Origin of the sequence: Lysinibacillus telephonicus, from assembly GCF_039654155.1 — a bacterium.
In the GTDB taxonomy this organism is placed as follows: domain Bacteria; phylum Bacillota; class Bacilli; order Bacillales_A; family Planococcaceae; genus Ureibacillus; species Ureibacillus telephonicus.
In genome coordinates this window covers 2,883,775-2,999,117 of sequence record NZ_CP155468.1, presented here as the reverse complement: position 1 = coordinate 2,999,117, position 115,343 = coordinate 2,883,775, and the positions used below count along the sequence as shown (strand labels likewise).

The 115,343-nt window shown below is 35.1% G+C and carries 103 protein-coding genes, 1 pseudogene and 2 other annotated features (2 of these 106 only partly in view); of the genes and pseudogenes, 94 read left to right on the top strand and 10 right to left on the bottom strand.

Features of this window, described 5'->3' with window-relative positions:
• The 4 genes and pseudogenes from istB to MKY04_RS14445 form a co-directional block, all read left to right on the top strand.
• Window positions 1–445, top strand: a pseudogene (istB, locus tag MKY04_RS14460) (IS21-like element helper ATPase IstB); it begins 308 nt to the left of the window's first position.
• Between the two features lie 237 nt (window positions 446–682).
• Window positions 683–913, top strand: a complete 231-nt coding sequence (locus tag MKY04_RS14455) for a hypothetical protein (RefSeq protein ID WP_126292623.1) — start codon at window positions 683–685, stop codon at window positions 911–913.
• 199 nt (window positions 914–1,112) lie between these two features.
• The gene (locus tag MKY04_RS14450; protein WP_126292624.1) at window positions 1,113–1,685 is read left to right on the top strand and encodes a TetR/AcrR family transcriptional regulator; all 573 of its coding nucleotides are present in this window, start codon (window positions 1,113–1,115) and stop codon (window positions 1,683–1,685) included.
• A gap of 65 nt (window positions 1,686–1,750) precedes the next feature.
• Window positions 1,751–2,215 carry a hypothetical protein gene (locus tag MKY04_RS14445; RefSeq protein WP_126292625.1) on the top strand — a complete coding sequence of 155 codons (465 nt, stop codon included), beginning with the start codon at window positions 1,751–1,753 and terminating at the stop codon, window positions 2,213–2,215.
• A gap of 254 nt (window positions 2,216–2,469) precedes the next feature.
• Here MKY04_RS14445 and MKY04_RS14440 read toward each other — a convergent pair whose 3' ends face one another.
• A complete protein-coding gene (locus MKY04_RS14440; protein WP_126292728.1) occupies window positions 2,470–2,904 on the bottom strand; it encodes an Rrf2 family transcriptional regulator in 435 nt (144 codons plus the stop codon).
• Between the two features lie 212 nt (window positions 2,905–3,116).
• Here MKY04_RS14440 and MKY04_RS14435 point away from each other — a divergent pair, with 212 nt between their 5' ends.
• The 23 genes from MKY04_RS14435 (at window position 3,117) to MKY04_RS14325 (ending at window position 27,792) form a co-directional block, all read left to right on the top strand.
• Window positions 3,117–3,755, top strand: coding sequence for an NAD(P)-dependent oxidoreductase (locus MKY04_RS14435; RefSeq protein ID WP_126292626.1), 639 nt, complete (start codon window positions 3,117–3,119; stop codon window positions 3,753–3,755).
• A gap of 706 nt (window positions 3,756–4,461) precedes the next feature.
• The gene (locus MKY04_RS14430; protein WP_126292627.1) at window positions 4,462–5,136 is read left to right on the top strand and encodes a serine/threonine protein kinase; all 675 of its coding nucleotides are present in this window, start codon (window positions 4,462–4,464) and stop codon (window positions 5,134–5,136) included.
• Window positions 5,137–5,678: 542 nt separating this feature from the next.
• Complete coding sequence (locus tag MKY04_RS14425) at window positions 5,679–6,527, top strand: MurR/RpiR family transcriptional regulator (RefSeq protein WP_346234620.1); 849 nt, start codon at window positions 5,679–5,681, stop codon at window positions 6,525–6,527.
• A 131-nt stretch (window positions 6,528–6,658) separates the two neighbouring features.
• Window positions 6,659–8,047: an ABC transporter substrate-binding protein gene (locus MKY04_RS14420; RefSeq protein ID WP_126292629.1), complete on the top strand. Its 1,389-nt coding sequence runs from the start codon at window positions 6,659–6,661 to the stop codon at window positions 8,045–8,047.
• A gap of 272 nt (window positions 8,048–8,319) precedes the next feature.
• Entirely contained in the window at window positions 8,320–9,213 is an 894-nt protein-coding gene (locus MKY04_RS14415; protein ID WP_126292630.1) for a carbohydrate ABC transporter permease, read from the top strand.
• 16 nt (window positions 9,214–9,229) lie between these two features.
• Window positions 9,230–10,057, top strand: a complete 828-nt coding sequence (locus MKY04_RS14410) for a carbohydrate ABC transporter permease (RefSeq protein ID WP_346234619.1) — start codon at window positions 9,230–9,232, stop codon at window positions 10,055–10,057.
• 48 nt (window positions 10,058–10,105) lie between these two features.
• The gene (locus MKY04_RS14405; protein ID WP_126292631.1) at window positions 10,106–11,146 is read left to right on the top strand and encodes a serine hydrolase domain-containing protein; all 1,041 of its coding nucleotides are present in this window, start codon (window positions 10,106–10,108) and stop codon (window positions 11,144–11,146) included.
• Between the two features lie 26 nt (window positions 11,147–11,172).
• Window positions 11,173–12,165, top strand: coding sequence for an N-acetylglucosamine kinase (locus MKY04_RS14400; protein WP_126292632.1), 993 nt, complete (start codon window positions 11,173–11,175; stop codon window positions 12,163–12,165).
• 57 nt (window positions 12,166–12,222) lie between these two features.
• Window positions 12,223–13,140, top strand: a complete 918-nt coding sequence (gene murQ / locus MKY04_RS14395) for an N-acetylmuramic acid 6-phosphate etherase (protein WP_126292633.1) — start codon at window positions 12,223–12,225, stop codon at window positions 13,138–13,140.
• Window positions 13,141–13,227: 87 nt separating this feature from the next.
• Window positions 13,228–14,400 (top strand): N-acetylglucosamine-6-phosphate deacetylase, encoded by a 1,173-nt coding sequence (gene nagA, locus MKY04_RS14390; protein ID WP_246020130.1) that lies wholly within the window; start codon window positions 13,228–13,230, stop codon window positions 14,398–14,400.
• Window positions 14,401–14,402: 2 nt separating this feature from the next.
• Window positions 14,403–15,146 (top strand): glucosamine-6-phosphate deaminase, encoded by a 744-nt coding sequence (gene nagB / locus MKY04_RS14385; RefSeq protein ID WP_126292634.1) that lies wholly within the window; start codon window positions 14,403–14,405, stop codon window positions 15,144–15,146.
• A gap of 42 nt (window positions 15,147–15,188) precedes the next feature.
• Complete coding sequence (locus MKY04_RS14380) at window positions 15,189–16,283, top strand: ABC transporter ATP-binding protein (RefSeq protein WP_126292635.1); 1,095 nt, start codon at window positions 15,189–15,191, stop codon at window positions 16,281–16,283.
• Between the two features lie 67 nt (window positions 16,284–16,350).
• Window positions 16,351–17,400, top strand: a complete 1,050-nt coding sequence (locus MKY04_RS14375) for a P1 family peptidase (RefSeq protein ID WP_126292636.1) — start codon at window positions 16,351–16,353, stop codon at window positions 17,398–17,400.
• A 66-nt stretch (window positions 17,401–17,466) separates the two neighbouring features.
• Window positions 17,467–18,261, top strand: coding sequence for a M55 family metallopeptidase (locus MKY04_RS14370; RefSeq protein ID WP_126292637.1), 795 nt, complete (start codon window positions 17,467–17,469; stop codon window positions 18,259–18,261).
• A gap of 245 nt (window positions 18,262–18,506) precedes the next feature.
• A complete protein-coding gene (locus MKY04_RS14365) occupies window positions 18,507–20,339 on the top strand; it encodes a peptide ABC transporter substrate-binding protein (protein WP_126292638.1) in 1,833 nt (610 codons plus the stop codon).
• 100 nt (window positions 20,340–20,439) lie between these two features.
• Entirely contained in the window at window positions 20,440–21,384 is a 945-nt protein-coding gene (locus tag MKY04_RS14360) for an ABC transporter permease (protein WP_126292639.1), read from the top strand.
• The gene (locus MKY04_RS14355; protein ID WP_126292640.1) at window positions 21,384–22,358 is read left to right on the top strand and encodes an ABC transporter permease; all 975 of its coding nucleotides are present in this window, start codon (window positions 21,384–21,386) and stop codon (window positions 22,356–22,358) included. The genes MKY04_RS14360 and MKY04_RS14355 overlap by 1 nt, the downstream gene beginning before the upstream one ends.
• 12 nt (window positions 22,359–22,370) lie before the next feature.
• Entirely contained in the window at window positions 22,371–23,429 is a 1,059-nt protein-coding gene (locus MKY04_RS14350) for an ABC transporter ATP-binding protein (RefSeq protein WP_126292641.1), read from the top strand.
• Window positions 23,422–24,363 (top strand): ATP-binding cassette domain-containing protein, encoded by a 942-nt coding sequence (locus tag MKY04_RS14345; protein WP_346234618.1) that lies wholly within the window; start codon window positions 23,422–23,424, stop codon window positions 24,361–24,363. Before MKY04_RS14350 ends, MKY04_RS14345 begins: the two co-directional genes overlap by 8 nt.
• A 5-nt stretch (window positions 24,364–24,368) precedes the next feature.
• On the top strand, window positions 24,369–25,301 hold the full coding sequence (locus MKY04_RS14340) for a S66 peptidase family protein (protein ID WP_126292643.1): 933 nt from the start codon (window positions 24,369–24,371) through the stop codon (window positions 25,299–25,301).
• Window positions 25,302–26,087 carry a serine hydrolase gene (locus MKY04_RS14335; RefSeq protein ID WP_346234617.1) on the top strand — a complete coding sequence of 262 codons (786 nt, stop codon included), beginning with the start codon at window positions 25,302–25,304 and terminating at the stop codon, window positions 26,085–26,087. It begins immediately after the preceding gene.
• Window positions 26,084–26,899 (top strand): C40 family peptidase, encoded by an 816-nt coding sequence (locus MKY04_RS14330; protein ID WP_126292645.1) that lies wholly within the window; start codon window positions 26,084–26,086, stop codon window positions 26,897–26,899. The genes MKY04_RS14335 and MKY04_RS14330 overlap by 4 nt, the downstream gene beginning before the upstream one ends.
• Window positions 26,900–26,973: 74 nt before the next feature.
• Window positions 26,974–27,792, top strand: coding sequence for a VanW family protein (locus MKY04_RS14325; protein ID WP_410798356.1), 819 nt, complete (start codon window positions 26,974–26,976; stop codon window positions 27,790–27,792).
• A gap of 171 nt (window positions 27,793–27,963) precedes the next feature.
• On the opposite strand, the gene MKY04_RS14320 is transcribed toward MKY04_RS14325, so the two are convergent.
• Complete coding sequence (locus MKY04_RS14320) at window positions 27,964–30,126, bottom strand: carbohydrate-binding domain-containing protein (protein ID WP_346234616.1); 2,163 nt, start codon at window positions 30,124–30,126, stop codon at window positions 27,964–27,966.
• A gap of 275 nt (window positions 30,127–30,401) precedes the next feature.
• Between MKY04_RS14320 and MKY04_RS14315 the strand changes: the two genes are divergently transcribed.
• From MKY04_RS14315 to MKY04_RS14295, 5 genes are all read left to right on the top strand, one after another.
• Window positions 30,402–31,088 carry a response regulator transcription factor gene (locus tag MKY04_RS14315; RefSeq protein ID WP_126292647.1) on the top strand — a complete coding sequence of 229 codons (687 nt, stop codon included), beginning with the start codon at window positions 30,402–30,404 and terminating at the stop codon, window positions 31,086–31,088.
• Entirely contained in the window at window positions 31,081–32,388 is a 1,308-nt protein-coding gene (locus MKY04_RS14310) for a sensor histidine kinase (RefSeq protein WP_126292648.1), read from the top strand. Before MKY04_RS14315 ends, MKY04_RS14310 begins: the two co-directional genes overlap by 8 nt.
• A gap of 114 nt (window positions 32,389–32,502) precedes the next feature.
• Window positions 32,503–33,201 carry a polyphosphate polymerase domain-containing protein gene (locus MKY04_RS14305; RefSeq protein WP_126292649.1) on the top strand — a complete coding sequence of 233 codons (699 nt, stop codon included), beginning with the start codon at window positions 32,503–32,505 and terminating at the stop codon, window positions 33,199–33,201.
• 28 nt (window positions 33,202–33,229) lie between these two features.
• Entirely contained in the window at window positions 33,230–33,913 is a 684-nt protein-coding gene (locus MKY04_RS14300; protein ID WP_126292650.1) for a DUF4956 domain-containing protein, read from the top strand.
• 200 nt (window positions 33,914–34,113) lie between these two features.
• A complete protein-coding gene (locus MKY04_RS14295) occupies window positions 34,114–34,686 on the top strand; it encodes a YdcF family protein (protein ID WP_126292651.1) in 573 nt (190 codons plus the stop codon).
• A gap of 61 nt (window positions 34,687–34,747) precedes the next feature.
• Here MKY04_RS14295 and MKY04_RS14290 read toward each other — a convergent pair whose 3' ends face one another.
• Window positions 34,748–35,017 carry a hypothetical protein gene (locus tag MKY04_RS14290; protein ID WP_126292652.1) on the bottom strand — a complete coding sequence of 90 codons (270 nt, stop codon included), beginning with the start codon at window positions 35,015–35,017 and terminating at the stop codon, window positions 34,748–34,750.
• 868 nt (window positions 35,018–35,885) lie between these two features.
• Here MKY04_RS14290 and MKY04_RS14285 point away from each other — a divergent pair.
• Window positions 35,886–36,803, top strand: coding sequence for a DUF1835 domain-containing protein (locus MKY04_RS14285; protein WP_126292653.1), 918 nt, complete (start codon window positions 35,886–35,888; stop codon window positions 36,801–36,803).
• 290 nt (window positions 36,804–37,093) lie between these two features.
• Entirely contained in the window at window positions 37,094–38,689 is a 1,596-nt protein-coding gene (locus MKY04_RS14280; protein WP_346234615.1) for a sensor domain-containing diguanylate cyclase, read from the top strand.
• Window positions 38,690–38,775: 86 nt separating this feature from the next.
• Here the strand turns inward: MKY04_RS14280 and MKY04_RS14275 are convergent, their stop codons facing one another.
• Complete coding sequence (locus tag MKY04_RS14275) at window positions 38,776–39,804, bottom strand: threonine aldolase family protein (RefSeq protein WP_126292656.1); 1,029 nt, start codon at window positions 39,802–39,804, stop codon at window positions 38,776–38,778.
• An 816-nt stretch (window positions 39,805–40,620) separates the two neighbouring features.
• On the bottom strand, window positions 40,621–41,760 hold the full coding sequence (locus MKY04_RS14270) for an IS110 family transposase (protein WP_346234614.1): 1,140 nt from the start codon (window positions 41,758–41,760) through the stop codon (window positions 40,621–40,623).
• Window positions 41,761–42,565: 805 nt separating this feature from the next.
• Here MKY04_RS14270 and MKY04_RS14265 point away from each other — a divergent pair.
• From MKY04_RS14265 to MKY04_RS14255, 3 genes are all read left to right on the top strand, one after another.
• The gene (locus MKY04_RS14265; RefSeq protein ID WP_346234613.1) at window positions 42,566–43,840 is read left to right on the top strand and encodes an L-lactate MFS transporter; all 1,275 of its coding nucleotides are present in this window, start codon (window positions 42,566–42,568) and stop codon (window positions 43,838–43,840) included.
• Between the two features lie 337 nt (window positions 43,841–44,177).
• Window positions 44,178–44,819, top strand: coding sequence for a PAQR family membrane homeostasis protein TrhA (trhA, locus tag MKY04_RS14260; protein WP_126292659.1), 642 nt, complete (start codon window positions 44,178–44,180; stop codon window positions 44,817–44,819).
• 550 nt (window positions 44,820–45,369) lie between these two features.
• Entirely contained in the window at window positions 45,370–46,971 is a 1,602-nt protein-coding gene (locus MKY04_RS14255; RefSeq protein WP_346234612.1) for an S-layer homology domain-containing protein, read from the top strand.
• 123 nt (window positions 46,972–47,094) lie between these two features.
• Here MKY04_RS14255 and MKY04_RS14250 read toward each other — a convergent pair whose 3' ends face one another.
• From MKY04_RS14250 to MKY04_RS14240, 3 genes are read right to left on the bottom strand one after another with little or no spacing between them, the layout of a single operon-like run.
• Entirely contained in the window at window positions 47,095–47,841 is a 747-nt protein-coding gene (locus tag MKY04_RS14250) for a glucose 1-dehydrogenase (protein WP_126292661.1), read from the bottom strand.
• Between the two features lie 11 nt (window positions 47,842–47,852).
• The gene (locus tag MKY04_RS14245) at window positions 47,853–47,978 is read right to left on the bottom strand and encodes a hypothetical protein (protein WP_281274578.1); all 126 of its coding nucleotides are present in this window, start codon (window positions 47,976–47,978) and stop codon (window positions 47,853–47,855) included.
• Between the two features lie 52 nt (window positions 47,979–48,030).
• The gene (locus MKY04_RS14240) at window positions 48,031–48,543 is read right to left on the bottom strand and encodes a DUF3231 family protein (RefSeq protein WP_126292662.1); all 513 of its coding nucleotides are present in this window, start codon (window positions 48,541–48,543) and stop codon (window positions 48,031–48,033) included.
• 338 nt (window positions 48,544–48,881) lie between these two features.
• On the opposite strand from MKY04_RS14240, the gene MKY04_RS14235 reads away from it, so the two are divergent.
• The 42 genes from MKY04_RS14235 to MKY04_RS14025 all read left to right on the top strand — a co-directional run bounded on the left by MKY04_RS14235 (window position 48,882) and on the right by MKY04_RS14025 (window position 96,360).
• Window positions 48,882–49,883, top strand: a complete 1,002-nt coding sequence (locus MKY04_RS14235; protein WP_246020132.1) for a tetratricopeptide repeat protein — start codon at window positions 48,882–48,884, stop codon at window positions 49,881–49,883.
• Between the two features lie 111 nt (window positions 49,884–49,994).
• Entirely contained in the window at window positions 49,995–51,287 is a 1,293-nt protein-coding gene (tig, locus tag MKY04_RS14230) for a trigger factor (protein ID WP_126292664.1), read from the top strand.
• A gap of 227 nt (window positions 51,288–51,514) precedes the next feature.
• Window positions 51,515–52,780, top strand: a complete 1,266-nt coding sequence (gene clpX, locus MKY04_RS14225; protein WP_126292665.1) for an ATP-dependent protease ATP-binding subunit ClpX — start codon at window positions 51,515–51,517, stop codon at window positions 52,778–52,780.
• A 287-nt stretch (window positions 52,781–53,067) separates the two neighbouring features.
• Window positions 53,068–55,389 carry an endopeptidase La gene (gene lon, locus MKY04_RS14220; protein WP_126292666.1) on the top strand — a complete coding sequence of 774 codons (2,322 nt, stop codon included), beginning with the start codon at window positions 53,068–53,070 and terminating at the stop codon, window positions 55,387–55,389.
• Entirely contained in the window at window positions 55,389–55,970 is a 582-nt protein-coding gene (gene yihA / locus MKY04_RS14215) for a ribosome biogenesis GTP-binding protein YihA/YsxC (RefSeq protein ID WP_126292667.1), read from the top strand. The genes lon and yihA overlap by 1 nt, the downstream gene beginning before the upstream one ends.
• A 226-nt stretch (window positions 55,971–56,196) precedes the next feature.
• Window positions 56,197–57,096: a hypothetical protein gene (locus MKY04_RS14210; protein ID WP_126292668.1), complete on the top strand. Its 900-nt coding sequence runs from the start codon at window positions 56,197–56,199 to the stop codon at window positions 57,094–57,096.
• 236 nt (window positions 57,097–57,332) lie between these two features.
• Window positions 57,333–58,238, top strand: coding sequence for an NAD(P)/FAD-dependent oxidoreductase (locus MKY04_RS14205; RefSeq protein ID WP_126292733.1), 906 nt, complete (start codon window positions 57,333–57,335; stop codon window positions 58,236–58,238).
• Window positions 58,239–58,703: 465 nt separating this feature from the next.
• Window positions 58,704–60,350, top strand: a complete 1,647-nt coding sequence (locus MKY04_RS14200; protein ID WP_246020133.1) for a hypothetical protein — start codon at window positions 58,704–58,706, stop codon at window positions 60,348–60,350.
• A 20-nt stretch (window positions 60,351–60,370) separates the two neighbouring features.
• Window positions 60,371–61,852 carry an S-layer homology domain-containing protein gene (locus MKY04_RS14195; RefSeq protein WP_246020134.1) on the top strand — a complete coding sequence of 494 codons (1,482 nt, stop codon included), beginning with the start codon at window positions 60,371–60,373 and terminating at the stop codon, window positions 61,850–61,852.
• A gap of 13 nt (window positions 61,853–61,865) precedes the next feature.
• The gene (locus MKY04_RS14190) at window positions 61,866–64,697 is read left to right on the top strand and encodes a VWA domain-containing protein (RefSeq protein WP_346234611.1); all 2,832 of its coding nucleotides are present in this window, start codon (window positions 61,866–61,868) and stop codon (window positions 64,695–64,697) included.
• 396 nt (window positions 64,698–65,093) lie between these two features.
• Window positions 65,094–66,455 carry a glutamyl-tRNA reductase gene (gene hemA, locus MKY04_RS14185; protein WP_126292672.1) on the top strand — a complete coding sequence of 454 codons (1,362 nt, stop codon included), beginning with the start codon at window positions 65,094–65,096 and terminating at the stop codon, window positions 66,453–66,455.
• 240 nt (window positions 66,456–66,695) lie between these two features.
• The gene (gene ccsA / locus MKY04_RS14180) at window positions 66,696–67,523 is read left to right on the top strand and encodes a cytochrome c biogenesis protein CcsA (RefSeq protein ID WP_126292673.1); all 828 of its coding nucleotides are present in this window, start codon (window positions 66,696–66,698) and stop codon (window positions 67,521–67,523) included.
• Window positions 67,524–67,542: 19 nt separating this feature from the next.
• Window positions 67,543–68,472, top strand: a complete 930-nt coding sequence (gene hemC / locus MKY04_RS14175; protein ID WP_126292674.1) for a hydroxymethylbilane synthase — start codon at window positions 67,543–67,545, stop codon at window positions 68,470–68,472.
• On the top strand, window positions 68,465–69,220 hold the full coding sequence (locus MKY04_RS14170) for a uroporphyrinogen-III synthase (protein WP_126292675.1): 756 nt from the start codon (window positions 68,465–68,467) through the stop codon (window positions 69,218–69,220). The genes hemC and MKY04_RS14170 overlap by 8 nt, the downstream gene beginning before the upstream one ends.
• Window positions 69,221–69,223: 3 nt before the next feature.
• A complete protein-coding gene (hemB, locus tag MKY04_RS14165; RefSeq protein WP_126292676.1) occupies window positions 69,224–70,204 on the top strand; it encodes a porphobilinogen synthase in 981 nt (326 codons plus the stop codon).
• 1 nt (window position 70,205) lies between these two features.
• A complete protein-coding gene (hemL, locus tag MKY04_RS14160) occupies window positions 70,206–71,495 on the top strand; it encodes a glutamate-1-semialdehyde 2,1-aminomutase (RefSeq protein ID WP_126292677.1) in 1,290 nt (429 codons plus the stop codon).
• Window positions 71,496–71,773: 278 nt separating this feature from the next.
• Entirely contained in the window at window positions 71,774–72,724 is a 951-nt protein-coding gene (locus tag MKY04_RS14155; RefSeq protein ID WP_126292678.1) for a hypothetical protein, read from the top strand.
• Between the two features lie 423 nt (window positions 72,725–73,147).
• Window positions 73,148–73,387: a binding site (T-box leader), on the top strand.
• Between the two features lie 61 nt (window positions 73,388–73,448).
• The gene (locus MKY04_RS14145; RefSeq protein WP_346234610.1) at window positions 73,449–76,103 is read left to right on the top strand and encodes a valine--tRNA ligase; all 2,655 of its coding nucleotides are present in this window, start codon (window positions 73,449–73,451) and stop codon (window positions 76,101–76,103) included.
• A 285-nt stretch (window positions 76,104–76,388) separates the two neighbouring features.
• The gene (locus tag MKY04_RS14140) at window positions 76,389–77,681 is read left to right on the top strand and encodes a folylpolyglutamate synthase/dihydrofolate synthase family protein (RefSeq protein WP_346234609.1); all 1,293 of its coding nucleotides are present in this window, start codon (window positions 76,389–76,391) and stop codon (window positions 77,679–77,681) included.
• 109 nt (window positions 77,682–77,790) lie between these two features.
• Entirely contained in the window at window positions 77,791–79,050 is a 1,260-nt protein-coding gene (locus MKY04_RS14135) for a bifunctional folylpolyglutamate synthase/dihydrofolate synthase (protein WP_126292682.1), read from the top strand.
• A 124-nt stretch (window positions 79,051–79,174) separates the two neighbouring features.
• Window positions 79,175–79,819: a hypothetical protein gene (locus tag MKY04_RS14130; RefSeq protein ID WP_126292683.1), complete on the top strand. Its 645-nt coding sequence runs from the start codon at window positions 79,175–79,177 to the stop codon at window positions 79,817–79,819.
• A gap of 95 nt (window positions 79,820–79,914) precedes the next feature.
• Complete coding sequence (locus MKY04_RS14125) at window positions 79,915–80,502, top strand: Maf family protein (protein ID WP_126292684.1); 588 nt, start codon at window positions 79,915–79,917, stop codon at window positions 80,500–80,502.
• 15 nt (window positions 80,503–80,517) lie between these two features.
• Entirely contained in the window at window positions 80,518–81,216 is a 699-nt protein-coding gene (gene radC / locus MKY04_RS14120; RefSeq protein ID WP_126292685.1) for a RadC family protein, read from the top strand.
• 262 nt (window positions 81,217–81,478) lie between these two features.
• Window positions 81,479–82,192: a hypothetical protein gene (locus tag MKY04_RS14115; protein WP_346234608.1), complete on the top strand. Its 714-nt coding sequence runs from the start codon at window positions 81,479–81,481 to the stop codon at window positions 82,190–82,192.
• 3 nt (window positions 82,193–82,195) lie between these two features.
• Window positions 82,196–82,945 carry a hypothetical protein gene (locus tag MKY04_RS14110; RefSeq protein ID WP_346234607.1) on the top strand — a complete coding sequence of 250 codons (750 nt, stop codon included), beginning with the start codon at window positions 82,196–82,198 and terminating at the stop codon, window positions 82,943–82,945.
• 313 nt (window positions 82,946–83,258) lie between these two features.
• Window positions 83,259–84,482: a DUF4062 domain-containing protein gene (locus tag MKY04_RS14105; protein WP_346234606.1), complete on the top strand. Its 1,224-nt coding sequence runs from the start codon at window positions 83,259–83,261 to the stop codon at window positions 84,480–84,482.
• Window positions 84,479–84,718 carry a hypothetical protein gene (locus MKY04_RS14100; RefSeq protein ID WP_126292689.1) on the top strand — a complete coding sequence of 80 codons (240 nt, stop codon included), beginning with the start codon at window positions 84,479–84,481 and terminating at the stop codon, window positions 84,716–84,718. The genes MKY04_RS14105 and MKY04_RS14100 overlap by 4 nt, the downstream gene beginning before the upstream one ends.
• Before the next feature lie 572 nt (window positions 84,719–85,290).
• Window positions 85,291–86,310 carry a rod shape-determining protein gene (locus MKY04_RS14095; RefSeq protein WP_126292690.1) on the top strand — a complete coding sequence of 340 codons (1,020 nt, stop codon included), beginning with the start codon at window positions 85,291–85,293 and terminating at the stop codon, window positions 86,308–86,310.
• A 12-nt stretch (window positions 86,311–86,322) separates the two neighbouring features.
• Window positions 86,323–87,243, top strand: a complete 921-nt coding sequence (gene mreC, locus MKY04_RS14090) for a rod shape-determining protein MreC (RefSeq protein WP_126292691.1) — start codon at window positions 86,323–86,325, stop codon at window positions 87,241–87,243.
• Entirely contained in the window at window positions 87,244–87,768 is a 525-nt protein-coding gene (gene mreD, locus MKY04_RS14085; protein ID WP_126292692.1) for a rod shape-determining protein MreD, read from the top strand. It begins immediately after the preceding gene.
• A 28-nt stretch (window positions 87,769–87,796) separates the two neighbouring features.
• Window positions 87,797–88,465, top strand: coding sequence for a septum site-determining protein MinC (locus MKY04_RS14080; protein WP_126292693.1), 669 nt, complete (start codon window positions 87,797–87,799; stop codon window positions 88,463–88,465).
• Window position 88,466: 1 nt separating this feature from the next.
• A complete protein-coding gene (gene minD, locus MKY04_RS14075; protein WP_126292694.1) occupies window positions 88,467–89,264 on the top strand; it encodes a septum site-determining protein MinD in 798 nt (265 codons plus the stop codon).
• 388 nt (window positions 89,265–89,652) lie between these two features.
• Complete coding sequence (locus tag MKY04_RS14070) at window positions 89,653–90,204, top strand: M23 family metallopeptidase (protein ID WP_346234605.1); 552 nt, start codon at window positions 89,653–89,655, stop codon at window positions 90,202–90,204.
• Complete coding sequence (locus MKY04_RS14065; RefSeq protein WP_246020135.1) at window positions 90,177–90,815, top strand: site-2 protease family protein; 639 nt, start codon at window positions 90,177–90,179, stop codon at window positions 90,813–90,815. Before MKY04_RS14070 ends, MKY04_RS14065 begins: the two co-directional genes overlap by 28 nt.
• A 42-nt stretch (window positions 90,816–90,857) precedes the next feature.
• Window positions 90,858–90,936 (top strand) — a sequence feature (ribosomal protein L21 leader region).
• A 14-nt stretch (window positions 90,937–90,950) separates the two neighbouring features.
• Entirely contained in the window at window positions 90,951–91,259 is a 309-nt protein-coding gene (rplU, locus tag MKY04_RS14060) for a 50S ribosomal protein L21 (protein WP_126292696.1), read from the top strand.
• Window positions 91,260–91,275: 16 nt separating this feature from the next.
• Window positions 91,276–91,632 (top strand): ribosomal-processing cysteine protease Prp, encoded by a 357-nt coding sequence (locus MKY04_RS14055; RefSeq protein ID WP_126292697.1) that lies wholly within the window; start codon window positions 91,276–91,278, stop codon window positions 91,630–91,632.
• Complete coding sequence (rpmA, locus tag MKY04_RS14050; protein WP_126292698.1) at window positions 91,629–91,928, top strand: 50S ribosomal protein L27; 300 nt, start codon at window positions 91,629–91,631, stop codon at window positions 91,926–91,928. The genes MKY04_RS14055 and rpmA overlap by 4 nt, the downstream gene beginning before the upstream one ends.
• 545 nt (window positions 91,929–92,473) lie before the next feature.
• Entirely contained in the window at window positions 92,474–93,001 is a 528-nt protein-coding gene (locus tag MKY04_RS14045; RefSeq protein WP_126292699.1) for a Spo0B domain-containing protein, read from the top strand.
• Window positions 93,002–93,006: 5 nt separating this feature from the next.
• Window positions 93,007–94,296, top strand: coding sequence for a GTPase ObgE (gene obgE / locus MKY04_RS14040; protein ID WP_126292700.1), 1,290 nt, complete (start codon window positions 93,007–93,009; stop codon window positions 94,294–94,296).
• A gap of 39 nt (window positions 94,297–94,335) precedes the next feature.
• Window positions 94,336–94,791, top strand: a complete 456-nt coding sequence (locus MKY04_RS14035; protein WP_126292701.1) for an ACT domain-containing protein — start codon at window positions 94,336–94,338, stop codon at window positions 94,789–94,791.
• Window positions 94,792–95,080: 289 nt separating this feature from the next.
• On the top strand, window positions 95,081–95,953 hold the full coding sequence (pheA, locus tag MKY04_RS14030; protein WP_126292702.1) for a prephenate dehydratase: 873 nt from the start codon (window positions 95,081–95,083) through the stop codon (window positions 95,951–95,953).
• A 17-nt stretch (window positions 95,954–95,970) separates the two neighbouring features.
• A complete protein-coding gene (locus MKY04_RS14025; RefSeq protein ID WP_346234604.1) occupies window positions 95,971–96,360 on the top strand; it encodes a thiol-disulfide oxidoreductase DCC family protein in 390 nt (129 codons plus the stop codon).
• A gap of 62 nt (window positions 96,361–96,422) precedes the next feature.
• On the opposite strand, the gene MKY04_RS14020 is transcribed toward MKY04_RS14025, so the two are convergent.
• Window positions 96,423–96,953, bottom strand: coding sequence for a transcription repressor NadR (locus tag MKY04_RS14020; RefSeq protein ID WP_126292704.1), 531 nt, complete (start codon window positions 96,951–96,953; stop codon window positions 96,423–96,425).
• 146 nt (window positions 96,954–97,099) lie between these two features.
• Between MKY04_RS14020 and MKY04_RS14015 the strand changes: the two genes are divergently transcribed.
• The 8 genes from MKY04_RS14015 (at window position 97,100) to MKY04_RS13980 (ending at window position 105,034) form a co-directional block, all read left to right on the top strand.
• Window positions 97,100–98,314, top strand: coding sequence for a LysM peptidoglycan-binding domain-containing protein (locus tag MKY04_RS14015; RefSeq protein ID WP_346234603.1), 1,215 nt, complete (start codon window positions 97,100–97,102; stop codon window positions 98,312–98,314).
• 1 nt (window position 98,315) lies between these two features.
• On the top strand, window positions 98,316–99,170 hold the full coding sequence (locus tag MKY04_RS14010) for a phosphotransferase (RefSeq protein WP_126292706.1): 855 nt from the start codon (window positions 98,316–98,318) through the stop codon (window positions 99,168–99,170).
• 517 nt (window positions 99,171–99,687) lie between these two features.
• Window positions 99,688–100,308: a Holliday junction branch migration protein RuvA gene (gene ruvA, locus MKY04_RS14005; protein ID WP_126292707.1), complete on the top strand. Its 621-nt coding sequence runs from the start codon at window positions 99,688–99,690 to the stop codon at window positions 100,306–100,308.
• A 15-nt stretch (window positions 100,309–100,323) separates the two neighbouring features.
• Window positions 100,324–101,328 (top strand): Holliday junction branch migration DNA helicase RuvB, encoded by a 1,005-nt coding sequence (ruvB, locus tag MKY04_RS14000; RefSeq protein ID WP_126292708.1) that lies wholly within the window; start codon window positions 100,324–100,326, stop codon window positions 101,326–101,328.
• Between the two features lie 27 nt (window positions 101,329–101,355).
• Window positions 101,356–102,393, top strand: a complete 1,038-nt coding sequence (queA, locus tag MKY04_RS13995; protein ID WP_126292709.1) for a tRNA preQ1(34) S-adenosylmethionine ribosyltransferase-isomerase QueA — start codon at window positions 101,356–101,358, stop codon at window positions 102,391–102,393.
• 186 nt (window positions 102,394–102,579) lie between these two features.
• On the top strand, window positions 102,580–103,725 hold the full coding sequence (gene tgt / locus MKY04_RS13990; RefSeq protein WP_126292710.1) for a tRNA guanosine(34) transglycosylase Tgt: 1,146 nt from the start codon (window positions 102,580–102,582) through the stop codon (window positions 103,723–103,725).
• A 152-nt stretch (window positions 103,726–103,877) separates the two neighbouring features.
• Window positions 103,878–104,141 (top strand): preprotein translocase subunit YajC, encoded by a 264-nt coding sequence (gene yajC, locus MKY04_RS13985; RefSeq protein WP_126292711.1) that lies wholly within the window; start codon window positions 103,878–103,880, stop codon window positions 104,139–104,141.
• A 248-nt stretch (window positions 104,142–104,389) separates the two neighbouring features.
• On the top strand, window positions 104,390–105,034 hold the full coding sequence (locus tag MKY04_RS13980; protein WP_126292712.1) for a DUF421 domain-containing protein: 645 nt from the start codon (window positions 104,390–104,392) through the stop codon (window positions 105,032–105,034).
• Here MKY04_RS13980 and MKY04_RS13975 read toward each other — a convergent pair.
• Window positions 105,011–106,528 (bottom strand): putative polysaccharide biosynthesis protein, encoded by a 1,518-nt coding sequence (locus MKY04_RS13975; protein ID WP_126292713.1) that lies wholly within the window; start codon window positions 106,526–106,528, stop codon window positions 105,011–105,013. The genes MKY04_RS13980 and MKY04_RS13975 overlap by 24 nt on opposite strands.
• A gap of 92 nt (window positions 106,529–106,620) precedes the next feature.
• Here MKY04_RS13975 and MKY04_RS13970 point away from each other — a divergent pair, with 92 nt between their 5' ends.
• From MKY04_RS13970 to MKY04_RS13940, 7 genes are all read left to right on the top strand, one after another.
• Window positions 106,621–106,938 (top strand): post-transcriptional regulator, encoded by a 318-nt coding sequence (locus tag MKY04_RS13970; RefSeq protein WP_126292714.1) that lies wholly within the window; start codon window positions 106,621–106,623, stop codon window positions 106,936–106,938.
• 191 nt (window positions 106,939–107,129) lie between these two features.
• Entirely contained in the window at window positions 107,130–109,397 is a 2,268-nt protein-coding gene (gene secDF, locus MKY04_RS13965; protein WP_346234602.1) for a protein translocase subunit SecDF, read from the top strand.
• A 306-nt stretch (window positions 109,398–109,703) separates the two neighbouring features.
• On the top strand, window positions 109,704–112,034 hold the full coding sequence (gene recJ, locus MKY04_RS13960; protein WP_346234601.1) for a single-stranded-DNA-specific exonuclease RecJ: 2,331 nt from the start codon (window positions 109,704–109,706) through the stop codon (window positions 112,032–112,034).
• A gap of 16 nt (window positions 112,035–112,050) precedes the next feature.
• The gene (locus tag MKY04_RS13955) at window positions 112,051–112,563 is read left to right on the top strand and encodes an adenine phosphoribosyltransferase (protein WP_126292717.1); all 513 of its coding nucleotides are present in this window, start codon (window positions 112,051–112,053) and stop codon (window positions 112,561–112,563) included.
• A gap of 288 nt (window positions 112,564–112,851) precedes the next feature.
• Complete coding sequence (locus MKY04_RS13950) at window positions 112,852–113,136, top strand: nuclease-related domain-containing protein (protein ID WP_126292718.1); 285 nt, start codon at window positions 112,852–112,854, stop codon at window positions 113,134–113,136.
• Window positions 113,137–113,162: 26 nt separating this feature from the next.
• Window positions 113,163–113,543, top strand: coding sequence for a hypothetical protein (locus MKY04_RS13945; RefSeq protein ID WP_346234600.1), 381 nt, complete (start codon window positions 113,163–113,165; stop codon window positions 113,541–113,543).
• Window positions 113,544–113,909: 366 nt separating this feature from the next.
• Window positions 113,910–115,343, top strand: the 5' portion of a protein-coding gene (locus MKY04_RS13940) for a RelA/SpoT family protein (RefSeq protein WP_126292720.1). It continues 765 nt past the right edge of the window; the window shows 1,434 of its 2,199 coding nt (coding positions 1–1,434); its start codon is at window positions 113,910–113,912; the stop codon falls past the right edge of the window.

The following is a 115,343-nucleotide window of genomic DNA, read 5'->3' as shown; positions in this document are numbered from 1 at the left end:
AATTGGATCACCTGGAACAGGTAAAACCCATATTGCGATCGGTTTAGGAATTGAAGCTTGTTTAGCTGGGTATAAGGTGTATTTCACAACTGTATCATCACTGGTCAATCAATTAAAGGAGAGCCGTTCTGAAAGAACGCTACGTTCATTTGAATTGCGGTTTGAAAAGTATGATTTAGTGATTATCGATGAGCTAGGTTATATTTCTTTTGATAAAGAAGGTGCAGAATTATTGTTTACTCATCTTTCCCTTCGTGCAGGACGAGCATCTACCATCGTTACGAGTAATTTATCATTTGATCGCTGGGAAGAAATATTTCATGATCCAGTTTTAACAGCCGCTTTAACAGATCGATTAACACATAGAGCTTATATGATAGACATGGTTGGACCATCTTATCGAATATTAGATACAAAAGAATGGCTAGAAAATAGTTCGGTTTAAGTGGCTCAGTTTTTAATTAATAAATGGCTCAAATTTTACTTGCGAAATACATATTTTGTAGCCCTCTTATAATTTACTTAAGCAACGGGGCTGTTTAGTTGAACAAAATTTTTAAAAAGACAGAAAATTAAAGGAGCGTGGTCTGATTATAACCACTTTATCCTCAGTGCTTATAACTTTTTTTATAATGGCTTTCATTCTTACTTTTAAACGTTCTTGGACAATTAATTTTATGATATGGGGCGTGTTCTTAGCGATAATTTTACGCCTATATTCACTGTTGCTGGTTCATTCATTTATAGAGACATTACACAAGATGGATTTGCAGGAATAGGATTTCTGTTTGTATTCGTGCCTCTTGAAATAATTGCAATCCTAATGTTTATTGTTGGATGTGTAGGAAGTATAACGAAAAAAATAAATAAGAAAAAGAAACAAAATGAAAATCCATCTAATGTTCCAATATAATTACTTAATTAAAATAATAGGATCTATAGTCCAATAAGGAAATGTAATTAACATCATCAGCAATCGGGCGCAATTTACAGCAAGAATTGTGCTTTTTTTCATGAAAAGGGCAGATTGTTCACTTTAACTTGACACAAATTAGAATTTACTCTAATATGCAAGTATCCACTTGCATACATAATATAATGAGGAGTTAATCATGGATACTCGTGAAAGAATTTTACAAGCAACTATAGAATTAATAATGGAAAAAGGATTTAAAGGAGCAACTACACGTGCAATTGCACAGAAAGCAGGTGTCAATGAAATAACATTGTTTCGCCATTTTAATAATAAGATGGGTATTGTAAAAGCTGCTTTTGAAAAAGTATCTTACGTTCCTTCTCTTTCAAAGGCCATAAAGGAAAATGTTGAATGGGATTTAGAAAAAGACTTATTGATGTTTTCAAAATTGTATCAACAACTTTTATACGAAAACCGTGATTTAATTATGATTAGTTTAAAAGAAGCGGCCTTACTTTCTGAACTTCAACAACATATTACAGATATTCCTCGGCAATTGAAAGAAAATTTAATTGAATATTTTAATTCAATGAGAGAAGCAGGGAAATTAATTGAGACAAATGTTGAAGCTCAAGCATTGGCATTAATATGGATGAATTTTAGTTTTTTTATGTCTCGATCACAACACGATAACAAGATTACTGATTTAACTGAGGAAGAATTTTTAAAGAATACTGTCAGGGTTTTGGCTAGAGGGTTAACACTCTAGTTAATTTTTTTATTAAAATGCAAGTATGCACTTGCTTTCAATTTATCGAAAGAAGGGGGAATAACATGTTTGAAGTAATACTTATGTCTGTTGAACGGTTTTTACTGGCTCTTATTGTGGGTGGAGGGATTATTATGGCGGTATGTGTTCGTCCACTATTGTTACAAAATTTAAAACAGAAAGATAAACTAGCGTTTGTTAACTTAATTGAGGGGATTTCCATTAATGTATGGAATCGGTATAACATAGTGGCATTTGTAGCTACAGCCATTATGCTGGCTTTGGACATTCTTAGAATTATAATCAGAATTAAATACTCTTATTGGGAGCTAGTCTTAGAAACTATAATTTTATTTTTGTTATTTTTAAAAATCACTTTAGATAAATCATTAAAGAAAAGGCTTTTGGAGTATGGAAATTCTGCTATTAATAGTTCAGAGCAAAATAAAGGGCATCAACTAGTAGAGTTGTTATCTAAAGTTATTCTTTTATTAGCAATAATATTATTGATTATACCACTTCAAATATGAAGTTCTTTCTAATAAGAAAGAAGAAGTAGTAAATCATAAACTTTCTTTAGGGGTAATCTGTTTACTGAACAATCGGCGCTTTCCTTGAATAAGGAAAGTGTTTTTAATAAAGGGCCATATTGTGGTGCAATTTCTTTAAAGGAAAATTGATGTCTTCTAAAAATTTTTAATTAAGATAATAAAATTATGTAGTTAAAAGAATGCGTAGTTCTAGTTGAATAATAGACAAAAAAGACATTCATTTCGAATGTCTTTTAACTGATATTTTCTTTAGTAGCAATATCCTTCACAACATCTTCTAGAGTAAGACTTTTTAAAACCTTCTCCATTGCTAATTGAGCCGATGTAAATAATGGTTCAATTGCATTCTGAATGTTTCTACCTACAGGACATTCAGGATTTGGATTATCATGGACAGTAAATAACTCTCTTTCCTGTACAACATTCACTGCCTTATATACATCAAACAGTGTAATTTCAGATAATTCTTTTGCGAGTTCAGCGCCTGCAACACCTGGTCGGACGTTTACCAATCCTGCCGTTTTAAGCATGCCCATAATTTTCCTGATCACAGCAGGATTTGTATTTACACTTCCTGCTAAAAACTCTGAAGTACTTATTCCACTTTTATTTATCTCAATAAGAGCTAATATATGAATACCTACAGAAAATCGACTACTAATTGACATTTTATCACCTTTCATCATACATAGATGTAACATAATAATACACCTGTAATTCATTTTATTACAAGTATAATTCAAGCCGAATTAATAATGAATGAGCGAATAAAGTAATATGGAATTGAAAAGAATAATAAAAGTGTTGACATGTATATTAAATGTAATTAATATGATTACAGGTAATCGAATAGGTTACAACTGAATAGGAGGATTTTAAAATGAAAATTGCAATTATTGGAGCAAGTGGTAAAGCGGGAAGTCTTATTTTGAAAGAAGCTGTTAGTCGTGGACATGAAGTGACGGCTATTGTAAGAGATGCTTCAAAACTTGATGATAAAAACGTTGCGATTATTGAGAAAACTATATTTGATCTTACATCCAATGATGTGAAAGAGTTTGACGTAGTTGTTAACGCATTTGGTGCGCCTCTTGGTGAAGAGCAAGCACATGTTGATGCTGGGCATGCATTAATTGAGACGCTAAAAGGAACTAATACAAGAGCAATTATTGTAGGCGGAGCTGGAAGTCTTTATGTAGACGAAAACAAAACAGTTACAGTAATGGAAACACCTGATTTCCCAGATATATTTATCCCAACAGCAAAAGGACAAGGACGTAATTTACAAGAATTGCGGGAAACTTCTAATATTACATGGACGTTCATTAGTCCTTCTGCTATGTTCGATGCGGAAGGAAAAAGAACTGGTTCATATAAGTCTGGCAAAGACCATCTTTTGGTTAATTCAAAAGGTGAAAGTTATATCAGCTATGCAGACTATGCTATTGCAGTAGTGGATGAAATTGAAAATCCTCAACATATAAATGAACGTTTTACAGTTGTCGGGGAAGCAGAATAAGTATTTACAATTGGAAAATAATTAAGTGCCATTAGTGTTTACGCTAGTGGCATTTTGCTTTCTCGTTATGGTGTTGGATTAAATATCTATCGGGGAAAGTTAGAGAAAAATGGGATGCCAAAATTACAAGAGGATTCAATTTACCAACACGTTTTGTATTGCATATGTTTGACCGGTTGTTCCGAGAGGTAAAACTCTAACACGCGACAAAAAGATGAATAAGCATCTTGTTATATCTTTTGCCTTGAATTAGCTAATGAGGTTATTCTATAATACATTTGCTTTTCGTAAAATATCAACAGGAGTAATTTGAACTTCCTAAAACAAAAAGCAGCTCACATTGCGATTGATACTGTAAATGATTGACCAGAGAGGGTTAATTAAGAATAAGTAATTATAAATGGAGCCATATTTTAGTTATTCCATTGAAGGACGCTTTTCTGAAAAATAAAGAGAGCGTCTTTCTTTATAAATAGGGCCATATTGCGGAGTAAAGTAAACACTATTTTATATAATGCAATCAGGATTGTAAAGGATTACACTTAAACTAACGGGACAGCTTAGTTAAACAATCAACTTATAAACTAATAATTTTGTAGTGAAGTATCTGAATATGATTTAATTTTTGTTAAGGGCTATATAGGACCACTATTTGAGTAAATTGGAACACATAGTTTTCTACAACATTAAAGAAGGGAGGGGTTATATGGAAAGCGACTGGATCAAAGCTATTGATTCTCTTTCCAAAATTAAAGTTTATTCAAATCCAAATAACGAGCCAGTTACCATAAATGGTGACGCTGATGATATAAAATGCATAGGTATCGGTACAGATGCCGCCGTTTTTCAATCACTTTCTGCCCCAGCTTATGCATTTAAATTATATGCCAAGGACAAAATAAACAAAGTAAAGGTTGAAGCTAATGTTTATCAAATTTTAGGGGATTCACCTTTTTTTCCAACATGTTTTGCTTCATACGACGAATACCTAGTTTTAAGTTACGAGAAAGGGAAAACACTCTTTGACTGTATTTTACAAGGTATTCACATTCCGGAACAGGTTGTAAAAGATGTGGAGGTTGCAAGAGAATATGTTCGGAATAAGGGACTTAACCCACGTGATATTCATTTGAAGAATATTATACTGCAAAATGGAAGAGCAAAAATAATAGATGTCTCTGAATACACAATGTCAGGTAATGATTTTCGATGGGAGCATCTAAAAAAAGGTTATGAGCAATACTATCACTTAATAGATGGAAATTCCGTTCCTTTTTGGCTAGTAGAAACGATTCGAAAGTGGTATAACAATCGGGTGGATAATTCATCTTCATATGAAGAGTTCACAAAAAATATTTTAAAACTTTTATATAAAAAATAGGTGAACTTGCTCTATTCAAAACATTTGTTCAAGAATTTTGATTATTGAATGCGGGGCTTTGTTGAGCTAAGATCTTGGGCGTATTTCTCTAAGAAATGCGTCTATTTTCATATGATAACCATATTTGACAGCGAAATTTATAGTTTATTTAACCAAAGAAGTTAGTATATAACGAGGATTTTAAAGTAACGGAAAAGATGAGACTCCACAATTGAGTGCTATTGTGGAGAAACAGAAGTAAAAATAATCGAACCTATTTATAAAACCTAAATTGCTAAAAATAACCCATTTTGAACAATCTTTTTTCAAAGTGGGTTGTTTTTATTTATCATAAAATGTAGTTTACAAGACATTTTTAATCAAACCTCATTTTAAAGCTACAAATAACGCTATTATTGAAAAGTGAAATATAAAATTTAATTTTCTGAAATTTGAGAAAAAAGAGTTGACGCAAAAATTACAAATCATTAGAATGTAATTAAGCTACAAATATATTTATATTTTTCTGTAGTTTAACTACATGAAGAGTTAGGTGATTTAGGATGGACAATGGGTTGGAACGTATTAGACAAGGTATTCCAATATTAAAACCATCAGAAAAGAAAGTATCAGATTATATTTTGAACAACCCAAAAGACGTTTTGCATATGCCGATTGCACAATTATCTAAAGCAACGAATACAAGCGAGGCAACCATTATACGTATGTGCAAAGCTCTTCAGTTTAAGGGATACAGGGATTTAAAGCTAAGTATTGCTGCTGCAATTCCGCAAAATAAACCGATTGAGCATAACTACCAAGAAATTTCTGCTGAAACAAGTCTTTCTGAAACAATTCAACAAATTGTCTCTAATAATATTTATTCCATTAAAAATATTACTGCAGTCAATGATGAAGAAGATTTAAAAAAAGTAATTCATGCATTAAATACTGCAAGGAAAATAGTCATTATTGGCGTAGGTGCTTCAGCGATTGTTGCACTGGATTTTGAACAAAAATTAAAACGCATTAATAAATGGTGTGAAGCATTAACAGATAGCCATTCACAATTAGTATCAGTAACGAACTTAAATAAAGAAGATGTACTTTTTGCAATTTCATATTCAGGAGAAACAAAAGAAATACTTAATACAGTAAGTATAGCGAAGGAAAATAATACGAAAATAATTTCACTAACTAGTTATAGTAATAACACATTACAAAAAACTTCAACATTCACTCTATTTGTAACCTCAACAGAAAATACAATACGAAGTGCTGCAACCGCCTCTAGAATTTCACAACTTACCCTAATCGATATTTTATATACAGGAATAGCCTCTATACATTTTGATGAATCAGTAAATTATCTAGAGAAAACTAGAGAAGTAATAACAAGGTTTTCAAAATAACAAAATATTAATATTGTAAGCCAAAACGTTTAAGTTTGTTTAATTGGTATTAACCATTAATCACTACAAAACTATTATTCTATTTTGTAGTGAATAACAGGTTTACATAAATTGAAAAAGAGGTGTTGAAATTGAAGAATTCGGTTTACAAAAAAAGCTGGTTATTTTTGCTCGCTGCACTTCTTCTCTTTGTTCTAGCTGCATGTACTAATGATACAACCTCAGAGGATACTGAAACAGAACAACCAGAAACTACAGATGAAGGAACGGAAGAAGCAGGCTCTGGCGAAATTTCAGGACAATTAGAAATACAATATTTCGTAGGTGGATATGGAGATGAATGGTGGAAAACAGTCATCGAAGATTTCAAAAAAGCTTATCCTGATGTAGAAGTTATTGAACATGCTGGTCCAGATATTAATACAGAAATGAACACAAGATGGATTTCGAATGATCCACCTGATGTAGTTTACATTGATGGAAATGGCTCTAGTGAAACACAAATGATTAGTGAAGGGCAACTAATGGATATTAGTGAATGGGCTAAAGGCATCACTATGGAAAATGGAACGCCATTATTAGATAGCTTTATTTCGCCAGCTGAGGAATTAGATGGCGGGAAAATTTATAGTTTACCTCTTGTGTTTGATACTTGGGGCGTTTGGTATGACGGTAACTGGTTTGAAGAACAAGGCTGGGAAGCACCAACCGACTTTGATAGTTGGATAGAATCCATGAAAACTATAAAAGAAGAGGCTGGTATTGCACCATTTATTACGACTGGTCAATATGCTCAATACTTCCAACGAGGCGTCCTATATCCTGCCTTTGCTGCTGCAGGTGGTGAAGAGCTTCTAAATAATTTATCAAATGGCGTTGTTGAGGCATGGGAAAGCGAAGAAGCGTTAGAGGTTATGAAGAAAGTTGAAAAAATTGTAGATGAAGGTTTAGTAGATGAAGGTTTTGCAGCATACAGTCATACACAATCACAAATGAATTTCTTGCTGCATAAAAATGCCTACATTCCAGTTGGCTTCTGGCTGCCAAATGAAATGATTAACGATACACCTGAAGGATTTGAATATTCATTTGTACCAACACCAATGAATGATTCTGGAAATCCAATGGCATTAATCCCAGATATTCGTCCTGTTGCAATTGCACAAGAAGCAGATAATCCTGAAGCGGCAAAAGCCTTCCTTGAATTTATCTTTACAGAAAAATATGCTCAAGCATTTGCTGAATCAACTGGCGCTATTATGAACTTAAAAAATATTGATCTCTCTGCAAATAATAACGTTCCTTCATTTTTAAAAGGAATTAATGAGATGATTAATAACCCTGGAGCAATTCAAATTTACGAAAGAAATACTCCGGTAGATGCTAAAGAACAGGAAATAAATGTTGAAATAACTAATGAAATCAAATTACAAATTGTCGAGATTTTAATGGGCAGAATTGATGCAGAAGAATTTGTTCAAAGAATGACAAATAAAGCAAAAGAATTACGGGGAAGTTAATCTTTTTAAATAGTGCTACTAGAAACTAAGAAAAGTAGCAATTAATGTTGAAAGATGATAAAAATCTGCAGGACTCTACAGGAAAAGCGTGCGGCTGATACCCCACAGGCTCACGGGTGTTAAAAGTGAACGAAGCATATTAACACCACAACCTTGTGGCAACGGCTTTGTGACTAACATCGTGTAGGCCTGAGGAGGCTCAGGCCACGCCTGTGGAAAGGGAGCAGATTTTTATCAATCTCTACATAATTTAATAGAAAGAGGTGATGGGTGTGGTTCAATCAAAAAAACAAAAATATCTCTTTTTGTCTTTTTGTTTACTCCCAACCTTTATAGTGTTCTGTATATTTACTGTCTACCCGATGCTAGGGGGGCTTTATTTTTCTTTCTTTGATTGGTCAGGTACTAGCTCTGTAAAAGAATTTATTGGATTAGACAATTATAAGCAGCTATTAAATGATTCTGTAATTCCAAAAGCGATATTAAACGATTACTTTTTCGTATTCGTAAAGGTTTTTGGAATAATGATTTTATCACTTTTTTTCGCTGTAGCATTAACACAGCTTCGTATTAAAGAGGCACCGTTTTATCGAATTGTGTTCTTTTTTCCGAATATAATGTCTGTCGTAGTAATAGGGATATTATGGCAATTTATTTATGATCCGAATATTGGAATTGTAAATAGCTTATTAAAAGCAATTGGTCTAGAACAATGGGCAAAACCATGGTTAGGGGATATGACATGGGCATTGCCAAGTATTGCGATACCTGCAATTTGGGCAGGGATAGGACTATTTATGCTATTGTTAATGGGCGGCATTACGAGTATTTCAAAGAGCTTATATGAGGCCGCGGAAATTGATGGAGCTAGCGAATGGCAGCAGTTTTGGAAGATAACGGTTCCGTTAATTTGGCCGCAAATCAAAACGTCAATTATCTATATTGTTATTACTTCTTTAAATGGATCCTTTGTTCTTGTTCAAGTTATGACTGGTGGAGGACCTGGAATTGCAACAGAAGTTTTAGGATCTTATTTATATCAAAGGGCATTTGAAGATTTTAAATTTGGTTATGGGGCTGCGATTGGCGTATTAATTCTAGTTATATCACTTTTAACTGTAATCATTTTGCAATTCATATTGAAAAAGGAAAAAGTTGAGTATTAGGAGGGAGGTCATAAATATGATTAGGGCTTTATCTAGATTAGCTGTAAGAATTCCATTATTGATTTGGTCTTTTATCGTCGTTTTCCCTCTAATATGGATGTTTATTGGTGCATTTAAAACGAATGCAGAAATTTTTGCTTCACCATGGGCTTTACCCCAAAAGCTAAACTTCCACAATTTTGTCTCTGCTTGGTCGGATTACAGCATTGGAAGTGCCTTTGCAAATAGTTTGTTTGTTACCCTTTTAGGAACATTGTTATGCTTAGCCTTTTCCATCCCAACAGCATATGCACTTGAAAGATTGCGTTTTAAAGGAAGCGAAATCTTACTGAACACTTATTTAGCCTCAATGATGATTCCTTCAGTTTTAGGATGGATTCCTTTATTCTTTTTACTATTAAAATTTAACATGCTGGATAATTTATGGGCATTGTCTTTAATTTATGCTGTATCCCATATTCCATTCACTATTTTCATTTTAATTAGTTTTATGGGAAATGTACCAAAAGAATTGGAAGAAGCAGCAGCTATTGATGGTATGACTCCTTACGGTATTCTTTTTAAAATTGTAACTCCGTTAGTAAAATCAGGTATTATAACAGCTTCGATTTTAAACGCCATATCCTTCTGGAATGAGTATTTTATGGCTTTAATTTTATTGCAGGAAGATAGTAAAAATACTTTGGGTGTCGCAATGGATTTATTAAAAACAAATGCACAATATAAAAGTGCTTGGGGTGTACTGTTTGCAGGTCTTTGTATAGCGGTAATTCCAGTAATTATATTCTATTCTATATTCCAACGCCATATTGTCAAAGGAATGACAGAAGGTGCGATTAAGTAATAGCGAAATAGAATATTAGATAATTGTTACGTTTGGAAGGGGAATGTAATGTTTCAGAAAGTTTCGGAATTTTTAAAAAAAGAAGTACAAGAAGAACATATACCTGGCGTGGTCATTGGCGTTACAACAGCAGAAACAACAATCTACCAACAAGCCTTCGGATATGCTCATTACTCAAAAAAGATCCCCATGACTAAGGAAACAGTTTTCGACTTAGCCTCTCTAACAAAGGTGATTGCTACGCTGCCTTCTATTCTGCAACTGTTGGATAAAGGCGAGCTAGATTTAGACGATTCTTTTGCATACTATTTTCCACAATTTGAGAAATATCATGGGGAACTTACAATAAAGCATTTATTAACACATACGAGTGGTTTTCAGCCTGAGATTAAATTCTATCAAAAGGACATCTCAAAAAATAAAACGGTATCTTTTATATCAAAAGTTAAAGATAAGAAAAAAACAGGGAAACAGGTAATTTATAGTGATTTGAATTTTATGCTTCTTGGCAGTCTTGTGGAAAAGGTTACAGGAATGTCCTTAGCCGAATATACAACTAAGTTCATTTATGAACCATTAGGAATGAAAAAAACATATTTTAATCCTCCGAAAGATGAATTAAATCACATTGCAGCAACTGAATTTATTGAATCCTTAAACGACTTTCAATGGGGAAAGGTTCATGACGAAAATGCCCACTATTTTGGTGGTATAAGTGGACATGCCGGTTTATTTTCCAATCTAGAGGATCTATCTTTATTTGCAAGAATGATTTTAAACGATGGCGTTCATAAGGAAAGTAGGATTCTTTCATCACAATCCATTGCGTTAAGTTCGGAATCATTTACAAAAAATTTAAATTTAAATAGAGGGTTAGGTTGGCAGTTGTATGATACCCCTTCATTTTCAGGGCAATTTTTGCAAAATGGTTTTGGTCATACAGGCTTTACTGGAACATCAATTTGGTTTTCTAAGGAAAGGCATTATGCAGTAATTCTACTTACAAATCGTGTACATTTTGGTCGGAAAACAGATATTAGTCGACTGAGAAGAATTGTTCATAACTTAATAGCACTGGAAACGACGTGAACTTTCAAAATAAAGAGGGAGCGATTATGGAACTTAAAAAAACAGAGAAAAGATGGATTGGTATAGATGGGGGAGGGTCAAAAACAAGTTGTGTAATAGGAGATGAACAGGGACAGATTTTATCATTTGCCTTAGGCACATCTAGCAATATACACTCCATTTCACCTCAAAATGTTTTTCATACTCTAACTCAATTAATTAACAAAGTAATAGAGGAGTCCAAATCCACAATTCATCAGATTGAATCGATTCAACTTTGCTTAGCTGGTGCTGACAGAGAGAATGATCAAAAAGTGATTACAGAATTTTTTAAAGATACTCTATATGAAGAGAAAATAAAGATTAGAAATGATGCAGAAGCTGCTTTAGCTTCGGGTACATGGGGACAATCTGGGATTCTATTAATAGCAGGCACAGGTTCAATTGTTTATGTAATTTGCAATGAAACAAATGAAAGAATGCGTGTCGGAGGGTGGGGCTACTTGCTCGGAGATGAAGGAAGTGGATTTTACATTGGGCAGAGAGCATTGAGAGCAGTTCTGAAAGCATACGACTGCAGAGGCCAAAAAACAGTTTTAACAAATCTAGTATTAGATCATTTTAAAGTACAACAGGTGCCAGAACTCCTAAAGCTGTATTCAGATGAAAATTATGTGCCAGAAGTGGCAAGAATCTCCCAACTTGTATTGGAGGCTGCGAAAAAAGAGGATCCGGTTGCAATAGAGATTTTGCAGGATGCTGTTTTCGAGCTAGTTCAAATGGTGAAGGTGGCTTACCACCATTCTGCATACAAAAAATTAATGCTTGTATTACATGGTGGACTTTTTTCAGATGCGTATTTTAAAAATTTATTTCTGAAAAATTTAAAACCAGTTATTGGAGATGTCGAAATCGCTCAACCAGAATTACCAGCAGTACTTGGTGCGTATTTATTAGCGATTAAAGAATCTGGTCTATTAATTGACGACAAGTTCAAAAAGAATATTAACTTTTCTTGGAATAAGTTAAATCATCAATAAAAGGATGCAGTTTGAAGAGGTGCTTAAGACGCATTCTTAAGTAAAGGAGTTTTATGTATGGAACTATCAAAACTGACGACAGAGAGTAGAAATCCTGCTAGTACAATGTTAGATCAGATGACTATAATGGAAATTTTACAAACAATAAACAATGAAGACAAATCAGTTGCCTTTGCTGTTGAAGAAGTATTGCCAGTAGTAAAAAGGGTTATTGAGAAAACAGTGGAGTCGTTAACAAATGGAGGAAGACTTTTTTATATTGGATCCGGTACGAGTGGCAGAATTGGCATGATGGATGCTTCTGAATGTCCTCCAACATTTATGACTTCTCCAGAAATGGTACAAACGATTATGGCAGGTGGGAATAAAGCCTTTTTTCAAGCGGTTGAAAATGCAGAGGATGACGAGAATCAGGGAGAGATCGATTTAATTTCAAGAAATCTAACGAAAAATGATGTGGTCATTGGGATAACTGCTAGTGGTAGAACTCCTTATCCTATTGGTGGTATTAAATATGCTAAAAAAATTGGTGCATTTACTGTAGGACTTTCAAGCAATACCAACTCACTCATTAATCAATATACAGATGAGGGGATTGAGGTTGTAGTAGGTCCTGAAGTATTAACGGGTTCGACAAGAATGAAAGCAGCAACTGCTCATAAATTGATTTTAAATATGATAAGTACAGCAACAATGGTGAAACTAGGGAAAGTATACGAAAATCTTATGGTCGATGTTAATGCCAATAATTTCAAGCTAAAGGAAAGAGCGAAAAATATCCTTATGGAGACTACCCACATTTCCTATGAAAAAGCGGAAAACGTATTAGAGGAAACAAACTACGAAGTAAAACCTGCAATCGTTATGATGAAAACCAATTCCAGCTATCAACAATCACAATCTGCTCTACAAATTTGCAATGGAAATGTAGGGCAAACGATAACTTATTTGTTAAACAATAAGACCATTGAATGATTGAAGAATGATAGAAGAACCTTCTTACTTTACAAAAAACTTAGAGAATTGTATGGGTAAATCCTCATAAAGAAAGGGTAATAATTAATGACACAACAAATGGACCATATTCTAATTAAAAACGGAACTGTTTATTTAGAAAATAGTATTTTAAAAAAAGCTTCTATTTTAATAGCAGAAGGAAAAATTACAAAAATTATTTTGGATGATGTTATAAACATTGAAAATTTAACTGTTGTTGATGCCACTAATCTTTATATTATTCCTGGTTTTATTGATGGACATATCCATGGAGCGCGCGGTTTTGATGTGATGGATGCTACAGAAGAGGCACTTGATACAATTGCGCAATATTTACCTCAGGAAGGGGTAACGAGTTTTCTTGCTACAACGATTACCCAGTCACATAAAAATATCGAAAAAGCATTAGTAAATGCAGCACAATACAAAAATAAACCGAAGCAGGCAGAAATGATTGGAGTGCATCTGGAAGGTCCATTTGTAAATGAAAAAAAAGCTGGTGCACAACCAAAGAAATATATCGAATTGCCAAGTATTGAACTATTTAAAAAGTGGCAAGAGCTTGCAAACTATAAAATTAAAACAATTACTTTAGCACCTGAACTAGATGAAAAGGGAGAATTTATCCGTTATTTATTTAATGCGGGTATAAATGTTTCAGCAGGACATACTGATGCAAGTTTTCATCAAATAAAAACGGCAGTTGAGCGTGGAGTTCGACAACTAACTCATCTGTGTAATGCAATGAATGGAATTCATCATCGGGATATTGGTGCTGTCGGAGCTGCTTTTCAATTAACCCCATTAAGGTCAGAACTAATTGCGGATGGAATACATGTTTCGCAAGAAATGCTGCAAATCGTTTATGACAATATCGGCAGTGAAAGAATTATTCTAGTATCGGATGCGATGAGGGCAAAGTCGCTTGGACCAGGTGACTATGAGTTAGGAGGTCAGCTAGTAAAAGTGATTAAAGATAAGGCTGTTTTAAAAGATGGAACATTAGCAGGCAGTATTTTAAAAATGCAAGATGCTGCTTTACAGATGCTTAGATTAGAAAACGTAACTATTCAAGATATTATAAAAATGACTTCTACAAATATAGCAAAGCAGCTTGGTATTGATGATAGGAAAGGGGTTATCGAAAATGGGAGGGATGCTGATATAGTAATTATTGATTCAAATTTTACAATCAAGTACACAATCTGTCGCGGTCAAATTTCTTACAAGGGAAAATGATGATGAAAATCATAAAAGTTACAGATTATGAAGAGATGAGTCAAACTGCATGTAATATTATTTTGGGTAAAGTAAAGGATAAGAAGCATCTCGTACTTGGATTAGCAACCGGTTCTACTCCTGAAGGGTTATATCGTTGTATGATTCAAGCATATAAAGAAGGTAAAATATCCTTTCAGAATATAGTAACCTTTAATTTAGATGAGTATCTTAATTTACATCAAGATCATCCAAATAGCTATCACCATTATATGAAGAAAAAATTTTTTGACCATATTGATATTCCTAAGAAGAATATTCATTTACCAGATGGAATGGCAACGAGCTATATTCAAGAGTGCCAACAATATGATGAAAAAATTCGACGTGCAGGGAATATTGATATCCAAGTCCTTGGTTTAGGCGTAAACGGACATATTGGATTTAATGAACCAGGCACTTCTTTTAAAATTAGGACACATGTTGTTAATTTAGATCAAATTACACGAAAAACAAATTCAAAGTTCTTTCGAGATATTCAAGATGTCCCAAAAAAAGCAATCACAATGGGAATTGCAAACATAATGGAGAGTAAAGAAATACTATTGCTAGTTTCAGGGAAAAAGAAGGAGTTGGCATTAGCAAGGTTAATAAACGAGGAAATTAGTGAACAATTTCCAGCGTCAATATTGAAAAGACATCAAAATGTGACAATAATCGCTGATCGTGCTGCACTACCCAATTTGTGCAAAGAAAATAGGCACTAGTTTTTATAGTGAGTTAAACACTAGTATGAGAGGAATGATAGAATGGCAGAATTACGTCTTGAAAATATTCAAAAAAAGTATGGCAAAGATGTATTAGCGGTTGAAGATTTTAATCTGCATATACAGGATAAAGAATTTATAGTTTTTGTTGGTCCTTCTGGCTGCGGGAAATCTACTACTCTACGAATGATTGCAGGGTTAGAGGAAATTTCAAGTGGGGAGTTGTACATCGATGGAATGAAGGTGAACAATGTACCACCAAAGGATCGTGATATTGCAATGGTTTTTCAGAACTATGCCCTTTATCCGCATATGAATGTTTATGATAATATCGCATTTGGTTTGAGATTACGAAAGTTTAGTAAAAAAGAAATCGATCAACGGGTGAAAAAAACGGCAAAAATTCTTGGGTTAGAGGAATATTTGAAAAGAAAACCAAAAGCATTGTCAGGTGGACAACGTCAAAGGGTGGCATTAGGACGTGCGATTGTACGGGAAGCAAAAGTGTTTTTAATGGATGAACCGTTATCAAATTTGGATGCAAAATTACGTGTGCAAATGCGTACAGAAATTTTAAAATTGCATCAACAATTACAAACAACAACGATTTATGTTACACACGACCAAACAGAAGCGATGACGATGGCCACACGAATTGTCGTAATGAAAGGAGGGAAAATACAGCAAATTGGAACGCCGAAAGAAGTTTATGACCATCCAAACAATGTATTTGTAGGCAGTTTTATTGGATCGCCTCCGATGAATTTCCTGCACGGTCGATTTGAGGATAACCATTTCTTTGTAGATGATATCCAAATAGAAGTGCCTGTAGAAAAAAGAAAATTGCTTCAAGACAAAGGCTATTCAAAGAAAGAAGTAATTTTGGGATTTCGTCCAGAAGATATACAAGAGGAAGCTGATAATGTTGTGAAGAATAGTTCTAAAATACAAGCAATCGTAGAAGTTGCTGAATTATTAGGAGCAGAAACATGCCTCTATTCCAAAATAAAAGAACAAGAATTTATAGCACGAGTAAAAGCAAATACAGAGATATCTAATGGGGCAACTGTTAGTTTTGTAATTAATATGGAGAAAGCACACTTTTTTGATACTGAAACAGAAGAGGTTATAAAATAGGCATTTAACTTAAGCCTCTTCAATATTACAAGCAGCCTTCATATAAAAGCAGAAAAGGAGCGAGTAGATGGGGAAGAAAATACGACAATTAGGAGTGAAAATCGGCAAGATGCCTGTTGGAACTAACAATTGTATTACCGATATTGCTGGAGTGAAAGTAGGGCATGTCACCCTCGACTATCCATTAGATCAAAAAGGTGAATATGCCTGTACAGGTGTAACGGCGATTTTACCTCATGGTGGAAATTTATTTCAACAAAAGGTAACTGCAGCAAGCTATGTGTTAAACGGTTTTGGGAAGACAACCGGGCTATTGCAAGTAAATGAATTAGGTTTAATTGAATCGCCTATTATGCTTACTAACACTTTTGCGGTCCCTGCTGTTACACAAGGAACACTTCAATATATGCTGGATAGGAATGAAGATATCGGTATACATACAGGGACGATTAATATTGTCGTAGGTGAGTGCAATGATAGTTATCTAAACTCAATTAGAGCTTGCCCAGTAACTCCATATCATGCAATAGAAGCAATTCAAAAAGCTTCTGAAACGATTGCTGAAGAAGGAGCTGTTGGTGCGGGTAAAGGGATGATTTGCTTTGGATATAAAGGAGGAATCGGATCCTCTTCGCGAATAGTTGACGTAGAGGGAGAGGATATGTCCTATACGGTAGGATGTATGGTTCTAAGCAATTTTGGAAGTAGCGGAGAGTTTTTGATTGATAACTATGTTTCTTCAAGTCGCCAAATTCTATCAACAATATCTCCAACAGACGGGTCAATTATCATTGTGCTTGCAACAGATGCCCCCCTTAGTAGTCGCCAGCTTTTACGTGTCATTAAGAGATGCGGCATTGGGTTAGGTAGAACAGGCAGTCATTTTTCACACGGCAGTGGGGATATTGTCATTGGCTTTTCTACTGAAAATAAAATTCAGCACTCAACTAACGCGTTATTAGAAACTCGTACACAACTGCGTGAGGATCATCCAGTTATAAACGCACTATTTACAGCGGCGGCAGAGGCAACAGAGGAAGCAATCATTAATTCTCTTTCTCAGGCTGAAACTACTGTGGGTCGTAACGGAAATATTGTTCATGCTTATCAGTTTTAAGAAGGTATTAATGGTACTGCAATAAAGCATTAATGATAATCATCAAATAAAGGAGGAACGAGTATTATGAAAGTATATATTAGTGCGGACCTAGAGGGGATTACAGGTACGACTGCATGGATTGAAACGGAATTAAATACACAGGATATCCAACCATTTTTAAAACAAATGACGAAGGAAGTGGAGGCTGCCATCGAAGGAGCAATCGCCGGTGGGGCAACAGAAATAGTATTAAAGGATGCGCATGATTCTGCACGAAATCTTGATATTTCAAATTTACCTCTAAATTGTAAGGTGATTCGCGGGTGGACAGGTGAACCAATGTGTATGGTAGCAGGTCTTGATGCTAGTTTTGATCGAGCGATATTTATTGGCTATCACAGTAAAGGTGGAAGTCATCGAAATCCATTAGCACACACACTCGTTGTAAATGCTGATGTGAAAATTAACGGTGAATATGTTAGTGAATTTTTAATCAATACGTATGCAGCTGCATTGCATGGTGTACCAGTTGCATTTGTAAGTGGTGATGTGGGTTTAACAGAGGAAATAAAAAGTGTAAATGAAAACATCATCACCTTTGCAACAAAAGAAGGAATTGGAAGCGCAACAATAAACGTCAGTCCGAGGCTGACAATTGAAGAAACGAGAAACCTTGTAGAAAAAGCGATGAAAGTAGATAGAGATTTACTCCATGTTAATTTGCCAGAAAAATTTATCGTGGAAATTATTTACCGAGATCATACACGGGCTTACAGAAACTCATTTTACCCAGGTGCAACTTTTAAGCCACACAATACAGTAGAGTTTATAACAGATGATTTTTACGAAGTATTACGTGTTTTACAGTTTTTAACGTAGGACAATATTTTATTATTCATTTAATAAAAATAGCTGAACAAGAAGAAATATCACTACAGCTTTTTAAACGCCGCTAAAATCTCTGTAATGAATTCTGAATATTAAGATAAATGAATATCTAGATATTCTTATGCTTGTATGAAAAGTCTAATTGCTGGTCGTCTACTTCATGGAATATCGAATATCAGATGGGGCTAGAATTGGATTTTCATTATAAAAAGACAATAAAAGTGAGGAGGGGTTAAATGAAAAGGATTTGCTTATTGTTACTAGCTGTTATCTTTGCATCATTTTTAGCAGCATGTAGCAACAAAGATGATGAGTCTTCAGGTGAAATCTCAGAATTCCGCAAAGTTTATGCTGGCGAGATAAAAACATTAAATTACTTAAAAACTGCTGAAGCGAATGAGTTTGCGATGTCTGCGAACCTAATTGATGGGTTAATTGAATACGATAAGTACGGAATTGTGCAGCCAAGCTTAGCAGTAGAATGGTCAGCAAATGAAGATAGCACAGTTTGGACTTTCAAAATTCGTGAGGGAGTTAAATGGGTGAATCATGAAGGGGAAGAGTATGCAGAGGTTGTCGCTCAAGATTTTGTAGATGGACTAAATTATGTGTTAGATGCAAAAAATGAGTCATCTACCGCGTGGATTGCAACAGTTGTGAAAAACGGTAATGCTTTCTACAATGGTGAAATTACAGATTTCTCTCAAGTAGGCGTCAAGGCACTCGATAAATATACATTAGAATACACATTAGAAAATCCGACACCTTATTTCCTTTCGATGTTGAATTATGTCTGTTTCTTCCCGGTAAACGGAGACTTTTTAGCTGACAAAGGTGAAACGTTTGGTACAACTAGGGAAACAACTCTCTATAACGGAGCTTACATTTTAGAAAAATTTGAACCTCAAAATGAACGTGTACTTGTAAAAAATGAATCATATTGGGATAAAGACAATGTGTTCATTGATCGACTCCGCTTTAAATACAACAAAGAGGCTTTAACTGTAGCACCAGAATTGTTTTTACGGGGAGAAATCGATTCAGCAGACATTCCAACATCGGTAGTTGAGGAATGGTTTAATGATGAAGAGAAAAAAACAAAGCTTCGTCAAATTCAAAATAACTTCTACACGTATTTTTATGCATTAAACTTTAACCCACAATACGATGCAGAATATGAACCGGAAAATTGGAAAATCGCTGTCAACAACAAGAACTTCCGCAAATCATTGTTCCATGCACTTGATCGTAAATCCGCAATGTTAACAACTGAACCATTCAATCCAGAAAGTTTGTTGAATAACACAATCACACCGAAAAACTTTGTCGATGTAGAAGGTGTGGATTATACACAACTTGCTCCATTGGCGGATATCTCGAATACAGATTCATTTAATGCAGATTTAGCATTAGAGTACAAAGAGAAAGCATTAACAGAACTTGAAGGGAAAGCTACTTTCCCGGTTAAGGTGGTAATGCCATACAACTCTAGTATGCCAGACTGGGCAAACCGTACACAAGTTGTGGAACAGCAACTTGAGAATCTCTTAGGGGCAGATTATATTGACGTTATTGTAGAACCAGGCCCATCTACTGGTTTTTTATCTGAAGTGCGTCATCCAGGAAAGTATTCATTAATGGAAGTTAACTGGGGACCAGACTATGCTGACCCATCATCCTATACAGATCCATTTACTGAAGGGGGAACATACAACAAGCCAGAACTTGCTGAAGGGTACACAGAAGCAAATGGAAAATCTAAATACCAAAACATGGTAGATGCAGCGAAAGCGGAAATGGATATAGCAAAACGCTATGAACTGTTTGCAGAAGCAGAAAGTTTCTTAATTGAGGAGGCATTTGTCATTCCGTATGCGGTAGGTGGCACTGGCTATATTGCATCCAAATTAAATCCATTTGAGGCACAATATTCACCATTTGGCGTAACTTTAGAGAAATTTAAAGGTCAAAAAGTATTAGCAGAACCAATGAGCAATGAAGAGTTTAAAGAAGCGTTAGCTCAATGGGAAAAAGAGCGTGCCGAAGCATTAGCAAAAGCAGGTAAATAAGAGGAAGGAAAAATAAATTAATTAGAAGGGGATGGCCGAGACCAGCTTTCGCATCTCCTTCATTCTGTTTATCTTAATTGATAGTAGGGAGGGTAAATGGATGTTGTGGTATATAGGAAAACGATTGTTACAGTCAATCGTAACACTATTTATTATCGTTACGATTGTTTTCGCATTATTACGCTTAATGCCTGAAGAAGGGTATTTAGGAGCTGCTGCTGAAAAAATGTCACCGGAACAACAAGAAATTTACTTAACGAACTTAGGACTTCGTGATCCGCTAATCGTTCAGCTTGGAAATTTTTATGCGAGTTTGTTGCAAGGGGATTTAGGAACTTCTGTAACATATCGGACGGATGTACCTGTTACAACAATTATATCTGAAAAAATAATGTACTCATTGTTTTTTGGGTTAGGTGCAGTTGCCCTGTCACTAATTGTAGGAGTGCCACTTGGTATTTTAATGGCTCAAATGAAAGGGCGTTGGCTAGATCGATTGGGAACTGGCTACATCGTATTTGTTGTTGCTGTCCCTGCGGCCGTTTACTATATTTTTATTCAAATGTATATAACAGAAATTTTCAATTTACCGATGCTCTTTGACGAATATAATCCTATCAGTTGGTTATTACCGTTAACTTCAATGGCATTGGCTCCAACCGCTTCCTATGCTATGTGGATGCGCCGCTATATGGTGGATGAGTTAAACAAAGACTACATTAAACTAGCACGTGCAAAAGGTGTGAAAGAACGAACATTGATGTTCAAACATGTTATGCGCAATGCTTTTATTCCTTTGGCGCAGTACTTACCTGCAACCATTTTATTTACAATTATGGGTTCAATATATATCGAATCTTTATATTCAATCCCAGGTATGGGTGGGTTGCTTGTTGATGCTATTCAGCGTCAAGATAATGCCGTCGTACAAGGGCTAGTTTTGATTTTCTCCTCTTTGGGAATCATCGGATTGTTTTTAGGAGATTTAGCGATGGCACTTGTAGATCCTCGAATTAAATTAGGAAAAGGGGAGAGTGTGCGTTAATGGGATTGTACTCAGAGGAAATTTCAAATATTTCAAATAGGGCTAGTGAAAATCTATTTGATTTTGCAATTGTAGATGAAAAGAAAGCAGAACAAACTGGCTACTCTAATTATTCTTATTGGCGTTCAACCTGGAAGTCATTTTTGGAAAATCGTTTTGCTGTTTTTTTATTAATAGTCGTTCTTAGTATCATCACCTTTGTGATTATCCAACCATACTTACCCTATCAAAAATCGCCAACCGAGATTTATATTGATGAACAAACTGGTTCGCAGGCGCGAAACATTGCACCAAATGCTGAGTTCTGGTTTGGCACAAATTCAATTGGACAAGATTTGTGGTCCCGTATATGGGCGGGAACAAGAACCTCCCTTCTGATTGGCTTTATCGTGGCATTAGTGGAAGTAATTGTAGGAATTACAATTGGTGCAATATGGGGATTCTCCCGTAAGCTTGAAGCACCGATTACACAAGTTTATAACATCGTCGAAAATATCCCAACGACAATTGTCTTAATTTTGATGTCCTATATTTTACGACCAAGTATATCGACTATCATCATTGCAATGTGTATTACTGGTTGGGTGGAAATGGCAAGGTTTATTCGAAATCAAGTTGTCATTTTACGGGATCGTGAATACAATTTAGCATCCAAATGCTTAGGTACACCAAGCAGCAGAATTATCTTAAAAAATCTATTACCATATTTAATTTCCATCATTATGCTGCGTATGAGTTTAGCAATTCCATTTGCGATTGGCTCAGAAGTTTTTTTAACATATATCGGTTTAGGGTTGCCTATTAGTGAACCATCTTTAGGTAACCTAGTAAATGAAGGCCGTGTATTAATGATGTCCCCGGATTTACGTTATCAATTAATTTTTCCAAGTGTTGTATTAAGTGTTATTACCATTGCATTCTATATTATTGGGAACGCATTTGCAGACGCTGCAGATCCGAAAAATCATGTGTAAGGGGAGATAACGATGGAAGCCACTCAAACAAAATCTACCATTCTATCAATTCACAATTTAGTAATCAAATTTAAACTACGTGGTAAAGTGTTAACGGCGATTCGTGATATTTCTCTTAATCTTTATAAAGGTGAGAGTCTTGCAATTGTAGGAGAGTCCGGTTCGGGTAAATCAGTTCTCGTAAAATCCATTATGGGCCTGCTGGATAAAAACGGTTTTATCGATCATGGGGCGATTATATACAACGATGAAGATTTAGCACACTTTCAAACAGAAAAGGATTGGCTGAAAATTCGAGGTAAAGAAGTCGCGATGGTAACACAAGACCCAATGACCTCATTAAACCCTTTAAAAACAGTTGGAAAGCAAATTGAGGAATGTGTCATTTTACATCAAGGATTAAGGGGCAAAGCAGCCTACGAAAAAACATTACAATACTTAAAAGATGTTGGGATTTATGATGTAGAAAAACGCTATAAGCAATATCCACATGAATTTTCAGGTGGGATGCGCCAGCGAATTGTAATTGCTATTGCCATTGCATGCAAGCCGAAAATTTTAATTTGCGATGAGCCAACAACTGCACTTGATGTAACAATTCAGGCACAGATTCTTCAGCTATTAAAAAATTTGCAACAACAATATGGACTAACAACAATTTATATTACCCATGACTTAGGTGTCGTTGCAAAAGTAGCGGATCGCATTGCTGTTATGTATGCAGGGGAGATTATCGAGGTTGGCCAAAGCCATGAAGTATTTTTCAATGGAAAGCACCCTTATACATGGGCACTTCTGTCATCGCTGCCCCAATTAGGGACAAAAGGGGAAGAACTTTATTCCATTAAAGGGACACCACCAAATCTGTTTAAAGACATTAAAGGGGATGCCTTTGCACCGCGTAATCCATATGCATTAAACATTGATTACGAGGAACGACCACCGTTTTTTAAAGTAAGCGAAACCCATTATGCAAAAACTTGGTTATTGCATCCAAAGGCACCTAAGGTAGAGCCTCCTCATAACTTGCAGGCATTCTTTGAAGAAGGGAGACACTATACCTATGAGTAACAAGGAAGTATTACTTGAAGTGAAAAATCTAAATGTAGTCTTTGGTAAGGGGAAAAGTAAGTTTCAAGCAATTGATAATGTCAGTTTTCAAATTTATAAAGGTGAAACATTTGGGCTTGTTGGAGAATCGGGCTCTGGTAAGACGACAATAGGCAGGTCCATTATGCGTATTAATGAGATTACAGATGGCGAGATTTTGTTTCATGGAAAGCCTATCAACGGCAAAATCGCAAAAGATTGGGACCGCGAAATCACTCAAAAAATACAAATGATTTTTCAAGACCCAATGGCATCATTGAATGAACGTGCAAAAGTAGACTATATCATTTCAGAAGGGTTAATAAATATAAAGAAATATAAAGATAAAAACAGTCGTAGTCAGAAGGTGCGTAATGCGCTGTTGGAGGTAGGATTACTCCCTGAGTTTGCAAGCCGCTTTCCTCATGAGTTCTCAGGAGGGCAGCGTCAACGAATCGGAATTGCTCGTGCACTCGTGATGGAGCCAGAGTTTATTATAGCAGATGAGCCGATTTCAGCTTTAGACGTATCCATTCGTGCACAAGTATTAAACTTATTGTCCAATTTACAAAAACAAAATGATTTAACCTATTTATTTATTGCCCATGATTTATCGATAGTTCGCTTTATTACTGATCGAACAGCGGTTATTTATAAAGGGAAAATTGTTGAGCTGGCTGAAACTGATAAATTATTTTCTAAGCCCATTCACCCTTATACGCGTGCCTTGTTATCAGCAGTTCCTGAACCGAATCCGGTGAAAGAGCAGGAAAAAGTTATTGAGATTTATGATCCAACTCAGCACAACTATGAGGCGGATCCACCTTCCTTCATAGAAATCGAAGAAGGTCACTTTGTGCTCGCAAACGAAGAGGAAATGATACGTTACCGTATTATGTTGAAGATAGGGGTGTAACTTAAGTGAGAATTCCGAAGTCATTGAAAAAAGGAGATACGATAGGGCTAATTAGTGCTTCTGGTGCAACGCCGAAGGAAGCATTACCAAAAGCTGTTGAGGCAGTTGAAAAGCTAGGTTTTAAAGTTGTAATTGGAGAGACATGCCGTGAAAGATATGGCTATTTAGCTGGAAAAGATGTACTCCGTGCAAAAGAGGTCAATGACATGTTTCATGATCCAGCAATTGATGGGATTTTTTGCATTCGTGGGGGCTACGGTGCGACAAAAATATTACCATTACTAGACTATGAAATGATTAGTGAAAATCCAAAGGTATTTACGGGTTATAGTGACGTGACAGCACTTCATATCGCATTTAATCAAAAATGTGATTTTGTCACATATCATACACCAATGCCTTCAACGGAATTTATCAAACCGGAGATGGATGAATATTCTTGGTCATCCTTTATAAAAAGTGTAACAAATACGGAACAAAAAAATTACTTTCTTGAAAATCCTTCTAAACAACAAATGACAACTTTTGTTGATGGTGAAGCAACTGGTCAGCTTGTAGGAGGTAATTTATCTTTAGTAGTGGCATCTCTTGGAACACCCTATGAGATTGATACAAAGGATAAGATTTTATTTTTAGAAGATATTGATGAATACGAACGAAGTATAGATCGTATGCTGACACAGCTTAAACTAGCGGGGAAATTAAATGATGCAGTAGGAATTATATTAGGTGCATGGACAAATTGTGGACCACAAAATCCGAATCATCCAGAGGAAAGTCTCCTCTTACAAACCATTTTTGAAGAGATATTAGCCCCATTAAATATACCAATTTTAATGGATGTCGCTTGTGGACACTGTTTACCAACAATGTCGCTACCTTTAGGGAGAATCATTACAATCAATGGTGAATTAAAAACGATTGAGGTAGTTGAGTAGATGAAAGAGAAAGTTCAAAGATTAATAGAGGAAGTTCGTTTCGATGTAAAAGTAGTTGTATCAGAAGCGAATTCTAATGAGTTTCTGATTGGGATAGGAATTGATGATGTTTTTCAAAGTGCAAGTCTTATCAAAGTACCCATTATGTTAGCCGTACTGGATTATGTTGAAGATAATAATGTTTCACTGAACCAAGTAATCGCAATTAAAGAAGAAAATGTCGTGGATTTCAGTATGATTACCGAGCAGGGCTTAAAAAATAGCACGATTTATGATTTATTAGTCGGGATGATTATAACAAGTGATAATACAGCAACAAACGTATTAATTGACTTCATTGGGATGGACAATCTCAATCAATATTTTAAAAAAATAGGTTTAACGCAAACGATACTTAACCGTAAGATGATGGATTTTGAGCAAGTTAAAAAAGGAATTGATAATGTTACAACTGCAAGAGATATGTCAGTTCTCTTTCGTCATATCTATCGCCAGGATTTGTTAACTCCAAAAAACTGCGAACTAGCTCTGAACATTTTAAAAAGACAAAGAATATATGAATCACTAAAAAGATATTTAGTGGATGATGTCACCATTGCACATAAAACAGGTAGTCTCGATACGGTTGAACATGATGTAGGAATCGTCTTTAGTCCTCTGAAAGATTATATGATTGGTATTTTTGTTACTAATCATTGTGACAATGAAGAAGCAAAACGATTGATTGGAAGAATTTCAAAGGTTGTTTATCAACATTTTGTAAAAAAGGATGAGGATTCAAGATGAAGGCCATCGTCAAAAAAATGATTGCAAATTTACATGCCAAACCTAGTCAAACATCTGAATTGGTGGATGAAGTGTTGTATGGAATGACAGTAGAAATAATCGAAGAAACAAATCATGCCTGGGTATATGTAAAGACACTCTATCAATATGAAGGATATTGTCAGAAAGATAGTTTGTTAATAGATGATGAAAAAACAGAGTCATGGCTAGAGGAAGCATCATTTGTCATCATTCAAAACTTTGCGGATGTGTTATGTGAGCCGAAAATTCAGACTGCCAAATTGGCAACGCTAGTGAAGGGTTCTATTGTACGATATCTAGGACCTACAGAGGACAGTAAAGAATGGGCACAGATACAATTGGTGACAGGACAAATAGGTTATACGAGAACACAATGGATTCAGCGTAGACTTACGCAAAACATTTTACCAGAGCACAAGTTTCGAGAGAATGTTGTCCAAACGGCTTTAAGCTATTTATCAACACCTTATCGTTGGGGAGGAAAAACACCTCTTGGGATTGATTGCTCAGGACTTTGCTCAATGGCTTATCTACTTAATGGTGTAGTGATCTATCGTGATGCCAAAATAGTTGATGGGTTCCCTATTAAACAAATACCTTTTGAACAAATACAAAAAGGGGATTTAATATATTTTCCTGGACATATTGCAATGTACATGGGAGAGGACCTATATGTTCACTCATCACTTGGTGGAAACCAAGTAAGTACGAATAGTTTAAATAAAGAACATCCCCACTACCGTAATGATTTGGCAACTACTATAATAGCAGTAGGAAGTTTATTTGGATAATTCTGTATGTTGCTTTTCGAAAAAACTTTCAACTAGCTTCTTAACTTAAAACACTATTTATCGGAGTGATATACGTGCTATCATTGAAGCCAAAGCAAAGAAGCCCACTTAGAATTTTCTTTGGAAAAATTTATTTCCGTCTCAAGAGATATATAAAATGGGTGAATGGTAAACAAAAATTTGCGTTAGAAAACCATTCAACTAACTTGGACCATCTTATATTCACACATCGCTCATTACTCCTTCGTGAATTGAAAGATGTAGATATGTGGATGCAGCATAATAAGGTGAAGAATCTAAAAATCGCTGTAAAAAAGTTAAATAGAGTCGTCATTAAGCCTGGAGAAACCTTTTCCTATTGGCGGTTGCTAGGGAATACAACAAAGAGAAAAGGTTATGTAGATGGAATGGTACTATTCTATGGACAGGTCAAAAAAGGTACAGGCGGGGGATTGTGCCAATTATCCAATTTAATTTATTGGATGACTTTGCACACGCCATTAACAGTTACGGAAAGACATCGCCATAGCTATGATGTCTTTCCAGATTCTAAAAGAACTCAGCCATTTGGCAGCGGGGCAACCTGCGCTTACAACTATCTTGACCTGCAGATTAAAAATGAAACAAATAATACGTACCAGTTAGTAGTCTATTTAACAGATTCTCATTTAGTGGGAGAGTGGCGGTCAGATGCTTTAGCGATTAGAAATTATGAAGTATATGAAAAGGAACATTGGATAACTCACGAGTATTGGGGAGGCTACGTAAGACATAATAAAATCCATCGCAAAGTATTTAACATAGATAAAATACAAATTGGTGATGAATATATTACCGAAAATCATGCCATTATGATGTACGAACCATTTTTGGAAGTAACAAAATCTTTGTAAATGATGAAACACTTTATTCCAAAGTGCTAAAAACCTAAAGAACTTATAAAAGGAACTTAGAATTTAATCCAAGTTCCTTTTTAAAGTGAGTGTAATCAACGTTGTTGTGTTTTATGATTTATCTATTAAATGTTTCGTATCAAACTGCTTATCTTATTCTTCTTCATTTTATTATTGTTTGTTTTGTTCTTGTGGTTCACCCCTTTGAGGAAGTTCTACCCCAAGTTCCTCCATCTGTGCTTGAGCTTCTTCTTGAGTAATGACTCCGTTTCGTTCCTGTTCCATAATGCTCTGGACTTTTTGTCTTGTTTCTTCATCTAGATTTGAGAACATATCGCCTCGATTTCCTCCTGCACCACCAGGTCCTCCCATTCCACCATGACCTGTATTTGCTTCTGTTATCCCTGTTTCATTCAGCCATGTAACGATATCAGAAATCATAAATTCCACTACACTTGTTCCGCCTTGATAGTCCCCATTGGAAAATAATCCATTGCTTTCAGAGCCCGTAGCTGTCCCTCCTGAGTAAAGAGTGTATGAACCATCTTTAGTCAGTTGTGGCGAACTAATTAAGACTGATTGATAGTCTTTTTCAGGTGCAAAGGTTATAACTGTGTTTCCATCGCCATCTTCAAGATGTAGTAGTGTTCCAGCCGATTGCGTTTCAGAATAAGTCATCATAATAGTGTTTTGTGTTGATTTTTCAGATGTTGCCATCGCCATTCCTGAGCTGCCAGAGGCAATAAGCAAGCCCCCACTAATTTCAAAATTTTGATCATAGTCTAAAGAACCATTGTTATTATTAGTAGGTCCATTTACGATAACAGTTCCGTCCGTCATTGAGATTGAACCATTTGAGTCGAGTCCATCGCCAGTGGCATTTACATAAACAAAGCCTCCATTAATAGAAAGCAAGTTCTCTTCGGTATTTTCAGTCGCAGCAAAGTCCCTGCCTGAACTGTCATTTCCTCCACCAACGTTAATGCCGTCATCTACCGAATTAACGTGAATTTCTCCATCGGCTATTGTGATGGTTTTACTTTCTACACCCTCATAGCTCTTTGTAACATTTATACTGCCGCCTTTCGTTAAAATAGATATATCTGCATGAATTCCATCATCACCGGTAGCCACTTTTAAATCTCCCCCGGTAATAGTTATCGAGTTGTTGCTGTGAACAGCATCATCTAAGGAATCAATAGTGAAACTTCCTCCGCCGATTGCTACTTCTACCGAAGCTTTCAGTCCTTTTGTACTTTCAGTTACTTCTTCCGTTTCTGCTGCTGTTTCTGTTTCAGTTTGTGTTTCGGGGCTGGTAGCAGCTGCATTTAGATCTGCCTCAGCAGGTGGTGTCATTTCGCTTGATGGCATTCCTCCAGGCGGTGCCATTCTATTGTTTTCATTTGTTTCGATAGTTTCTGGGCTTCCACCACCGGATGTAATAGCGAATTCTCCGTCTGCAATTAACAGTGAAGTTTCTGCCTGAATTCCGTCATTTGCTGATTCAATGTCAAATTTACCGCCTTCAATTGCGATAAGAGCTTTTGAAGAATCTTTGTCATTTGTGGATTTTATCCCATCTCCACCAGCTTTTATAGTGATATTTCCATCTTTAACTGCAACGAGGTCACGGCCCATTAAGCCATCATCCACCGCATCAATTTGAATTGTTCCACCAGTTATTCTTAATTCATCTTTGGAAGCTATTCCATTATTATAATTACCGTTTACGATCAATGTTCCACTACCATTAATCGTCAAATTGTCTTTACTGAACAAGGCGGCATTGGGCTCATCATCATCTGAATTCTCATACACATATTTTTCCCCATCAGTTAATACGTTTTTCGTTCCTTCTTCTAGAGAAACAATTGTTTTTTCTGCATTTTCTATATAGATAGGAGCATACGTCGAAGAATTAATTTCCACTCCATTAAGGATAAGTTGAACAGTTTCTTCATCTTCAGCATTAACATGAATTTGTCCATCATTCAGCTTTCCGCTAATTTCATAAACCCCAGAAGTCCGAATTGTGATAGTACTTCCATCAATAACGACTCCTCCGTCTCCTTCATAAGTTGCACTGTCTCCATTAAGCTTAATAGAAGTTGCATTATCCCATTCACTATAAAAGTCCTCATCGGAATAAGCTACTTTCTCGCTTATAACACTCGCTACTTCCTGATTGCCGATAGTACTTAAGCTTTCTGCATTGGCTACTGCTGGATTACTAGTAGAGTCAACATCTTCTGTATTATTGCTGCAACCAAATAATAGCCCAGTGCACATAAGAGGTGCAGCTACTTTAAAAAGTTTTGATTTTTGTTTTTTCATAAATGTGTCTCCTTTATGTTCATTTTACCTTTTTGAAAGATAAGTTTCTTATGAGACCCATTATTAAGGATCAACCTTAAACAAACCTTAAAATCAATTTCGCTTTAGCTAACCAGCGTCCGAATTTCGGACTCGTGTTTGGGCCAATATGGTGTTGGTCAGTTCATTCAGCAGGGCTTGGTCCCAATTAATGAAAAAAGAAAAGTTTGCATTTATTGTAAATGGTCCTATAATCAAACGTAGCAAATTAATTAGACAAAAAGGGAGATCGGTTTATGAAGTTATTAATTATTGAGGATGACAAATATCTCTCTGATTCAATATGTGAAACAACAAAAGAATTGTTTCAAGCAGAGCAGGCATTCGATGGAGAAGAAGGGTTGTTTCTTGCAGAACAAAATATCTTTGATGTCATTATATTAGATATTATGCTGCCAGCTATGAACGGATATGAAGTATTGAAAAGCTTAAGGAAGCAAAATATAATGACCCCAGTAATTATGCTGACAGCAAAAGATGGGATTGATGACAAGATTCAAGGGTTTAAAGTTGGTGCCGACGACTATTTGGTCAAGCCCTTTCACCGAGAGGAATTGTTGCTGAGACTTGAGGCGATGGTCAGAAGGAATGGAGGATTATTAAAGGAGAATGTCATTACTTTTAAGGAAATTAAATTGAATATTAAAAACAAAACGGCTGAGATTAATGGGGAAATTCTTAAACTGAACGGCAAGCAATTCGATTTGCTGGAGTACTTGATTAATAATAAAAATACGATTTTAACAAAAGAACAAATTTTTGATAGAATATGGGGATTTGAGTCAGACACTTCAACAACGGTAGTAGAAGTGTATGCAAGCAATTTAAGGAAAAATCTTAAAAAGCATGGTTACGACCAATATATCAAGACGTTCCGTGGGCTAGGGTATATGCTGACGGATAGCGGTGAAGAAGATGTTTAATAAATCCATTTTCACGAAACAGCAACTGAAATTTATGCTCCTTAATTTAATTGCTTTTTCAGTAATTTTTACGATTTTTAGCATCATTATTTTCGGTCAAGTACAAAGAACGCTATATTCCCATGCAGATGAGGAGCTTTTATTATTTAAAGAGAGATTAACTAACAATATGTTTGATAATGAAGCGGCTGGATTTAGGCCACAACTAGGAAATGAAGGTCAAAATAAAGTATTTCCTCCCAAAGATAAAAAAGAAAATCCAAATCCTAGGATTACCGTTATTCATTGGGGCTATGGTGGGAAAATTGTAAATAAAGATGAAATTGGAACCTTATTCTACGAAAATTATCTTCAGGATTATCAGCTTGATAAAACTAAGATAGACGAAATTACGACGACAACTATTAATGATCTGTACGATTTCCGATATATTCTATTTAAAGATACTAATAATCAGGATGATATAGCTTATACACAGCTTTTAATTAATGTGGATGCAGAACAAACAATTATCTCAAATTTTGAAAGGCTAGTTATTATTTGTTCCATCATTTTTACTATTCTTTCGATTTCGGCTAGCTTTATTTTATCTAAAAAAATGATGAAGCCGATTATTCAATCATGGAATAAGCAGGCAGAGTTTGTTGAAAATGCTTCACATGAGCTAAGAACACCGTTAACCATTATTCAAAATAAACTAGAGCTGCTTCTTACATCACCGAATGAAAGAATTGCCGATAAATTTGAAAATATTGCTTTGAGCCTTTCCGAAACACGGCGACTATCAAAACTTACATCAGACTTATTAACACTTGCTAGAGCAGATTCATCTGAAACAGAGCTTACTCTTCAAACTGTTGATGTCGACGCATTTGTGAGGAAAGTATGTGCACCTTATCAGGAAATTGCCGAGTCACAAGAAAAGCATTTTTGGCTAAATTTAAAGTGTCCAATCAATATAAAAGTAGATGAAACCCGTTTTCATCAATTGCTGGTCATTTTGCTTGATAATGCTTTAAAATACACCAGTGAAAGTGACAGTATTGGTGTGAAAACATATGTAGATGACCATAAGGCTGTGATAGAGGTTACAGATACGGGAATCGGAATCAAAGAGAAAAATCTCCCGTATATTTTTGACCGTTTTTACCGCGAGGATAAAGCAAGATCCAGAGAAACGGGTGGTGTAGGTTTAGGATTATCGATTGCCCAATGGATAGTTGAAAAACATAAAGGGTCGATAAAAGCAGTAAAAAATAAAAATAAAGGAACGACTTTTATTATTAAGCTTCAAAAGTAAGTGAGATCACAAATTTGTGGTCTTTTTTTATTTTCCTAAGTTATTTTAAGGTTTGTTTAAGGTTTGTTTTTAATAATGTTATTCGTAAACAATACAGCAAAGGAGAAAGATGACATGGAGGCCATGCGATTAAACGGCGTGATGGGTCGAACTGAATTGAAGCATGAAATTACAAAGATGGATTGCTACCTTTTAAGAAATAAATTAAAGCATTTCATGAAAATAGATCCCCATGCTAAAGAGAATGGAAAATATTTAATTCGCAGTGTTTATTTCGATAACTTCGATAATAAAGTGTTAACTGAGAAAAAGGAAGGATTTTTTCAGCGAGATAAATTTCGAGTAAGATTATATGATTACAACATGGATTTCCTTAACCTGGAAAAGAAGAGTAAGAGGAATAATCTAACGTTTAAACAAAAATGCTCTTTGACTGCGGATGAATATGAAAGAATTAGAATCGGTGAGATTGCGTGGATGGAGAATGATCCGAGACAGCTTATCCAGGATTTATATATTCAAATGAATTTATTTCAAATAAAACCGGTAACGGTCGTTGATTATGAAAGGGAAGTGTTTATATATGATCAGGGCAATGTCCGTGTAACCTTCGACAGTAATATTAAAACAAGCTTTAGAAATAACGATTTGTTAAATCCCGATTTAGCAATGGTTGAAACGAATCCAGAAATCGTCATTCTTGAAGTAAAGTATGACGAATTTTTACCAGATGTTATTAAATTTTTGCTTCAGCTAGGAAATAGAAGTAAGGGAACTTATTCAAAGTATCAAATTAGCAGAATGTTTGGCTAAGTTATAGAAATTAATTGGAGGAATTACGATGGAAACAGCAAATTTTAATGATATTTTTAAATCCAGCATTTTAGAAAAAACAAGCAATTTTTCAATAGTCGATTCACTAGTTGGATTACTAGTTGCTTTTTTAATAGGGTTATTTATTTATTATGTTTATAAAAAAACTTTCTCAGGTGTGATTTACTCGCATACTTTTAATATATCTTTAATCATCATGTCTATGGCGACAGCTTTAATTATTATCGGTATCTCATCAAATGTACTATTATCACTAGGAATGGTTGGAGCATTATCAATTGTACGTTTTAGAACACCGATAAAAGACCCGATGGATATCGTATATCTTTTCTGGGCTATTGTTTCAGGTATTTTATGTGGAGCAGGATTTATTCCACTCGTTATTATTGGTTCGATTTTAATTGGTACAGTGTTAATTCTTTTTGGCAACCGTATAAAAGTGGAGAATCCTTATTTATTAGTTGTTCGCTATGATGAAACTTCTATTGAAAACCTATTGGAACATGTGATTTCTGAACAAGTAAAAAAACATTCAATTAAATCAAAATCTGTTATGCCTGGAAATGATTTTGAGGTAACTTATGAAATTCGTGTTAAAGACAATGATATGAGTTTCATTAACAATATTTCAAACTTAGCAGGAGTAAAATCTGCGATTATGCTAAGCTATGATGGAAACTTTACAGCTTAATTAATATAGGTAGATTACCTTAACCAGTCCCAAGTGGAATTCCTTCACTTGGGATTTTAATTTTTCCCTACTTATTCATCGTTAGGTTTAAATGTAGAAACCGTTCCAGAATCTATTAGTTAAGCATATATAAAATTAAATTGGAAAAAAAGTGAATCTTTTCCTTGTCCTAATCGTTGATATGAATGAGAGGTGAAAGTATGAAAAAATGGATTGGTGGAAGTGTTTTACTTCTTTTATTATTGGGATATGGTTATTACTTTCTTGGAACTGAAATTGAAAAAGGAAAGGTGCCTACAGCGGATGGATCAAATGATTATTTAATCATATTAGGTGCGAAAATCAAACCAAGTGGTATTCCATCACTCGCCTTAAAAAACAGGCTAGATGTTGCAATAGACTACTTAAATCAACACGAACATGTTCAAGTGATTGTTTCGGGCGGACAAGGTCATGATGAACCTGCTTCAGAAGCTTCTGTTATGGCAAAGTACTTGATAGATGCTGGGATTGATCCGTTAAGAGTTCAATTAGAGGAGAATTCTACATCGACCTATGAAAACTTGCTATATTCTAAAGAACTATTGCCAGAGGAGGTAAAAGAAATCACAATTATTTCGAATGATTTTCATTTAGCGAGAGCTAAGTATTTGGCAAAGGTAGTCGGCTTGGAAGCGGATGTAGTGGCAGCTCCTACTCCCAAAAGTGTAGAAATAAAATCAAATATACGTGAACGACTTGCTTTACTGAAAACCTATGTCGTTGGAAAATAAAATTAAACACCTTTAAATCTGAATATTAAATAGATTTATAGGTGTTGTTTTGTGAAATATATTAATCACCTCCTCCGCCTCCATCACCCCCGCCACTATCACTAGAACTGCTAGCAGAGTCAGAAGACCACCAAGAGTCAGAGGAACTTGAGTTGGAATTATAGTTGCGTCTTCTTTTTCGTTTCTTTTCTCTTTCTTTTTCATAGGGAGCCAATCTTAGCCATTTAATCCAATTGATAATACTTATTAAAAGTCGGAAAATTAGAAAACAAGCGAGAAAAATTAAATACCCAGAGACAACAATTGCAAAAATACCTAGGATGATACTCATAAGCTCCACCTCAAGTCAGTCCTTTTACTAAATTGTAGCAATTGTTTATTACTCTCTTCCAATACATATAGTCCTAAAAGGTGAATAGGGTATAAATTACTACCGATAGTTAGTCAGTAACGATTAATAGCATGATTATCTGAATAGTTATGATATGGATTATCCACGTAATATTGTTATCGAGGTTTAAAAATCAATTTATGCTTAGGGGTAGAAAAATGAAGAAAATATTAACATTTTTTATCGTAATTGTATTGGCTGTTTGGATTGCTGAATATGTACAAACGGTCATTTTAATATAAAATCTTGATCCATTAAAACCAATATCAGAATTCACTTCCATCTTAGATTTTACACCACTTATTTGATATAACATAACAACAATTTTGGTAATGATTTTTATTTGGGCTGCAAAAAAGGGAATGCTATTGTTTAAGAATAAAAAGGCTTAAGATTAAATTTTTACTTTACCTTTTAAATAACTACTTGGCCAGGAGTTTATGGTAGAAAGAGATGACATTAGTCAAGGACTGGTAATACTTTATCATTGTATTGTAATAGGGGGAATAGCGGTTAAAGACGGTTTTTTTAAAATAGGTAATTAAAGATATAAAGTTGCAACCGAAAAAATAAAAAGGAGTGAATCCAAATTAAAACTAAAATAAATCACCCATTTATATATTTTTTTCTTGAACCGAATAAAGTTTTTGTATATCGAATTGAGTCGCAAACAAATGTAACTGCACCTGATTTAACAAAAGGTAATCAATGGGAAGTCTATGAAATAAATAATGTTGATGAATTTAAAATATTTAATCATTATGAAAAGAAACCGATAGAAGAGAGTGGAAGAAGTTTTTTTATAAATATGGATGAACTAAATATTATGATAGATGAAATAAACTCACATATTAAAAAGTATCATTGTAAATCTAAATCGGAACAAGAGAGCGATGTTCATATCGTTATTTCAGAATTTACGGCGGGTTCCTTAAGGGTAGCCCTTAAACGACCGAAAAAAGTAATTGGATTTCCAGACTCTTTTTCCATTGGGCCATTATGGAGGTTAAATGAAAAAATAGGTCAATCCTTCCGGAGCCAATGGTTATATGAAAATATTAACGATGAGCTGGATGATTATGAATATGAACAAAAATTTATTAATACATTGCTTGAAATTGAGAATATCTCAGAGCATGTTCCTATCTATCTCTGGTATGGCAATAATGCAGAGGAGCAGACAGGGCTGCGCTTTATTCTCTATTTATTGAAGGATAAAAAAAATGAGATTTATCTTATTAACTCAACATTAGTTTATGAAAAGGTAACAGCTTATAAAATTGAGGAACAGCCAATTTTTCATACAGGGCAGATTGAACCGGAATTTTTAAGGCTAATATTTGACGAAACAACAAAGAATATACCATTAACAGTAGAAGAACGTATCAGATTTCATAAAGAATGGAAATCATTATCCAAAAGTAAGGATGTGCTTCGTTTATTTATTGAGGGTGAAATTCGAGAGGTGCCCGAGAATTATTTTGATTCCATTATTTTAGAAACTATTGACAATTTACATAAAAAACAAGGCAGCAAGGAATTTCTGAAGACTGGTGATGTAATTGTAGAAATTATAACCAAAATGGATGAGATGGTAAATTTGTATTTTTTAGAATATCGGATTCGATATTTAATATATAGTGGAGCACTTGAGTTGCAAGGAATACCAAAATCGATAAGGCACTATCGCGTAAAACTTCCTGATAAAAAATTAAAAAAAGACTGATTTTAAATGGTCATGATTGTATAAAGTTGCACTGAAATTAGAGATATACAATTTGGAATAAGTCAATCAAGAATGAAGCAATCTTTTAAATTCCTCATATAGGTTATAATCCTCTATTTCTCTAGAAGCGAGAATTTTCGTTTCTCGCTTTTCTTGTTTTAATCCCGAATAATCTCGCTCCTGTAATAATCTGGTAAATAATTATATTTCTATCTATTTTAGGAAATAGTATAATAATATTTTAGCTAAAGTGTCGAATTTGTAGTTTAAATCACCTAGGAGATCTCTAAATGCAAAAACTAAGTGAAAGATTAACATTAAAACATTTATTTATTGGTGTACTGTCATTAGCTTTTTTGTTATCTGTAGTTAGTAGTATGTATAGTAGTTATCAAGGAAATGTTAGGTTATTAGAAGAACAAACATTAGAAAAGAATCGAGTATATGCTCTAAAACTTTCTCAAATGGTAAATTTGTATTTATCGGAATCTTTAAAAAGACTTGAATACAGCGCTTTAAAAATTGCAAATAACATGGATGATAAAGAAGCATTATTAGATGAGGCAAATCGTCTACTGCTTCAGGAAAATACATTTAATTCTGTTATCATTGCAAACCCCGAAGGCTTAATCATAGAAGGTGCACCTAGCGAGTTTGGTCTTAAAGGAAAACAGATCATATCCAAAGAGAGATTGGAAGTTATTCGAAATCAAGAACCATTTATCTCGCCCCCTTATAAATCGATTACAGGTGAGTATTTGATTACGATATCACAACCGATTTTTTCAAGTGCAGGGGAGTATCAGGGGGTAATTAATGGCAGTATTTACATTAATGAATCGAACTTTTTTCATAAAGTATTAGGAGAGCATCATTATCAGGATGGTTCTTACGTATATGTAGTAGATTCAGAAGGTCACATTATTTACCACCTAAATAAAAATCGGACAGGAGATAATGTATACGAAAATGAAGTTGTAAAAAAATTAACGCTTGGTGAAAGTGGTGCACAGCTTGTAAAAAACAAACATGGAGTGGACATGCTTGCGGGTTTCAGTACAGTCGAATTGACTGGATGGGGAGTTGTAACGCAAACACCGAAATCTGTAGCGATCGATTCAGTGGATAATCAGGTTATAAGTATGCTTTTAATTGAACTTCCACTTATTATTTCGTCAATGATTATCGTCTTTATAGTTGCAGGACTAATCGTAAAACCTTTACAAAATATTGCTATCATTGCCGAAAATAGTATCCAGGAAAGCGAAATGAAGGAACTAAAGCAATTAAATGTATTTTACTATGAAGCACTTCAAATTAAAAATGCATTAATTCAAAGCTTTTCTTTCTTACATAATCAAGTGAGTTTTCTAAAGGATCAATCTACTATTGATCCACTTACCAGTTTAACAAATCGCCGTACATTAGATACTGTTTTACAATCTTGGACATATCAAGGAAAAGAATTTTCTGTCATTATGATAGATATCGACCATTTTAAATTAATTAATGATACAAAAGGGCATGCAATTGGTGATGAAGTTTTAAAATTCTTCTCAGATCAAATGAAAAAGGTGACACGGGAAGAAGATATTTGTTGCAGATTCGGCGGCGAAGAATTTTTGATTTTACTGCCAGAAACAACAGTAAAACAGGCTTATAATATTGCGGAATATTTTCTTAAAATATTAGCTGATACCGAGAGTCCATCTGGCCAACCTTTGACATTTTCAGCAGGCATTGCTTCATTCCCAAGACAAGCTGCAAATTCAAGAGAGCTAATAGAGTTTGCTGATAAAGCCTTATATGCTGCAAAACGAGCTGGCCGCAATCGTATTATTATTGCAAATCAAAAAAATACACCATTAAGCGATTTCCTTAGTTAAAATTGCATTTCCTTATAAATATAAAAATCGTCCCGCTTTTAAAAAAACGAGGACGATTTTTTATTTATATGAAGTTTAAATTGAAATTAATTATCTTTAAGTAAGTTTTTAACATCCTCAATTAACTCAATGCACGCATCTTTAGTAGTAGCCCATGAAGTAACAAATCGTATAGCTATTTTATTTTCTACTTCTTCCCAAATCTCAAAGTCGTATAGTGTACTTAATTTCTCAACGATTTCCTTGCTGAAAATTGGGAAAATTTGATTCGTTGGTGATTCACTTAATAGTGGCACTCCTAATTGTTTTAATTGGCTGCTTAAAAAATAAGCTAGTTCATTTTCATGCTGTCCCATTTTAAAATAAAGGTCGTCTTGAAATGCTCTTTCAAATTGAATGCCAAGTACATAGCCTTTTGCAAGCATGGCCGTTTTATTTTTAATATGGTATCTAAAATATGGTTTTAAATGATCGTTGAATATGACGATGCCTTCACCGCTTAGCATCCCAATCTTCGTTCCCCCAATATACATGACATCGCAAAGATCCTTCAGCATATTGAATTGCACATCACTTGCAGCAAGTCCGCTAGAGAGGCGTGCTCCGTCTATATATAAATACAAGTTGTTTTCTTTGCAGCATGCATATAATGCCCTTAATTCCTCAGTACTATAAACAGTTCCAATCTCCGTAGACTGCGAAATATAAACTAAACCAATTTTAACCATATGTTCATCTTGATGTATTTTCAGTGCTTGCAAAATATCAGCTGGATAAAGCTTTCCTTCATGCCCAACGCTTGTATAAACTTTATGACCTGTTGCTTCTATAGCCCCAGTTTCATGTACATTAATATGACCAGTGCTCGGTGCCAACACTGCTTCATAAGGACGTAAAATATGAGAAATCACTGTAGCATTTGCTTGTGTACCCCCAGTTACAAAGTGAATATCACAATTATCACTGTGCAATTTTTCTTTAATTAATTGCTTCGCGTTTTCTGTATGTTTATCTAATCCGTACCCAATATTTTGTTCTTTACTTGCGTTCATAAGCGCAGATAAAATTTCTGGATGACAAAGCTCACTGTAATCATTTCTAAAGCTATATTTCATAGTATTCCCTCATTTACTTATTATTTGAATATAAAATAGTATATCACCAATTTAATAAATTGGAGTGTTGATTGTTTTTTAAGAAATATGAAGGCTATCATCGTTGCAATGTTCAATTAATATTGCTTCTTGTGATAATGCCAATAGCAACACCACTTTCAGAGGTAAATTAAAATTAATGAGATGCTTCGATTAATCTCTCAGCAAAATGTTTTATAACTTTTTAAAATTACATCTCTATTAAGGCATTAAAGAAGGCAATAGAAGTAGCCAATAACAATAAGGGTGAATTATATTTTAATCAATGTAGTTGACACGAAATCATTCGGATCCCTTTCAGCGTATGATTTAAAATATGCCGACAAATTAAAAGAAGAAAATCTTCGAGAAATTAATAAGCTTAAGGACACAGCACATAAAGCAGGGGTAGCAAATGTTGAAATAAAAGCTGAGGCAGGATTCCGCAGGATTACCAATTGAAATTTTAACCGAGCCTTCGGATGTAAACTTACTTATTTGTGGTGCGACAGATGTAAGTGAAATAGAAAAAAGTTGATAGGATCAGTAGCTGAGGGCATCATTCAACATGCAAAATATGATGTGCTAATTGTCCGCTAACTAACAAATAACGTTGTATAGTAAATCTACCTAATTTACAATACAACGTTTTTTTCTGTGAAAATAATTAATCCCTTCGGTCTTTGAATACTATTAATCAAATATGTTTATTCTTAAATTGACCGAAAAAAGCCAATAAGAAAGCAGAGCTACCTGTTGTGGGGTAACTTTGTATATTACTTTTTGGTTTTGGTTAAGTTATGACATTTGGGGTTCTTTATAAGGCTCCTTGTTTAATAACATGGAGTAAATAACCCGAAGCATTCGATGCGAGATCGCAACGAGTGCTTTTTTCTTTCCTCTTCGTGCTGCTAATGACCAATATTTGTTTGCCAGCCATCGATTTCGACTTCTTGAAACAGCCCACGCTGCTTCACACATAGCGGATTTTATATGAGGATTTCCTTTCACTGTACGTGTACTCTTCCTTTTCCCAGCACTTTCGTGATTCCCTGGTGAAACTCCTGCCCATGATGCAAGATGTTGAGATGTCGGGAACTGTTCCATTTCTACTCCTATTTCTGCAATAATTACAGCTGCAGTATCTTTACTTATTCCTGGTATGGTAATTAACAACTGTAGTTCTTCTTGATAATTTTGAAGTAGTTGATCCACCCGTTCTTCGATTTCTGAAATTAAGGTTTCTAAGTATTGAATATGTTGCCAGGACTGACGAATCAAGAAGATTTGATGCTCATTTATTGTTCCAAATAAGGAATCTGTAATCCATTGCTTTTTCGGAATCAACTTCCCATGAATATCTTTTTCTACATCCGTTTCGTCGACATAGCCTTGTTCAATTAATCGATTTAATAGTTTTCGACCTGATACACCAAATACATCCGAGATTACTGTACTTAGTTTGACATTTGAACATTCTAATACCTTTTGGATTCGATTTTTCTCTGAAACTAAATGACTAATCCACTTTTTACGTAGTCTCGTTAAATCTCGGAGTTCACGAATATTTACAGGGGGAACAAAGCTCTTTTCTATCAAACCATGACGTAATAACTTCGCTATCCATTCTGCATCTGAAACATCTGTTTTTCTTCCGGGTACATTTTTAATTCGCTGGGCATTAGCTAACGTGATATCAAAGAAATCTTCTAAGATGTTAAATACAGGTTTCCAATACACACCCGTACTTTCCATTGCAATATGTGTAACTTCATGTCCCTCTAACCATTTTAAAAGCCTAAATAAATCTTTTGTGAGTGTTGGAAATGTTTCGGTCTCTATATACATTTCGTCTTCATGATTACCTTTAATAACACAAGCTACAATCGTTTCTGAATGTACGTCTAAACCTGCACACTTCTCAATAAATACTTCCATGAAATCACTCCGATTCATTAAGATCACAAACAGTGAGTGAATTTGAAGATAAGCATTTTTCTGTACGTAGTCATCCTACTATCAAGTGGAGCTAACAAAGGGTTGAACACCAAATTCACTCAAACAGTTTATTTTACAGGGTCAAAGCCACCAAAAAAAGCCACGTCTTACATCCTGTTTGTGTCATTACCATTATGAACCGAAGGTACTTATTTTCATGCCAGGGTTGGGTGTAAAAAACTCATGATTGTTTATTTTGAAAAAAATGTAGATAAATCTTACTGGTAAAACTGATTGTTGAATAATAATACTAATTTTTTATCGCTATATTTAAATTATTATAATATAATAAATTTCTATTTCTTTCTAGAGCGTGTTTATAACTCATTTAGTTTGTTGTTAAACAATCATTAGTCATGCGAAATAGTATTGTGAAAATGAGTTTCTCTTTTATTAAACAATATTCTATTTTATGTTCGAAAATTTCTTAATTAATTCGAGTGCTAAAAAGCTTGTATTTCATGCTTTATTATATGGATTTCCAAAAAAATAATGGATTGGAAGTTGAAATCTAGGTATTTTTTTATGATTTTAATATAATTTTAAATAATCTTTTATAAATAGGGATAACGAACAGAATATTGCGTTTAGATACATATTTTCTGCTTGTTGCGAAAAAAATCTACTTTTTTTAAATAATTTTTTTAATAAAACTATTGATTTTCATATTTTGTAAATGTTATCTTGGTAAAGTAGTTGTCACAACTTCTTCACATTTAGAAAGAAAGAGGGTAAAAGAGAAGATATGAAAAAAAATCGATGGTTAATTGCACTTTCTGCAATCGCAATCCACCTTTCTATCGGTGGAGCTTATGCCTATAGCGTTTATAAACTTCCAATCGTAACAGAAATGGGTTGGAGTGAAACAAATGTAACAGTTGCATTTACGATTATGATGGGGCTTGCAGGTTTTGCAGCAGCGCTGTTTGGTAGTTTAGTAGAAAAAATGGGTCCAAGAAAATCGGCAATGGTTGCTGCAGTTCTATTTGGAGCAGGACAAGCTGGTGCTGGTGTAGCAATATTAATGGATTCAGTTGTTCTTTATTGGTTAACTTATGGATTATTAAGTGGATTAGGGATGGGAATAGGATATATCGCACCTGTTTCAACTTTAGTAAAGTGGTTCCCTGATCGACGCGGTTTAGCAACTGGTATGGCAGTATTGGGATTCGGTTCAGGATCATTACTTACAGCTCCAATTGCTACTAGCTTAATGGAGAATGTTGGTATTTCAACTACATATTTTATTTTAGGAGCAAGCTATTTTATTTTAATGATTTTAGGTGCTTCTTATATCGCTCCGCCGGCTACAGGATATATGCCTGAAGGAATGAAAAATCAAGTTGAGGCTGGTACTAAAGTAGTAAAACAAGACTTAGCTCAAATGATGGCTAAAGAGGCAGTGAAAACAAAACAATTCTGGATGTTATGGTTAATGCATTTAGTGAATGTTACAGCTGGTTTAATGATGATTTCTGTTGCATCGCCAATGGCACAAGAAGTAGTTGGATTATCCGTTACAGCAGCTGCTGCAATGGTTGGTGTTATGGGACTATTTAATGGTGGTGGACGTTTACTTTGGGCTGCTGCTTCAGACTACATCGGTCGTCAAAATGTTTTCGTAATCTTTTTCGTTATTCAAGTTATTACATTTGCGGTATTACCACATACAACAAATATTTTATTATTCCAAGTGTTTATTTTCTTAGTAGTTAGTTGCTATGGTGGTGGATTCTCAAACCTGCCTGCATATGCAAGTGATTTATTTGGTACGAAACAGCTTGGCGTAATCCATGGCTACTTATTAACAACTTGGTCTCTAGGTGGAATCTTTGGTCCAATCATAGTGAATACAGTTAAAAATATGACAAATAGTTATATCCCTGTGTTCTATATTTTTACAGTATTAATCGCTATTTCTTTACTGATTGCATTATTGCTTCGTGCTGATGTAAATAAAAGAAAGAAACAAATTGAAAAAGATAAAAAGGATAAAGTTGGAGATCTCTCAACTATTTAAATTAATAACATTAAACAAGAAAAAATTGCCGAATAATTGTCATTTCCCACATGACATTATTCGGTTTTTTATTTTGAAATAAAAAGTACTCATTGTTATATAACAAGAATCGATTCTTTATTAAACTGTAATACAGTTTGCTATTTTCGTCAACTTGACTGTAAAAAATTCTGGGGAATTCCTACTGAAACAGCATTTTTATGTTTAAAAGTGTATAAGGGTTATTTTATTTTTATGAAATTGGGTGCAGGTATGATAAATATCATTCCAATTTTATTACATATTGCTCTATACAAATTTCACCTTCGTGACATAATGAGTACAAGAGGTGAATGAAATGGCGCAAATGGTTGCTGTAGAAAATGGGTATAGTAAAAAAGAGGAGTTTTGGAATGCACTGACACATGGAATTGGAGCTATATTGACAATTCCTGCTACTATATTATTAATTCTAAAAGCTCAAGTCTCCAGCTCGAAAATGGAGCTGATTAGCTACATAATATTTGGTATTTCGATGTTTTGTTTATATGCTGCATCAACCTTGTATCATTCTTGGCCAACACATAAAAGCTTTTTTAAAAAGCTGGATCATAGTTCAATTTTTCTTTTAATTGCCGGTACTTATACACCAATCGCTTTAGTAGCAATTGGAGGACGAACTGGTTGGATGTTATTTTTTATTGAATGGGGTCTTGCTTTAATCGGAATCGTGTTAAAACAATTTTTTGTTCATCAATATAAAGTTCTTTCTTTGCTTGTTTATATCGGGATGGGATGGCTTGCTATATTTGTTTACAAGCCAATTGTTGAGTACATTACTATAAATGGATTTTTAACATTATTAGCCGGTGGGCTTATTTATACTATTGGTACGTATTTTTATAAAAATAAAAAAATCCCATACAATCATGCAATTTGGCATGTATTCGTAATGGGAGGAAGCTTCTTTATGTTTCTTGCTGTCTATCTTTATATTTAAGGAGATTTATTTAGAATATTTAACTTGAGGCTGGGACAAAACTAAAAGACGCCATTTTTCTTGATGAGAAAAATGACGTTTTTTTTGCTAGGTGGAAAATTGATTTCCGTTCCGGGGACGCGCATCCAGGGCTGGCCCAGTGCCTCCTCGTTACTACGCTCCTGCGGGGTCTCGAGTCACGGGCTGTTCCCGCAGGAAGCTTTGTACCTGACGCTTCGCTTTCGGTACAGAAAAACATTGCTCTGTAGGAAAAGCGCAGCCGGCAGCTACACTCGCCCCTTCACTTCAATCAATTTTCAAAATATATCAGATTCTTATTAATGATAAAAGCGAATTCTTACAAAAAATCCACTTATGTTCTAGCCCCTTTTTTATTTGTAAATGGAATTAATTTGGGTATTATTTCATATTTCAACTACTGATTTATAGAAAAAAAGTCTATAATTCTAGTTTTCTTGAATTAATATGGGAAAATACAAGCCTAGTAATAAAATTTTTGATATGATGGAAACAGAGGAAAATAATACAAAAAATATAAAGGGGTTTTAACGTGAGATTTAAAAAAAGTATAACCACTTCAATTGCTGCCGTATTACTTGCTTCTGGAGCTACTTTTACACAAGCAGAGGATATTGCATTTACTGATGTAAAAGAAAGTGATTGGTTCTATCCATCCGTACAAAAACTTGTTCAATTTAACATTATTAATGGATATGAAGATAATTCTTTTAAACCAAAAGAAAATATTAACCGCGCTCAAGCAGCTGCTATAATTGCAAGAGCACTTCAATTAGATTTAACAAGTGTAACGAATCCTGGCTTTACAGATGTATCTGAAAATTATATACACTATAGAGCTATTGCCAAATTGACAGAGCTTGGCGTATTTACCAAAGGTGAAAAATTTAATCCAAATGAAAACTTAACACGCGCTCAAATGGCGAAAATTTTAGTTGTTGCCTTTAATTTAAATGCAGCTCAATTAAAATCATTTGAAGATGTGCCTGCTGATGACTGGAGCTACACATACATCGGTACACTTGGCGGCTTAAATATTACAACAAATGATGGTCAATTTAATCCGAAAGATCCAGTTGGACGTGCACATTTAGCTGCATTTATCGAACGTATTATTAATCTTAAACGTAGCGATAACACTGCTGACATTTGGGATACATGGAAAGGGTGGGGTGGTGAAGTAAATCCAGAAACTCCTGCCGAAAATCCAAATACAACTCCTGATAAAACAGATGATAAAGACAAAGAAGATGTTGTTGATTATGTCGAGCTTGATGATGACGAAATAGAAGCATTAATTGATAAGTTAGACGACGCAATGGATGCGATAGATGAAGATATGGATGCCTTAGATAAAGTAATCGAAGACTACAAGGAAATTCTAGGTGATAGAAAGTCTGATGAGGATGACTATTCTAGAGGTGAAGATAAAGTAGAAGATGCACAGGATGACTTGGAAGATTCAATTTCAAAAGCTCAATCAGAACTTAATAAAATCCCTAACGTGAAAGACAATAAAGTACTAGATTCGAAATCTAAACTTGAAAAGTTAGTGAAACAAGCAAAAGAGAAAGTTGAAGATGCTAAAAATGTAATAGTGGATATTGAAGACCTTAAAGACGATTTAATTGACTATAAAGAGGACTTAGATAAGTTAGTAAAAGAAGCTGATGCTGCTATTGATAAAGAAGATAAAGATGATATGGAAGATGTCTATGATGAATTAGACGAATTAATAAAAGAAGCAAAAGAAGTATTTTCAAAATATGAAGCAAATCCAATCAAGGTAATTGAAGATGAAGCAGATGATTTTGAACGTTCACTAGATAAAGCGAAAGATATTTTAGAGGAATTAAGTGAAGAATTAGGTAATCTAGAAGGAGATTATAAAGAGGACATCGAAGAAATGATTGATGATTTAGAAGAATCTTCTCGTCTATTGGAAGAAGCGGTTGATGACAAAGATAAAGAAGATATTGCATACTTCCAAAAAAGATTACAAAAATTAATCGACGAAGCTGAAGATTTATATGATGATGTTGATGATCTAAAAAGTGAAAAATTAGAAGATGATTTAGAGGATTTAGAAAAAGCAATTGAAGATGCTGAAGAAGTTCTTGATGATTCGAAATAATCATTGCTTCTAACTTATTTGCTCTAAAAATTAAAAGAAATAGAAAGCCCTTCAAACGAATTGTAAGGTTTGAAGGGCTTTTAGTTTATTCTAAATTAATTAAAAATTTAATCACTATTGATCTTACTCTTCATATATCATTTTCTTCGTCATCCCGCCATCAACCGTTAAATTAATTCCGGTAACAAAGTCATTACGATCATCTGTTAAGTAGAAGCATGCACGTACGATGTCGCTCGGTTTGCCAACGCGTCTTGAAAAATGCTGTTCATGATCAATCGGACGTAAAGCATCATAGTCCTTTGTTTCTATCCAACCAGGTGAAATACAATTTACGCGGATATTGTCTGGACCGAGTGATGAGGCTAAAGCATGTGTTAGAGCAACAATTCCACCCTTTGTTGCCGCATAGGACTCTGTATGTGGTTCTGACATAAACGCTCGGGTTGATGCCATCGAAACAATTGCCCCGCCCTTTTCGTTTAATCTCATAAACTTTGCAGCTTCTCTTGAGCACATAAAAACGCTTCGTAAATTTGTGTGTATCACATCGTCCCATAAATCCATCGTTATATCGTAAGGGGAAATTGGGCGGAAAATTCCAGCGTTATTAATTAAAATATCAATTTTTCCATATTGGTGAATGGCACTTTTCATTAATGACACGACATCATTTTCTTTTCGCACATCAGTCTGCACAAAAATGGAAGAATAACCTTCACTAACAATTTCTGAACATACTGCCCGTCCTAACTCATCATTTAAATCAGCTAATACAACTTTTGCGCCTTCTTTTGCATATCCTACTGCAACCGCTTTTCCAATTCCTTGAGCAGCACCTGTAACAATAACTACCTTGTTTTGAAACATAAGAAACCTCCTTAAACTTCCATCGACAATTTAGTGATGTTTAATATAATAGAAAAATTCATATGTAGAATTGTTATCTGTATAACAATAATAACAAAGGATAGAAAAACAGACATTTCATCTGTTTCTCTATCCATCTTTTTATTAGCTCCAACTATTTATGAAATTCGAAAATTGCAAGAGATTTTATTATCTTTCGTCGTGTGGACCAACATGTAGTGGTGGTGGCACTAACCAACCTTTACTTTTGTTTAGACGTAAAAATTTTGCTCCAAGCTGTGCTTTTGCCATATGGAATTGTCCATACATATAAGCAATATCTTCACGAGTACATAACCCCATAGCTGTACTGCAAGCAACTAATCCTTTAGCAAGGTTCCCTGCTATCATAGCACTGATTTCTGGGTCATTATATCTAGCGCCGACTGGTATATCTTCAAGTCGTGCATTTGGACGTTCAGGAGGTGCTGGCGGTAGTCCAACACCATTTAATTTTAATATTTCTTTTAATTGTTTATTTTCTTCTTCCATTCCAACAATAGATTCCTCAACAAGCTTTGCTAATTCACGATCTCCCGTATGATTGTACAGCGTTTGATATGCTGCAATCATTCCGTTATTTGATAAAATATTAGTCCAAATTGTAAAAATTTCGCCATAGTGTAACGGTTCATCTTTTGGGTTTCTGCTCATTACTCCCATTTGTTGCACTCCTTAATAATGTTATTTTATTACTAGGACTAGAATGGACAAGAATAAAAATATTATTCATTAGCAAATAATTGTAACAAGAATTTAACAATATCTATTAAAAAAGGATCTATCATCCCGATCGATAGGTATTTCATATGATGATTTCAACCCTAAGCAACTAAGTCTCTTTGCTGTGTTTTTTCGCTTATTCTCATTCGATTAAAAATAAGAAAGGAGGGTAAATACTTTGAGCAACAATTATATTTTTTGAATTGTGTTGTTCAGAAATTCAATAAAAGGTAAAATAACATCAAATGAAGAGGTATTATTCATTGTGACATCCGGGAGTGAGACGTTTGAAAAGAAAACAGAAAAAATTAACAACATTTAATAATGTCGTACTATTTCCTGGGGTAGTTGAAAAATTAGTTGAGCAGGCACATGAATATGTGGAGAATTATCAATATGATTTAGCGAATCAAAAATTTGAGGAAGCCTTGAAATACAGTGAAGGCGATGAGTTAACACTTAGTGTTTATGCGTATTCTTTGTATGAAGCAAAATCATTTGAAAAAGCAAAAGACGTTTGTGAACAACTTTTAAGTATAGGGCCTTCGATGTATCTTGAAGTTATGGAATTATATTTAACTATTTGTATGCAATTAAAGCAGTATAAACAAGTAGAAAGTATTATAAGTTCCTTATTAGAAGAAGGGGCTATTCCGCAAGATCAAATCGAAAAGTTTGAAAGACTTAAAGATATAAACGCAAACATTGCTGGAAACATGGAAAAGCAAGAGGAATTAGAAAATCATACGATTGAAGTTAATCTTGAAACGTTTTCACTTGATTATTTCATGACTCTTTCTCCAAATAAACAGCTTAATGAGGTACATGAGCTAACATCAAGAAATATTCGACCGATTGTTCCCCAATTAAAAATGATTATTGAGAATGAGACGACACATCCATTTATAAAAAGCATTATACTTATTTTACTTGTGGAGCAGGAAGTCGATATAAAGATTACGATTAGCAAATTTGGAGAGGAAATGAATATCAATCCATCCACTTTATCTCTACCAACAAAAATGCCTCAGTTCAATCATATATCGAAGATTGTAATGGATAAATTAGATAAAGATCCTTCAACCTTAGAACTTGTTGAATATTTAGTTGCGAAGCATGCAATCGTCACATATCCATTTGAATGGTTGCATTATGATGCAGAGGATGTTGCTCTTAGTTATATAGATTTTGTTCGTACAATGTTTGGCAGTGTACATGAAATGGATTATGAAATTGTGGAGTTTTTGCAAAATCTTGAAAAGCTAACGGAACTACAATAAGTATGAAAAAAGTTGAAACTCATGCTAACTATGATATACTAAAATGGTTGTCAAAATCGTATAAACGAGTGGTTTGTCTAACAATTGTAAACTATTTTTGGAGGTAATATAATGTCAGCAAAATGGGAAAAACAAGAAGGAAATATCGGTACTCTAACAATTGAAGTGCCAGCTGAAGAAGTAAATAAAGCATTAGATAAAGCTTTTGCAAAAGTTGTAAAAGAAATTAATGTACCTGGTTTCCGTAAAGGTAAAATGCCACGTCAAATTTTTGAAAAACGTTTTGGTGTAGAAGCACTTTATCAAGATGCTTTAGAAATTCTTGTTCCTGATGCATATTCAAATGCTATCGATGAAACTGGTATCGTTCCAGTTGATTACCCTGAAATCGACGGTACTGAGTCTTTCACTAAAGGTGAAAGCTTCACATTCACTGCAAAAGTTACTGTAAAACCTGAACCGAAATTAGGCGAATACAAAGGCTTAGAAGTGAAAAAATTAGAAACTGAAGTAACTGACGAAGAAGTAGAAGCTCAAATTCAAGAGCAATTAAACCGCAAAGCTGAGTTAGAAGTTAAAGAAGACGAAGCAATCGTAGAAGGCGACACTGCTACAATCGATTTCGAAGGTTTCGTAGGTGACGAAGCATTCGAAGGTGGAAAAGGTGAAGACTATCCACTAGAAATCGGCTCTGGTTCATTTATTCCAGGATTTGAAGAGCAATTAGTAGGCTTAAAAGCTGGCGAATCTAAAGATGTAGTTGTAACATTCCCTGAAGAATACCATGCAGCAGAATTAGCTGGAAAAGAAGCTACTTTCAAAGTAACTGTTAAAGAAGTAAAAACAAAAGTTCTTCCAGAATTAAATGATGAATTCGTTAAAGAAATCGACCCAGAAGTTGATTCTGTAGAAGCTTTACGTGCAAAAATTAAAGAGCAAACTGCTGAACAAAAGAAATCAGAAGCAGAAAGTGCACTTCGCGATGAATTAGTAGAAAAAGCAGCTGAAAATGCTGAAATGGACATTCCAGAATCTATGATTCATAATGAAATTCACCGTATGATTGATGAATTTGGTCAACGTTTACAAATGCAAGGTATGTCTTTAGATCTTTACTACCAATTCTCTGGTCAAGACGAGCATGCTTTACATGAACAAATGCGTCCAGAAGCTGAAAACCGTGTACGTGTTTCATTAACTCTTGAAGCGATCGGTAAAGCTGAAAACATTTCTGTAACTGAAGAAGATATTAACGCAGAATTAGAAAAAATGGCTGCTCAGTTTGGTATGACAAATGAACAAATCATTACTGCATTAGGTGGATCAACTGAAATTCTTGAAAACGATATCCGCACTCAAAAAACAGTAGAATTTTTAGTTGACAACGCAAAAATTACTGAATAATTTTCAACTTTCTAGTAAAATGAAAATAACTAGGTAAATTGTTAAATGTTAGATAAATAATTAAATGTAAAACAAGGTACGGCGTTTTACCGTGCCTTGTTTTAACATACTAATACATATCAATAAAATGCTTATAATAAATCATATTGTGAGCTTAAACGAAACAACTTATTTGATAAAGATTGCAGAATCTTGTAAGATTGTTGCTTGAATAGGGGTGAAGCAAATTGTTCAAATTTAATGATGAAAAAGGCAATTTAAAGTGCTCATTCTGTGGGAAGCCACAAGAACAAGTACGAAAATTGGTAGCTGGACCTGGCGTATATATTTGTGATGAATGTATCGAACTATGTTCTGAAATTGTTGTTGAGGAATTAGGGATAGAAGAGGAAGTTGAATTTCAAGACATCCCAAAACCGAAAGAGATACTATCAATTTTAGACGAATATGTTATTGGACAAGAGCGCGCCAAGAAAGCCTTAGCTGTTGCTGTGTACAATCACTATAAACGTATTAATTCAAACAGTAAAATAGATGATGTTGAATTATCCAAATCAAATATCGTTTTAATTGGACCAACTGGTAGTGGGAAAACACTCCTTGCACAAACATTAGCCCGTATTTTAAATGTACCGTTTGCTATTGCAGATGCGACATCTCTTACAGAAGCTGGTTATGTTGGTGAAGATGTAGAAAATATCCTATTAAAATTGATCCAAGCAGCAGACTATGATATTGAACGTGCAGAAAAAGGAATTATTTATATCGATGAAATCGATAAGGTTGCTCGCAAATCAGAAAATCCTTCGATTACACGTGATGTATCTGGTGAAGGTGTACAACAGGCATTACTTAAAATTCTTGAAGGGACTGTAGCAAGCGTTCCCCCACAAGGTGGACGAAAGCACCCACATCAAGAATTTTTACAAATAGATACTACAAATATTCTATTTATCGTAGGTGGAGCGTTTGATGGTATTGAACAAATCATTAAGCGTCGCCAAGGCCGTAAAGTAATTGGATTCGGATCAGATTCAGTCAAAGAAGAAGAAAACGTATCACTGCTTTCTCAACTAATTCCAGAAGATTTACTAAAATTCGGTTTGATTCCAGAGTTCATTGGTCGTCTTCCAGTTTTAGCATCTTTAGAACAATTAGATGAAGAGGCGCTTGTAAGAATTTTAACTGAACCGAAAAATGCTTTAGTTAAGCAATACCAAAAAATGCTTGAGCTTGACAAGGTTGAATTAGATTTTGAAGAGGATGCATTAAAGGCAATTGCAAAAGAAGCAATTGAACGAAAAACAGGTGCACGCGGATTACGTTCTATTATTGAATCAACAATGCTGGATATGATGTATGAGCTTCCTTCACGTGAAGACATTGTAAAATGTGTTATTACGAAGGAAACAATTACTGATAAAGCTACACCAAAATTAATTCTTGCTGATGGTACAGAACTAAATAAAAATGACAAAAAAACTTCAGCATAATTAGCTTTAGTTCAGCGTTCAATGACAAGTAGAGAGCTGACTTCGAATTTGCGTTTTCACGCTTAGTCGTAAGTCAGCTCTTTATTCCAATAAAAAAATATTTAAATGCATACATATGAATTGTCTAATTCAAGCTTTTATTTACATAATAAGTAGTGGGGATAATAATCGAACTATTTTACTTATTTGAAAAAATTACTATGATTATGTAAGTGAAATGTTGCATTTTTATCACATACTAACAAAGCGGGTTGATACGGAAAATGTGGATGGAGGTGAATACCCGCATGAGTAAAACAAAAGAGAATATTCCATTACTGCCTTTACGTGGTTTATTAGTATACCCTTCAATGGTTTTACATATTGATGTCGGTAGAGCACGGTCAGTAGCAGCATTAGAACATGCAATGATGAATGAAAATCAGATCTTTTTAGCAACTCAAAAAGATTTGCGTGTAGAACAACCAAATCAAGATGAGCTTTATGATATTGGCACATTAGTAAATGTAAAACAAATGCTTAAATTACCGAATGGAACGTTACGCATTTTAGTTGAAGGAATTAGTCGTGCAAAAATCGTTAATTATGAAGAACGTAAAGACTTTACGATGGTAAATCTTGAAATTCACGAAGATGAAACAGAGAAGGATGTTGAAATCGAAGCGTTAATGCGTACACTGATTAGTTATTTTGAAAAGTACGCAAAATCTTCAAATAAAATTACTACTGAGACAATCGATTCTGTTGTTGATATTGAAGAACCAGGTCGTTTAGCAGATATAGTAGCTTCTCATTTGCCATTCAAAGTTGCTGATAAGCAAGAAGTTTTAAGTATGTTCAATGTAAAAAAACGATTAGACCATTTAATTATCCGTCTTCATGATGAGCAAGAAGTGCTTAATCTTGAAAAGAAAATAAACTCTAAAGTTAAGCAAGCAATGGAGCGTACTCAAAAGGAATATTATTTACGTGAACAAATGAAGGCTATTCAAGCTGAGCTAGGCGATCGTGAAGGTAAAACAGGTGAAGTAGCGGATTTGCGTAAGCGTGTTGAAGAAGCAGGGATGCCTGAGTCTACAAAGAAGATTGCCATTAAAGAGCTTGACCGCTATGAAAAATTGCCTGCTGCAAGTGCTGAGAGCGGAGTAATTCGAAACTATATTGAATGGCTAATTACAATTCCTTGGACTAAAAGCACTACTGATAGATTAGATATTAATCACGCAGAAGAAATATTAAACCGTGATCATGATGGACTTGAAAAAGTTAAGGAACGAATTTTAGAATATCTTTCTGTACGACAGCTTAAGAATTCCGTTCGTGGACCGATTCTTTGCCTAGTAGGACCACCTGGGGTAGGGAAAACTTCATTGGCTCGTTCAGTTGCAGAAAGCTTAGACCGTAATTTTGTTCGCGTTTCCCTTGGAGGGGTTCGTGATGAATCCGAAATTCGTGGACACCGCCGTACGTATGTAGGTGCAATGCCAGGGAGAATTATTCAAGGTATGAAAAAGGCTGGTACAATTAACCCGGTGTTTTTACTCGATGAAATTGATAAAATGTCAAATGACTTCCGAGGAGATCCTTCTGCTGCGATGCTTGAAGTGTTAGATCCAGAGCAAAATAATACTTTTAGTGATCATTACATTGAAGAACCGTATGATTTATCAAAAGTAATGTTTATTGCTACAGCAAATGATCTAAGTACGATTCCAGGTCCACTTCTTGACCGTATGGAGGTTATCTCAATTCCTGGGTATACAGAAATTGAGAAAATGTTAATTACTAAAAATCACTTGATTCCTAAGCAAATTAAAGAAAACGGGTTAAAGAAATCTCAGCTTTTAATTAAGGATGAAGCGATTATTGACTTAGTTCGCTACTATACTCGTGAAGCAGGAGTGCGTAATTTACAACGTGAAATTGCATCTGTTTGTCGTAAAGCTGCTAAAATCATTGTTTCAGGTGAGAAAAAACGAGTTACTGTTAATTCTAAGGTATTAGAGGATATGCTTGGGAAACACCGTTACCATTACGGCCAAGCAGAAACGGAAAACCAAGTGGGCGTTGCTACTGGTTTAGCATATACAACGGTTGGTGGAGATACACTTCAAATCGAAGTATCCCTTACATCGGGCAACGGAAGGTTACTATTAACTGGTAAGCTTGGTGAAGTGATGAAAGAATCTGCACAAACAGCATTATCATTTGTAAGATCGTTATCAGAGAAGCTTCAAATTGATAATAATTATTTTGAGCAGCATGATATCCATATTCATGTACCTGAGGGAGCTGTACCAAAGGATGGCCCTTCAGCAGGTATTACAATGATGACCGCATTAGTTTCAGCAATCTCAAATAAGCCAATTAAACGAGAAATTGGGATGACTGGTGAAATTACATTGCGCGGTAGAGTACTGCCTATCGGTGGATTAAAAGAAAAATCATTAGGTGCGCATCGTGCTGGTTTAACAACGATCATTATTCCGAAAGATAATGAAAAAGATATTGATGATATTCCAGAAACTATTCGTGAGCAGCTTACGTTTAAACCGGTATCATCTGCAGAAGAGGTGCTGCAATTAGCACTTGTTGGAGGTTTTGATTAATGAAAGTCCATAACGTAGAAATGGTTATAAGCGCAGTCAAACCAGAACAATATCCAATCGATGGACTTCCTGAGTTTGCTTTAGCTGGTAGATCAAATGTAGGGAAATCATCGTTTATCAATCGAATGATTGGTCGAAAATCGATGGCTCGAATTTCATCTAAACCAGGAAAAACACAAACGTTAAACTTTTATAAAATTGAGGAACAATTATTTTTTGTTGATGTTCCTGGCTATGGTTATGCAAAAGTATCAAAAACAGACCGAGAAGCATGGGGAAAGATGATTGAACGATATATAACAGCACGTAAAGAGCTACGTGCTGTTGTACTAATTATTGATTTGCGTCATCCCCCTACAAACGATGATTGCATGATGTATGACTTTTTAAAATACTACAATATACCAACAATTATTATTGCTACAAAGGCTGATAAAATCCCTAAAGGAAAATGGGATAAGCATAAAAAAGTTGTAAAAGAAACGTTAAACATGGATAAAAGCGATCCAATAATTGTGTTTTCATCAGAATCAGGAATGGGAATGGAGCAAGCCTGGGATGAAATAGAGAAGCGGATGTAATCTTTTCTACATAGTTAACAATTAGGCTCGACACAATAAAAGAAAATACACGTAAAACACCGATTTCCTAACTTTATAGGATTCGGTGTTTTTATTTTAACTCTTATTACTGGGAGTTAATAACCATTTTAGGGAGTTAAAGTAAATATTAACTTAATAATGTCGATAAAGTAAATATATTCAGTTTTCATAGAGTAAATCAGATTTTAATAGGGAGAAGATGAAAATGCAGGTTAACTTGAATTACACAGGGGCGCAAAGTGCAATTGCATCTAAACACAGAAAAGAAATTGATGTATTCTCGATGGCAGGCCAAACTATTGAAGTTGAACGAAATGGACAAGCTGTTAAACTTACTTTTTCTGATGAACTAATAGACTTTTCAAGTAAACAGTTGCAGGTAAGTGATTTATACACCCATGAAATAGATGAAAATGACCCGTTTTCCTATAAACCAAATGACCAATGGCTAATTTTTAGTCAGTTTTTACATGATGAAGGTGTCTTTGATGGGAAGACTATAGAAGAAGTAAATTCAATTGAAAATACGTTGCAAAGCATTACGGATGGTCTAGATAGTTTAAGTCATGGAGGCATTAGCTTTTTTGGGCAAATAAAGGAGGAACTAGATTCACATGAAGCACAGCTTGAACTAGGTGCTTCTGTTGCAGCATTACAACTATTTTCCGAAAAATTTTTAACAGGTGAAACAAAAGAAAATTTCTATCGATTAATTGATCAGTATAAAGTGCACAATCAACCAATTGTTGCAAATCATCAGTCATTGCAGGAGAAGTTCTATGCTGTCAGAGCTAAGGTAAAAGGTTTAAATGCGAATTTAACCTCCGAACAGGCAAATGAACTAGCGATTACAAATGCTTATAGCAAACAACAACAACCTGTACAAGCAAAATTACAACAAGTTGAAAAATATCAGTCATTGTTTTCTTCAATTCAAGATCATAAAGATATTAATAAAACAGTAGAAGAAGCGAAATTAATGCTAACAGAATTTGCACTTCAAAATATAAGCAAAAAGGAAAAAGATAAAACGGAAAATTGGTTAGAAAATCGAACACAGGACACATTTTCAAGAATTCAAAACTACTTTATGAAGCTGATGTAAGTTTCATATATTGATAAGCCCCCCTTTTGGTAGACAGATGTTTACCTCAAGGAGAGCTTTTTGTTTGCCCTAATGATGTAATTTCGAAAGACGTGAACAAAACCATGCTTTTTTTATTATAAAATTAAATTAGATTGTAAAGAATTACAAATGATGTAACTGTGCTAACTCAATATAAAACATGTGCAAATTGTCCAGCGATTCTCCATATTAAAAAACTAAGGTGGAATGAAAAAATAATGTTAGAATGCGCAATAATTGGCGGCGGACCAGCAGGGTTGAACGCAGCACTTGTCTTAGGCAGAGCTAAAAGAAATGTGATTCTCTTTGATATTAATCAACCAAGAAATGCAGTAACACAGGAGTCGCACGGGTTCATTACTAGAGATGGGGTTACACCTAGAGAATTTAGAAACTTTGCTCATCAGGATATTCGTAATTACCCATCTGTGAAAATTAAAGAATTCAAAATTGTAAAAGTAAAAAAAGAAAGTAATTCTATATTTCAACTTGTTACTCATGAGGGAGAGGTATATTTAAGCAAAAAAGTCATTATTGCAATTGGTCTTAAAGAAAGATTGCCCAATGTAAAAGGGATTAGAAATTATTATGGAAAGAGTATTTTCAATTGTCCTTATTGTGATGGTTGGGAATTAAGAGAACAACCTTTGGTATTAATCTCTGAAAATAATCATGCTACACATATGGCGAAGGTCCTTTATCAATGGAGCAAGGATTTGGTTGTTTGTACAAATGGCAAAAAGGTAATATCCGATGCTGATGTGCAGTTGTTCAATGAGAAAGGTATTCGGATAAAACAGCAACAGATCATCAAATTGAGTGGGCAAGATGGCAAATTAAAAAAGGTGATTTTTGAGGACGGTACAGAAATTGACAGAGTAGGCGGTTTTGTTACACCAGATCTTGAACAACCGAATAATATTGCGCAAGAGTTAGGGTGTGAATTTAGCGAAAATGGCGGGATTATAATCGACAGTTTAGGCAGAACAAATGTAGAAGGTATATATGCTGCAGGAGATACAACATTGGCTGCTCCTACACAATTAGTCATCGCTGCTAGTGAAGGGAACCGTGCAGCAATGGGAGTAAATTACGATTTGACAATGGAGGAATTTAATTAAAAGATGAAGTTATTAAAAAGTAAATTTAAAAAAACTTAATTAGCAACCCTCGATGTTTATTTTACAAAAGTTAATTTTCCATTTAAATGAAAAGAGCAGAAGTGTCTTGCTCTTTTTTTATATGTAAATATTTTCTCACTCTTTCAATAAAAATAATCCACTTCTTAATCTATAATTCCCACTGATGATAGATTTACTTTATGGTATAATTTACATGTCAAAATAATGCCAAAAAAACCTTGATTTAGCTAAGATGTATCCGATAACTAGTATAGGGGGTGAAGTAGTAGTTTTAGCAATATTTCCAATGATTAATAGATAGGTTCATAGTTGATTTTTTCTACGGAAATATTTCGAAGTAGTTATCTTGGCAAATTGAACAAGTAAATGATTATCGTATCATCTATCTTACTTCACTAATTACTTTAAATTTATATAATACCAATGCTACAGGAGGAGAGCGATTTGGCAAAGAAACTGTCATACATAGTTTGCATGCTGCTGTTAGTTGTTTCAACGTTGTCATTACCTAAAGCAGCAGATGCGGCAACCATTATCAACGGGACATTTGTAGGCGTTGATTATACTGAAACCGTAGCGAAAGACGGTACAGTTGAAAGAAAATTAAGCAAAATAACTTTAGAAAATAGCTCTGGGAGAACAAGTACTTTTAACATTGATAATAGTGCAAAACTATATATCAACAATACGCTAACAACCATCGATGGATTTAAAGCGGGTATGAAAGTACAAGCGACGGTTAACTTGCGAAAAGTAAAGGAGCTTCGAGGTACTTCTGAAATAGAGCAAGGAGCTATTTCTCAAAATAGCAAGGAAAAAGCTGGAGTTGTAACAAAAATTGATCCAAATGGGATGTATATTAGTGTAAAGCTCGACGGCGGAGTTGAAACAACTTACTACATCAACCGCAATACGAATTTCATTAAAGGATCTTCAGCATCTAGGTTAAGTGAATTGTATGAAGGAGACCGAGTAAAGCTTAGATTTTCCAGCGCATCTACTTCTGTCGTTTCAGAGATTGAAATTATTGCCTCTGGTGTAGCAATTGAAAATTTATATAAAGGTTCAATCCAATTAGTCAATTTATCCGGTAATAAACTGACGGTGAAAAATGCGCAAAATTTTGAGAACTGGATGTTTGGTACATCTAATAACAGTAGTTTAACAACATATACTTTCACAAATAATACGGATATTTACGCTGGGAACAAAAAAATTTCTAAAAATGATCTTCGTCAATATCGGGACAGTGAAGTATACTTTGCAACCGTTGAACAGTTTGGGAACGAAGTTATTAAAAAGATTATAGTTCTTGAAAATTATGAACGTTCTTATTACGAGGATATGACGGCAGTTAACACATCATTTAACTTTATTAATTTAAAAACAACTGGCCGTATTTATTTCCATGAGGGGACAATTCTAGTTCGCAATGGCCGCTTAGTAGAGCCTTCGACATTAACAAATGCTGGTACTGCCTATGTTGTAACAGATGGAGTAACGAAGGATAATTATGCACATGTCATCAACATTACAAATGACAGTATGTCGTCGCCAAACTTAGTGAAAGATGGATTGTACTTCGCTGAACTATCATATGTAGATGGTTACTTGGCAGAGTTGCAAGATGTTGTACACCTTGATAACAACTATTGGAAATCTACTAATGATCTGACTCTTTCATTTAGTAATAGTACAAACGCAGAAGTAAATTATAATAACTCAACAATTCGCATTATCCCGAACATGGATTTAATTGCTTATGAAACTTACTATGGTTACTTCTATGTGCAGGATGGTCATATTCAAGCAATCCACTTATTGAAATCATCTACTAAAATGGCTAACCAAGTATTAACAGGGGTCATTGAAAATGTTAATGCATCAAGGGAAGAGATTGATGTGAAAAATGTAAGTCAATGGTTTAACGGTACATGGTTAGATTCAGGCTCTTTAAATAATGTTGAGCTAGAACAAACATTAATAATTAAAGATGGAAAAGTAATCGAACCTTCACAATTAAAACAATCAGACCGTGTTGTATTATTTACAAATAATTCATTTAATACGCATGTATTACTAGTGAACTAAATTTTAAAAGAGATAGGCATGTGGCTCTAACTCCACATGCCATCTCGCTTTTAGGAAAGAGAGGGATTGAAGGATTAATGAAGAAACTTAGAATTGCTTTCTTGTTTTTAACATCTTTCATTTTTTTAGCAACTTTTAAACTTAGCCCTGTAAAAGCTGAAATCGTTGATATTTACGGTGGTATTCAAAATGAATATACATATGAGGAAGTCGTATTCATTACAGGTAAACCAATTGTTTTTACTGGAACGAGCGACGATGTCAAAGTAACTGAAAAGGAAAGTAAAGGAAAACTGACTGAAACTTATAAAATTACTTTAGAGGGTCCAAATGGAGAAAAATTAACACGAAATTTCACCTATGTTTCAGACGTTACAAACTATGATCAAATTGGGCAAAGTACTGCCAATGGTGAAGTAACGAAATATACTGAAAGAATTAAAATCGGTGATGTAACCTATGAATTAGAGGATTATCAGTACTCTAAAGGGAGAATTACTGATAAACGTCCTGCTTCAGATTATTTTTCAGGAAATGTCATTTCTCGTAAAACATATGTGACGAATTCGAAAGATGATCCAGAGACAGTAGTTGTAAATATTGAAAGCCGAAGCTATGGATATGAAAATTTCTGGGGAGCGACAATTACTCAAATTACGGATTATGAATTTCAATATGATAACGGAAAAATTGGCTATGTTCAAAATAAAGCGTCAACTACGAAATCTCGAACATTAAATTATGAAGAAAATACTCCATCCCTTTCTAGTTTTGATGGTGGATATGCTGTAATCAGTGCTGCAAACACAGTTTCCGAATATACATATGATTTGCCTAAAAACAGTGGAAACATCGATTTAGATGCGGAGTATATGTCAAGAATTGAACGATTAATTGTGCCAAAGTTCCGAGATTTATCAGCTCATGGGGCTAAAGATGATATTGAAAAGCTCTATTCTTTAGGCATACTTGATGATCAATCAAACTTCTTCTCTCCAAATACGCCAATGCAGCGCTACGACTTTGCCATTGCGATTGGAAAAGCGGTGGATTTGCGTGTATTAGAGGATAAAAAGTCAACGAAATCAACGACGAGTATTTTTGCAGATGTAAACAGAAATGAAAAAGATTACAACTATTTAGTGTCAGCTGTAGAAAAAGGAATTATTACCGGCACTGAGCCGAACAAATTTATTCCTAACGGTTCATTAACACGACAACAAGCTGCGACAATTTTAGTCCGTGCTTTAGGCTTAGAAAATAAAGCACCAGATCCAGGCTATCAAACAGCATATGCAGATGATGCTAAAATATCAGATTATGCGCGTGATTCAGTGTATGTTGCGACTGAACTTGGGCTTATGTCAGGCAGTAATGGGAAATTTAATCCGAAGGGTGCATTAACACGGGCACAAGCTTCCCAAATTATTATGCGATTCCTTGAATATTTAGAAAATGATTTACAACAAAATTATCGGGATGATATTCTCTTCTTCCAATAAGGGGTGAAAAGCTTTGAATAAGTGTAAAAAAATTGTGATTGTCCTCCTTTGCTGTATGCTGACATTTGCTTGGACGGCACCACTTACGACCGAGGCTGCGACAATTACAGATGTAAAATCTTCCAACTCAAAATATACAGCTGTTAAATGGGCAGTAGATAATGGCATTATGGAAACATATCCTGGAGGAAAGTTTCAAACACATAAACTAGTGACAGAGCAGCAATTATTAACGATGATTGCAAACTTGGATGACAATTATTCATATAGTTATTCATCGGATATGATTTATAATTATTATAGTGAATTAAATATTCCGCTTAATAGCAACCGTTATGCGAATGTATCGAGAGGGCAGTTTGCTAGAATATTTGCAGCTTTAAATGGGCTTGATTTATCTGAGCCTCAAGCTGTTCAGTATTTATATTTAAATGAAATTACAACTGGTACTACTGGTAAGAAGACTTATAATGATTATCAGCCAAATAAAAATATTACACGCGGTGATATCGCTGTGTTCTTCTATCGAATTGCAAAACAAGGTGGTATTGCATCTGAAGGGCTAACAGGAACAGCGACGGGAAAAGATAATAGTCAAATTACCCTGCCAGTAAACTTTATGTCAAATGGAACCGTTGAGTTTGAAAACAATAATGATAATAACCATAATGATTGGTCAAATAATCCTAAGGTTAACAATGAAGTACAAAATATTGAAATTACAAATCCTGAAATTACGGCAAATGGTGTAGATTCTACATTAATTACAATCGATTTAAAAGATAGCTATGGAAATGAAATTTCGGAGGAAGAATCTTTACAATTTAAAGTAACCTCTAAAGCTGGGGCTAAAATTTCTTCATCATCAAACAGTTCAAGTGGACAATCTATTTATGCGTATAGTGATGGCGGTGTATTGTCGGTTTACGTGACAGCGCCAAAACTAACAAAAACAATTAAGGATACTATTACATTCGAATTAGTTAATAATGATGAAGCAAAGTATGCAAGCTATAAAGGTAAAAAGTTTGAAGCAACTTTACGCTATGTACCAAAAGCAGAGCTGCGCATTACTTATGATATTTATGATCCAGAAAATCCAGAATATGCAGGTGGAAATGTTGATTCAGGTGTTAAACCCACTAATCTTCCTGATGATATGGAACCTGGTAAAATAACAATTGTGGAAGTTGATCCAGATGATCAAACTTTTTATGGAAAACAAGGTTCTGATTCAGACAAGTCGATTGACTATGCAAATGCAGAATTAAGAATTGCCAATAAAGAAATTTCTCCATGGCTATTCGAACAAATTGCATTAATAAATTACAACACAACAGTACAGTATTCATTAAATTCGGAAGGTCGTCCTGTTTACAATTTCCATACTGAGGATGTCATTAAAACAGATTACAAGTTATCTATTAGTTCACCAGTTTCAGAGATTGTATTATTTTTAATTGAATTTATTCCTGAGGATGAAGAAGATATTTCACTTTATCTATACGATAGTGTGAAAGCGATACGTGCCATTTATAATAGCTTAAGTTCTTTTGAACAAAAAAATTTACAGAATAATTTTAAGGATGCAATTTCAAAATTAGAGGATGCAGAAGCTGTAGTCGATTCATTAAAGAAAAATCAAGATTTGGCGAATCGACCTGATGACAAGGAGAAATATACAAAGGTAATTGTTTCTTTAGTTGCCCCAGGTGGCAAAATTATTACAGACTATCGTGGTAAAGTTCGTATTACTTACAATGGAGTTAGTGGTGACTTTGAATTCACTACAAACACAAAAGATTATGTAACAAATACGGGACATGCTGGTGCAGCTGTAGCTTATTTCGATTCAGTTATCTATGGAGAAACAGAAGTGACTGCGGAACTCTTGCCGTACGATAGTGAAGATAATTCTTATAAGAAAAGTTTAAAAGATTTATACAATCAAGAAGTAAAAGAAACAATTTTTGCTAATCAACAATTTAAAGAAAATAGCTGCAGTCGTGAAGTTGAGGTAGGTTTTGTTGTTGACCAATCTGGTTCAATGAAGAAAAATGACCCAACTAATCATGTAAGTACAAAAACTAAGCAGTTAATTGAAACAATTGACGCGAAGCATAATAGTGCCGTCCGCTTTAATACGAAAGGAATTCTTGAAAAATCGGGAAGTGCTGAAGCAGTATCTTCAGCTGATATTTTTAAAGCAAGTAATATTAAAGGTGGAACAAACATTGCAAGTGGAATTGATATAGCACTATCAAACTTTACAAGCAGCACGACTACATCGAAATCAATTATTCTAGTATCTGATGGTGTTACAACAGAAAGGCAAATTAACCAAGTAATCCAAAAAGCAAAAAATAATAATGTGAAGATTTATACAGTTGCTGTTGGCAAGCAAGCTGATACGAAATTCTCATCATTAAAACAAATTGCAGACGAAACAGGTGGTCAATTCTTCCACATTTCACAAATAGAGAAATTGCATGATGTATATGAAAATATAGCAGAAGCAATCTTATGTGAAGATTACGATTCGGATAATTTCTGTACTTCTCCGGACTCTATTTTTGATGATGCAGAAGTAGAAATTCGTCGTACAAATGTAACGATGACAGCTACAATTAATACAAATTGTGATAATGTTGACAAGGTAATTGCTCAATTTAACTCTGTTTACGGCAATTATCAATTTGATTTAATTGACCGTGGTCAAAACATTTATAGAGCAACCCAATCTGTATCGAAGTTCCAAAACTTCAATTTATATGAAGATGTTGAATTTTTAGCATATGATGAAAATGGCAATTTAATAGGGTCTAAAACAGTTGAAATTCAATAATTAAAATATAAAAGGTCGTCTCCAAATAATGGGACGGCCTTTTACTATTGAATACTTTAAAATAAGAAGTAACAAATTTGTTAAACAATTTAACTCCATAATGAATCAAAACAGCTGAAATACTACTTGCAATAAATATGGAAATACTGCGATTAAATTATTTATGTAGAAATTTTAAATTTTATGGTGAATGATTGTAATAGTAATGTAAAATAATTGAGATAATGAAGAAAAGTATTCAATCATTGAAACAATACATATTTTTTGTTACACTTACTTTAGAATAATTCTAATTTAAAAATTCTTTCATATCATGTTCACAATTTATTATGTGGATAGCGCTTTCTTTATGTTAGAATAGAACTTATGAAATAGATCGTGTGAGGTGTAAAGTTCATGCATACACTTGTAGTAGGCTTGAATTATAAAACTGCGCCAGTCGAAATTCGAGAAAAATTGTCATTTATTGAAAGTGAACTACCGAATGCGATGGCTGCATTAAAAAAAGAAAAAAGCATATTAGAAGATGTTATCGTTTCGACATGTAACAGAACTGAAATATATGCTGTTGTCGATCAATTAAATACAGGTCGATATTATATCAAGCAATTTTTAGCGAAGTGGTTCGATATTCCTGTCGATCAATTCGACAAACATTTATATATCCGAGAAGACGATGATTCACTACATCACCTTTTCCGTGTAACATCTGGAATTGACTCAATGGTGTTAGGTGAAACACAAATTCTTGGACAAGTAAAGAAAAGCTTTTTAGAAGCTCAGGAAATTGGTTCAACTGGAACTATTTATAATCAATTATTTAAGCAGGCTGTTACATTTGCAAAACGTGCTCATAGCGAAACAACTATAAATGAGAATGCTGTATCTGTTTCATATGCGGCAGTTGAGCTTGCAAAGAAAATTTTTGGCTCATTAAAAAATAAACATGTTGCAATTTTAGGTGCAGGTAAAATGGGCGAACTTGCAATTCAAAACCTTTATGGAAGCGGAGTAGGCAAAGTAACGGTATTAAATCGTACATTTGAAAAAGCAGAAAAACTTGCTTCTAAATTTAACGGTGATGCTAAGTCAATGCAGGAATTACAGTGCATTTTACTTGAAGCAGATATTTTAATTAGTTCAACTGGTTCAACAGACTATGTAATTGATTTTGAGTTGATGCAGTTTGTTGAACGTTTACGTAAAGGAAAACCGTTGTTTATGGTAGACATTGCGGTTCCACGCGACTTAGATCCACGAATTGGTGATTTACCTAATGTTTTCTTATACGACATTGATGATTTACAAGGAATCGTAGAAGCAAACTTAGCAGAACGTGAACAAGCTGCACAGGAAATTACAAGTATGATTGAACAAGAAGTTGTTCAATTTAAGGATTGGTTTGCTACTTTAGGTGTTGTACCTGTTATTTCAGCACTTCGTAAAAAGGCTAACCAAATTCAGCAAGAGACAATGATGAGTATTGAAAACAAAATGCCGAATTTAACTGAGCGTGAACGCAAAATTTTAAATAAACATACGAAATCCATCATTAATCAGCTTTTGAAGGAACCGATTTTGCAGGCAAAAGAATTGGCAAATTCGCCTAAAGCAAATCAACAACTTCTGCTTTTCCAACAAATTTTTGGCATTGAGGAAGCTGTTCAAGAAGAAGTGAATACACAGCAGCAAAATGATGCAGTGTCTTTAAAAAGTTCACAAAATGGAACAGTTCTTGAAAGAAAATTGTCATATTAAGTAGAAATAAATTGAGGCGTTTTCGTATCTTTATGGTAAACTATAAGACACGGAAACGCTTATTATTTTACAGATTAGGAAAATAATGAATAATCTAACTTTAGAAAATGAGACATCAAATTTCTTTCATTTAAGAGAAATTTGTATTTTCTAATTAAATTATAGCAAAATTTTTACTAAAATTTGTAAAGGTTAGTATTTCCAAAGTAAAAGTTGTAAAAGATGAAGAAGGGTTGCAAAATGACACAATTAGCAATGGCTTGGCTATACGAGATAATGGTTGTTCTTTACGCAACCGGGATCGTATTTTATTTCATCGATTTTTTTTATAAACGAATAAAGATTCGCCGAATTGCATTTTGGTTTATTTCGATTGTATGGATTTTACAAACAGCTTTCTTATTACTAAATATTGTTGAGACGAAACGCTTTCCGATTCTTTCACTAAGTGAAGGGATTTATTTTTATGCATGGCTGCTAGTGACGCTTTCGATTATTTTACATTGCGTTGCTCGGGTAGATTTACCTGTTTTTTTCATTAGTGTATTAGGTTTTATCTTTGTCACAATCCATTTGTTTGCGCCAGACAGAGTGCAGCATTCACTGGTCGAATCGTTGGAATCTGAAATGTTGTTTATTCACATTTCATTTGCCATACTTTCTTACGCGGCTTTTTCCATATCTTTTGTATTTTCAATACTATATTTGATTTTGTACCGTTTGTTAAAGGAGAAAAAGTATACGAAATTATGGTCCCGCTTACCTAGCTTACATCAGATGAGCAAATGGATGTTCTACTCAATTTTAGTCGGTGTACCGATGATTTTTATTAGTTTGTTATTAGGGCTAGAATGGGCATTTCTAAAATTAGAAGGACTTTCGATGCTTGATATAAAAATTGTAGGATCCTTTATTATTACAATAATTTATTTATTTGTACTAGTATTTCATCATGGCGGGAAAATAACTGGTTTAAATTTTGCATGGGCTCAAATTTATACATTTTTACTCGTTGTGATTAATTTCTTTTTAGGAAGTAAGCTTTCCAACTTCCATTTTTGGTATTAGGCAGAAAGGTAGGTTCATCATGAGAAAAATCATAGTAGGTTCAAGGAAAAGTAAATTAGCTTTAACACAAACAAATTGGTTTATTAACCAATTAAAAAATGCAGGTGCTCCATTTGAATTTGAGGTAAAGGAAATCGTGACAAAAGGAGATCGAATTTTAGATGTTCAATTGTCAAAAGTTGGTGGCAAAGGTTTGTTTGTAAAAGAAATCGAACAGGCTCTTTTCGATAAGGAGATTGACTTTGCTGTACATTCGATGAAAGACATGCCAGCTATATTGCCAGAAGGCTTTGTCATCGGTTGTATTCCACCGCGTGAAGATGCAAGAGATGCATTTATTTCAAAAAATCATGTGAAGTTTACCGACCTTCCAAAAGGGGCTATCGTTGGTACAAGCTCACTTCGCCGTAGTGCCCAGCTATTGCAAGCAAGACCAGACCTTGAAATAAAATGGATTCGAGGAAACGTTGATACACGATTGGCAAAATTAGAATCAGAAGAATTTGACGCAATTATACTAGCTGCAGCAGGGCTAAAGCGCCTAGGTTGGAGCGATGAGGTTGTAACAGAATATCTTGATATTGATCTTTGTTTGCCTGCTGTTGCACAAGGTACTTTAGGTATTGAATGTCGCGCAGATGATGAAGAATTACTTACTGAGCTTGCAAAACTAACAGACAGAACAACTTGGAATGAAGCACATGCAGAGCGCGCATTTTTAGCTGCAATGGATGGTGGATGCCAAGTACCGATAGCAGGTTTTGCTAAATCAAACGGTGAAGAAATCACTTTAACTGGTTTAGTAGCAGCTCCTGATGCATCTGTAGTGTATAAAGAAACATTAACAGGTACAAATCCTGAAGAATTAGGTAAAGAAGTTGCTAAAATTTTGACTGAGCAAGGAGCCTTTGATTTAATTCAAAAAGTGAAGGCTGAGCAAAATGCTTAATTTACCACTAAAGGACAAGATAGTTGTTGTAACAGGAACATCTAGAACAACAACTGTCCTTTCCGAAATTGAAGCTTTAGGAGGAAGAGCAGCTGCTTATCCTCTTATTGAAATAAGAGAAATAATTGAACCAAACGACTCTTTGCAGCTTGAGAAGGCTAAAAATGTTGATTGGCTTATTTTTACGAGCCAAAATGCAGTAGAGATCTTTTGTAATAAACTAAGGCGTTGTCAAATTAGTACTTTTCAGTTAAAAGCAAAAATTGCAGCAGTAGGCGAGAAAACGGCAAAAATCCTCGAGAGCAATCAATTACATGTAGACTTTATGCCCTCTGTTTATAGTGCAGATATTTTTGTTAAGGAATTTCCTGTAGCTGCAGGCTATAATCCTACATGTTTATTTATTAGAGGAAAAAAGGCGAAAGATACATTAAAAGCGGGTCTCCCATTTGCAATACAAGAGTGGAATGTATATGACACTTATGACAATCTTTCATCTATAAAGCCGTTAATTGATACAATTCAATCCAATGAAGAGGTCATTGTAATTTTTGCAAGTCCTTCTGCTGTAGATGTTTTTGCAAAATTTGCTGCGCCGATTGTTGGTTGGACAAAAGCAAAGTATGCTGCTATTGGCCATATTACAGCTGCAAGAATTAAACATTATGGTGCACATGTTACATATAAACCGAACACATATACAATGCAAGCGGTTTTAGATGAAATACAAAATAGAGAGGATGCTTAAATCATGGCACAGCTAAACTTTAAAAGACACCGTCGCCTTCGTACATCTGCTGCGATGCGATCTATGGTAAGAGAAACATACTTACACAAAGAAGATTTAATTTACCCTATTTTTGTTATTGAAGGACAAAATATTAAAAACCCTGTACAGTCAATGCCAGGTGTTTACCAGTTTTCTCTAGATAGATTAGGTGAAGAAATTGATGAAGTAGTAGAACTTGGTATTCCTGCGGTTATTTTATTTGGATTACCTGCTGAAAAAGATGCAATTGGCACTGGAGCATTCCATGATCATGGAATCGTACAAAAAGCTACTCGCTTTGTAAAGGAACGTCATCCAGAGCTAATTGTTATTGCCGACACTTGTCTTTGTGAGTTTACTGATCATGGGCATTGTGGCGTAGTAGAAGGAGATAAAATTTTAAACGATCCTTCACTAGAAATATTAGGACGTACTGCGGTTTCACAAGCACAGGCTGGAGCTGATATTATTGCACCTTCAAATATGATGGATGGTTTCGTTGCGGCAATTCGTGCTGCCCTAGATGAAGCAGGTTTTGAAGATGTTCCGATTATGTCCTATGCAGTTAAATACGCATCAGCTTATTATGGACCTTTCCGTGATGCTGCTGATGGTGCACCTCAATTTGGCGATCGCAAGACATATCAAATGGATCCTGCAAATAGAATTGAAGCGTTCCGCGAAGCTGAATCGGACATTGTAGAAGGTGCGGATTTCTTAATTGTTAAACCTGCCCTTTCTTACTTAGATATCGTACGTGATGTTCGAAATAACTTTACTTTGCCGATTGTTGCTTACAATGTATCTGGTGAATATGCAATGGTTAAAGCAGCTGCCCAAAATGGTTGGATTGAAGAAAAAGCAATCGTAATGGAAACTTTACTTGGTATGAAGCGTGCAGGTGCAGATATGATTATTACTTATCATTCTAAAGACGTTGCTCGTTGGTTGGAGGAAAAATAATATGAGTTCTTATGAAAAATCAATTCAAGCATTTTCTGAAAGCATCAACTTAATGCCTGGTGGCGTAAACAGCCCAGTCCGTGCATTTAAATCAGTAAATACAGATCCAATTTTTATGGAATCAGGGCTTGGTGCCATTATTAAAGATATCGATGGTAATGAGTATATCGATTATGTATTAAGCTGGGGGCCTCTTATTTTAGGGCATTCACATCCAGAGGTAGTGAAAGCAATTCAAGAGCAAGCAGCAAAAGGCTCTTCATTTGGTGCGCCTACTTTACTTGAAAATGAACTAGCTAAATTAGTGATTGACCGAGTTCCTTCAGTTGAAATGGTACGTTTTGTTTCATCAGGAACAGAAGCGACAATGGCAGCATTACGTCTTGCGCGAGGCTATACTGGTCGTGATATCATTTTAAAATTCGAAGGTTCGTACCACGGACATGGTGATTCATTATTAATTAAAGCAGGTTCTGGTGTAGCAACTCTTGGTTTGCCCGACAGTCCTGGCGTTCCTGCTGATATCGCTAAAAATACAATGACTGTTGCTTATAATGATTTAGATTCCGTAAAAGCTGTATTTGAAAAATTCGGTGAGCAAATTGCGGCAGTTATCGTTGAGCCTGTTGCAGGAAATATGGGCGTAGTACCTCCAAAACCAGGCTTCTTAGAAGGATTACGTAAAGTGACAGAAGAAAATGGTGCACTTCTTATTTTTGATGAAGTAATGACAGGTTTCCGTGTGGATTATAATTGTGCTCAAGGCTATTTTGGGATTCACCCAGATCTAACTTGTTTGGGTAAAGTTGTTGGTGGGGGACTTCCAGTAGGTGCCTTTGCCGGTAAACGTGAAATTATGGAGCAAATCGCACCAGCTGGCCCTGTATACCAAGCAGGAACATTGTCAGGAAACCCACTTGCAATGACTGCGGGTATTGAAACATTATCTCGTTTAACTCCTGAAACTTATGAATACTTCAAAAAGTTAGGAGATCAATTAGAAGCAGGGTTCCGTGAAGCAGCAACGAAATATAATATACCACATACTGTAAATCGTGCAGGTTCCATGATTGGTTTCTTCTTAACAAATGAAGATGTAGTGGATTTTGCAACTGCCAAAACTTCAGATTTACAATTGTTTGCAGAGTACTATCGATTAATGGCAGAAGAAGGAGTGTATTTACCTCCTTCACAATTTGAAGGTTTATTTATTTCTACTGCTCATACAGAAGAACATATTGCCAAAACAGTTCAAGCGTTCTACACAGTTTTTGCGAAGCTGGCTCGTTAATAGTAGTTATTGTACTTAAATAAAAAATCTGCTCATTGTAGTCTTTATACATGAGCAGATTTTTTTGTTTATTAATAGCTCTTTTCTGATTGGAATAGAAAATAACTTTCTGCTTTTGACCTTAGTCATCAAAAATATTTGGAACGAAAATTAACAACTCCGTAATGAAAAATAAAATTGCGAATGTAAATTGTTTTATTATTTACTTTTCGACATCGATATTCTTTTTAGCATACTTTAATTTCTCTCGCATATTGTAGAAACGGGAGGGATATCATATGCAAAATATTAACTGGGAAATGATGACTCAATTTGTTTTTCCTGAACAGTGTGGCATTGTTGAAGAAATTATTTCTGTTGATATAAAACCAATTTGGCAGCAAATCGAAACGGACGATTCTATTCGATTAGTTGGTATATATCATATTGCTGCGGTTGCGCGTTTTAATCCAAAAGAGACCCCAGAATATTGTGAAGGAACGTTAATTGATCAATTAGAATTTGATGGTCATGATGGTTATTTTGAATATGCACTGCCATTAGAAGTTGATTTACCTCGAGATAAAGTTGCTGAAAAAAATCAGCCTCAAGTTTGCGTTAATGATGTCTCGTTTTTCGTTTATGATGGCTCGAGTTGCACATTTAAATGGGAAGTAGACTGTGAATTTGAAGAATCTGTTGAAGGTGCTTTATTTAAACACGAACCAACTGTTGAACCAATGCCAGTGTTGGAGAAACCAAGCTTACCAGAATCCTCTTCTAAAAAAGAAGAACTTAAATTTACTCATGAAGAGGCAGCACAACAGGAACCAATAGTGACAGAAGAACTACGATTTGGCTATGATGCGATATTTCCGGAACAACCAAAATTACCAGAGTTAGAAACTGTAATGGAAGAAGATAAAAATACAGTTGAATCTTTAAATTCTGTGGGACAAACAGTACCTGAGGAGCCGTCCTATGTTGAAGTGTATAAATTTGTAGAACCGATAATTGAAAGCAGTAGTAGCAGTAGTAGTATGAAAATGGCTCCAGAGTTTGAACTTAGCCGTGGTACAGTAGAAGAAATTGAAGAACCACAAGCTAGTCAGCCAAAAGTTAGTGAACAACAGAGAGAGAAATTGGTCGAGTCAAATCAATATTTCCCGACAGATACAGATGATTTTTATAATGAATTGACAGAATCATATACTTTATTAAACATTTCAAATAAAATCCGTTATGAATAAATAACATAGCAAAGCGAGCAGTAGCAAAAATAGAAAGTCTCCAGTTGTTGGCAAAAATAAAGTTCTTAATCCTTGGAAAACTGTAATGGGGATAATAATTTGCTTGCAAAAAAATCTTGTTTTCCTTAGCCAAGGCGGCAATAAATAAGGATTATAGCTTCTGCCTTTAAAGCCCCTTTTTTTCAAAAAGTTCACACGCCTTTCATTATATTCGTTGTCACTTGAAAACTGTTGTTGTAATATTATACAATAAGACCAGTTAAAATTTGCTTAACTTATTTTATAAGTTAAACAAATTTAGCCTCCGGCGGATGTCACAGATTTTGAAAGGAGTATGTCGTGCATGCACGACCAAAATCTGGACGGCATGTATCTGCACCGATAGCTTACAGCAGATGCAAATTCGTACGGCGAATTTGAATATTTGATGCAATGAATAGGAAGAGTAGAATGATAATTGCTTGCACAAGAGAGGGAACGGTAGCTGAAAAGTTTCTGCTTGCAACCATTTGAATGTAGCCTTGGAGCAGCTTTTGTGAAATAACAGTAGCAAAACGCCGGTGAAAAGCCGTTATTTAAATGAGAGCCATTGAGATTAAAGCTTGTAAATCTCATGGAATAAAGGTGGTACCGCGAATGATTATAAACTCCTTCGTCCTTTTTAGACGGAAGGAGTTTTTTATTTTGTCTTAAAACAGGCATTAATTAAGGAGGAAAACTATTTATGTCAGAAGAACAACAAAACATTTCGATGCCAACGAAATACGATCCGCAAAGTATCGAAGCTGGTCGCTATGAATGGTGGCTGCAAGGTAAATTTTTCGAAGCTCAGCCTGAAAGTGGCAAACAGCCTTATTCAATCGTTATTCCACCGCCAAACGTTACAGGGAAGCTTCACTTAGGCCACGCTTGGGATACTACATTACAAGATATTCTTGTTCGTATGAAGCGTATGCAAGGATATGATGCATTATGGCTGCCTGGTATGGACCATGCTGGTATTGCAACTCAAGCAAAGGTTGAAGCAAAACTTCGTGAAGAGGGAGTGTCGCGCTATGACCTTGGCCGTGAAAAATTCCTTGAAAAAACATGGGAATGGAAGGAAGAATATGCTAGTCATATTCGACAACAATGGGCAAAGCTTGGGTTAGGACTTGACTATTCTCGTGAGCGTTTTACCCTTGATGAAGGCTTATCTGATGCTGTAAAAGAAGTATTTGTTAAGCTATATGAAAAAGGACTAATTTACCGTGGTGAACGTATCATTAACTGGGATCCAGCTGCGAAAACAGCTTTATCTGACATTGAAGTAATCCATAAAGAGGTAGAAGGTGCATTCTATCATATGGAATACCCATTAGCAGATGGCTCTGGTGTTTTACGTGTAGCTACTACACGCCCAGAAACAATGTTAGGCGACTCAGGTGTTGCTGTACATCCGGAAGATGAACGATACAAACATTTAATTGGCAAAACTGTTATCCTTCCAATTGTAGGTCGCGAAATTCCAATCGTAGCCGATGATTATGTTGATATGGAATTCGGTACAGGTGTTGTAAAAATGACGCCGGCTCATGATCCGAACGACTTTGAAGTTGGTAATCGTCATAATTTAGAACGCATTCTTGTAATGAATGAAGATGGCACAATGAACGAACTTGCCGGGAAATATGCTGGGTTAGACCGCTTCGAATGCCGTAAGCAAATCGTAAAAGATCTACAAGAAGCAGGCGTTTTAGTTGAAATTGAACCACATACTCATCAAGTAGGCCACTCTGAACGTTCAGGTGCTGTGGTAGAGCCTTACCTTTCAGCTCAATGGTTCGTAAAAATGGGACCTCTTGCAGAGCAAGCATTGGAAATGCAGAAAAATGAAGCGGAAAAAGTTAACTTTGTTCCAAATCGTTTTGAAAATACGTACAATCGCTGGATGGAAAATATCCATGATTGGTGTATTTCTCGTCAACTATGGTGGGGTCATCAAATTCCGGCATGGTACCATAATGAAACTGGCGAAATTTATGTTGGTAAAGAAGCACCAGAAGATGTTGAAAACTGGACACAAGATGAAGATGTACTCGATACATGGTTCTCTTCTGCATTATGGCCATTTTCAACAATGGGCTGGCCAGATGCTGAAAATGAAGAATTTAAACGTTACTATCCAACAAATACACTAGTAACAGGGTATGACATTATTTTCTTCTGGGTAAGCCGCATGATTTTCCAAGGTAAAGAATTTACTGGCGAACGTCCATTTAAAGATGTATTAATCCATGGTTTAGTCCGTGATGGTGAAGGACGTAAAATGAGTAAATCGCTTGGTAATGGTGTAGATCCAATGGAAGTAATCGCACAATATGGCGCCGATTCACTTCGCTATTTCTTAGCTACTGGTTCTTCTCCAGGCCAAGATTTGCGTTATACAACTGAAAAGGTAGAAGCTGTTTGGAACTTTGCAAATAAAATTTGGAATGCATCACGCTTTGCCCTCATGAATATGGATGGCTTAAAATACGAAGAAATTGACTTAACAGGCAATTTAAATGTTGCAGATAAATGGATTTTAACTCGTTTAAATGAAACAATTGAACGTGTAACAAGCCTAGCAGAGCGTTATGAGTTTGGTGAGGTTGGCCGTGAACTTTATAACTTCATTTGGGATGATTTCTGTTCATGGTATATCGAAATGGCTAAACTTCCACTATATGGTGAAGATGAGCAAGCGAAGAAAACAACTAGATCTGTTCTTGCATATGTTCTTGACAACACAATGCGCTTACTGCATCCGTTAATGCCATTTATTACAGAAGAGATTTGGCAGCACTTGCCTCATAGCGGTGAATCTATTACAGTAGCTGCATGGCCAACTGTAAAAGAAGAATTCAACTTTAGCAATGATGCAGCAAGTATGAAGCTTCTCATGGACATTATACGTTCTGTGCGAAACATTCGTGCAGAAGTAAATACACCTATGAGCAAAAAAGTAGAGCTATTCATTGCAACTAAGGATGCAGAAACTACAAGGGTTTTAGAGGAAAATAGAGCATATGTTGAGAAATTCTGTAATCCTGAAAGCTTAACAATTGGTGAAAACATTGAAGCACCTAGCCAATCCATGACTGCAGTTGTAACAGGGGCTGAATTATTCTTACCTTTAGCAGGTTTAATTAATTTAGAAGAGGAAATTGCTCGTCTTGAAAAAGAACTAGAAAAATGGGCGAAGGAAGTAAAATTAGTTTCAGGAAAGCTTTCAAATGAAAAATTTGTTTCAAAAGCACCGGAGGAACTTGTTGCTAAAGAACGTGAAAAACTGGCAGATTACAAAGAAAAATATGAAGTAGTTGAAAAACGTTTAGCAGAGTTAAAAAATATGTAATATTATAGAAGATGTCCTAGTTTAACTAGGGCATTTTTCGTTGTTGTAGAAAATATAGTATTAATTTTTATTGTTTTCATTTTGTAAGGAGCGCTATTAGTTAGTTACTCCTCCTTTTTTCTAGCTTAGTACACAGTTTATAGTGGCAGGCTGTGCTTTCTTAATCGTTCAACCTGCTTGGACGTGAATATGCAATAGACTAACCAGTAATGAGTACGTACAAGCCCTTACTGATATAAGATGGTATAGTATAGATTAAATATTTTAAAAACAGGAGCAGATTAAATGTTTCAGTCAATAGAACAATGTACAGATTTTATTTTTAAATTGAAGGCAAGCGAATATAAGGGTGAGCCACTGGAAGCAGTTCGAATTATTTTAGAGCAGTTGGGGAATCCACAAAATAGAGTTAAATACATACATTTTGCTGGATCAAATGGCAAGGGCTCCACGTTAAATGCAACGAGGGAAATTTTAATGGGACACGGCCTGTCAGTTGGCGCTTTTACATCTCCTCATCTGGAAAGAGTTAATGAACGAATAACAATAAATAAGGTTCAAATTACTGATGAACAATTTTTACAATATGCCAATATTATTTCAGATGTCATCCAGTCGAAGCTGGATGGGAAATTTCCTAGCTTTTTTGAGATTATGACTGTGCTAGCCCTATTGCATTTTGCGAATGGACAAATAGACGTGGCATTAATAGAGACTGGCATTGGTGGTCGTATAGACTCAACGAATATAATTATTCCTGAGATTTCAGTGATTACGACTATTTCATTAGAACATACCGAAATATTGGGGGATTCAATTGAAAAAATTGCATACGAGAAAGCAGGGATTATAAAGGACGGGAAGCCTGTTGTAGTAGGGGTAAAGCAACAAGAAGCACTGAGAGTAATAAAGCAAAAGGCAATGCAAAGCGATGCTGTAATATACTGTTTAAATGAGGATTTTCATTACGAGAATATTCAACAATCTTTCCCTCAAACGTTTGATTTTAAATCACAGCAGCTTACTTTAAGTAATATACCATTAGCAATGTTAGGCTTGCATCAAGTGGAAAATGCTTCTTTAGCAATTGTAGCTTCAAAGCTATTTGATCGTGATATCTCTGAGAATACAATTAAACAAGCACTTCAAAATGCACGTTGGGAAGGCCGATTTGAAAGGGTTGGCGAGCGAATTATTATTGATGGTGCGCATAATTCAGAAGGAACTGCTGCACTTATTAAAACATTAAAGCAAGTGTATCCAAATAAAAGCTATAAATTTGTATATGCGGCATTAATGGATAAGGATCATGGAAAAAGTATTGCAATGATGGATCAGGTTGCTTCTGCCATGAGATTTACTGAAATTCCATTGCCTCGCGCAGCAAAGGCTGATTATCTTGCTTCACAGTCAAATCATCCAAACATTATTTCAAATGAAAACTGGAAGCAATTAATTCAAGATGAAGAACAAAATCTTCTAGAAAATGAACTGTTAATCATTACAGGTTCTCTTTATTTTATTGCAGAAGTACGAACATATTTATCTTCATTCAGCAAAAGACTCCCGCCTCTATAGGGGGGTGAATGCAAATTTGTTTTTATTCCGTGATGGTGCAAACCTTATTTGGGTAAAGGTAAAGTCTCCGGCCAGTCATTCTTAGGGAAGTTTAGAAAGGAAGTTTAAAATGATTCCGAAACTTGATGAATATAAAAAAAAATGGGAAGTTGAAAGCGATCAAATTATTAAACCGGGACTTGGAGCGATTAGAAGTGCATTAAAAAAGTTAAATAATCCGCAAGAGCATTTAAATATTGTTCATATCGCAGGGACTAATGGCAAAGGTTCTACGCTTACATTTTTAGAGCAAATATCAAAACAGCATGGTCTAACTGTTGGGAAGTTTATGTCTCCTTGTATTGTCGATGTACATGATCAAATTCAAATTAATGGACAGGCGATTTCTGAAAAAGAATTAAATAGTATTTTTAAACAAATGAAAAATGCGAATTTAAGTGGAATGTTAACAGATTTTGAACTGTTAACATGTGCGGCTTTTCTTCATTTCTACCAACAAGAGGTAGATCTTGTCCTGTTAGAGACTGGGATGGGTGGCAGAGAAGATAGCACGAATGTTGTCACGCCAATAGTCTCTATTATTACCAGCATTGCTTTAGAACATACGAGGTTTCTAGGACCGACAATTAAAAGCATTGCTAGTCACAAGGCGGGTATCATTAAGGAAGGTAGACCTATAATAATTGGAAAATTGCCAGAGGAAGCGCTCTATGTAGTTGAACAAGAAGCTTATGAAAAACATGCACCTTTAATAAAGCTTGGCGACCATTTTAATATTGATTGTACGAATGAATTTGGAGATATATATACTAATGATGAAAACGGTCTTTATATAAATGATCTAAAACGGTCACTGCCGGGAGAACATCAGGGCGACAATATGGCGTTGGCAATAACGGCTTTATTTGAGGTAGCGAAGTATTTCCAACTGCCAGTGGATATTGAAAAAATTCGAGAAGGTGTAAAACATGCTACATTGCCTGGCCGATTTGAACAAGTATATCCAAATATCTATTTTGACGGAGCCCACAATCCAGCTAGTGCAATAAAGCTTGCTGAAACAATTCGGCAGCAGTTTCCAAATGAGGTTATTCGCTTTGTTATCGGTATGTTAGCTGATAAAGATGTGAAATCTGTGTTACGGACATTTGAAACCGTTAGTGAAGAGTTTTATTTTGTTGATTTCATGAATGAACGTGCGATGAAGGCAGAGGATATGCTTTCTCTATCAAATGCGTCATCTAAGCAAATCGTAAAAGATTATATTCCTTTCCTTCAAAGCTGTATAAACCGCAATGGAAAAACGATTGTAACGGGCTCGCTATATTTATTAGCTGAGATTAGAGAAGCACTTTTAAATAAATATTAAAGCAAATATCATGTTGAATCGTAGCGATTATTCGTAGTATTTGCGAAATATTTTTTAGCTGAGACGACAATAGTCTCGCTTTTTTTTGTTCTGTATTTGTTACGGTTACAATGAGGTGATGCGAATGAAATTTCCAAAAGGAATCGGACGAAGAGACCTAACATATGCAGCAATTTTAGGTTCAGTGGCAGGCCTAGCAGGAGTACTGTTTTTTATACTATTACTTAGTTCAATGAATACTACAGAAACAGAAACAGCAGAACAGACTAGTCAAGGCAAGGAAGAAGAAGTCATACCAGTACAATCAACAAATAATAATATAGAAGTTGATTCATCAGTGGAATTTTTCGCAAACCAACATGGTGTATTTTCAAGTCAAGCAGCAGCGTTAGAATTTACTTCTGGATATGCCTCTCTTAATACGAGTGCAGTTGTAGAAGTGGATGGGAGTTATTATGTTTGGTCCTCAGTAACGCCGATCAAAGAAGATATTGTTCTATCGGATAATCCCACTTCATTTGTAAAACCATTTAAATTATCTGGAGGAGCCTGTACAAACCCAGAAATTCAAAGTTTGCCCAAGAATTTGCAAAGCAATGATCGTTCAAAATTTTATTTTGAGGAAGGCAATGTCCCTGAAAATATTCCTGAGGATTGGCAATCAATAACATCAGCAATATCAAGTCTTTCAGATGATTTAGGAGTTGCCAGGCTGCATTTAATTGCTCATTATATGACTAAAAATGACTGCTTGAAAATTGAATTTTAATAGATGGTTTTTAGGGAGAATTCTAGTTTTCTATGGTTCGCTAAAAATTTTCAAATTTCGTTTCCTCAGCTATTATATAGACAGGAGGAATGGAAATGAATTTAATTACAGATCACGAAATTGTGTTGGCATCATCTTCACCAAGACGAAAGGAACTATTTTCAAAATTAGGTATTCCTTTTGAGGTTATTACAAGTAATGTGGTGGAGACATCGGTACAAGCAGAATTGATGGAAGAGTATGTTAAAGAAGTAGCTTTGCTAAAATCACGTGATGTTGCAAAAGTAGCTGTTGGAAAAACAATTATTGGTGCAGATACAGTAGTCGTTTATGAGGACACACTGTTACATAAACCAAAAACAAAGGAAGAAGCGATAGCTCACTTGCAAAAACTCTCTAATAATGTTCATCAAGTCATGACTGCGGTTGCAATTATTCAGCCCGATGGAACAGAAGAAATTTTTGTGGAAAAGACCTTCGTATATTTTAAGAAACTTTCACTTGAGCTAATTAATTTTTATGTAGAAACGGGCGACCCTTTTGATAAAGCGGGTGGCTATGGCATCCAAACACTTGGTGCCCTATTGGTAGATCGAATTGATGGAGACTACAACAATGTAGTCGGATTACCTTTAGCAAGTGTGTTTGAAAAATTAGTTGCACTAAATATTATTAAAATTTAAGGGAAGTGAAGTTGAATGACCATTGCGATCTTTCCGGAGCTTATGATACGTGATGTTCATGCAGAAGACCGGCCGCGTGAACGGCTAATCCGGCAAGGTGCACAAAGTTTATCGAATCAAGAGTTAATTGCGATCTTATTACGTACAGGAACAAAGCAAGAGTCTGTGCTTGCGCTTGCAAATCGTGTATTAAATTATTTTGAGAAATTGCATGGGCTAAAACATGCAACACTCGAAGAAATTATATCGGTAAAGGGGATTGGCGAAGCAAAGGCGGTACAGCTTTTGGCAGCTATAGAACTTGGCAGGAGGCTTGCGCAGAAGCAAGTAGACTCTCGTTTCACAATCCGTTCCCCACAAGATGCAGCCACTTATTTAATGCCTGAAATGTCTTCATTGCAGCAAGAGCATTTCGTCGTTTTATTTTTAAATGTAAAAAATCAAGTATTGCACAAACAAACAATTTTTATTGGCAGCTTAAATTCCAGCATTGTCCATCCACGAGAAATATTCCGCGAAGCTGTTAAACGTTCTGCAGCCTCTATTATTTGTGCACATAATCATCCATCTGGAAACGCAGCGCCCAGTCCAGAAGATATAGAAGTGACGAAGCGTCTGCAAGAAGCAGGGTATATCATCGGCATTGAACTTGTTGATCATGTTATCATTGGAGATCATCAATTTACGAGTTTAAAAGAAAAGGGCTATATGTAATAAAGTTATCTAAACAGACGAAAATCTATTTTTTATGGATTTCCGTCTGTTTTTTGTTTGATTTTAAATACGAATTGCTAAATTAATTTTTTTAGTTTTAAGTTGAAGCTGAAAATTATCAAGATTACTGAAACTTTTTGGATAATATTTCCGTATGTTTGTAAAGAAGTAAATTCGAAAAAGAATTAAATGAGTAAGTTTAGTGAAATATTAATTTTTTCGAATCCCGGATTTGATTCGACAAAATGAGGAGGTGTTGAAAATGAATATTGAATCTACGTTCGATGTTGTTGCTACAGTCTTCAATATAATAGCTTGGAGCGGTATACTTTTTTGGGTGTACAGAGTTTATAAAAAACAAATCATAAAGCCTGAAATATGGAAAATGTTGATTGTCATGATTGTAGGGCTATTCTCCTTTTCAATTAAATTCAATTTGTTTCAATCAATAATAAATATTCCGATATTGCCTCTTGGTGTATGGATTCTGTATTTCATTTTAAAACGACGGGAGGAGAGCTGGCAAAAGTATCGTTCATTTGCTTGGGTTGGTTTTTGGGCAAATTTTATTTTCTTAGCTGCCACATTATTAACTTTACCGATTCATTATTTAATATATCCTAACGATAAACTTTCTACATATATTTCCAACATTGAACATGCAGCAATTGTAACGATTCATCCATCAGGGAATGGGCAACCTCTCGTGAAAGATGATCTATTAAATCAATTGGAAACAATGGAAAAACAAAAGATCAATAGTAGCGAGTGGTACCAAGACATAGTAATAAATTCTGATACGAATGAGAGAAATGAGCGGTTCCCATATCAACTTGTTGGTACATTTCCTAAATGGGGGAGCGGCCTTCATTCAATTATTTATATAGAGGAGGATGGAAAGGGTATCCTCGTATCGACGCCAAAAGAGCAACTTTATTTTCGCTCTGAAATGTCCTTGATAGAAAGGGTGGAATAGTTCATGAAAAAAAAGTCATTTCTTATGACTGGAATAGCAGTAGCCGTTATATTATTCGCAATGATTTACTGGTTTGAATTTTCTGAGCCTAATCCCTTTCCACCGACTGAACAACTTCTTGAAGAGATAAATAATAGCTATCCCGAAGTGACAGCAAAACTCATCCAAGATACATCTTTTGTTGATGAGCGTCATGTCGTAGTACCGTTTATTTCAAATGAAAATATGTATGGTCTCAGCTATTGGGTTTGGAAAAATCATGAGTGGCAAATTGCAGAGATAGATACAAGTGGAATACCGAGGCTATTCAAAGCGAATAAAAATAACCCTTCATCCTATTATTTTGTTTGGAATATTCACCCGGGAGATGCTTTAGGTTCAATTGAGTTTTATTTCGTAAGAGATAGAAATTTCTATGTTTCAGATAATATCCATACCTATTCACCAAAAATTCAAATGATGAAAGAAGTTTCACTAAAAGACAAATCTTATGGTGTAATGCAGCTCCCAGAAGAATGGGTAACAATAATAGAGGAATTTTCAAAATCACAATTAGCAAATAAACCAAGTCCTTCTTTCCAGCATTTTTTTCCTGATCAATCGATGTATTTTGGATGGATTCCATATGATGAGATGAAGCGCGAATCTTACCCAGAACTATCAAGTAATGGGGGTGGCTTTTCTACCGGTGATGACGTGGAATTAGAGCATGTCATGATATTCAATCGAGTAGATGTGGAATATCTTAAATGAAATTCATTAGTCCTATAGTCAAATTGATTTCCTTTTTTCTTTAACAGATAAATTATAATGAAAAAATAATTTTGATAGAATTCAGTATTAATGTTGGCTTAACTGTAATAAATAGAATAATAAATAATTTCTGAAGCGAGTTGGGTTCAATATGGGTTGAACCTTCTTTTTAGATTTATCAGAAAATATACATTAACAATCGTTCGTATTTAAGGTAAAATTTGTATATATATTCAAACTTGAAACCTGGTTTATTTGGAGAAAATTCTTCTAAGTTAACATAACATTACTACACTTAAAAGGGTGGGGCTAAGTGATTAATCGGACTAGGATTTTTATAAGTTCTGCGTATGAAGCTGATTTAAAAAGTCCAAGAAAAATTATAAAAGAATGTTTGGAAGAAAGTGGTCATGAAGTGCCGATATTTGAAACAGGTGACTTTGGAACATGGGAAACAGACACACTTGAGCAGTGCTTGCAAGTGGTTAGGTCAAGTGATATTTTTATACTTTTAATCAATAGAAAATCAGGTGCAAGTCCTAATCTAATGTCGGGAAATATAACAGCTACATATCGTGAATACCAAACAGCTAGAAATGAAAAGAAGCACATACTAGTTTTTGTTTCACCAGATATCAAAAGGAACTTCGATATTTTACACCCTCAGCTAAAAGTTTTATATCAGGAATATTTAAACGAAAATCATCGAATACCCAAATCGCCGTATGATCCATTTCAATATTGGATAGAGAATTGTAAAGATGTAATGGCAAAGGAAATATTATCAAATGCAGATCCTTTTGTTTGGGCTTTCTTATTCGATATTTATAGTAACAGGGAGTGGCTTTATGAATTTGATTTTTCTGATACTCCAAGTAATGCTAAAATAATCTCACAGATGTTAAGTACATCTTTTCGTTCAGTAGTAAGTTTGATTTCAGAAAAAGATCGAATAAATCAGTTAAAGAAACAAGCCTCGTATTTATTAAGTTATGCTGATTATACTATAGAACTTCTCCATGAAAAAAATTTAATTATGGAGAACTTAGTTCATTCTAAAGAATATAATGTTGATAGTTGGTCAAACTTTTTAGAAAAAGGTATCAAATTTTTAAAACAGCCAAGGGATATAGTTCAAGCACCTAATTTTAATCCAATAAAAGTAAATACAATTACTTGCTTTGCGGCTTCACTTTATTTATATAATGAAGATAAAGAAAAGTTTTTGCATCTTGTGGGTACTACAGGCGAAATATCCGCACCGTATTATTTTTCAATTGATGAAGAAGACATATTTGTAGTTGAAGCATTTACTAAAGAAGAAAGAATTATTGCTTTTCGGGAAGAAAAACAAACTATTTATCTAACAGAACCTGTTGGAAATTATGTATTTTGTTTGCATTTTTCACTTGATACTTACTGGACAGGTAATAATGTTATGGCTTACGTAGAAGAGATTGAAAGTGCTATAATAAATGCAAAAGAAGAAGAGTACTTCTTTGAATATTTTAAATCAATGATAGGAGGGGTATTATGAGTAAAGAATCTGTTAATTATAAAATACAAGGTTCTGTAGTTGTAAAAAGATCCTCCGCAGTCTCTGGAAGAAAATTAGGTAAGGTAGATAAAATAAATAAACACGGTGGATGGATTATAAGAGATGCAAAAACTGGAACATTTCGAGAATCAATGACAGATAACATCAATTCTATAGATAGAATTCTTATTGAATCCGAAAAAATAATGCCACGTCCTCAAAACAGAAGAAAATAATGATGTTTTGTTTCTAAAGGCAAGAGTATTCTTTTTTAGAAAAGAGTACTCTTGTTGTGTTATTAATTATTAACTTTTGATAAAGCTAAAGTTCACGTTTAGGCATAGTCGTTACTGTCGAATGAATAAAATAACATGTCCGATATCCGTTTCGTTTTTCATAAACAGTCGAAATCTATTTATTATGGATTTTCGACTGTTATTTAGTGCAAAATAAAAATGTGTAATACTATAATTACAAGTTAGTAACAGTAATAAGGAAAAATGTGTTTTATATTAAATTTGATACATACTATTACAATTAGTTTTTTAAAGAACCTATTTTTATTTTTTTCGTCATGTGAATGGAGCAGTTGTTACATGAATGTAAAAACTTACATAATTATTTTATTTGTTTCATGGCAAGAATCGAAATAAAATGAAAAATGTCGATAAAAATTGATTGTAGTAAAACAAATATGATAGAACAGTACATGTAACACTATAATTTTTCGAGCTTTTCCGCTATAATAATTCTTATGATTTTAAGCATTGTAAGAGAGAACGGCTTAAACAGAAAGGGAGTACAAAATTTGTTTGGATTAGGAAATAAAGATGTCGGGATTGATCTTGGCACAGCGAATACATTAGTTTTCATTAAAGGTAAAGGTATCGTTTTACGCGAACCTTCAGTTGTAGCAAAAAATACAAAAACTGGTGACATTGTTGCGGTTGGTAACGATGCAAAAAATATGATTGGCCGAACACCAGGATCAATCGTTGCAATTCGTCCAATGAAAGATGGCGTAATTGCAGATTTTGATATTACTACAACAATGATTCAGTATTATTTAAAGCAAGCGTTAAAAAATTCAGGCTCTAATTGGAAAAAGCCTAATGTGATGATTTGTGTACCATATGGTATTACATCAGTTGAACAACGTGCGGTTATTGATGCAAGTCGACAAGCGGGGGCAAAAGAAGCATTTACAATTGAAGAGCCTTTTGCTGCTGCGATTGGAGCAGATTTACCTGTTTGGGATCCAACAGGCTCGATGGTAGTTGATATTGGTGGAGGTACTACTGAGGTTGCTGTAATTTCATTAGGTGGCATCGTAACAAGTGAATCTGTTCGCATCGGCGGCGATGCAATGGATCAATCGATTACTACTTATATAAGAAAAACATATAATTTAACAATCGGTGAACGAACAGCTGAAAAAATTAAAATTGAAATCGGTACAGCACGAGTAGATGATATAAATGAAAAAATGGAAATTAGAGGACGCGACCTATTAACTGGGTTGCCAAAAACAATTGAAATTACTGCCGAAGAAATTTCAGATTCGCTTCGTGAAGCAATAACGGCAATCATTGATGGTGTAAAGAAAACATTAGAACAAACACCTCCAGAACTTTCTGCAGATGTTATGGAAAGAGGTATTGTTTTAACTGGTGGTGGAGCACTTCTACGTAATCTTGATAAAGTTATAAGCGATGAAACAAATATGCCTGTATTTATTGCTGAAAACCCACTTGATTGTGTTGCACTAGGTACAGGTAAAGCATTAGAACATATCGATTTAGTTCGTTCACAACAAATGAGAGGGTAAGGGGGAATTCCAATGCCACATTTTATGAACAAGAAATTAATATTGCTGCTAGTTGGCATGATTTTCCTTGTGGCATTGATTAGCTTCTCATTACGTGATCGCCAAAATGCTAGTCTTCCTGAACAATTTATTAAAGACACTGTTGGCTTTGCACAATCTATTGTAGCGAAGCCAGCAAATTACATAACAGGTATTTTTAATAATATTAATTCTTTATTAAATACGTATGAAGAAAATAAACGTCTAAAAATGCGTTTGGAAGATTTTGCTGTTCTCCAAGCAGAAGTTAATACATTGCAATCTGAAAATGAATCTTTAAAAGAGTTAGTAGATAAAGAGAGTAGCTTAAAGGATTACGATCCATTAAACGCAACAGTAATTGCCCGCAATCCAGACCAATGGGAAGAAAAAATTATTTTAAATAGGGGATCATCCCAAGGCGTAAAATTAAATATGGCTGTCATGTCATCCCAAGGGTTAATTGGGAAAATCAGCTTGGTAACACCTTTTACTTCCGAAGTGGAGCTGCTTAATACAAATAATCCAAATTATCGTGTTTCGGCAATTGTTCAGGGAGAAAAAAAGGATGTTTTTGGGTTAATAGAAGGATATGACGTAGAGCGTAATGAATTAATATTAAAGAGAATCGACTCAAGTTTTGAAGTGAACGTAGGAGAGCTAGTAGTATCATCAGGTTTAGGTGGAATTTTCCCAAAAGGGATTTTAATTGGAGAAATAACAGAGGTTACAACAGATGATTTTGGTCTAACGAAAATGGCGTATGTTAAACCGGCAGCAGACTTTTCAATGCTAGAGGATGTTATCATTGCAAAAAGAAATGCAACAATCATTGATGGTTCTGATGGTGAAGGCACAAATAAAGACCTTACGAATAAGACAAACAGTGAATCTGCAAATGAAGGTGAAGAATAAATGATTCGTTTTCTAATTCCCTTTGTCGCAGTCGCGTTGTTCTTATTGGAACCGGAATTTGCACTTTTTTCACCTATTAGCTGGGGAGACGGTGTTGTCTATTTGGTGCCTCGCTTTGTCATTCTCTATTTAATATTTCTTTCGATTTATTATAGTCGTAAGCGAGCTTGTATTTACGGTTTGCTTTTTGGACTCTTGTATGATGTGTTTTACATTGATATTATTGGATTATATTCCTTTTTATACCCCCTTGTTTGCTTTATAGCAGGATCAAGTGTGAAATTTATTCACCAGCATTTAAGTGTAACAACTATTTTGTCATTAGTTTTAGTCGCACTTATGGAACTTGTCTTATATTATTTTTTCTATTTTATTAATTTTACAACGATTCCGTTTACAGATTTTTTAAGTAATCGTTTACTTCCAACCATGATAGCTAATTTATTATTTTTAATTATGCTTGGTTGGGCATTTAAATATTTAATCAATGCGCGGCTGTTACAGCGTGCACGAGATATTTCTTAAAAATGAACGCGTGAGGTGTCGCTTTTTTATGAAAAAACAGCTTGTCCATATTAAAGGGACAAAAGAAGGGTTAGTACTTCGGCTAGATGATCAGTGCGCCTACGCAGAACTTGTAGAGGAACTTGAACGCAAAGTTTCCGAAGGCGGTATTGATGGGAAAGTAGATGTACAGCTCCACTTAGGAAACCGTTATCTTTCAAACGAACAGCAAACTGAGCTAATCGAAATTGTACACCGCCCCGGCAACATGCATGTTTCTAAAGTACTGAGTGACGTTATTTCAATCCAAGAAAGTACCAATCAACGATTAGTTAATCAATGTGAAACGTATGTTGGAATAGTTCGTTCTGGTCAGATTTTAAAAGCATCAGGGGATATAATTGTTCTTGGAGATGTAAATCCCAATGGTAAAATAGAAGCAGGTGGAAATATATTCGTACTTGGTAATTTAAGAGGAATAGTACATGCAGGGATAAATGGAAATAATGATGCAATTATCGTTGCTTCACATTTTAAACCAACCCACGTTTTAATTGCTGATAAAACAGAAATTATGTCAAATGAAAAACCCTTTATTATAGAACATGCTGAACAATTGTTCGCATATATTAATAGAGATGGCATTATTTCATATGAGCGTTTACAAGAAGTAAGAAATATACGACCATTATTAAGTGCATTTAAAGGAGGAAGCTAATGTGGGAGAAGCGATAGTAGTAACTTCAGGTAAAGGCGGTGTAGGTAAGACTACAACTACTGCCAATCTGGGAACTGCATTGGCCCTTCAAGGGAAGAAAGTATGCTTAGTTGATACAGATATCGGCTTACGTAACTTAGACTTAGTGTTAGGATTAGATAATCGCATTATATATGACCTAGTCGATGTCGTAGAAGGTCGCTGTAAAATTCATCAGGCCCTTGTGAAGGACAAGCGTGTTGACGAAAAACTATTTTTATTACCTGCTGCTCAGACTACGGATAAAAATGCTGTAACACCTGAACAAATGAAAAATTTAGTTGAAGAGTTGAAACGTGAATATGATTATGTTTTAATTGATTGCCCTGCCGGAATTGAACAAGGATATAAAAATGCAGTAGCTGGCGCTGATCGTGCAATTGTTGTAACAACGCCTGAAATTTCAGCAGTGCGTGATGCAGATCGCATCATTGGTTTATTGGAACAAGAAGAAATTGAGCCGCCAAAGTTAATCATTAACCGCATCCGAAAAGATTTAATGAAAAATGGGGATGCGTTAGATATTAATGAAATAACTGCACATTTATCAATTGATTTACTAGGCATTATCATCGATAGTGAAGAAGTAATTAGCTCATCTAATAAAGGTGAGCCAATTGTAATGGATCCGAATAATAGAGCTTCATTAGGGTATCGCAACATCGCTCGAAGAATTCTTGGAGAATCAGTTCCATTAATGGCATTGGAAGATGATCATAAGGGAATGTTTAAGAAATTGATTTCTATTTTTTCTAAGTAAGTTAATAGGAAGAAGCTATTGAATCAGTGAATTCAATAGCTTTTTTTTTATTTTTGAAGAAGATTAGCATCTATTTTAAAAAGAAAATTGTAGCTTTGATTAAGCTTTATAAAAAACGGCTTTTTTAATTCCTGTTTGTATAAGTGGGAAACAGGGGTCTTACTATACGATAACTACGGCAAAAGCGAATGTTACTTAGTATTGTTTTTTTACCTAGCTGAGATTTTACTTATATACGATTAAAGAGAAATACAGAGTATTTTTATATAACCGAATCATATGTTACGCATTACAAAAAATCGATGTTTTACGACAGTTCTTTTTTCTATCTAGTTGAATCGTAATTTCATATTTTTCATATACTATGAAAAAGAGAATGGATGAGGTAGTGAACAAAAAATGGAAATGGATTGCAGCTTTTGTTCTCTGTGCGATTGTGTTGGTCGGAAATCGCTTGCAGGAAAATGGACAATTAAATGTAGATGTAAAAAAAATTGTATATAGTTCAGAGGATTTGACTATGATGCGTAATTTGTTAAGAGAGGTATTTGGAAGTGAAACGGATACGACAATAACTGTATCATCAGAGACTATTAATCAAGAATTATTGTCCTTTGTTGCTGTAAAACCATTTGATAATGGATATTTGTTAACTTACGAGCAGGCGATTCCAATTCTTGCTATTGAAAATGGTCTTGTAGTGTATACAGGACATTCCAAAACGACAGGAAAAACAATTTCGGTTTTCTATGAAGACGATACAACGATTACTTATGGAAACGTGGATTCGTTTTCATTGTTGCCATATACATCAATTGAAAGAGGAAGTACAATTGCTAATAAAGAAATAGGTGACTTGTATATTAAGATTGAAAAGGATGGGAAGGTTTTAAATCTTGAGGAGACTTTAGAATGGATGAAAGAGCATACGCAATCATGATGCGTATGACAATTCATCCATTATTTTTGCCGATTTTGTTTGGTATGGTCTTGTATGGAAATGTTTCTTACTATGCACTTATTTTATCATCATTAATTGTTCATGAACTAGGACATATAATTGCTGCCTATTTTTGTAATGTCAAAGTTGAACGTTGTGTTATTATGCCGTACGGGGGAGAGATTGAATTACGGGGAGGGATGGCAATTCCCCCAGGGAAACAACTTATAATTGCACTTGGCGGCCCAATTGCAACAATTTGTTGTATTGCTATCACTCCTTTTTTAGATCCGTTAGTTGCGGATTTATTATTGAAAATTCAACTTGTCTTATTAGCTGTAAATATTATTCCCATTTGGCCGCTTGATGGTGGTAGAATAATGATGGCACTAATTTTAATCATTTATCCACGTGCTAGAGCATATGAATTATACTTAACCATTTCGTTAATTTTAATTTTATTAACAGTTATAATTACATTTATTTTATTGCCTAAAACTTTATTTTTACTAGTACTAAGTATTTTTTTACTTATAAAGTTAATTAGTGAATGGCGTTATCGGAAATATAGATTAGCTTTTGAGAAACATGTAATGAATAGGTTGACGTGACTATATTGCTATGATAATATTGTAATGTTATTGTTTGTAGCACCCGTGCTACAACCGCTCTGGGAAGGTTTTTAAGCATCTTTAAGATCACCTTTCATAACAGGCGAGTCTGAGTCTAAGAGGAGGTGCAGGTAAATGTACGCAATTATCGAAACTGGTGGGAAACAAATCAAAGTAGAAGCTGGACAAGAAATCTATGTTGAAAAATTAGGTATTCAAGCTGACGAAGTAGTAACTTTTGATAAAGTTTTATTCGTAGGTGGAGAAACAGTAAAAGTAGGTGCCCCTACTGTAGAAGGCGCTACTGTAACAGCTAAAGTTGTTAAAGAAGGTCGTGCTAAAAAAATCACTGTTTTCAAATACAAAGCGAAGAAAAACTACCGTCGTAAACAAGGTCATCGTCAACCTTACACAAAATTAGTTGTTGAATCTATCAACGCTTAAGAACGAGGTGAATGGAATGATTACTGTTACGATTCACCACGATGAAAATAGACATGTGTCTGCATTTGAGTTTACAGGTCATGCTGGCTATGATCAAACAGGAAAAGATTTAGTATGTGCTGGTGCATCAACTATTGCCTTTGGTACTGTTAATGCCATTTATGCACTATTGCAAATCGAACCTAAAATTGAACAAGCAGCAGAAGAAGGAGGCTACTTACGAGTAGATCTTCCTACTGATATTGACGCGGAAGTCGATGCAAAATTACAGCTTATTGTCCAAGTGATGACTGCTCAAGTTTACTCGATGGTTCAAAGCTATGGTCAATACATTCAAATCAACTACAACTTAGTAGGAGGTGGAACGAAATGAAATTGTTATTAACTTTAGACCTTCAATTTTTCGCTTCGAAAAAAGGAGTAGGTTCTACAAAGAACGGACGTGACTCTGAAGCAAAACGCCTTGGTGCTAAACGTGCTGATGGTCAATTCGTAACTGGTGGTTCAATTCTTTACCGTCAACGCGGTACAAAAATTTACCCAGGAACAAATGTAGGCCGTGGTGGTGATGACACACTTTTCGCTAAAGTTGACGGCGTTGTAAAATTCGAACGTTTAGGTCGCGACAAGAAAAAAGTAAGTGTTTACCCAGTAGCTCAAGAAGCTTAATTTTATACAAAATTTAAGGACTGCTAGTCAGCAGTCCTTTTTTAATGAATTAGAAAGTATAAAATTTTTAAATAAAATCTTGTACCAAAACTATATTTCGACTTGCTCTGTATCCCGATTGAAAATACAATGGTGATTTTAGCTAAAGAACTAATAGCTTGAAGTTCACGAAAGTGGGGCAATCTGTTCTAAACATGTGGGTGCTACGTTTTTTGCAAGGCGGAGCTAAAGGGAGCTTTTGATTTTTTTTATGAATAACTGGAATTTTCTTATAGTATTTACCTTCACTCAGGAAAGAATGAAGATAATGCCACCAGCGAGAAATGTGATTTCGAATGAGAATGTAAGAAGTTAGACAAAATTTGTTGGACCCATGCGTCAACTGATTTTTTGCTGACCCAATACGAATATGAAATCCATCCGCTGGTTTGGAAGGTGTAATTGAATTAACTAAATATAAGTGATAGGGGAAAAATCTAGTAAAACTTGTTATACTAAAATTCATATCAGTACTATAATTGTTTAGTTTTGATTGGAGGATCCACATGAAAACTCTAGCACTTTCGGTTAATGAAATTATAAGATTTGCCAATCATGATTTTATGAATCAACTTCAACTAATTAAAATGAATTTAGATTTGGGCAATGTAGAAGAAGCAAAATTAATTATTGAAAGAGCTTCAGAGCAGTGTAAAACTATTTCGAATCTCAATTTATTACAACTGCCGAAAACAGTCGAGTGGCTGCAAACTCTACATTGGAGATACCCAGCTTTTGAATTAATACTTAAAAGTAATGTAACAGTTCCAGTTGACATGAAAAAAGATGAGCAAATTGTAGAATACTTAGAAAAGACAGTTATTCATGTCTACGATCGTTTAGATCCATATACTGAGCAACAATTATTCATAAAAATTGATTCTGATGAAAATGGTTTTAATTTGATTTTTGATTTAAAAGGAAATTGGGAAGAACATTTATTTAGTCATCAAGAATTAACCAATTTAACAGTTAAAACATATGAGCAAACAGGTGTTTCTTGGAAATATGTTTTAAGCTTAGAACAGGAGTGAAAGTAATGTTTGTCGATCACGTTAAGATTTATGTGAAAGGTGGCGATGGCGGAGATGGTATGGTCGCCTTTCGTCGAGAAAAATATGTACCTAATGGAGGACCAGCTGGCGGAGATGGTGGTCATGGAGGGAATGTTGTATTTGAAGTAGAAGAGGGCTTGCGTACCTTAATGGATTTCCGCTACAAACGCCATTTTAAAGCTGAACGCGGCGAGCATGGGATGAGTAAAGGGATGCACGGAAGAAATTCGGCTGATTTAATCGTAAAAGTTCCTCCTGGTACGGTTGTTATGAATGAAGAAACAGGCGCAGTCATTGCAGACTTAGTAGAACACGGACAAAAAGCTGTTATTGCTCGAGGTGGCCGAGGTGGTCGAGGAAATACTCGTTTTGCTACTCCTGCAAATCCTGCTCCAGAACTTGCAGAAAAAGGGGAGCCAGGGCAGGAATTAAATGTTATATTAGAATTAAAAGTTTTAGCCGACGTAGGTTTAGTAGGCTTTCCAAGCGTTGGTAAATCAACTTTACTATCTGTCGTGTCAGCAGCAAAACCAAAAATTGGTGCATATCATTTTACAACGATTGTCCCTAATTTAGGAATGGTTGAAACAGAAGATGGTAGAAGCTTTGCAATGGCGGATTTACCTGGCCTAATTGAAGGTGCCCATCAAGGTGTCGGACTTGGGATGCAATTCCTTCGTCATATTGAACGTACTAGAGTTATTGTACACGTAATCGATATGTCCGGTATGGAAGGCCGCGATCCTTATGAAGACTATGTAACAATAAATGAAGAATTAAAACAATATAATTTACGCCTAACGGAAAGACCGCAAATCGTTGTTGCAAATAAAATGGATATGCCTGAAGCTGAAGAGAACTTAAAAGTGTTTAAGGAAAAAGTGGGGGATACTGTAAAAGTATTTCCAGTCTCAGCGATATCACGCCAGGGCTTAAAACCAGTTTTATTTGAAATAGCTGATTTACTTGAAGTAACGCCTCATTTCGAGTTGCATGAAGTAGTAGCAGAAGATAGCGATACAACAGTTCTTTACAAGCATGAGAAAAAAGGTGAAGACTTCGAAATTACTCGAGATGATGATGGAGCATATGTAATTTCAGGATATTCTATTGAACGTCTATTTAAAATGACTGATTTCAGTCGTGAGGATGGTATCCGCCGTTTTGCCCGCCAGTTGCGCGCAATGGGTGTTGATGATGCATTACGTGAGCGCGGGGCGACTGATGGGGATATCGTTCGTTTACTTGAATTTGAATTTGAATTTGTTGAATAACCATATATATTAACTTATTGCTGATTTTGGGGGGAGAGTATGAAAAACGTTGCGAATCAACGGTATTATCTAGTCCGTGAAGACGTACTAACAGATGCGATGCAAAAAACATTAGAAGCAAAACATCTTTTGCAAAGTGGTGCTGTATCATCTATTTGGGATGCAGTAAAGGAAGTGGATTTATCGCGGAGTGCTTTTTATAAATATCGTGATGCTGTTTTTCCTTTTCACTCCATCGTCAGAGAAAGAATCTTAACGATTTTTATACAGCTGCAGGATGAAAAAGGTACATTAGCAAAACTTCTAGAAATAATTACTGTAGCACATTGCAACGTTCTAACGATCCATCAAACAATCCCGATTCAAGGGCGGGCAAATGTCACGCTTTCGTTAGATGTAACAAGTATGGAAATAGAGTTGGATGAACTGCTGCAACAATTAAAGAGGCTAGAATTTGTAGAGTCAGCGGAAGTTATAAGTTCCGGCGCATTATAGTAGTAAATTGAAGGCCGTACATTTACGCTTGTGCAGATCAAAACGCCCTGTCTTATCCTATTCCTGTCAATGTGATATTGACGGAAAAAATTAAAGCAATGGCGACAATGAATTGTACATCTATGTAAATCGAAGAGGGTTTTAAAACATCCATCAACTCATCGAAGGAGCAGCCGCTACCTACAAAAAAATACATTTGAAAGAGAGCAAAAATATTTATTGCTCTCTCTTTTTCAACTAAAACTGATTGAAAATTTAATTTATTTGAAAATTTAGGGGGCATTTAAAAGTGAAAAATGAACAATGGGAGAGACGGATTGCTTATCTAGGACCCGAAGCTTCCTTTACATATTTAGCGACAAAAGGTCTTTTTCCTCATGAGAGGCTTATACCATATACGACAATTCCAGAATGTATTGAAGCGGTATCTAAAGACGCAGTAGACTTTGCAGTTGTACCTGTTGAGAATGCCTTGGAAGGATCAGTGCCTCTTACTGTCGATTATTTGTATCATGAAGCCAATTTATTTGTAGTTGGTGAAGTTTTATCAAAAATTCAACAACATTTAATGGTAAATAAAGCACAACGAAACAATTGGCAAAATGTTGAGGGGATTTATTCTCATCCTCATGCTTTAGCACAGTGTCATAAATATTTATTTTATCGTTTTAGCGGCGTCACTTTGCACCAGTATTCCTCAACAGCAGCTGCTGCAAAGCTTGTAGCAGATAATCCGGATCGTTGTATCGCTGCGATTGGAAATACGTCATCAGCAGAAAAGTACGGGTTGGAAATTGTAGAGCATAATATCCATGATTTTCATTTTAACCATACTCGCTTTTTTGTTTTATCAAAGCAAAATATACGTCTTCCTATAGAAAATTCACAAGGTAACTCTAAAACAACCTTTATGCTAACTTTGCCAACAGATGAATCTGGGACATTGCATCAAGTCCTATCTGTTTTTGCATGGCGTAAATTGAACTTAAGTAAAATTGAATCACGGCCATTAAAGACTGGATTAGGACATTATTTCTTTATCATTGATATAGTTGCTGATGAAAATGAGTCAATGATGAAAGGGGCGCTAGAGGAATTAGCTTCACTTGGCTGCACAGTAAAATCGCTCGGAACATATTATACATATTTAACACCAGAGTGAGAAATGGAGGATGCAATTTGAGTCATATCATTTTATTCGATGGTGAGTGTAATTTCTGCAATCAAACTGTTTTATTTATACTAAAACGGGATCGTCAAAAACATTTTAAATTTGCATCTATTCAAAGTGAAATCGGCCAGGAATTATTTATGAACTATGATATACCAAAAACAGTTGATAGTGTTATTCTCATTGAAGGGAATAGGTATTTTACAAAATCAACTGCAGTTCTGCGTATTTGTAAAAACCTTGATCGATTATGGAAGATGTTTTACTTTTTCATCATCATCCCAGCTCCTATTCGTGATATTGCTTATAATTTTGTTGCAAAGAAGAGATATTTGCTAGGGAAGAAAAATGCTTGTATCATTCCTAAAAAAGAAGACTTAGATCGCTTTTTGTCATGAAAATGAGGGGGCCTTCCGAAACTCTTTACCGAAATGGTAAAAGTGGAATGCCCCCTTCAAATTCATCCCTCAATCAAATAACCCTTTTGTCGTAGCATTTGTTCACAGCGATCAAGTTGTTCACTGGAAGGTGCCGAAATAACGTGTAAATGTGTTCCATTAGTTAAATTAGACAAATAGTTTGCCCTTGTCTCTTTTACACGAGCAAGAAAATTATTTACGTCCATTCGATTTGATAACATCATAGAGGCAGTAATTTCCCCATAAACAGGATGTTCAACAATAACATTTTTAATTGTTACACCGCAGTCGACAATTGTTAGCATTTCGTCTTCTGCTTGTTCAGCTGTATGTAAACAAACAATTTTTCTTTCAAATGTTTCGATACTTTCATCCATCTTTAAATATAGATATCCTTGACTAGTTGCCATAATGGGCTCATTTTTAGCTTTTAATAAATTCATGTCATTTACAATTACTTGTCTAGAGACGTTTGCATGCTTTGCTAAATCCGTGCCAGTAATTGGACCATTAGAATTTTTTAATATTGTTAATAGCTCCTGGCGCCTTTCTTCTCCCAACATTTTTTTCATTGTGACACCTCATTCTTATTAAATTTCATGTATATACAATACTCCATCATACATAGTTTATCACGAGGAACTAAATAAAACGTTGTATTTTTTTGTGTCCTTTTCCTATGAGTCACATATTATAAAACGAGAAAAGGAGGATGTTTGTGCGAATTCATATTGTTCAAAAAGGTGAAACGCTCTGGAGAATAGCGAAACATTATGGGATAGGTTTAGATGAATTAAAACGTTTAAATGCTCATTTAGCAAACCCTGATTATATTGTTCCGGGAATGGAAATCGTCTTACCTGAGACGGCGAATGCTCCTGAAAATCCGGGATCAAAGGCAGGAATGACAAAAGAACAACAGACTGCGCCTATTACATCTAAAGCTGTTGAAACAGCTCCTAAAGAAATCATGACAAAGGAACAACCTAAACCAGTAAAAGAAATTCCTAAAGTTGTAGAAACAGCGCCAATGCCAAAACCAATGCCAGAACCTGTACCAATGCCACAACTAGATTTAACGCCGCAATTCCATTTTGATTTTGCACCACAAATGCATTTCCAACAACCACATGCAGTGCCAGCGCCACAACCACAGCCGATGCCAATGCCGCAGCCACAGCCAATATTTATAGAGATGCCGCAACCAATGCCAATGCCGCAGCCTCAGGTCCAACAAGTACAACAAGTAGTTGAAAAAGAAGTGGAAAAAGAAGTAGAATATGTGCCTATTCCACAGCCGCATATTGTATACGTACCATATATTCCACATCCACAACCGCAATATCATCACCCAATGCCATGCGGATGCAAAGAACAACATTTTCATCATCCAAAACCATGTGGATGTAAGGAACAACCGATTTATCATCACCCATCACCATGTGGTTGTTATGAACCGCAGCATATGAGTTATGACTGTGGATGTCAAGGCGGCTACGCACCTCAACAAGTTATGTCTTATAATATGCCGTATTTTGAACCGAATTATGATATTTCACCAGTAATGGATACTAATTATCCAGAAGATGAAGGATTACCTGATTGGTTAGTAGATTCTTCTTCCATGAGCTCAAATCAAAATGAAGATTTAGCTCAATACGTAATGTCAGAGCAGTATGAAGATGATACAGACGATAAAGATTGTGATAAAGATACAAATGTAGCTGGCGTATCAGATTATAATCAAGATATGTACAATTATGATCATGGAGTTCAGCCGTCTCATGCTTACTATGGCAATTATGATATGCAGCAAGTAATGCCGCAACAAGTGATGCCTTACATGATGCCACAGCAGCAATTTATGTATCCAAACTGCCATAAGCCTTATATGAATCCATATTCATCACATTACACACCTTGGAATTATTAAAATGCAAATAAAGAACAATATATGGAAGCATGAGACATCAAAAGGCACTTTATTTATAAAAAAATATGAAAATTCCTCTGTAGCTCAAAAAGTAAAATTAATTCATCAGCAGTTAGAAGCAATCAAGTTTCCATATGTTATTCCCTTGAAAAAAAGCAGGGAACCCGATTTACTTGTTCAACTTTGGCAGCCAAACAGCATGAGTGCAGACTTCTCAAATATAAATCAACGGAAGCAAGCTTTAAAAATTTTAAAATCATTGCATGAGACAGGCGACAAGATAGACTGGAAAAGTCATCTTGTCATACCAAAACAAAATCTATTTCATAAATGGAATGCCCGCCTTGAAAAGTTTATATTGAATGAGGAAGAATTACGCCCGTTTTTACATCACGCATATTATGATATTACACTCTTTGCGAGTAAAGTATTAAAACAAATGCGTAGGCAAAAACAAAAAGTAAGTGGTAAATTGACACTACTTCATGGTGATGTTGTTCATCATAATTTTTTAGTTTGTGAAGATAAAACCATGAAGTTGATAGATTTTGATTTAGCAGTTGTAGGGGATTCTGCTGAAGAAATGATTTTATGGATGCACCGAGCATTGCCAACAATTAATTATGATTTAAAAAGTTTATTAAATGAGCATCCATTTTTATACGATCTTTGTTTGCAAAAAATTTATTATCTTCAATATCCAAATGAATTACTGCGAGAATGGCTATATGTTTTACAACTAGGTGATTATGATAAAGAGGCTTTTTTAGACTATTTAATGCCATTTACTGAAAAAGCATTAAGGCATTGGCCTGATTTGATTAATGAAATTGAAATTTTACAAAGGAAAGATTAATAACAAGATAAATTATGTTAGAATTAATAAAAATCTATTAAATAGAGAATTTAAATGGCCGTCTAAAAAGGACGGTCTTTCTTTTGTAGAATAAGATAGAGAAATTTTTTTGTGTAGTAGGAATTAGGGATCTAACGAGTCATGATGTCGTACGGAGGTAATATTCTCGTTCTCCAACACTACGAGGCTTACTTGCGTTGTACAGAGTTGTTACACGCTTTAATTAATGCCCTCTTGCAGTACAATTGTGCTTCTTTTTTCTAGTATTTTTTGAACCAACATAAAGTAAATAACTGATAGAAAAATTTCGCATGAATTTTTAATGTATTAGCGATTTGATCTTTGAATAAGAAAGTATTAATCATTTGCTTTAAGCCACTCTTTTCGTCTGTGCATGGGATGGCATGTTAGCCAACGTGCAGCTAAATGGGACTTGCTCTTTATAAAGAAGATATTTTGTTCGGGTTAAACGCGAACAGTATGCTATAATTTTAAACAGTGAATGCGAGGGATTTAGATGTATGATTACATAATTGGTCAAATTACTAGAATTACACCAGAATATATAGTACTAGAGCAACAAGGAATTGGATGGCAAATCTACTCGCCTAATCCTTTTGCTTTTCGTCTAAAAGAGGAGCTTCAACAAATATTTGTACATATGCATGTTCGTGAAGATGCTCAAATGTTATTCGGGTTTCGATCGCTTGATGAACGTGAGCTTTTTCGAAAATTAATTCTTGTATCCGGCATTGGTCCAAAAGGAGCGTTGGCAATTTTAGCGAGCGGGAATCCATCCCAAGTGATACAAGCAATTGAATTAGAAGATGAAGCCTTTTTAGTTAAATTCCCAGGAGTAGGTAAAAAAACTGCACGACAAATGATTTTAGATTTGAAAGGGAAACTGGGGGCTTTACTTGAGAAAGTTGAATTGCCGAGTTTGGAAGATGAGTTGCCACTGTTTGGTATAAATCCTAATAAGCACGAATTAGAAGAAGCGATGCTTGCACTAACGGCGCTTGGTTATTCCGAGAAGGAGTTAGCGAAAATTAAACCGAGCCTAGAGGAAAATGAACAGCTTACAACAACAGAAGGCTATATGAAACATGCATTACAGCTATTGTTAAATTTAAAGTAAGAGGGGTGAGTGATGATGACAGAAAGAATCATTTCGAGTGAAGCAAATGAATTTGAGGAACAACTTGAACTTTCACTCCGACCTCAAAGGTTGTCGCAATATATTGGTCAACAAAAAGTTAAGGATAACTTAACTATTTTTATCGAAGCAGCGAAACTTCGCCAGGAAAGCCTTGATCATTGTTTACTTTACGGTCCTCCTGGATTAGGGAAAACTACACTTGCTTCAGTTATTGCAAATGAAATGGATGTAAATATTCGATTAACGAGTGGCCCAGCTATTGAACGGTCTGGTGATCTAGCTGCAATTGTAAGCTCTCTTCAACCGGGTGACGTGTTGTTTATTGATGAAATTCATCGTCTTCCACGAGCAATAGAAGAGGTATTGTATCCTGCGATGGAGGACTTTTGCCTTGATATTGTAGTGGGAAAAGGTCCTGAAGCACGTTCAATTCGACTTGAATTACCGCCATTCACATTAGTGGGCGCAACAACAAAAGCCGGTTCTTTATCTGCGCCTTTAAGGGATCGCTTTGGTGTGTTACTGCGCCTGGATTATTACGATGAAGCGTCCTTAATTGAAATTGTATTACGCAGCAGCCATTTATTTAATGTTGATATCGAACGAGCTGCAGCACGGGAAATTGCAAGACGCTCAAGGGGGACGCCTCGAATTGCCAATCGTTTGCTAAAACGAGTAAGGGATTATGCGCAGGTTATAGGGGATGGTTCGATTTCCTATACACTTGCAAAACAAGCGCTGGAATTATTGCAGGTGGACCCACTAGGACTTGATCATATCGATCGTAAGTTAATGATTAGCATGATTGATGGATTCCGTGGCGGACCTGTTGGGCTTGATACATTGGCTGCTTCAATTGGGGAAGAACGGGTTACAATTGAAGATGTATATGAACCATATTTAATGCAAATTGGTTTTATACAGCGAACGCCAAGAGGACGAGTTGCAACCAAATTAGCATATGATCATTTTGGTTATACTTATCCAGAACAACCTTAAAAAAGCTAGAAAAAGGAAGTATTTAAAATGAAAGTAGAAGATTTTGATTTCCATTTACCAGAAGAATTAATTGCACAAACACCACTAGAGGATCGTACTGCAAGTCGGTTGATGATTGTAGATCGAAAAACAGGTGAAGTGGAGCATAGTCTATTTAAACATATTGTAGAAGAGTTGCATGAAGGGGATTGCCTCGTTTTAAACGATACTCGTGTAATGCCAGCACGATTATTTGGTGAAAAGGAAGAAACAGGTGCCCATATAGAGCTTTTATTATTAAAGCAGGGTAGTGATGATGAGTGGGAGACACTTGTAAAGCCTGCAAAACGAGTTAAAGTTGGCACGGTAATTACATTCGGTGACGGCTTGCTTAAAGCAACCTGTACAGGTGAATTAGATCATGGCGGTAGAATGTTTAAATTCAGCTATGATGGTATTTTTTACGAAATTTTGGACAAATTAGGGGAAATGCCATTACCTCCTTATATACATGAAAAATTAGATAATCGTGAACGTTATCAAACGGTTTATTCAAAAGAAATTGGTTCAGCTGCCGCACCAACAGCAGGCCTGCATTTTACTAACGAATTATTAGATGAAATTAAGGCAAAAGGTGTAGAAATTGTCTTTATTACACTACATGTTGGACTTGGAACGTTTCGCCCAGTAAGTGTTGATTCGATTGAAAACCATGATATGCATTCAGAATTTTATAGTGTAACTGAAGAAGCTGCACAAACAATTAACCGTATAAAAGCAAACGGTGGAAAAGTTATTGCAGTTGGTACAACATCAACACGTACGCTTGAAACAATTGCCCATAAATATGATGGTGAAATTCGAGCTGAGCAAGGGTGGACAAACATCTTTATTTACCCAGGCTTTGAATATAAAGCAATCGATGGGTTAATAACGAACTTCCATCTACCTAAATCAACATTAGTTATGTTAGTTAGTGCGCTAACTTCTAGAGAAATTATATTAAATGCGTATAATATAGCAGTGGAAGAAAAATATCGCTTCTTTAGCTTTGGAGATGCTATGTTTATTCGCCCAATTCGATAAGGATAAAGTTGCTTTTTACTTAAACCAACTATTAATTTTTTGAAGAGTGCAGCACATGCATTGTGGCCTAAAGTCGAGTATGCTTGCCACGAAGGTAAAAATAGCCACTTGTCCTCGGAGATTTTAAGCAGCTCAAGGGCTATGAGGACTCTTGCACTTTTCTTAGAGAGAGGAAATAAATCAAACATGACAAAACCAGCAGTAACTTATGAATTAATTAAAACTTGTAAGCAAACAGGTGCAAGACTTGGAATTGTTCATACACCACATGGTTCTTTTGAGACGCCGGCATTTATGCCTGTAGGTACTCAAGCAACTGTAAAAACAATGTCACCAGAAGAATTAAAAGAAATGAATGCGGGTATTATTTTATCGAACACTTATCATTTATGGCTTCGTCCTGGCAACGATATCATTAAAGAAGCTGGAGGTCTTCATAAGTTTATGAACTGGGACCGTCCAATTTTAACTGATTCTGGGGGATTTCAAGTATTTTCATTAAGTGATTTTCGTAAAATTAAAGAAGAAGGAGTTCATTTCCGCAATCATTTAAATGGAGATAAACTATTCTTAAGTCCAGAAAAGGCGATGGAAATTCAAAATGATTTAGGCTCAGATATTATGATGGCCTTTGATGAATGTCCACCATATCCTGCAACGTACGAATATATGCTGGATTCTGTAGATCGTACAACACGCTGGGCAAAGCGTTGTAAAGAAGCGCATAAACGACCAGAGGATCAAGCTCTATTCGGTATTGTTCAAGGTGGAGAATATGAAGAGTTGCGTAAACGATCAGCCGAGGCTTTAGTTGAACTTGATTTACCAGGATATGCAGTCGGCGGACTTTCAGTTGGGGAGCCAAAGGATATTATGAATCGTATGCTTGAATATACGACTCCATTGCTGCCTGAAAATAAACCAAGATATTTAATGGGGGTAGGGTCACCCGATTCATTAATCGATGGGGCAATTCGCGGCATCGATATGTTTGACTGTGTATTACCTACTCGTATAGCACGTAACGGAACATTAATGACATCAGAAGGCCGTATAGTGATAAAAAATGCAAAATATGCACGTGATTTTGGACCGCTTGACCCGAATTGTGATTGCTATACTTGTAAAAACTATACTCGTGCATATGTGCGCCACCTTTTCCGAACTGAAGAAACATTTGGACTTCGTTTAACAACGTATCATAATTTACATTTCTTATTAAATTTAATGGAACAAGTTAGACAAGCTATTCGAGAAGATCGACTTGGAGACTTCCGTGAAGAATTTTTCGAAAAATACGGGTTTAATAAACCAAATGCCAAAAATTTCTAAAACTTCATATCATGGATAAATAAAAATGCTTAAAATTTTAGTATTTTTGAAAAAAATATGATTATTTTCATAAAAATGATAGTTTCAAATCGCTTTTTCTACTCGTTTTATACTATACTTAATAAGTGAGATTTTTGAAAGGAGGTCTATATATGGGAGATTCATTATTAGGTTTATTACCAATACTTGTTATGTTCGTTGCAATGTGGTTTATTTTAATCCGTCCAGCACAAAAAAGGCAAAAAGCAACTGCACAAATGCAGAGCAGCTTAAAGCGCGGGGATAAGGTTGTAACGATTGGTGGTCTTCACGGCCAGGTAGACGCTATTGAGGATTCAGCAGTTGTTATTATTGTTGATGGAAATACACGTTTAAAATTTGAGCGTCAAGCAATCGGACGGGTAATTACAGATTAATATTTGAAATTCAAAAAGCTTACTAATTTGGACATGCTCCGAATTAGTAAGCTTTTTATTGTATATAGGGCAGTATAAACCTCCCTTAAGAAGTGGCTAGAAGCTACAGCACCTTAAAATGAGATTAACCCCAAAGTTAAAAGTGACATCGATTCTAGTTAAGAAACAATGAGATTTTACCCTTTTCTTATTTTATTGAATAGTAATGAATTGAAGTGCCTACAATGTTTGAAGAGAGGATGTGTACAATGGAAGTATATTTGGAACTCCTTTTTAGAACAGTATTTTTATATATATTTATCTTAATTGTCTTTCGCCTTATGGGTAAGAGAGAAGTGGGCGAATTAAGTATTATGGACTTAGTTATATTTGTTTTAATCGCAGAGTGTGTTGCATTTGCATTAGAGGGTATAGATAAACCAATTTTCGAAAGCATTTTACCGATTATCATCTTATTTGCGATACAATATTTAAATTCACTCATAACTTTAAAAAATAAGCGTATCCGTGATGTAATCGATGGGGATCCTTCTATCATTGTTCGTGATGGCGTCATCAATCAGGAGGAAATGAAAAAGCAAAGGTACAATTTAGATGACTTGTTTCAACAAATGCGTGAAGAAAGAATTCCCTCGATACAAAATATCGCATACGCTTTTCTAGAACCTTCCGGAAAATTATCGATTTTTTTAAAGAATGAAGATCCACTTATTTTACCGCTAGTTGTTGACGGCTTTATTGTCGATAAACATTTAGAGCTAATACAGCAGGACAGGGATTGGCTTATCCAAAATTTAAGTCGAGAAGGTTATGGAAATATTAAAGATATTTTTTATTGTTGCTATGAGAATAACGAATTTCATGTACAATTAAACTCGACGAGAAAGAATTGATCGTAAATAATTAAAATCACTCCATTTAAATTGGTTTGTTAAAATTAACAGCACAGTTAGAATGATTAATGTGATGACACTATTTGTCCAAAAATCAAACGATAATATCGGTAAAATAAATGTTTGAATGATGCATGTGAGAATGAATATACCGTACGGAATAGCAAAAAAGCGGAAGCCTGCGCTGATCATCTTATGTCCTCGAAGTGTTGCAATATGTAAAAATGATGTAACTAAAACACCAAATCCTATTGCAATAATGGCACCTCGTTCTTGAATAAATGGCTGCGAGGCTAGTACAAACATAATAAATAACTTGCCGAGTCCGCCATAAATAGAGTTCATCATAGCAGGGCGGGCTTCGTCAACTGCTTGCAAAATAGAATGAAGCGGGCTCTGAATATAATAAAAATAAAAAATCGGTGCAAGTATTCGCATAAATCCTCTATTTTCTTCTAGATGGAAAAGTCTCATTGCCAATTCGTCTCCATGCAGGAAAAAATAAGTAGCTGCATAACAGCCAATTAATGATGATAAGCGCAAGGAAATACCAATCCGTTCGTTTAATAAATGATGATTGTTTCTTGCAACCGCATCACTAACAGCAGGGATGAGAACAATTGCAAGTGCATTCGGAATAAAAGATGGGAATAACAGTAATGGTATGTGAACACCTGAAATAATTCCGTACAAAGTCGTTGCACCTGCTGCGGTAACACCTGCTACTGTAAGAGCTTTTAAAAAGACAATTGGTTCTAAAAACCAAGTGAATGTTCCAAATAGTCTACTGCCGGCAGAAGGAACTGCTATACGCAATAAAGGCATTGCTGGATAAGCTTTTTTAGGGTCTGATTGTCTAGGCCTTTTTTTCTTAATGTTGTAGTGAATATATAAATAGATAAATGAGAAGAGCTCTCCAATAGCTGTAATAGCCATTGCATATCCAGCTGTTGCAGCAGGATTATCTGGTGTTGCGAAAAATGGCAATAAAAATGTGATTAGGACTATACGTATAACTTGTTCCAACATTTGGGACCAAGCAGTTGCTGAAATGACAGCAATTCCTTGTAGATACCCTCTAAAAAGTCCAGAGAATACGACAATTGGTACAGCACCTAAAGCGATGTAGAGCGTAAACTTTGTTGCTTCATTATGTAAAAGGGTGCCCGCCAAATATGGAATAAAGTAATAAAGTAATGGTGTGAAAATAATGATTGATAGGATGGACCATCGTGTAGCAGTTTGCATAACAGACTTTAATTGTCCATCTCTTCTTTTAGCATGTAGTTCGGCTACAATTTTAGCAACCGCAATAGGGATGCCTAGTTGTAGTACTGAAATGAAAAAAACAAAAGCGGGGTATGACGTCATATATATCCCGACTGCTTCTTCCCCTGCAATCCTCATAAACTGAATTCTATATATGAAGCCAAACAACTTCGACAAGAAAATAACAAACGTTAAAAAAATAGTTCCTTTAACAAATGATCCCATTCATTCAATCCCTTCTCATTTCCAAAAATATCAGATACAATATTTGTATGCTTGGACTTTGCTAGTTAAAACTACTGGTTGGGGTGATTGTAATGATTCAGTACGAACAGCTATACAATAAAGTTTTACCAGTATTACAAAGCAAATTAGATGAAATAAATTATTATGAATATGATGGAATGACTACAGAAGAGATATGGAATTTTTGCATTCAAAAAAAGTGGAGAAAAAAAAGAATTGAAGAACTTCGCTTGTTTGAAATTGTAGAAACTATTTATTCCATAAAACCGTCAGAAATAGTAAGCTATTTTCAAATTCAACAGTTTCAAACAACAAATTGGTTTAATGATATAACTCAAGATGAATTACGCATGCTATTAGAACCTAATTTTTCGAAGGAAAAACAATAATTACTGGATGATTCGGTTTGACAGCTAGACAAAGGTGACTCATAATGAATTTGTTACATAAGAAATAGATGATTTGACTTAGTTCCAATCATTAAAAAGTTTATGCTTTTGTATTATTTTTGAAAGAGAACGCTTTTTGCGTTTTTGTGTGTACAAAGCGGGGTACGCACAAACTTGAGGAGGACATTTAGATGAAGTTAAAAAGCCGCATCTTTACTTTTGTACTTATTGCAATTGTTCTGTTTGCTGCAATGGGTACAACAGTAAAAGAAGTTTTAAAAGATGTAAATCTCGGCTTGGATTTACAAGGTGGATTTGAAGTTTTATATGAAGTAGAGCCTTTAGAAGATGGACAAGAAATCACAGAGAGTGTTATGACGGATACGACTACTGCGCTTTCAAATCGTATTAACCAATTCGGTGTAAGCGAACCGAGTATTCAAGTTGAAGGTGACGATAGAATTCGTGTACAGCTAGCTGGGATTGACGATCAATCATCGGCCCGCGAATTATTATCGAGCACAGCTAACTTAACATTCCGTGATGTAAATGACAACCTATTGCTAGATGGTAAAGATTTAGTAGAAGGTGGAGCTGCAGCTTCATTTGACCAGCAAAACCGACCAATTGTTACACTTACATTAAAAGATGCTTCGAAGTTTGCCGAAGTAACAGAAAAAATTTCAAAAATGCCCGCTGGAGAAAATCTTTTAGTTGTATGGTTGGATTTTGAAGAAGGTGTAGACTCTTACAAAGCTGAATCAGCAAAACCAAAACCAAAATTCGTTTCGGCAGCATCTGTAAATCAAGTATTAAATACAACAGATGTTATGATTAGCGGAAACTTTACAGTTCAAGAAACAAAGGATTTTGCCAGTGTGTTAAATGCAGGTGCATTACCTGTAAAATTAACTGAAATTTATTCAACATCTGTTGGAGCCCAATTTGGTGATCAAGCATTAAAAAGTACAGTATTTGCAAGTATCATAGGGGTACTTTTAATATTTGTATTTATGCTATTTTATTATCGACTTCCAGGTTTTATTTCGATTATTACTCTTTCAGTATTTACTTATTTAGTGTTAGTCGTATTTAATGCAATTAATGCTGTCCTAACATTACCAGGTATCGCTGCCCTTGTACTAGGTATCGGTATGGCAGTCGATGCAAATATTTTAACTGCGGAACGTATTCGAGAAGAATTGCGAGTGGGCAAATCTATTAAAGATGCTTACAACCTCGGCTCAAAACAATCGTTGTCTGCAATTATTGATGCACAATTAACAACATTACTTGCTGCAGCTGTATTATTCTATTTTGGTACAAGCTCTGTAAAAGGTTTTGCCACAACGCTTATCATTACAATTTTGCTAAGCTTTGTGACAGCTGTTTGGTTGTCGCGTGTATTAGGTGGTCTGCTTGTAAAGAGCGGATACTTTAATAGTCCATTCTTATACGGTGTTAAAAAATCGAAAATCCATGATTCTTCAGAAGAGTTGGAAACATTGGATTTATCAACGAATTTTGACCGTCTTGATTTCGTGCATAACCGTAAAAAGTTTTATACGTTGTCTGTTGCTATTATGATTGTTGGTATTATAATCATAAGCATCTTTAAATTGAACTTAGGTATTGACTTCTCAAGTGGTACACGTGTCGAAATCCTTACAGAAGAACAAACATCTCAAGAGGAAATGAATGATTATTTAGAAGGTATAGGATTCCCTTCAGATAAAATTGTTATTTCTGGCGAGGAGCAAAATACAGCAGTCATCACGTACAAGGATGACTTGAATCAACAAGAAATATTAGATTTAAAAGCTGCTGTTAAGAAGGATTATGGTGAAGAGCCAAGTGTTAGTACTGTCTCTCCAACAGTTGGCCGAGAATTGGTGAAAAATGCCATTTATGCTCTAGCATTAGCAGCGCTAGGAATTATTATTTATGTTGCCTTCCGCTTTGAATGGCGCATGGGTGTTGGTGCGATTGCATCGTTACTGCACGACGTATTCTTCATGGTAGCTATTTTCAGCTTCTTGCGATTAGAAGTAGATATTACGTTTATCGCTGCTATTTTAACAATTGTCGGTTATTCAATTAATGATACGATTGTTACATTTGACCGTATCCGTGAAAATATTGATCGGAAAGAAAAAGTTACAACAAAAGAAGAACTTGCAGAAATTGTTAATAAATCGCTTCGTCAAACAATGGCACGTTCTGTTAATACAGTATTAACTGTAATTATTGTTGTTGTGGCACTGTTAATCTTTGGTGCCCCAGCAATCCGCAACTTCTCAATAGCATTGCTTATCGGGTTAGTAACTGGTATGTATTCATCTATTTGTATTGCGGCACAAATTTGGTATACATTAAAATGCCGTGAAATGGATAAAAAAGGCACTGTTGTTGAGAAAAAAGAGAAAAAACAATGGGGTTCTGACGAGCCAGTTGTTTAATAAAACTAATAATAAGAGCTGTTTATTAATCCAGTTCAATATATGATTCACTTACAACTTGCAAAAAAATCTGCTCATTCTAATTTTTAGACATGAGCAGATTTTTCTTTATTTAGGCTAGCTTTTTATTGATTGGGTGGAAAGTGGATTATACATTTGCTCCTGCGTTACTCTTCGCAAATACATTTAAAGATGAAGTCAATTCAAAAAGGCAACCTTTTCTTTAGGAAAGTTTACCAATCTATTTCATGATTAGTAGTCTATGAAGAATTCCGGTATAATAAAAGAGTTAAGGAAGTGAAAAAAATGATTGAATCAAAAAAGAAATGGATTGTTCAGCAACCAAATGAAAATGATATTGCTCGATTACAAAACGACTTACATATATCATCACTTGCTGCCAAAATATTAGTTGCAAGGGGTTTTACATCGTCTGAAGATGCAAAGTCTATTTTACATACAAATGAAAAAAACTTACATGATCCGTTTTTGTTGCACGGGATGAAAGAGGCAGTGGAAAGAATTGAGGTCGCTTTAGAAAATGGAGAGAAGATTCTAGTATACGGCGACTATGACGCGGATGGCATTACAAGTACGACGGTCATGTTGAATGTCTTATTAGACTTAGGAGCTAATGTCGATTTTTGTATTCCAAATCGCTTCACACATGGCTATGGTCCTCATGAGAAATTATTTCGGAAGGCATATGAAGATGGTGTTCAATTAATTATTACTGTCGATAATGGGATTAGCGGAATTGAACCAATTCGTATTGCAAAAGAGCTAGGTATGGATGTCATCGTAACAGATCATCATGAAGCAGGTGAAGAATTGCCTCCTGCAGATGTTATTGTTCATCCTCGAGTGCCAGAAGGACATTACCCTTTTGGTGAATTGGCAGGTGTAGGGGTTGCCCTTAAATTAGCACATGCATTATATGGTGAAGTACCAGAGCATTTATTTGAATATGCAGCAGTTGGTACAGTTGCAGACCTTGTACCACTTGTTGGGGAAAATCGGTACATTGTACAACAAGGGATTTTACAATTGCGATCATCCTATAACCCTTGGATTCGTGCTTTATGTGAGATTTCGGGTATAAAACAGCATGAAATTGATGAAGATGCCATAGGGTTTTATTTTGCTCCGCGATTAAACGCCATTGGTAGATTAGGAGATGCAGATCCTGGGGTACACTTTTTAATGAGTGAAAATGATAGTGATGCAATACAGGGTGCACAACAATTAAATAAAAAAAATAGTGAACGTAAGGAAATCGTCAATACAATTACAGAACAAGCGATTGATATGATTGAAAACGATCCAGTAATTTCAAATTCTCTAGTCATTGTAGTTGCCAAAGAGGGATGGAATCCAGGAGTTATTGGAATAGTTGCGTCCCGTTTAGTAGAAAAGTATTATCGACCGACAATTGTATTATCATTAGACCCAAATTTAGGGACAGCAAAAGGCTCTGGACGGAGTATTGAAGGATTCCACTTATATAATGAGCTTGCTAAAAATAGAGATATACTTCCACACTTTGGAGGACATCCGATGGCAGCGGGAATGACCTTTGGTATGGAATATGTGGATGAACTGCGTCAACGTCTTCATGAGCAGGCAGAGCAATGTTTAACAGATGACTTATTAGAACCAAAGCTGTTAGTAGATGTGCCATTAGAGATTAGCGAGATTTCAGTAGAATCAATTGAAGAAATCAAAAAGCTTGCCCCTTTTGGTACAGGCTTTGCTAAACCTGTTTATGCATTACAAAACGTTAAAGTTCGCTCGATGCGAAAAATTGGCGCAGCTGATAATCATATAAAATTGGAGCTTGAGGATTCTCATGGTACTATCGATGCGATTGGCTTTAATAAGGGCTATTTGCATGATGAGATTACTTATGGAGTACAATTATCGTTTGTAGGTGATTTACAAATAAATGAATGGCAAGGAAATAAAAAGCCTCAAATAATGATATCGGATGTTCAAACGGATGAATGGCAGCTATATGATTATAGAGGGAAAAAACCTGTTCAAAGGTGGATTAATACATTACCGTTAACACAGTGTGCATTATTAGCATTCCAACAAAATACAGTGGAATATTTTAAAGCAATCATAAATGAACCAATCTATTTAGTAGGTGAGCAAGGGACAGACTATTCGTCTCCTTATATCGTGCTGTTAGATTTGCCTCAAAATGTTGAAATGCTAGAAATGGTAATTAAGCAATATGAGCCGAAAAGAATTTATGCAGTATTCTTTACGCAGGATTCGCAATTTTTCAATGGCATGCCTACTCGAGAACATTTTGCATGGTATTATACATTTCTAAAGAAACGGCCGGCATTTCATTTACAAAACCATATGCAACAACTATCACAGCACATAGGATTAAATATTGAAGTAATTAAATTTATGACAAACGTGTTTTTTGAACTAGGATTTGTTAAAATAGAAAATGGTCTGACAACTATAAATAGTGATGCACCAAAACGTGCACTCACTGATGCATCAATCTATAAAAAGCGTGTAGAACAATTAGAAATCGAGCAGAAGCTCTTGTATGCACCTTACTTAGAATTGAAACAATGGTTTAATGAACGAATGAAGGAATATCAGTATTCCTAAGGAGGATAAATTGATAATGGATTTAAAGCAATATGTAACAACGGTTGAAAACTGGCCTAAAGAAGGAATTAGCTTCAAAGATATTACGACTATTATGGATAACGGTCCAGCTTTCAAATATGCAGCAGATGAAATCGTAAAATTCGCAAAAGAAGTAGGAGCAGAGATTATTGTTGGTCCTGAAGCGCGCGGATTTATTATTGGTTGTCCAGTCGCATATGCTCTTGAAGTAGGATTTGCCCCAGTACGTAAAGAAGGGAAATTACCTCGTGAGGTAGTTCGTGTTGAATACGGCTTAGAGTATGGTAAAGACGTATTAACAATGCACAAAGACGCAATTAAACCTGGTCAAAAGGCATTAATCGTTGATGATTTATTAGCAACTGGTGGAACTGTGGATGCAACAATCCAGTTAATCGAAAAATTAGGCGGCGTTGTAGCTGGCTGCGCATTTATCATTGAATTAAAAGAGTTAAATGGCCGCGGTAAAATTGGCGAGTACCCTGTAAAAACATTAATCGAATACTAACAAATATCTACCTCTTTCAAAGCTATTAGTTTTGAAAGAGGTTTATTATATTTAATGAATATCTAGCGAGGTTGTGATTACGTATAGATCATTCGTTTTCTGTAAGGATTAGTTAGTAAACTTCTAAAACACTTCAAAAATTGAAATTCCATTAAAACCCAATATTTTCTTTCATCTCCTCTCTTTTAAGTACAATTAAAGGGGGGGATGCCTTTGGTTGTAATTGAACGATTAATGCCATCAAAGATAGCCATATTGGGAAGCATTAAGTCGTAGAGCACAAATGATATGATATCAGGTCTTCTAAAACGTGCTGAAATAGGCTATAAAGGCGAATTAAGAGTTGACGCCTACTGGCATGAAATTGATTTGCCAGAAAATACGTTTTTTTTTCATAATTACGAAACTTTAGGCCATCAAATTGATACATTACTTGCCTGTGAATATTTCATCCTTATCATTGAAATAAAAATGTTTCAGGTTTTATTTGGTATGAAGAAGACAAGCATCAGTTTATACGTAAGAAAAAAACTGGAGAAATTGAAAGCTTCCAAAGTCCGATTGAGCAAGTAAAACGCCATGCTGAATTTATTGAAGGAGTGGTTGGGAGATTAGGATTATCTGTTCCTGTTCACAAAGGAGTTGTCATCGCAGAACCAACAACAGTTATTGGTAAAATACCTGGAGAAATTCCTATTTTCCATGCAATTGGTTTGCGAACAGAAGTGAAGAAGTTATTATTAAAATATAAGAAACCTTTAATTGCAGATGTTCACTTTGAATTATTAAAGCAAAACTTCTTAAATTGTATTATCCGGGTGTCTATAAGCCTCGTTTTGAAATTCCATCTATTCGAAAAGGTGCAATTTGTACTTGTGGCAGAACAATGCAATACAAACGGGGCAAATTTATCTGTTCTTGTGGAGTTGAATGAAAGGAAGCATTATTACAAGTGTTGCATGATTATCGTTTACTACTAAATGAGTGGATTACAAATAGAGAATTTCGAGATTTCTTTTTAATTGAGAGTGAAGATACAGTCAATAAAATATTAAAAAGGCTAGATTTTCATTATGAGGGTAAGAACAAAAATAGGCGCTATTTAATTCGGAAAGACATTTGGCGGATAAATTGATAAAATTGGCGGATAAACCCGAAAATTTGGCGGATATGAGAACAAAAAGGACAACACTCAACATGTAAATTACATATAATGTTCGAAAATTGTTCGAAATTGTCGGTTTTCATGAAGGATTTAAGGCCTTATCTTTACTTTTTATACACATTTTTTATACAATTAAGTTTATATATCTAATCTGAAAATTTTTTAGCAAGGTGGACAACTAATGGCGAAAGAGCAAATATTGACGCCCGAAGATGTATTCGCGAAAGTCAAAGTATATATGAATGAGGAACATGTTGCTTTTGTAAAGAAAGCATACGAAGTTGCAAATGAAGCACATAAAGAACAGCTTCGCAGCTCAGGTGAACCGTATATTATCCATCCTATACAAGTTGCAGGCATTTTAGCTGAACTTCAAATGGATCCGGAAACGGTAGCTGCTGGTTTTCTTCACGATGTTGTAGAAGATACAACAGTTACAAGGGACGATTTAGTTAGAGAGTTTAATGAAGAAGTAGCCATGCTTGTAGACGGCGTTACAAAATTAGGTAAAATTAAATATTTATCTAAAGAGGAGCAACAAGCTGAAAATCATCGAAAAATGTTTGTTGCAATGGCTCAAGACATCCGTGTTATTTTAATTAAACTTGCTGACCGTCTTCATAATATGCGAACATTGAAGCACTTATCTGCTGAGAAACAACGACGCATTTCAAATGAAACATTAGAAATTTTTGCACCACTTGCTCACCGCCTAGGAATTTCGAAAGTAAAATGGGAGCTTGAAGATACAGCATTACGGTATTTAAATCCTCAACAATATTATCGAATTGTCAGCTTGATGAAAAGAAAACGAGTTGAACGAGAAGCCTATTTAGAAAACGTAATGAACGAAATAAAGTCACAGCTTCATGATGTCGAAATTGATGCTGAAATATATGGTCGCCCAAAACATATTTATAGCATCTACCGAAAAATGGTTTTACAAAATAAACAATTCAATGAAATTTATGATTTGCTGGCAGTACGTATATTAGTAGATAGCATAAAAGATTGCTATGCCGTTTTAGGAATTGTACACACATTATGGAAACCGATGCCAGGTCGTTTTAAAGATTATATAGCGATGCCAAAGCAAAATCTATATCAATCATTGCATACAACTGTCATTGGACCTTATGGCGACCCATTAGAAGTGCAAATTCGTACGAAGGAAATGCATCAAATCGCAGAATACGGGATTGCTGCACACTGGGCGTATAAGGAAGGGAAAACCGTTAATAACGAGAAGGAGAGCATCGACCAAAAATTAACTTGGTTCCGAGAAATTTTAGAGTTCCAAAACGAATCGTCCAATGCGGAAGAATTTATGGAATCTTTAAAATTCGATTTATTCTCAGATATGGTATATGTGTTTACGCCAAAAGGGGATGTAATCGAGCTTCCTTCAGGCTCGGTGCCAATCGACTTTGCATATCGTGTCCATTCAGAGGTAGGGAATCGGACAATCGGAGCTAAAGTAAACGGGAAAATGGTTCCTCTAGATACTCTTTTAAAAACAGGGGATATTATTGAAATCTTAACGTCTAAACAATCGTTTGGACCTAGCAGAGATTGGCTGAAAATTGCTCAAAGCTCTCAAGCAAAACATAAAATT

Bases quoted from the DNA above. Each gene is read 5' to 3' on its own strand.
- MKY04_RS14140 (WP_346234609.1), top strand. From the start codon at position 76,389: ATGTTTCAGTCAATAGAACAATGTACAGATTTTATTTTTAAATTGAAG.
- obgE (WP_126292700.1), top strand. From the start codon at position 93,007: ATGTTTGTCGATCACGTTAAGATTTATGTGAAAGGTGGCGATGGCGGA.
- ruvA (WP_126292707.1), top strand. From the start codon at position 99,688: ATGTATGATTACATAATTGGTCAAATTACTAGAATTACACCAGAATAT.
- MKY04_RS14055 (WP_126292697.1), top strand. From the start codon at position 91,276: ATGATTACTGTTACGATTCACCACGATGAAAATAGACATGTGTCTGCA.
- MKY04_RS14300 (WP_126292650.1), top strand. From the start codon at position 33,230: ATGGAAACAGCAAATTTTAATGATATTTTTAAATCCAGCATTTTAGAA.
- recJ (WP_346234601.1), top strand. From the start codon at position 109,704: ATGATTGAATCAAAAAAGAAATGGATTGTTCAGCAACCAAATGAAAAT.
- trhA (WP_126292659.1), top strand. From the start codon at position 44,178: ATGGCGCAAATGGTTGCTGTAGAAAATGGGTATAGTAAAAAAGAGGAG.
- MKY04_RS14365 (WP_126292638.1), top strand. From the start codon at position 18,507: ATGAAAAGGATTTGCTTATTGTTACTAGCTGTTATCTTTGCATCATTT.
- MKY04_RS14100 (WP_126292689.1), top strand. From the start codon at position 84,479: ATGAGTAAAGAATCTGTTAATTATAAAATACAAGGTTCTGTAGTTGTA.
- MKY04_RS14125 (WP_126292684.1), top strand. From the start codon at position 79,915: ATGAATTTAATTACAGATCACGAAATTGTGTTGGCATCATCTTCACCA.
- MKY04_RS14245 (WP_281274578.1), bottom strand. From the start codon at position 47,978: ATGGATAGAGAAACAGATGAAATGTCTGTTTTTCTATCCTTTGTTATT.
- nagA (WP_246020130.1), top strand. From the start codon at position 13,228: ATGACACAACAAATGGACCATATTCTAATTAAAAACGGAACTGTTTAT.
- MKY04_RS14170 (WP_126292675.1), top strand. From the start codon at position 68,465: ATGCTTAATTTACCACTAAAGGACAAGATAGTTGTTGTAACAGGAACA.
- MKY04_RS14400 (WP_126292632.1), top strand. From the start codon at position 11,173: ATGGAACTTAAAAAAACAGAGAAAAGATGGATTGGTATAGATGGGGGA.
- MKY04_RS14380 (WP_126292635.1), top strand. From the start codon at position 15,189: ATGGCAGAATTACGTCTTGAAAATATTCAAAAAAAGTATGGCAAAGAT.
- MKY04_RS14270 (WP_346234614.1), bottom strand. From the start codon at position 41,760: ATGGAAGTATTTATTGAGAAGTGTGCAGGTTTAGACGTACATTCAGAA.
- MKY04_RS14320 (WP_346234616.1), bottom strand. From the start codon at position 30,126: ATGAAAAAACAAAAATCAAAACTTTTTAAAGTAGCTGCACCTCTTATG.
- MKY04_RS14130 (WP_126292683.1), top strand. From the start codon at position 79,175: ATGAAATTTCCAAAAGGAATCGGACGAAGAGACCTAACATATGCAGCA.
- MKY04_RS13980 (WP_126292712.1), top strand. From the start codon at position 104,390: ATGGAAGTATATTTGGAACTCCTTTTTAGAACAGTATTTTTATATATA.
- MKY04_RS14455 (WP_126292623.1), top strand. From the start codon at position 683: ATGGGGCGTGTTCTTAGCGATAATTTTACGCCTATATTCACTGTTGCT.
- MKY04_RS14335 (WP_346234617.1), top strand. From the start codon at position 25,302: ATGAAAGAGAAAGTTCAAAGATTAATAGAGGAAGTTCGTTTCGATGTA.
- MKY04_RS14295 (WP_126292651.1), top strand. From the start codon at position 34,114: ATGAAAAAATGGATTGGTGGAAGTGTTTTACTTCTTTTATTATTGGGA.
- MKY04_RS14155 (WP_126292678.1), top strand. From the start codon at position 71,774: ATGCAAAATATTAACTGGGAAATGATGACTCAATTTGTTTTTCCTGAA.
- MKY04_RS14035 (WP_126292701.1), top strand. From the start codon at position 94,336: ATGAAAAACGTTGCGAATCAACGGTATTATCTAGTCCGTGAAGACGTA.
- MKY04_RS14275 (WP_126292656.1), bottom strand. From the start codon at position 39,804: ATGAAATATAGCTTTAGAAATGATTACAGTGAGCTTTGTCATCCAGAA.
- MKY04_RS14445 (WP_126292625.1), top strand. From the start codon at position 1,751: ATGTTTGAAGTAATACTTATGTCTGTTGAACGGTTTTTACTGGCTCTT.
- rpmA (WP_126292698.1), top strand. From the start codon at position 91,629: ATGAAATTGTTATTAACTTTAGACCTTCAATTTTTCGCTTCGAAAAAA.
- MKY04_RS14350 (WP_126292641.1), top strand. From the start codon at position 22,371: ATGGAAGCCACTCAAACAAAATCTACCATTCTATCAATTCACAATTTA.
- secDF (WP_346234602.1), top strand. From the start codon at position 107,130: ATGAAGTTAAAAAGCCGCATCTTTACTTTTGTACTTATTGCAATTGTT.
- MKY04_RS14345 (WP_346234618.1), top strand. From the start codon at position 23,422: ATGAGTAACAAGGAAGTATTACTTGAAGTGAAAAATCTAAATGTAGTC.
- MKY04_RS13950 (WP_126292718.1), top strand. From the start codon at position 112,852: ATGATATCAGGTCTTCTAAAACGTGCTGAAATAGGCTATAAAGGCGAA.
- lon (WP_126292666.1), top strand. From the start codon at position 53,068: ATGAGTAAAACAAAAGAGAATATTCCATTACTGCCTTTACGTGGTTTA.
- MKY04_RS14440 (WP_126292728.1), bottom strand. From the start codon at position 2,904: ATGTCAATTAGTAGTCGATTTTCTGTAGGTATTCATATATTAGCTCTT.
- nagB (WP_126292634.1), top strand. From the start codon at position 14,403: ATGAAAATCATAAAAGTTACAGATTATGAAGAGATGAGTCAAACTGCA.
- MKY04_RS14435 (WP_126292626.1), top strand. From the start codon at position 3,117: ATGAAAATTGCAATTATTGGAGCAAGTGGTAAAGCGGGAAGTCTTATT.
- MKY04_RS14405 (WP_126292631.1), top strand. From the start codon at position 10,106: ATGTTTCAGAAAGTTTCGGAATTTTTAAAAAAAGAAGTACAAGAAGAA.
- MKY04_RS14375 (WP_126292636.1), top strand. From the start codon at position 16,351: ATGGGGAAGAAAATACGACAATTAGGAGTGAAAATCGGCAAGATGCCT.
- hemA (WP_126292672.1), top strand. From the start codon at position 65,094: ATGCATACACTTGTAGTAGGCTTGAATTATAAAACTGCGCCAGTCGAA.
- MKY04_RS14450 (WP_126292624.1), top strand. From the start codon at position 1,113: ATGGATACTCGTGAAAGAATTTTACAAGCAACTATAGAATTAATAATG.
- radC (WP_126292685.1), top strand. From the start codon at position 80,518: ATGACCATTGCGATCTTTCCGGAGCTTATGATACGTGATGTTCATGCA.
- MKY04_RS14425 (WP_346234620.1), top strand. From the start codon at position 5,679: ATGGACAATGGGTTGGAACGTATTAGACAAGGTATTCCAATATTAAAA.
- ruvB (WP_126292708.1), top strand. From the start codon at position 100,324: ATGACAGAAAGAATCATTTCGAGTGAAGCAAATGAATTTGAGGAACAA.
- MKY04_RS14065 (WP_246020135.1), top strand. From the start codon at position 90,177: ATGGATGAAAGAGCATACGCAATCATGATGCGTATGACAATTCATCCA.
- MKY04_RS14360 (WP_126292639.1), top strand. From the start codon at position 20,440: ATGTTGTGGTATATAGGAAAACGATTGTTACAGTCAATCGTAACACTA.
- MKY04_RS13975 (WP_126292713.1), bottom strand. From the start codon at position 106,528: ATGGGATCATTTGTTAAAGGAACTATTTTTTTAACGTTTGTTATTTTC.
- MKY04_RS14315 (WP_126292647.1), top strand. From the start codon at position 30,402: ATGAAGTTATTAATTATTGAGGATGACAAATATCTCTCTGATTCAATA.
- ccsA (WP_126292673.1), top strand. From the start codon at position 66,696: ATGACACAATTAGCAATGGCTTGGCTATACGAGATAATGGTTGTTCTT.
- MKY04_RS13955 (WP_126292717.1), top strand. From the start codon at position 112,051: ATGGATTTAAAGCAATATGTAACAACGGTTGAAAACTGGCCTAAAGAA.
- MKY04_RS14310 (WP_126292648.1), top strand. From the start codon at position 31,081: ATGTTTAATAAATCCATTTTCACGAAACAGCAACTGAAATTTATGCTC.
- MKY04_RS14285 (WP_126292653.1), top strand. From the start codon at position 35,886: ATGGATGAACTAAATATTATGATAGATGAAATAAACTCACATATTAAA.
- hemC (WP_126292674.1), top strand. From the start codon at position 67,543: ATGAGAAAAATCATAGTAGGTTCAAGGAAAAGTAAATTAGCTTTAACA.
- MKY04_RS14240 (WP_126292662.1), bottom strand. From the start codon at position 48,543: ATGGGAGTAATGAGCAGAAACCCAAAAGATGAACCGTTACACTATGGC.
- MKY04_RS14045 (WP_126292699.1), top strand. From the start codon at position 92,474: ATGAAAACTCTAGCACTTTCGGTTAATGAAATTATAAGATTTGCCAAT.
- murQ (WP_126292633.1), top strand. From the start codon at position 12,223: ATGGAACTATCAAAACTGACGACAGAGAGTAGAAATCCTGCTAGTACA.
- hemL (WP_126292677.1), top strand. From the start codon at position 70,206: ATGAGTTCTTATGAAAAATCAATTCAAGCATTTTCTGAAAGCATCAAC.
- MKY04_RS14305 (WP_126292649.1), top strand. From the start codon at position 32,503: ATGGAGGCCATGCGATTAAACGGCGTGATGGGTCGAACTGAATTGAAG.
- MKY04_RS14330 (WP_126292645.1), top strand. From the start codon at position 26,084: ATGAAGGCCATCGTCAAAAAAATGATTGCAAATTTACATGCCAAACCT.
- MKY04_RS14250 (WP_126292661.1), bottom strand. From the start codon at position 47,841: ATGTTTCAAAACAAGGTAGTTATTGTTACAGGTGCTGCTCAAGGAATT.
- MKY04_RS14145 (WP_346234610.1), top strand. From the start codon at position 73,449: ATGTCAGAAGAACAACAAAACATTTCGATGCCAACGAAATACGATCCG.
- MKY04_RS14115 (WP_346234608.1), top strand. From the start codon at position 81,479: ATGAATATTGAATCTACGTTCGATGTTGTTGCTACAGTCTTCAATATA.
- MKY04_RS14210 (WP_126292668.1), top strand. From the start codon at position 56,197: ATGCAGGTTAACTTGAATTACACAGGGGCGCAAAGTGCAATTGCATCT.
- MKY04_RS14410 (WP_346234619.1), top strand. From the start codon at position 9,230: ATGATTAGGGCTTTATCTAGATTAGCTGTAAGAATTCCATTATTGATT.
- tgt (WP_126292710.1), top strand. From the start codon at position 102,580: ATGACAAAACCAGCAGTAACTTATGAATTAATTAAAACTTGTAAGCAA.
- yihA (WP_126292667.1), top strand. From the start codon at position 55,389: ATGAAAGTCCATAACGTAGAAATGGTTATAAGCGCAGTCAAACCAGAA.
- MKY04_RS14265 (WP_346234613.1), top strand. From the start codon at position 42,566: ATGAAAAAAAATCGATGGTTAATTGCACTTTCTGCAATCGCAATCCAC.
- hemB (WP_126292676.1), top strand. From the start codon at position 69,224: ATGGCACAGCTAAACTTTAAAAGACACCGTCGCCTTCGTACATCTGCT.
- mreD (WP_126292692.1), top strand. From the start codon at position 87,244: ATGATTCGTTTTCTAATTCCCTTTGTCGCAGTCGCGTTGTTCTTATTG.
- MKY04_RS14020 (WP_126292704.1), bottom strand. From the start codon at position 96,953: ATGAAAAAAATGTTGGGAGAAGAAAGGCGCCAGGAGCTATTAACAATA.
- rplU (WP_126292696.1), top strand. From the start codon at position 90,951: ATGTACGCAATTATCGAAACTGGTGGGAAACAAATCAAAGTAGAAGCT.
- MKY04_RS14280 (WP_346234615.1), top strand. From the start codon at position 37,094: ATGCAAAAACTAAGTGAAAGATTAACATTAAAACATTTATTTATTGGT.
- yajC (WP_126292711.1), top strand. From the start codon at position 103,878: ATGGGAGATTCATTATTAGGTTTATTACCAATACTTGTTATGTTCGTT.
- mreC (WP_126292691.1), top strand. From the start codon at position 86,323: ATGCCACATTTTATGAACAAGAAATTAATATTGCTGCTAGTTGGCATG.
- MKY04_RS14135 (WP_126292682.1), top strand. From the start codon at position 77,791: ATGATTCCGAAACTTGATGAATATAAAAAAAAATGGGAAGTTGAAAGC.
- MKY04_RS13970 (WP_126292714.1), top strand. From the start codon at position 106,621: ATGATTCAGTACGAACAGCTATACAATAAAGTTTTACCAGTATTACAA.
- MKY04_RS14370 (WP_126292637.1), top strand. From the start codon at position 17,467: ATGAAAGTATATATTAGTGCGGACCTAGAGGGGATTACAGGTACGACT.
- MKY04_RS14290 (WP_126292652.1), bottom strand. From the start codon at position 35,017: ATGAGTATCATCCTAGGTATTTTTGCAATTGTTGTCTCTGGGTATTTA.
- MKY04_RS14110 (WP_346234607.1), top strand. From the start codon at position 82,196: ATGAAAAAAAAGTCATTTCTTATGACTGGAATAGCAGTAGCCGTTATA.
- tig (WP_126292664.1), top strand. From the start codon at position 49,995: ATGTCAGCAAAATGGGAAAAACAAGAAGGAAATATCGGTACTCTAACA.
- MKY04_RS14010 (WP_126292706.1), top strand. From the start codon at position 98,316: ATGCAAATAAAGAACAATATATGGAAGCATGAGACATCAAAAGGCACT.
- MKY04_RS14355 (WP_126292640.1), top strand. From the start codon at position 21,384: ATGGGATTGTACTCAGAGGAAATTTCAAATATTTCAAATAGGGCTAGT.
- queA (WP_126292709.1), top strand. From the start codon at position 101,356: ATGAAAGTAGAAGATTTTGATTTCCATTTACCAGAAGAATTAATTGCA.
- MKY04_RS14430 (WP_126292627.1), top strand. From the start codon at position 4,462: ATGGAAAGCGACTGGATCAAAGCTATTGATTCTCTTTCCAAAATTAAA.
- MKY04_RS14080 (WP_126292693.1), top strand. From the start codon at position 87,797: ATGAAAAAACAGCTTGTCCATATTAAAGGGACAAAAGAAGGGTTAGTA.